115 protein-coding genes (2 of these 115 only partly in view) are annotated in these 115,343 nt (G+C 40.2%); 62 read left to right on the top strand and 53 right to left on the bottom strand.

The genetic code is table 11. The annotated features are described in order from the left end of the window. The 3 genes in view from WKF66_RS20900 to WKF66_RS20890 are tightly spaced (at most 56 nt apart) and all read right to left on the bottom strand, a layout consistent with a single transcriptional unit that may run on beyond the window. On the bottom strand, positions 1–689 hold the 5' portion of the coding sequence (locus tag WKF66_RS20900; protein ID WP_489676453.1) for a hypothetical protein. Its footprint begins 304 nt before the window's first position; only the first 689 of its 993 coding nucleotides appear in the window; it begins with the start codon at positions 687–689; its stop codon lies beyond the left edge, outside the window. Between the two features lie 56 nt (positions 690–745). Continuing rightward, positions 746–1,216: a hypothetical protein gene (locus WKF66_RS20895; protein WP_489676452.1), complete on the bottom strand. Its 471-nt coding sequence runs from the start codon at positions 1,214–1,216 to the stop codon at positions 746–748. Positions 1,217–1,238: 22 nt separating this feature from the next. Continuing rightward, positions 1,239–2,027, bottom strand: a complete 789-nt coding sequence (locus tag WKF66_RS20890) for a M48 family metalloprotease (protein ID WP_489676451.1) — start codon at positions 2,025–2,027, stop codon at positions 1,239–1,241. Between the two features lie 82 nt (positions 2,028–2,109). On the opposite strand from WKF66_RS20890, the gene WKF66_RS20885 reads away from it, so the two are divergent. The 3 genes from WKF66_RS20885 to WKF66_RS20875 are packed head-to-tail and all read left to right on the top strand — an operon-like array spanning position 2,110 to position 5,029. Beyond that, positions 2,110–2,616, top strand: a complete 507-nt coding sequence (locus WKF66_RS20885; RefSeq protein ID WP_489676450.1) for a CDC27 family protein — start codon at positions 2,110–2,112, stop codon at positions 2,614–2,616. After that, the gene (locus WKF66_RS20880; protein ID WP_489676449.1) at positions 2,597–4,033 is read left to right on the top strand and encodes an ankyrin repeat domain-containing protein; all 1,437 of its coding nucleotides are present in this window, start codon (positions 2,597–2,599) and stop codon (positions 4,031–4,033) included. The genes WKF66_RS20885 and WKF66_RS20880 overlap by 20 nt, the downstream gene beginning before the upstream one ends. 18 nt (positions 4,034–4,051) lie before the next feature. Further along, positions 4,052–5,029 carry an ankyrin repeat domain-containing protein gene (locus WKF66_RS20875; protein ID WP_489676448.1) on the top strand — a complete coding sequence of 326 codons (978 nt, stop codon included), beginning with the start codon at positions 4,052–4,054 and terminating at the stop codon, positions 5,027–5,029. 36 nt (positions 5,030–5,065) lie between these two features. Here WKF66_RS20875 and WKF66_RS20870 read toward each other — a convergent pair whose 3' ends face one another. Continuing rightward, positions 5,066–5,362, bottom strand: coding sequence for a hypothetical protein (locus WKF66_RS20870; protein WP_489676447.1), 297 nt, complete (start codon positions 5,360–5,362; stop codon positions 5,066–5,068). A gap of 296 nt (positions 5,363–5,658) precedes the next feature. Here WKF66_RS20870 and WKF66_RS20865 point away from each other — a divergent pair, with 296 nt between their 5' ends. Together WKF66_RS20865 and WKF66_RS20860 are read left to right on the top strand one after the other, a co-directional pair. Continuing rightward, a complete protein-coding gene (locus WKF66_RS20865) occupies positions 5,659–6,069 on the top strand; it encodes a lysozyme inhibitor LprI family protein (RefSeq protein WP_489676446.1) in 411 nt (136 codons plus the stop codon). A 42-nt stretch (positions 6,070–6,111) separates the two neighbouring features. After that, positions 6,112–6,372, top strand: coding sequence for a hypothetical protein (locus WKF66_RS20860; RefSeq protein WP_489676445.1), 261 nt, complete (start codon positions 6,112–6,114; stop codon positions 6,370–6,372). 468 nt (positions 6,373–6,840) lie between these two features. Here the strand turns inward: WKF66_RS20860 and WKF66_RS20855 are convergent, their stop codons facing one another. Beyond that, complete coding sequence (locus WKF66_RS20855; RefSeq protein WP_489676444.1) at positions 6,841–7,251, bottom strand: DUF6157 family protein; 411 nt, start codon at positions 7,249–7,251, stop codon at positions 6,841–6,843. Positions 7,252–7,614: 363 nt separating this feature from the next. On the opposite strand from WKF66_RS20855, the gene WKF66_RS20850 reads away from it, so the two are divergent. After that, entirely contained in the window at positions 7,615–7,977 is a 363-nt protein-coding gene (locus tag WKF66_RS20850; RefSeq protein ID WP_489676443.1) for a hypothetical protein, read from the top strand. Between the two features lie 250 nt (positions 7,978–8,227). Here the strand turns inward: WKF66_RS20850 and WKF66_RS20845 are convergent, their stop codons facing one another. Beyond that, entirely contained in the window at positions 8,228–8,926 is a 699-nt protein-coding gene (locus tag WKF66_RS20845) for a LytR/AlgR family response regulator transcription factor (RefSeq protein WP_489676442.1), read from the bottom strand. Positions 8,927–8,930: 4 nt separating this feature from the next. Next, positions 8,931–9,878 (bottom strand): sensor histidine kinase, encoded by a 948-nt coding sequence (locus WKF66_RS20840; protein ID WP_489676441.1) that lies wholly within the window; start codon positions 9,876–9,878, stop codon positions 8,931–8,933. Between the two features lie 372 nt (positions 9,879–10,250). Between WKF66_RS20840 and WKF66_RS20835 the strand changes: the two genes are divergently transcribed. Beyond that, complete coding sequence (locus tag WKF66_RS20835; protein ID WP_489676440.1) at positions 10,251–10,712, top strand: hypothetical protein; 462 nt, start codon at positions 10,251–10,253, stop codon at positions 10,710–10,712. A gap of 385 nt (positions 10,713–11,097) precedes the next feature. On the opposite strand, the gene WKF66_RS20830 is transcribed toward WKF66_RS20835, so the two are convergent. From WKF66_RS20830 to WKF66_RS20805, 6 genes are all read right to left on the bottom strand, one after another. Then, positions 11,098–11,670: a YdeI/OmpD-associated family protein gene (locus tag WKF66_RS20830; protein ID WP_489676439.1), complete on the bottom strand. Its 573-nt coding sequence runs from the start codon at positions 11,668–11,670 to the stop codon at positions 11,098–11,100. Between the two features lie 5 nt (positions 11,671–11,675). Continuing rightward, a complete protein-coding gene (locus WKF66_RS20825; protein WP_489676438.1) occupies positions 11,676–12,068 on the bottom strand; it encodes a DoxX family protein in 393 nt (130 codons plus the stop codon). A gap of 1 nt (position 12,069) precedes the next feature. Continuing rightward, positions 12,070–12,534, bottom strand: coding sequence for an SRPBCC family protein (locus tag WKF66_RS20820; protein WP_489676437.1), 465 nt, complete (start codon positions 12,532–12,534; stop codon positions 12,070–12,072). Further along, positions 12,512–12,856, bottom strand: a complete 345-nt coding sequence (locus WKF66_RS20815; RefSeq protein ID WP_489676436.1) for an ArsR/SmtB family transcription factor — start codon at positions 12,854–12,856, stop codon at positions 12,512–12,514. Before WKF66_RS20815 ends, WKF66_RS20820 begins: the two co-directional genes overlap by 23 nt. Before the next feature lie 524 nt (positions 12,857–13,380). Then, entirely contained in the window at positions 13,381–14,610 is a 1,230-nt protein-coding gene (locus tag WKF66_RS20810) for an exo-beta-N-acetylmuramidase NamZ family protein (RefSeq protein ID WP_489676435.1), read from the bottom strand. Between the two features lie 413 nt (positions 14,611–15,023). After that, the gene (locus WKF66_RS20805; RefSeq protein ID WP_489676434.1) at positions 15,024–17,444 is read right to left on the bottom strand and encodes an ATP-binding protein; all 2,421 of its coding nucleotides are present in this window, start codon (positions 17,442–17,444) and stop codon (positions 15,024–15,026) included. 361 nt (positions 17,445–17,805) lie between these two features. On the opposite strand from WKF66_RS20805, the gene WKF66_RS20800 reads away from it, so the two are divergent. The 5 genes from WKF66_RS20800 to WKF66_RS20780 all read left to right on the top strand — a co-directional run bounded on the left by WKF66_RS20800 (position 17,806) and on the right by WKF66_RS20780 (position 20,278). Continuing rightward, complete coding sequence (locus tag WKF66_RS20800; RefSeq protein WP_489676433.1) at positions 17,806–18,537, top strand: hypothetical protein; 732 nt, start codon at positions 17,806–17,808, stop codon at positions 18,535–18,537. A 238-nt stretch (positions 18,538–18,775) separates the two neighbouring features. Then, the gene (locus WKF66_RS20795; RefSeq protein ID WP_489676432.1) at positions 18,776–19,159 is read left to right on the top strand and encodes a VOC family protein; all 384 of its coding nucleotides are present in this window, start codon (positions 18,776–18,778) and stop codon (positions 19,157–19,159) included. A 138-nt stretch (positions 19,160–19,297) separates the two neighbouring features. Further along, on the top strand, positions 19,298–19,594 hold the full coding sequence (locus WKF66_RS20790; RefSeq protein ID WP_489676431.1) for a hypothetical protein: 297 nt from the start codon (positions 19,298–19,300) through the stop codon (positions 19,592–19,594). After that, entirely contained in the window at positions 19,581–19,886 is a 306-nt protein-coding gene (locus WKF66_RS20785; RefSeq protein ID WP_489676430.1) for an Ig-like domain-containing protein, read from the top strand. The genes WKF66_RS20790 and WKF66_RS20785 overlap by 14 nt, the downstream gene beginning before the upstream one ends. 212 nt (positions 19,887–20,098) lie before the next feature. Next, on the top strand, positions 20,099–20,278 hold the full coding sequence (locus tag WKF66_RS20780) for a histone H1 (protein WP_489676429.1): 180 nt from the start codon (positions 20,099–20,101) through the stop codon (positions 20,276–20,278). A gap of 113 nt (positions 20,279–20,391) precedes the next feature. Here WKF66_RS20780 and WKF66_RS20775 read toward each other — a convergent pair whose 3' ends face one another. Then, on the bottom strand, positions 20,392–21,306 hold the full coding sequence (locus WKF66_RS20775) for a hypothetical protein (protein ID WP_489676428.1): 915 nt from the start codon (positions 21,304–21,306) through the stop codon (positions 20,392–20,394). A 245-nt stretch (positions 21,307–21,551) separates the two neighbouring features. Continuing rightward, positions 21,552–22,811 carry an amidohydrolase family protein gene (locus WKF66_RS20770; protein WP_489676427.1) on the bottom strand — a complete coding sequence of 420 codons (1,260 nt, stop codon included), beginning with the start codon at positions 22,809–22,811 and terminating at the stop codon, positions 21,552–21,554. Positions 22,812–23,288: 477 nt separating this feature from the next. Here WKF66_RS20770 and WKF66_RS20765 point away from each other — a divergent pair, with 477 nt between their 5' ends. The 3 genes from WKF66_RS20765 (at position 23,289) to WKF66_RS20755 (ending at position 25,431) form a co-directional block, all read left to right on the top strand. Next, positions 23,289–24,125 (top strand): SDR family NAD(P)-dependent oxidoreductase, encoded by an 837-nt coding sequence (locus WKF66_RS20765; RefSeq protein ID WP_489676426.1) that lies wholly within the window; start codon positions 23,289–23,291, stop codon positions 24,123–24,125. A 194-nt stretch (positions 24,126–24,319) separates the two neighbouring features. Then, on the top strand, positions 24,320–25,075 hold the full coding sequence (locus WKF66_RS20760; RefSeq protein ID WP_489676425.1) for a helix-turn-helix domain-containing protein: 756 nt from the start codon (positions 24,320–24,322) through the stop codon (positions 25,073–25,075). A gap of 14 nt (positions 25,076–25,089) precedes the next feature. Continuing rightward, positions 25,090–25,431, top strand: coding sequence for a nuclear transport factor 2 family protein (locus WKF66_RS20755; protein WP_489676424.1), 342 nt, complete (start codon positions 25,090–25,092; stop codon positions 25,429–25,431). A gap of 371 nt (positions 25,432–25,802) precedes the next feature. Here WKF66_RS20755 and WKF66_RS20750 read toward each other — a convergent pair whose 3' ends face one another. Continuing rightward, positions 25,803–26,270 carry a GNAT family N-acetyltransferase gene (locus WKF66_RS20750; RefSeq protein ID WP_489676423.1) on the bottom strand — a complete coding sequence of 156 codons (468 nt, stop codon included), beginning with the start codon at positions 26,268–26,270 and terminating at the stop codon, positions 25,803–25,805. A gap of 187 nt (positions 26,271–26,457) precedes the next feature. Here WKF66_RS20750 and WKF66_RS20745 point away from each other — a divergent pair, with 187 nt between their 5' ends. From WKF66_RS20745 to WKF66_RS20730, 4 genes are all read left to right on the top strand, one after another. Then, positions 26,458–26,667, top strand: coding sequence for a TetR/AcrR family transcriptional regulator (locus WKF66_RS20745; protein WP_489676422.1), 210 nt, complete (start codon positions 26,458–26,460; stop codon positions 26,665–26,667). Positions 26,668–26,708: 41 nt separating this feature from the next. Next, positions 26,709–27,038, top strand: a complete 330-nt coding sequence (locus WKF66_RS20740) for a hypothetical protein (RefSeq protein WP_489676421.1) — start codon at positions 26,709–26,711, stop codon at positions 27,036–27,038. Positions 27,039–27,175: 137 nt separating this feature from the next. Continuing rightward, the gene (locus tag WKF66_RS20735) at positions 27,176–28,381 is read left to right on the top strand and encodes an MFS transporter (protein ID WP_489676420.1); all 1,206 of its coding nucleotides are present in this window, start codon (positions 27,176–27,178) and stop codon (positions 28,379–28,381) included. 131 nt (positions 28,382–28,512) lie between these two features. Continuing rightward, positions 28,513–28,671: a hypothetical protein gene (locus WKF66_RS20730; RefSeq protein ID WP_489676419.1), complete on the top strand. Its 159-nt coding sequence runs from the start codon at positions 28,513–28,515 to the stop codon at positions 28,669–28,671. Positions 28,672–28,680: 9 nt separating this feature from the next. On the opposite strand, the gene WKF66_RS20725 is transcribed toward WKF66_RS20730, so the two are convergent. Further along, the gene (locus tag WKF66_RS20725; RefSeq protein ID WP_489676418.1) at positions 28,681–29,478 is read right to left on the bottom strand and encodes an AraC family transcriptional regulator; all 798 of its coding nucleotides are present in this window, start codon (positions 29,476–29,478) and stop codon (positions 28,681–28,683) included. A gap of 123 nt (positions 29,479–29,601) precedes the next feature. Between WKF66_RS20725 and WKF66_RS20720 the strand changes: the two genes are divergently transcribed. Continuing rightward, complete coding sequence (locus WKF66_RS20720) at positions 29,602–30,660, top strand: SDR family oxidoreductase (RefSeq protein ID WP_489676417.1); 1,059 nt, start codon at positions 29,602–29,604, stop codon at positions 30,658–30,660. Positions 30,661–30,679: 19 nt separating this feature from the next. Then, positions 30,680–31,054: an NAD(P)-dependent oxidoreductase gene (locus WKF66_RS20715; RefSeq protein WP_489676542.1), complete on the top strand. Its 375-nt coding sequence runs from the start codon at positions 30,680–30,682 to the stop codon at positions 31,052–31,054. Positions 31,055–31,081: 27 nt separating this feature from the next. On the opposite strand, the gene WKF66_RS20710 is transcribed toward WKF66_RS20715, so the two are convergent. The 3 genes from WKF66_RS20710 to WKF66_RS20700 all read right to left on the bottom strand — a co-directional run bounded on the left by WKF66_RS20710 (position 31,082) and on the right by WKF66_RS20700 (position 32,892). Next, complete coding sequence (locus WKF66_RS20710; protein WP_489676416.1) at positions 31,082–31,378, bottom strand: hypothetical protein; 297 nt, start codon at positions 31,376–31,378, stop codon at positions 31,082–31,084. 155 nt (positions 31,379–31,533) lie between these two features. Then, positions 31,534–31,662: a hypothetical protein gene (locus WKF66_RS20705; protein WP_489676415.1), complete on the bottom strand. Its 129-nt coding sequence runs from the start codon at positions 31,660–31,662 to the stop codon at positions 31,534–31,536. A 120-nt stretch (positions 31,663–31,782) separates the two neighbouring features. Then, positions 31,783–32,892, bottom strand: coding sequence for a calcium:cation antiporter (locus WKF66_RS20700; protein ID WP_489676414.1), 1,110 nt, complete (start codon positions 32,890–32,892; stop codon positions 31,783–31,785). A 276-nt stretch (positions 32,893–33,168) separates the two neighbouring features. Between WKF66_RS20700 and WKF66_RS20695 the strand changes: the two genes are divergently transcribed. Together WKF66_RS20695 and WKF66_RS20690 are read left to right on the top strand one after the other, a co-directional pair. Next, entirely contained in the window at positions 33,169–33,816 is a 648-nt protein-coding gene (locus WKF66_RS20695; RefSeq protein WP_489676413.1) for a DUF6266 family protein, read from the top strand. 35 nt (positions 33,817–33,851) lie between these two features. Further along, positions 33,852–34,460 (top strand): DUF6266 family protein, encoded by a 609-nt coding sequence (locus WKF66_RS20690; RefSeq protein WP_489676412.1) that lies wholly within the window; start codon positions 33,852–33,854, stop codon positions 34,458–34,460. Positions 34,461–34,490: 30 nt separating this feature from the next. Here the strand turns inward: WKF66_RS20690 and WKF66_RS20685 are convergent, their stop codons facing one another. From WKF66_RS20685 to WKF66_RS20675, 3 genes are read right to left on the bottom strand one after another with little or no spacing between them, the layout of a single operon-like run. After that, positions 34,491–36,701, bottom strand: a complete 2,211-nt coding sequence (locus WKF66_RS20685; RefSeq protein ID WP_489676411.1) for an outer membrane beta-barrel protein — start codon at positions 36,699–36,701, stop codon at positions 34,491–34,493. 23 nt (positions 36,702–36,724) lie between these two features. Further along, a complete protein-coding gene (locus tag WKF66_RS20680; protein ID WP_489676410.1) occupies positions 36,725–38,470 on the bottom strand; it encodes a M56 family metallopeptidase in 1,746 nt (581 codons plus the stop codon). Between the two features lie 18 nt (positions 38,471–38,488). After that, a complete protein-coding gene (locus WKF66_RS20675; protein WP_489676409.1) occupies positions 38,489–38,881 on the bottom strand; it encodes a BlaI/MecI/CopY family transcriptional regulator in 393 nt (130 codons plus the stop codon). 79 nt (positions 38,882–38,960) lie between these two features. Here WKF66_RS20675 and WKF66_RS20670 point away from each other — a divergent pair, with 79 nt between their 5' ends. Then, the gene (locus WKF66_RS20670) at positions 38,961–39,212 is read left to right on the top strand and encodes a hypothetical protein (RefSeq protein WP_489676408.1); all 252 of its coding nucleotides are present in this window, start codon (positions 38,961–38,963) and stop codon (positions 39,210–39,212) included. Between the two features lie 346 nt (positions 39,213–39,558). Here the strand turns inward: WKF66_RS20670 and WKF66_RS20665 are convergent, their stop codons facing one another. The 7 genes from WKF66_RS20665 to WKF66_RS20635 all read right to left on the bottom strand — a co-directional run bounded on the left by WKF66_RS20665 (position 39,559) and on the right by WKF66_RS20635 (position 48,038). Continuing rightward, positions 39,559–40,086, bottom strand: coding sequence for a phytanoyl-CoA dioxygenase family protein (locus WKF66_RS20665; RefSeq protein ID WP_489676407.1), 528 nt, complete (start codon positions 40,084–40,086; stop codon positions 39,559–39,561). 281 nt (positions 40,087–40,367) lie between these two features. Next, positions 40,368–41,144, bottom strand: a complete 777-nt coding sequence (locus WKF66_RS20660; RefSeq protein WP_489676406.1) for an SDR family NAD(P)-dependent oxidoreductase — start codon at positions 41,142–41,144, stop codon at positions 40,368–40,370. A gap of 10 nt (positions 41,145–41,154) precedes the next feature. Next, positions 41,155–42,843 (bottom strand): gamma-glutamyltransferase, encoded by a 1,689-nt coding sequence (gene ggt / locus WKF66_RS20655; RefSeq protein ID WP_489676405.1) that lies wholly within the window; start codon positions 42,841–42,843, stop codon positions 41,155–41,157. 69 nt (positions 42,844–42,912) lie between these two features. Further along, positions 42,913–45,690 carry a TonB-dependent receptor gene (locus WKF66_RS20650; RefSeq protein ID WP_489676404.1) on the bottom strand — a complete coding sequence of 926 codons (2,778 nt, stop codon included), beginning with the start codon at positions 45,688–45,690 and terminating at the stop codon, positions 42,913–42,915. A gap of 127 nt (positions 45,691–45,817) precedes the next feature. Next, a complete protein-coding gene (gene metQ / locus WKF66_RS20645; RefSeq protein ID WP_489676403.1) occupies positions 45,818–46,633 on the bottom strand; it encodes a methionine ABC transporter substrate-binding lipoprotein MetQ in 816 nt (271 codons plus the stop codon). Between the two features lie 6 nt (positions 46,634–46,639). Further along, complete coding sequence (gene metI, locus WKF66_RS20640) at positions 46,640–47,296, bottom strand: methionine ABC transporter permease MetI (RefSeq protein WP_489676402.1); 657 nt, start codon at positions 47,294–47,296, stop codon at positions 46,640–46,642. After that, the gene (locus WKF66_RS20635) at positions 47,289–48,038 is read right to left on the bottom strand and encodes a methionine ABC transporter ATP-binding protein (protein ID WP_489676401.1); all 750 of its coding nucleotides are present in this window, start codon (positions 48,036–48,038) and stop codon (positions 47,289–47,291) included. Before WKF66_RS20635 ends, metI begins: the two co-directional genes overlap by 8 nt. 157 nt (positions 48,039–48,195) lie before the next feature. Here WKF66_RS20635 and WKF66_RS20630 point away from each other — a divergent pair, with 157 nt between their 5' ends. The 3 genes from WKF66_RS20630 to WKF66_RS20620 all read left to right on the top strand — a co-directional run bounded on the left by WKF66_RS20630 (position 48,196) and on the right by WKF66_RS20620 (position 51,264). Further along, positions 48,196–49,650 carry a phytoene desaturase family protein gene (locus tag WKF66_RS20630; RefSeq protein WP_489676400.1) on the top strand — a complete coding sequence of 485 codons (1,455 nt, stop codon included), beginning with the start codon at positions 48,196–48,198 and terminating at the stop codon, positions 49,648–49,650. Between the two features lie 2 nt (positions 49,651–49,652). Further along, the gene (locus tag WKF66_RS20625; protein WP_489676399.1) at positions 49,653–50,909 is read left to right on the top strand and encodes a YeiH family protein; all 1,257 of its coding nucleotides are present in this window, start codon (positions 49,653–49,655) and stop codon (positions 50,907–50,909) included. 178 nt (positions 50,910–51,087) lie between these two features. Continuing rightward, entirely contained in the window at positions 51,088–51,264 is a 177-nt protein-coding gene (locus WKF66_RS20620; protein WP_489676398.1) for a histone H1, read from the top strand. Between the two features lie 57 nt (positions 51,265–51,321). Here WKF66_RS20620 and WKF66_RS20615 read toward each other — a convergent pair whose 3' ends face one another. Then, positions 51,322–52,656 (bottom strand): MutS-related protein, encoded by a 1,335-nt coding sequence (locus WKF66_RS20615; RefSeq protein WP_489676397.1) that lies wholly within the window; start codon positions 52,654–52,656, stop codon positions 51,322–51,324. Between the two features lie 112 nt (positions 52,657–52,768). On the opposite strand from WKF66_RS20615, the gene WKF66_RS20610 reads away from it, so the two are divergent. The 5 genes from WKF66_RS20610 to WKF66_RS20590 all read left to right on the top strand — a co-directional run bounded on the left by WKF66_RS20610 (position 52,769) and on the right by WKF66_RS20590 (position 56,511). Then, positions 52,769–54,085: a DUF3887 domain-containing protein gene (locus WKF66_RS20610; RefSeq protein ID WP_489676396.1), complete on the top strand. Its 1,317-nt coding sequence runs from the start codon at positions 52,769–52,771 to the stop codon at positions 54,083–54,085. 54 nt (positions 54,086–54,139) lie between these two features. Then, positions 54,140–54,502, top strand: a complete 363-nt coding sequence (locus tag WKF66_RS20605; protein WP_489676395.1) for a response regulator transcription factor — start codon at positions 54,140–54,142, stop codon at positions 54,500–54,502. Positions 54,503–54,574: 72 nt separating this feature from the next. Next, entirely contained in the window at positions 54,575–55,171 is a 597-nt protein-coding gene (locus WKF66_RS20600; RefSeq protein WP_489676394.1) for a hypothetical protein, read from the top strand. A 75-nt stretch (positions 55,172–55,246) separates the two neighbouring features. After that, positions 55,247–55,744 carry a cupin domain-containing protein gene (locus WKF66_RS20595; RefSeq protein ID WP_489676393.1) on the top strand — a complete coding sequence of 166 codons (498 nt, stop codon included), beginning with the start codon at positions 55,247–55,249 and terminating at the stop codon, positions 55,742–55,744. 38 nt (positions 55,745–55,782) lie between these two features. Beyond that, positions 55,783–56,511 (top strand): acyl-CoA desaturase, encoded by a 729-nt coding sequence (locus WKF66_RS20590; protein WP_489676392.1) that lies wholly within the window; start codon positions 55,783–55,785, stop codon positions 56,509–56,511. 455 nt (positions 56,512–56,966) lie between these two features. Here the strand turns inward: WKF66_RS20590 and WKF66_RS20585 are convergent, their stop codons facing one another. The 3 genes from WKF66_RS20585 to WKF66_RS20575 form a co-directional block, all read right to left on the bottom strand. Then, a complete protein-coding gene (locus WKF66_RS20585; RefSeq protein WP_489676391.1) occupies positions 56,967–58,313 on the bottom strand; it encodes a DEAD/DEAH box helicase in 1,347 nt (448 codons plus the stop codon). Positions 58,314–58,388: 75 nt separating this feature from the next. Then, entirely contained in the window at positions 58,389–59,765 is a 1,377-nt protein-coding gene (locus tag WKF66_RS20580; RefSeq protein WP_489676390.1) for an MFS transporter, read from the bottom strand. Next, positions 59,766–61,124 (bottom strand): APC family permease, encoded by a 1,359-nt coding sequence (locus tag WKF66_RS20575; RefSeq protein ID WP_489676389.1) that lies wholly within the window; start codon positions 61,122–61,124, stop codon positions 59,766–59,768. A 105-nt stretch (positions 61,125–61,229) separates the two neighbouring features. Between WKF66_RS20575 and WKF66_RS20570 the strand changes: the two genes are divergently transcribed. Further along, a complete protein-coding gene (locus tag WKF66_RS20570; RefSeq protein ID WP_489676388.1) occupies positions 61,230–63,149 on the top strand; it encodes a DNA topoisomerase IV subunit B in 1,920 nt (639 codons plus the stop codon). Here the strand turns inward: WKF66_RS20570 and WKF66_RS20565 are convergent. Genes WKF66_RS20565 through WKF66_RS20555 form a run of 3 tightly spaced genes read right to left on the bottom strand, consistent with a single transcriptional unit; the run spans position 63,146 to position 71,656 of the window. Further along, positions 63,146–64,204: a YihY/virulence factor BrkB family protein gene (locus tag WKF66_RS20565; RefSeq protein ID WP_489676387.1), complete on the bottom strand. Its 1,059-nt coding sequence runs from the start codon at positions 64,202–64,204 to the stop codon at positions 63,146–63,148. The two genes, WKF66_RS20570 and WKF66_RS20565, sit on opposite strands and share 4 nt — an antisense overlap. Before the next feature lie 8 nt (positions 64,205–64,212). Then, positions 64,213–66,507 carry a translocation and assembly module lipoprotein TamL gene (tamL, locus tag WKF66_RS20560; protein WP_489676386.1) on the bottom strand — a complete coding sequence of 765 codons (2,295 nt, stop codon included), beginning with the start codon at positions 66,505–66,507 and terminating at the stop codon, positions 64,213–64,215. Next, positions 66,491–71,656 carry a translocation/assembly module TamB domain-containing protein gene (locus WKF66_RS20555; RefSeq protein ID WP_489676385.1) on the bottom strand — a complete coding sequence of 1,722 codons (5,166 nt, stop codon included), beginning with the start codon at positions 71,654–71,656 and terminating at the stop codon, positions 66,491–66,493. Before WKF66_RS20555 ends, tamL begins: the two co-directional genes overlap by 17 nt. Positions 71,657–71,744: 88 nt before the next feature. Between WKF66_RS20555 and WKF66_RS20550 the strand changes: the two genes are divergently transcribed. From WKF66_RS20550 to WKF66_RS20535, 4 genes are read left to right on the top strand one after another with little or no spacing between them, the layout of a single operon-like run. Continuing rightward, positions 71,745–72,233: a cytidine deaminase gene (locus WKF66_RS20550; RefSeq protein WP_489676384.1), complete on the top strand. Its 489-nt coding sequence runs from the start codon at positions 71,745–71,747 to the stop codon at positions 72,231–72,233. Positions 72,234–72,274: 41 nt separating this feature from the next. Beyond that, on the top strand, positions 72,275–75,085 hold the full coding sequence (locus WKF66_RS20545; protein ID WP_489676383.1) for a DNA gyrase/topoisomerase IV subunit A: 2,811 nt from the start codon (positions 72,275–72,277) through the stop codon (positions 75,083–75,085). Positions 75,086–75,093: 8 nt separating this feature from the next. After that, the gene (locus WKF66_RS20540; RefSeq protein ID WP_489676382.1) at positions 75,094–75,396 is read left to right on the top strand and encodes a hypothetical protein; all 303 of its coding nucleotides are present in this window, start codon (positions 75,094–75,096) and stop codon (positions 75,394–75,396) included. Between the two features lie 45 nt (positions 75,397–75,441). After that, entirely contained in the window at positions 75,442–75,873 is a 432-nt protein-coding gene (locus tag WKF66_RS20535) for a tail fiber domain-containing protein (protein WP_489676381.1), read from the top strand. A gap of 54 nt (positions 75,874–75,927) precedes the next feature. On the opposite strand, the gene WKF66_RS20530 is transcribed toward WKF66_RS20535, so the two are convergent. Further along, positions 75,928–78,255 carry a M1 family metallopeptidase gene (locus tag WKF66_RS20530; protein WP_489676380.1) on the bottom strand — a complete coding sequence of 776 codons (2,328 nt, stop codon included), beginning with the start codon at positions 78,253–78,255 and terminating at the stop codon, positions 75,928–75,930. After that, the gene (locus WKF66_RS20525) at positions 78,252–78,845 is read right to left on the bottom strand and encodes a HupE/UreJ family protein (protein ID WP_489676379.1); all 594 of its coding nucleotides are present in this window, start codon (positions 78,843–78,845) and stop codon (positions 78,252–78,254) included. Before WKF66_RS20525 ends, WKF66_RS20530 begins: the two co-directional genes overlap by 4 nt. A gap of 69 nt (positions 78,846–78,914) precedes the next feature. Between WKF66_RS20525 and WKF66_RS20520 the strand changes: the two genes are divergently transcribed. Continuing rightward, the gene (locus WKF66_RS20520; RefSeq protein WP_489676378.1) at positions 78,915–79,391 is read left to right on the top strand and encodes a DUF6702 family protein; all 477 of its coding nucleotides are present in this window, start codon (positions 78,915–78,917) and stop codon (positions 79,389–79,391) included. Positions 79,392–79,653: 262 nt separating this feature from the next. On the opposite strand, the gene WKF66_RS20515 is transcribed toward WKF66_RS20520, so the two are convergent. The 4 genes from WKF66_RS20515 to WKF66_RS20500 all read right to left on the bottom strand — a co-directional run bounded on the left by WKF66_RS20515 (position 79,654) and on the right by WKF66_RS20500 (position 83,282). Continuing rightward, on the bottom strand, positions 79,654–80,697 hold the full coding sequence (locus WKF66_RS20515) for a hypothetical protein (protein ID WP_489676377.1): 1,044 nt from the start codon (positions 80,695–80,697) through the stop codon (positions 79,654–79,656). A gap of 206 nt (positions 80,698–80,903) precedes the next feature. Then, positions 80,904–81,785, bottom strand: a complete 882-nt coding sequence (locus WKF66_RS20510) for a class I SAM-dependent methyltransferase (protein ID WP_489676376.1) — start codon at positions 81,783–81,785, stop codon at positions 80,904–80,906. 13 nt (positions 81,786–81,798) lie between these two features. Continuing rightward, on the bottom strand, positions 81,799–82,551 hold the full coding sequence (locus WKF66_RS20505; protein WP_489676375.1) for an ABC transporter ATP-binding protein: 753 nt from the start codon (positions 82,549–82,551) through the stop codon (positions 81,799–81,801). Further along, positions 82,548–83,282 (bottom strand): MlaE family ABC transporter permease, encoded by a 735-nt coding sequence (locus WKF66_RS20500; RefSeq protein WP_489676374.1) that lies wholly within the window; start codon positions 83,280–83,282, stop codon positions 82,548–82,550. The genes WKF66_RS20505 and WKF66_RS20500 overlap by 4 nt, the downstream gene beginning before the upstream one ends. Positions 83,283–83,438: 156 nt before the next feature. On the opposite strand from WKF66_RS20500, the gene WKF66_RS20495 reads away from it, so the two are divergent. From WKF66_RS20495 to WKF66_RS20470, 6 genes are all read left to right on the top strand, one after another. Further along, positions 83,439–84,128, top strand: a complete 690-nt coding sequence (locus tag WKF66_RS20495; RefSeq protein ID WP_489676373.1) for an SDR family oxidoreductase — start codon at positions 83,439–83,441, stop codon at positions 84,126–84,128. A gap of 14 nt (positions 84,129–84,142) precedes the next feature. Continuing rightward, entirely contained in the window at positions 84,143–84,799 is a 657-nt protein-coding gene (locus WKF66_RS20490; RefSeq protein WP_489676372.1) for a PspC domain-containing protein, read from the top strand. 2 nt (positions 84,800–84,801) lie between these two features. Beyond that, positions 84,802–85,734 carry a toast rack family protein gene (locus WKF66_RS20485; protein WP_489676371.1) on the top strand — a complete coding sequence of 311 codons (933 nt, stop codon included), beginning with the start codon at positions 84,802–84,804 and terminating at the stop codon, positions 85,732–85,734. Between the two features lie 11 nt (positions 85,735–85,745). Further along, positions 85,746–86,363, top strand: coding sequence for an RDD family protein (locus tag WKF66_RS20480; RefSeq protein WP_489676370.1), 618 nt, complete (start codon positions 85,746–85,748; stop codon positions 86,361–86,363). A gap of 29 nt (positions 86,364–86,392) precedes the next feature. Continuing rightward, positions 86,393–88,342, top strand: coding sequence for a (E)-4-hydroxy-3-methylbut-2-enyl-diphosphate synthase (gene ispG, locus WKF66_RS20475; RefSeq protein ID WP_489676369.1), 1,950 nt, complete (start codon positions 86,393–86,395; stop codon positions 88,340–88,342). Between the two features lie 85 nt (positions 88,343–88,427). Further along, positions 88,428–88,622: a hypothetical protein gene (locus WKF66_RS20470; RefSeq protein WP_489676368.1), complete on the top strand. Its 195-nt coding sequence runs from the start codon at positions 88,428–88,430 to the stop codon at positions 88,620–88,622. Positions 88,623–88,778: 156 nt separating this feature from the next. Here the strand turns inward: WKF66_RS20470 and WKF66_RS20465 are convergent, their stop codons facing one another. Further along, entirely contained in the window at positions 88,779–90,269 is a 1,491-nt protein-coding gene (locus WKF66_RS20465) for a TlpA family protein disulfide reductase (protein WP_489676367.1), read from the bottom strand. Positions 90,270–90,698: 429 nt separating this feature from the next. Here WKF66_RS20465 and WKF66_RS20460 point away from each other — a divergent pair, with 429 nt between their 5' ends. Genes WKF66_RS20460 through WKF66_RS20445 form a run of 4 tightly spaced genes read left to right on the top strand, consistent with a single transcriptional unit; the run spans position 90,699 to position 93,587 of the window. After that, positions 90,699–91,526 (top strand): ABC transporter ATP-binding protein, encoded by an 828-nt coding sequence (locus WKF66_RS20460; RefSeq protein ID WP_489676366.1) that lies wholly within the window; start codon positions 90,699–90,701, stop codon positions 91,524–91,526. 5 nt (positions 91,527–91,531) lie between these two features. Continuing rightward, on the top strand, positions 91,532–92,347 hold the full coding sequence (locus WKF66_RS20455) for a hypothetical protein (RefSeq protein WP_489676365.1): 816 nt from the start codon (positions 91,532–91,534) through the stop codon (positions 92,345–92,347). Positions 92,348–92,366: 19 nt separating this feature from the next. Further along, a complete protein-coding gene (locus WKF66_RS20450) occupies positions 92,367–92,741 on the top strand; it encodes a GntR family transcriptional regulator (protein WP_489676364.1) in 375 nt (124 codons plus the stop codon). A gap of 3 nt (positions 92,742–92,744) precedes the next feature. Beyond that, complete coding sequence (locus tag WKF66_RS20445) at positions 92,745–93,587, top strand: GIN domain-containing protein (protein ID WP_489676363.1); 843 nt, start codon at positions 92,745–92,747, stop codon at positions 93,585–93,587. Between the two features lie 56 nt (positions 93,588–93,643). Here the strand turns inward: WKF66_RS20445 and WKF66_RS20440 are convergent, their stop codons facing one another. Continuing rightward, the gene (locus tag WKF66_RS20440) at positions 93,644–94,243 is read right to left on the bottom strand and encodes an FMN-dependent NADH-azoreductase (protein WP_489676362.1); all 600 of its coding nucleotides are present in this window, start codon (positions 94,241–94,243) and stop codon (positions 93,644–93,646) included. Between the two features lie 107 nt (positions 94,244–94,350). On the opposite strand from WKF66_RS20440, the gene WKF66_RS20435 reads away from it, so the two are divergent. Then, on the top strand, positions 94,351–94,710 hold the full coding sequence (locus WKF66_RS20435; RefSeq protein ID WP_489676361.1) for a winged helix-turn-helix transcriptional regulator: 360 nt from the start codon (positions 94,351–94,353) through the stop codon (positions 94,708–94,710). Here the strand turns inward: WKF66_RS20435 and WKF66_RS20430 are convergent, their stop codons facing one another. Further along, on the bottom strand, positions 94,711–95,538 hold the full coding sequence (locus tag WKF66_RS20430; protein ID WP_489676360.1) for an alpha/beta hydrolase family protein: 828 nt from the start codon (positions 95,536–95,538) through the stop codon (positions 94,711–94,713). A 188-nt stretch (positions 95,539–95,726) separates the two neighbouring features. On the opposite strand from WKF66_RS20430, the gene hemA reads away from it, so the two are divergent. From hemA to WKF66_RS20365, 13 genes are all read left to right on the top strand, one after another. Continuing rightward, positions 95,727–96,953, top strand: a complete 1,227-nt coding sequence (gene hemA, locus WKF66_RS20425; protein ID WP_489676359.1) for a glutamyl-tRNA reductase — start codon at positions 95,727–95,729, stop codon at positions 96,951–96,953. A 24-nt stretch (positions 96,954–96,977) separates the two neighbouring features. Then, the gene (hemC, locus tag WKF66_RS20420; RefSeq protein WP_489676358.1) at positions 96,978–98,558 is read left to right on the top strand and encodes a hydroxymethylbilane synthase; all 1,581 of its coding nucleotides are present in this window, start codon (positions 96,978–96,980) and stop codon (positions 98,556–98,558) included. An 8-nt stretch (positions 98,559–98,566) separates the two neighbouring features. Beyond that, entirely contained in the window at positions 98,567–99,535 is a 969-nt protein-coding gene (hemB, locus tag WKF66_RS20415) for a porphobilinogen synthase (RefSeq protein ID WP_489676357.1), read from the top strand. 2 nt (positions 99,536–99,537) lie between these two features. Then, positions 99,538–100,911, top strand: coding sequence for a glutamate-1-semialdehyde 2,1-aminomutase (hemL, locus tag WKF66_RS20410; RefSeq protein WP_489676356.1), 1,374 nt, complete (start codon positions 99,538–99,540; stop codon positions 100,909–100,911). 35 nt (positions 100,912–100,946) lie between these two features. Next, positions 100,947–101,813: a sensor histidine kinase gene (locus WKF66_RS20405; RefSeq protein WP_489676355.1), complete on the top strand. Its 867-nt coding sequence runs from the start codon at positions 100,947–100,949 to the stop codon at positions 101,811–101,813. A gap of 2 nt (positions 101,814–101,815) precedes the next feature. Beyond that, the gene (locus WKF66_RS20400; RefSeq protein WP_108203296.1) at positions 101,816–102,520 is read left to right on the top strand and encodes a response regulator transcription factor; all 705 of its coding nucleotides are present in this window, start codon (positions 101,816–101,818) and stop codon (positions 102,518–102,520) included. Then, a complete protein-coding gene (locus WKF66_RS20395; protein WP_489676354.1) occupies positions 102,520–103,035 on the top strand; it encodes a hypothetical protein in 516 nt (171 codons plus the stop codon). The genes WKF66_RS20400 and WKF66_RS20395 overlap by 1 nt, the downstream gene beginning before the upstream one ends. 13 nt (positions 103,036–103,048) lie before the next feature. Then, positions 103,049–104,071 carry a uroporphyrinogen decarboxylase gene (gene hemE, locus WKF66_RS20390; RefSeq protein WP_489676353.1) on the top strand — a complete coding sequence of 341 codons (1,023 nt, stop codon included), beginning with the start codon at positions 103,049–103,051 and terminating at the stop codon, positions 104,069–104,071. A 1-nt stretch (position 104,072) separates the two neighbouring features. Next, entirely contained in the window at positions 104,073–104,621 is a 549-nt protein-coding gene (gene hemJ, locus WKF66_RS20385; protein WP_489676352.1) for a protoporphyrinogen oxidase HemJ, read from the top strand. Between the two features lie 63 nt (positions 104,622–104,684). After that, positions 104,685–105,251: an RNA polymerase sigma factor gene (locus WKF66_RS20380; RefSeq protein ID WP_489676351.1), complete on the top strand. Its 567-nt coding sequence runs from the start codon at positions 104,685–104,687 to the stop codon at positions 105,249–105,251. Then, positions 105,241–105,933 carry a hypothetical protein gene (locus WKF66_RS20375; protein WP_489676350.1) on the top strand — a complete coding sequence of 231 codons (693 nt, stop codon included), beginning with the start codon at positions 105,241–105,243 and terminating at the stop codon, positions 105,931–105,933. The genes WKF66_RS20380 and WKF66_RS20375 overlap by 11 nt, the downstream gene beginning before the upstream one ends. An 18-nt stretch (positions 105,934–105,951) precedes the next feature. Beyond that, positions 105,952–106,791: an outer membrane beta-barrel protein gene (locus WKF66_RS20370; protein ID WP_489676349.1), complete on the top strand. Its 840-nt coding sequence runs from the start codon at positions 105,952–105,954 to the stop codon at positions 106,789–106,791. Positions 106,792–106,884: 93 nt separating this feature from the next. After that, a complete protein-coding gene (locus tag WKF66_RS20365) occupies positions 106,885–107,880 on the top strand; it encodes an ABC transporter ATP-binding protein (RefSeq protein ID WP_489676348.1) in 996 nt (331 codons plus the stop codon). A gap of 26 nt (positions 107,881–107,906) precedes the next feature. Here WKF66_RS20365 and WKF66_RS20360 read toward each other — a convergent pair whose 3' ends face one another. The 7 genes from WKF66_RS20360 to leuC all read right to left on the bottom strand — a co-directional run. Beyond that, positions 107,907–108,323 (bottom strand): hypothetical protein, encoded by a 417-nt coding sequence (locus WKF66_RS20360; protein WP_489676347.1) that lies wholly within the window; start codon positions 108,321–108,323, stop codon positions 107,907–107,909. A gap of 66 nt (positions 108,324–108,389) precedes the next feature. Next, positions 108,390–109,637, bottom strand: coding sequence for a threonine ammonia-lyase IlvA (gene ilvA / locus WKF66_RS20355; RefSeq protein WP_489676346.1), 1,248 nt, complete (start codon positions 109,635–109,637; stop codon positions 108,390–108,392). A gap of 9 nt (positions 109,638–109,646) precedes the next feature. Continuing rightward, positions 109,647–110,816 carry a 2-isopropylmalate synthase gene (locus WKF66_RS20350; RefSeq protein ID WP_489676345.1) on the bottom strand — a complete coding sequence of 390 codons (1,170 nt, stop codon included), beginning with the start codon at positions 110,814–110,816 and terminating at the stop codon, positions 109,647–109,649. A gap of 11 nt (positions 110,817–110,827) precedes the next feature. Continuing rightward, positions 110,828–111,919 (bottom strand): 3-isopropylmalate dehydrogenase, encoded by a 1,092-nt coding sequence (leuB, locus tag WKF66_RS20345; RefSeq protein WP_489676344.1) that lies wholly within the window; start codon positions 111,917–111,919, stop codon positions 110,828–110,830. A 4-nt stretch (positions 111,920–111,923) separates the two neighbouring features. Further along, positions 111,924–113,387 carry an ATP-binding cassette domain-containing protein gene (locus WKF66_RS20340; RefSeq protein WP_489676343.1) on the bottom strand — a complete coding sequence of 488 codons (1,464 nt, stop codon included), beginning with the start codon at positions 113,385–113,387 and terminating at the stop codon, positions 111,924–111,926. Continuing rightward, positions 113,387–113,971, bottom strand: coding sequence for a 3-isopropylmalate dehydratase small subunit (leuD, locus tag WKF66_RS20335; protein ID WP_489676342.1), 585 nt, complete (start codon positions 113,969–113,971; stop codon positions 113,387–113,389). Before leuD ends, WKF66_RS20340 begins: the two co-directional genes overlap by 1 nt. A 7-nt stretch (positions 113,972–113,978) precedes the next feature. Continuing rightward, positions 113,979–115,343 carry the 3' portion of a 3-isopropylmalate dehydratase large subunit gene (leuC, locus tag WKF66_RS20330; RefSeq protein ID WP_489676341.1) on the bottom strand. The gene runs 42 nt beyond the window's last position, so the window shows 1,365 of its 1,407 coding nt (coding positions 43–1,407); the start codon falls outside the window, past its right edge; the stop codon is at positions 113,979–113,981.

Raw genomic sequence — 115,343 nt, 5'->3', positions numbered from 1 at the left:
AATAGAAGAAAGCATATTCGGCCGATTTCATATCCATGACCTAACCACGCATCCGGCGTAAGCTCATGTATACCAACAGAGAGCAAGACCACACCTAGTAGTATGCTACCGAACCTGTTTTTTTTAATTACATAACCACTACCCTGAACGTCAAAAAATTGATATTCTCCGATTTCTACCGGCTTGAAGTCTTCCGGGCTGTCATGGGCTTCCAGATGCCGGTGAATCGGTGTGATTACTTCCTCTACGAATGCTATGGCATTCCGATCATCGGTCTTGCCGTACGCACAAGAGACTAAGGTACCCTTACCGTACCGGTCATCTTTTTTGAAAATCCTATATTTATAAGCACCCATTGTGTTGTTGACCGGGCTAATACCATAAATCCGAGAGAAAGGAATTGATTTTACGGGAAGAAATCCAAAGAGTTTCTTCCGCATGATGCCACTACTGATGTCAAACTCGATAGAGGTCCCAGCCCAACCTACAAATAACAATATTATAACGAGCAAGATGCCTAAAAGCGGCGTAGAAGATGTTATTGAATTTTGTAAATAATATACATAGACCAGGTATCCGGCTGCAAAGATGATAGACAGTACAACGGCGAGGATGTAGGAAAGACCGTAGGGATAAACAATTACCCGGTCTGGCTCGATTTTCCAGCGGGTCTTTGAGAGTGATTGCATTGACAAGGGCTTATATTTTATTACTAAACATCAACATATAAAATGGTTTGATGGCATCAGCTGGCGGACTTACGAAGAATGTTCAACCATATCCAGCTAGCTACTATCCCACCGATTATTTGGGCTGGTAAAAACAGGCCCCTTATAATACCGCTTAATTCATTTGACTTTTTATAGATATAGGGAACGAAGTGGACTTTCGGTTCAGAAAACCAGTATAAATAATAGATCATGACTATGCGAAAAATTGTTATCAGGAGCATTACCAGCACGACCGTTATGGGTTTCTTCTCCTGTTGATTATAGAGGGTAATAAAGCCTAAAGTTAAGGCTACATAAACGATGAGCTCTACAATAAAAAAAGCGACATGTATAAGTTCATACGTAGCATGAAATCCTGGTTCTGGGGTATGAAGTAAGCTTAAAAAGTCCAGGCATTCCAGAACAAGGTATGCACCATATAAACCGTATGCATAGATACAGAAGTATATTGCTTTCTGGCCTGCTTTGTCTGATGAGTTTGTCAACTATTTGATCTTTTAAAGTATCCTATTTAGTTAAGCCGTCTTTCTTTGCTTTCTCCAATACTTTTGCAGCACGATCCTCACTTTCCGGGTGTGAGCTCAGCATCTTCTCAGATTTACTTCTCTTAGTATTGGAAGATTTATCCAGGTCAGCAAACTTGTTAAAGGCACTGGCTAATGCAGTAACTTTATAGTTATGCTGTTTCATAAAACTATAGGCAAAGTTATCGGCTTCGGTTTCCTGTTTGCGACTATATTTGTTTTCTAATAACGCACTTGCAAAAGAGCCTATCTGAGTTTCTGATAAGGTATTTACAACACCTGATTGAGAAGATGCGGCATCTGTTAAGGCTTCTCTTTTATAAGCACTTCTTACTGCATCCCTGGTGTCTTTGTTGGCAACATGTCCAATTTCATGGCCAATGATTCCCAAAAGCTCATCATCGGTCATCATATCCATCAGCGATGAAAAAACACGAACACTTCCGTCAGCACAGGCGAATGCGTTGATGTCACTTACTTTGTAGACTTTAAAATTAAGATTTAAGCCGCCTTCGCTCTGGTGTTTACCAAATAACTTTTTAAGCCTTATTGTATAAGGGTCACTCGCTCCGGCAACGGTATTGTGAGTATCCATATAAGCAACTGCCTCAGATGCCAGCTTTGCTGCGTCTGCATCGGAAAACGTTACGGCTTTTAAGCCTTTGCCTAAAGCGCCAATTCCTTTTGAATTCATTTTAATTTGAGCTGAAGCGCATGGAGCTGCAAACAGAAAGAAGCCAGCAAGTGCTAGATTGGTAAGAGATGTTTTCATTGATACGATTGTTAATTAGATGTTTAACAAAAAAACACCAGTGTCACAGTAATGTTTGTATTTTGCATACTTTTAATTCCATATGCTATTAGGAACAGTACCTAACAATAATACACCACAAAATACAGAACTTTTAGTCTTGCAACTTATAATGCAAGGTAGTTACGCAGAGGCCTATGAATTGCTTATCAATCAACAGCCCAGCGGCACTGCTGTACTTTACAACATTGCATTGTGTTTGCATTGGAGCGAAAATTACCAGGAAGCAATAGACTGTCTGGAGCAGATTCATCTTGACCGCTATCCGATAATCGAAAATAAACTGGGTGCAGATATTGGCTATAAGAAAATCAGGACTCGGCAGAATCAAACAGCAGACTATCTCAACGCAATCAGTGAACGCTACTTAAAGCATTTTCCAGTATTAGTACATGATGCAATTATCCGATTGAAAACAGATTGTTGGTTACGCTTAGGCAACTTTCAGAAAGTAATTGCAATAGCAAGCCCAATAGCCCACAAAGGATTTAAAGATATTAATGACGCCTTAAACTTAGCCAAAGCAAGTAATGACCACACCATTCGATGAAATTTTGGATGCCTATCAACGCAATATGTTTGCATCCCCAGAAACCAAAATTGATATCATAAACCTATTTAAGCAATTGCCCGATATAGGAATTTCTAATGACTACCAAGAAAACCTTCATCATTTAGCTGCCCGGTTTACCGATCCTGATGCCATTTATTTTTTGAAAAAAGCGGGACTGGAACCTTCTACGGATGAATATGGTAACACACCTTTGCACGCACTCACGAGTACTAGGTTTGACTTCGATGACCCTAAACTGGACGATAGAGCTGACGAAGTTTATCATACTACAAAGGCATTATTGGAGGTAGGTGTCAATCCTAAAAAGAAAAGTGATTCTGGAAAGTTGGCTTATTTTGAAGCTGGCTTGCTTTATATGTATCCATTTCTGCAAGCTATGGGCGAGGCAGGCGTTAAAATGGATATTGCTCCATCAGGAGGGCAGAATCTTTTGCATATCATCTGTGACAAATTGGCCAACCGGAAAGATATTCGTGGGGCTGTGAATGCGGTGATGAAAACCGTCCGCATACTCCTTGAAAAAGGTGGCATTGATATCGAAGATAAAGATGTTTTTGATACCACTGCGCTTACTTACGCTCAGCGAAGTGGAGTGAAAGAGGTAGCTGCCTTAATCTCAGGTGATGAAAGCGATGTAGCAACTGGTGGTATGACCATTCATGAAGCTGTATTGAACCGGGATGTCGTTGCTATAGATGCCTTGATCAAAGCGGGCGCTGATCTAAATGAAATCGATGACAAATACAGGCGCACAGCACTTATGCTTGCCTGCGAGTATCCATCTGCTTCCTCAGTCATTTTACTAGCCAAAGGAGGCGCTGATGTAAATTTCAAATTAGGTACAGGCGAAACCGCGGCCTATTTCCTGGTTGCCAAGTCAATGACCAATTTTGGAAGAGGACTCAGTCAGGAATTGAAGGATATTGTAAAGATGCTACGGACGTTGATTGCAAATGGTTTAAAAGTAGATGAAACCATCGATAATAATGGAAATACAGCAATAAATTTATTATGTCAGGCCGGGTATCTGGCTGACCTGAATACCTTATTGGTTGAAGAGTTAATCAATGCTGGTGCCCAGGTAAACCTACCTAACCTTTTTGGTAAGACACCATTGATGTCATTTGCCCAGGTCGGTAACGAGATGAAATATAGCATCGCAGAATTGTTGGTAGATAATGGTGCTGATACCAATTATATCGACCAAACAGGAAATAGCGCTTTGATCTACGCGGCGCAAAATTCAGATCATATGTCGGGCAAAAGAATAGTTTCGCTAATTTTAGACACTGATACCTCGACGATAGAGCAAGTGAATAACGCTGGACAAACGGCAATGGATATTGCTATTCAGCATAATAATGAAGCGCTAGTTAAGCAATTGATGAAATAAATATTCATTTAGATTATTATGGACAACATGTTTTTGAATGCATGTAAAAATGCGCAGAAAGGAATAGTACAAGCTTTTTTAAAAAAGGGAGGCATTAATGTGGATAAGCGGGACAGCCTGGGAAATACGCCACTTTACTATGCTTCCAGCCGGGGTGCAAGAGATATTGTCAGGCTATTGCTTGATGCCGGTGCTGATGTTAATTTGGCAAACAACAGCAGTGAAATGCCCTTGCACGTTGCTTCCCGAAGCAGTAATAAAGATATAATCAAGTTACTCATAGATGCAGGAAGTGCTATTGATGTTACTAATAACAGCGGACAGACGCCTATATTTTATGCGGTCTTGTCTAGCAATACGGAAACCGCCCTTTACCTAATAACTTTGGGCGCGGATACATCAATCAAAGACAATGCTGGTTATAACGTACTGGATCATGCCACCGCCAATGGTTTACGTGACTTGATCCCAAGTCTTTCACAAGGAAGCGTAGCTCAGAAAGATGATCAAGGTAATACCCCATTGCATCAGGCAGTTTTTAATAATAAAAGTGAAACCGTGCGGGCGCTTCTTCAGTCATATCCATCAAATGTAAATGAGTTAAACAATGACGGAATGACCGCCCTGGTACTGGCTGTAAACAATTCTAATATATTTATTACAGAAACCCTGATAAAAACCGGAGCTGATGTGAATTTACATCTGCTAAATGGAAATTCAGCGCTGCATTTTGCTGCTGGGATTGGAAATCATCATATTGGGAAGATTCTAATTGGGGCAGGAGCTGATATCAATTCCCGAAATAGTTTCAGCGACACGCCTTTAATTCTAGCAGCACAATGCGGATTTAATGATTTTACAGCCCTTTTAATTGAAAATAATGCTGATGTAAACACAGTTAATAATGAAGGCCGTAGTGCCATGAACTTTGCCACTGAGCGCGGTTATACTGAGATTTTAGAACAGCTACTGATGGCGGGTGCAGACGGCAAATAGTCCATTCCCGTATTCCAAAAAAATAAATTAGCGCGTTTACTTATTCTTGAATTCTGCCAGTTTAGCAAGGAGTGGTCCTTTATGTTCCAGCGTAAAAGAAACAAATTTTTCTTCTTTAATAGCTAAACGAACCATCATAGGAAGCCAGGGATACATCTTACGAGCAAGCGCTTCAATAGTTGCGTCATTCTGAGCTGCAGCTAAGGCCTGATCGGCATATGGTTCAATCTTTGGCCAGTGCTCAGCAATTACAGGGTTCAAAGCACTCATGATTTTTCCTGTGAAGTCGCTATTATCAGCGCCATTGTCTTTTCCTGTAAGAGATGATAGCATTAGGTTTTTTTTATGATTTAAAATTAGCTGTTAAAGACACCGTTTCTTAATTAACACTACAATTGAACATAGTTTTCGGTTTTCAATATTTGCAAGCATCTATCTTTAATTCTCTTTTCCCTTTACCTGAAATAATTTGGCTTCCAGATACTTCTCGTTCAAGAGATAATTTATTTTACCTTTAAATGCTATAATAAATGCGGTAGGCTACAAAAATTATATGCACTAAAAGGTCATTAGCCATTTGGTGAAACCAGAAGAGGCGAAAGGGTAATAGAAAGTTAGTTGTATTAGATATGCGTTTTAAAAAAAAGAAGTTAGCAGGAACGATTATAATGTTTATAATCGTTGTTTTCAGTTCCAGCCCTTCTGCACAGGCACAAAGTAGTAGGAATACCGAGGTTGCTTCGGGATATGAGCGGTCAGATAAAGAACTAAATCAGGTTTACAAACAGATATTGAAAGATTACGCAGGTCAGCCGCTTTTTATAGCAAAGCTTAAGGTTGCCCAACGTCTCTGGATACAGTTAAGAGACGCCGAACTGGGTGTTAAATTCCCTAAAACCGGCAATTACGGGTCAGTGCAACCAATGTGTGAAGAAGAATACCTTTCACAATTAACCCGTGGACGGATTAAGTTTTTAAGGGTTTGGCTAACAGGAATACAAGAAGGTGATGTTTGCAGTGGATCTGTTAAAGTCAAGTAAAAACTCACAATTTTTATATCATCAAAATCTAAATCCAATCCTATGAGATCAACAACAATCATCGCTGCTGTGAGAATTGGCATTTGCGCAATTATCGCTTTTGCTTTAATCGGCAACGCCTACAAGTACCGTTCTAAAACTATGGAAACAATAGTGGTTACCGGGCTGGCAGAGAAAGAATTTAACAGCGACCTGATTGTATGGAACGGTTCATACTCCAGAAAATCCTTTGATTTAAAAGAAGCATCCGGCACATTAAAAGCAGATGAAAACGCAATTAGAAGTTATCTGGGGTCGCTATAAAACATATAGCACAAAATAAAAATATTCTCATTTCTTTACTTTTTTGATTGATGATTGCCATACCTAGTGATCCATCTAATTTAATAATTTTTCGTGGCTTGGACTATTCTCCGAACTTTATTCTATTAAAGCACTACAAAGATAATATTGAATCATAGTGTCTGAAATTCTATCCATGGATTAAGCTCTCTTAAAAAGACGGTGCCTGCTATCTGTTCGTTCACAGCTGTGCGGCAAAAAGAAAAATCTTCGTTTTATGAGATAGTATTTTCACTTTGCCGTACTTACGCATTAGTACAAAAGCTAAAAGAGAAGGAGGATAGGGGTCGAAATACTATAATAGTACTGTTGATTCATTACTCGTAATGTTTAAGCTTCGTTTTATTAGACAATGCGTATTCTTTTCGTATTTAAAGCCAGCTAAAAAGGAGAGAACATATTTTTGTCTTTAAGGCCCCCGTATACTTTTTATTTGCCCGATCTCATTGCCTTTAACTTTTTAATGGACTTGTTCTCAACTAATTTTTGGTATTCTTCCGTCTCTACCCCATAAATAGATACTTTTCCTTCTGCATTACAATGGATCCCGAAGCCATAAGTTTTGGTTAATGGGGAAGCCCGAAAACATGGTTGGCCTTTTGAGAAAAAGAGTTCTCTAGCTGGTGTTATCTCTTGCTCGAGCAAATCGTTTTTTTCTACAAAGACTTTAAAAAATACTTCATCTGATGTAAATGCATAGGGTTGACTAGTAATTAAGTCGTATTGACGTTCCGCAATTGTTCGATTTGCCTTTGAGGGTGGCTTCGTCCCACAAGTTGCTTTTGAGTCTTGTGACACTTCAATAAAAGTATCATAATAATTTGTGGAGTGAACTTTCATATTTAAAAATAGCAAAATTGTCGAAAAGAACGGAGAATGATGTACCGCGACATTCCTTCTTTTTTTACGACGCTATTTTCTCTACGCCGTACGTGAAAACCACACTCATTTGTACAGCTATTCTTGGGAAAGATTCACTTTTTCTCTAAATCAGTTCTATTTTATTTAACGAAAAGTACCTAAATGGGATAATGTTTGCATTATCATACCCGTAAGGGCATTAAAAATAGGCTAAGTGCACCCAGCCCTACATTAAATCAATAAGTGTAAAATAAAGTGAGGAATGAGTGTAAAAGAATGACCACAACCTGAGCATTATTTTCACAATATAGAAACAAGAAATCTAACATTTACCCAGAAAAAATGCTACAACATCGAGGACAAATAGTTGAAAAAGTAATAAGAAGAAAAGGTACATCATTAACGGATTTGGCGAAAGTAATGAAGGTAAATAGACGTACACTGTATAACTGGTTTAAGCAGCGCAACCTTAAACAAGAAACCATAGTAAGGATGGGATTTGCAATGAATCACGACTTCTCTGTTGAATTTCCTGATTTATTAATATCAGAGGATTTTAAGGTGAAATCCCCCGTCCAATTGAAAGTAGATAGCAAAGGTGATGACTGGAAAGAAAAATACATTGATTTACTAGAGCGTTACACTTCTTTATTAACACTTAACCAAGGCATTAGTACACCACATTATAATTATTCCACCGTATAATGATAATTATATTCTACGAATTTGGTGATGTTTAATGTCGATATCTGTTGATATAGTATTAATAGAAAAATTAATTTTTTTGTTGTGGTCAAGGATGATCTTGGTAATTACAGCCAAAAACCTATTCACTCAGGTCGGTATACTATATTGGTGGTTGATTGCAGGTGCCCTAATTTTAATAGGAGAGATTGAAAAAGTTCGTTTTCTGAGACACTTATGTTCGAGCAATTAATAGTACCCTCGATTATAACTATTGACTTAATATTTTAATCACTTCTCTTTGATAAAGTCTTCCCACCGGTATTTCAATATTTAAAACTTCAATATAGGTAGTTGAAAATGAATTTATTTTGTCAAGGGCAACCAGATAGGATCGATGGGTTCTGAGAAATTGTTTTGCGGGTAGCATAGCCTCTATGGCTGTCATAGAATACTTTGTAATCACCTGTTCCTTATCGGTGACAATTTTAACGTAATCTTTCAGGCTCTCAATGTATAATATATCATGTAATATCACTTTAACCATTTTTCTTTCCGATCGAAAATAAAGAAAGTTCTCAGCCCAGCCAGCTGATTTTTCATTAGGAACACGATCAGGTTGTTCAGCTTCCTTTGAAGGTATCGCTTTATTAATAGCCTTGATAAACCTTTCGAATTTAATAGGTTTAAGCAGATAATCGACAGCGTCAAGTTCATAACTTTCAAATGCATGATGCTCAAATGCAGTTGTAAATATCACCTTCGGTGGATTTGCCAAAGATCTAAGTAGCTCTAATCCATTTAATTGCGGCATTTGGATATCTAAAAAGATCAAATCAACATTTTGGTTATGCAAAAATGTAATTACTTCAAATCCGTTAATGAATTCACCCGCCAAATGAAGCATAGGTGTCTTTTCCACATAGCGCTTCAAAATCTCCCTGGCAGGTGGTTCATCATCAACTATCAAACAATTATAGGTTTGCATCTGAGTAAGTACAAAAGTCTAAGTTCACAATAAATACTTCATCTTCCTCAACAATATCTAGGGAGTACTTCCCTGGATATAAGAGCTCTAGTCTGCGTTTGGCGTTATCAATGCCAATACCACCTTCCATATGCGTTTTAACAGGCGATTTGCCATTAATAACTTTTGTCTTCAACGAATTTCCAATCAGATCAATGTCAATATTAACCCAGGGCTGGCTAAGCATGGAACTCGTCCCATGTTTAAAACAGTTTTCTATGAAAGGCAAAATAAGAAGTGGTGCAACGTAATGCCCTTCGGTATGATCTGGTAATTTTAATGATATTTCTAGGTCATTTCCATACCGCTTCTTTTCGAGCTCCAGATAATCTTTAATCATCGAAATTTCCTGGTCTAGTAACACCAAAGATTTGTTGGACGAATATAAAATGTACCGTAATAAGGCGGAGAGTTGTAGGAGCATCTCAGCAGCCACAGGAGCAGTTTCCTGCGTATGAGAATAAATGTTATTTATGGTGTTAAGTAGAAAATGCGGATGTAGCTGTGCTTTTAATGATTGAAGTTCTGCAATAGCATTCTGTTTTTCGAGCAGCAAGGTCTGCTGCTGTTTAACATAGAAGTATTTGGTAAGTTTAATTGCAGCGGCTAATCCGCTTATCGTAATACTTCCTCTCAAGCCAGAAATCAGTGACTGAAAAATCTGGATCTTAAATGGAGTTACCGGGACTTTACCATTAAATATTTCAGGATGTTTTGTAAGATAGGTATTCCTCAAAATTTCAATTATTGTTAGTGAAATTAGGGCTGAAAGGATGGCGGTGAGGACAATTAACCCAATAACAGATAGCATCGCTTTTAAGTATTTCGCTGGAATAATTAACCTTGGTATCACCAGGTACATTGCTGTATAAGAAAGAAATAAATTTGGCATCATAAACCAAAAGCTTTCACTCAAATTAATACGAATCCGTTCCAAAAAGTCTACACGGAGTAAAATAGGAGAGGGAGTGAATGAATAGAGGTATACCTGAAAAATATACCAGCATAACCAGAAACTGGAATGCCGTAAAAACTTCCAACCCAAATCGTCGGAAAAAATAAACTGTAAGCGTTTAGATGGTTGCATTGTACCTAATATACAATCTCAACTTAAGAAAATGAGCTTTTGTAGACATAAGCTTTTTGTCGACGATAAAATCCCTTGAGAATAATCTAAGGTTGTATGTCTACCAAAAATCGATGATAGTCTATTATATAAAATTAGGTGTGATAACGCTATTATATTAGTAAAAAAACTAGAAAGACTATGAAGAAATCACTTTTCACCTGCTTGTTAGTGGCCGTAACACTAAGTAGTTATGCCCAAATTGACACATTGAATTTTCCGAAGGAAAGAAGAGAAATCCAGACATTAATGCATGACCCCGAATTTAAGGCCCAGACACAAAAAGATTGTAATGATCTTGTCACGGTGGGACCTAAAGGCGATATCAATTATTCTCTTACTCAGTGGAAGGACAGCCAGGTAAAAGAAAAATTGATACTTAAATCCGTTAAGATTGTACCTGGAAGTGAAATTATCAGAATTTATGGTGCAACAACCGCGGTAGTAAATTGGCTAGCAGATGTACATTTAAATATCCAGGGTCAGGATATCGCTATCAAAGTTAGACGCCTAGAAGTATTTATAAAAAAAGACGGAAGTTGGTGTATGGTTGCAGGTCAGGGGACTCAGGTAGATGAAAAGCTTTTTCCAATACACAGATAGTTTAGATTTATCAGATGATAAATTTTTCGTTTTTAGATCAGGAGGATCCAAATGTTATTCTCGTGGAGTGAGGGTAGTTGGATTCTCTTTGCCGTACTTAATGCTTTATATCTACAGCTAAAAGAGAGAAGTAAGCGGTCGAAATACTATAATAGTGGCTTATACAATAATTCTGAAGTTTAAGCTTCATTTTTTAAGACTAACCGAACATTCATATATCAGCATATCAATCATTAAACAAAGTCTTTCGGATGCAAGCAGGTTTAACCTAAATGTAGTGACTGCGTAACGACAATTTGCTTAAAGGTATATCGTCATTTTGTGAGACAATCACTTATGAGACTAAAATTTAATTATTAAACCACTCTTTAAAATAAATTAAGCTTCAATCATCTAAGCCTTTACCTTCGAGGATCTGTTGCAAATATTTTTCCACTCTTGCTTCTCTGGTTTTGGCTTGTTTAGCAGCAGAGAAGTAAAGCAAATATCCCCTTTGCCTGCCTGGTGTTAAGGAATAAAAAGCATCCTTAACCTCAGGCATAGTATCTAATGCGTTTTGGAATTCATCTGGGATGTCGTATCCTGCTGTCCCTTTTAACTCGAATTTTAGTCCCGCCTTATCAATTTCAATAGCTTCTTTAATGTATGAAGTGATAATTGATTTGCTTGTTAATATTTCTTCCACATTCTTAAATCGAAGTTGTCTTGCGGATTGTACATTCGCAGTCTGTTGAATTAATAGTCTCTGATCGTCTTTCATTAAAGCACCCTGCATAAATAATAGTGCGCAGTAGTCTTTGAATCCATGAATCAGAACGACATTGCTTTTTTCAACAACATAACAAGGGCATCCCCACTTCAGTTTCTCAATGAGTCCACAGTCTAAAACCAATAGTCTCAATTCTGAATATTCTTCTTGCCATTTCGTTTTTTTGGTAAAGAACCAATCTGCTTCCATAACTTCTAACTAGGTATTACACTTAACTTTCTATCGTTCGGTCTCCAATACCATGATCCGAAGATCAGCATTAGTAAGAATACAGAAGGCAATATATCCAATATCGGATCCCTGTTTGCAAGGTGTGAAAACAAAGCTCCCGACATCACAAAGAAAAAGCCGGCATAAGCCCATTCTTTCAGAAGTGCAAAGCGTGGGATTATAATAGCTATAACTCCTAATATTTTCCAAACACCTATAATAGTTAACAGGTATAATGGATAACCCAATTTTACAACAATCATATCAACATAGCCTTGCACTTGTAGCACTTGAGTAAAACCTTGTGCTAACATCCCAAATGAAAGGAAACCTGTAAGAATCCAATAGATTACAGTTTTTGAACGCTGATTCATCATATTAATAATTATTGAATTTAAGTGTTTCCAATGTGTTGTGTGCCATGTTCAAACCATATGCAAAAGGCAATTTCATCTGCTCAGCGCGGTGCTTTTCCGACTGATAGATGATCCAGATGCTAAGTTTACTCATATCATTGCTTACCGCTTCAAAAGTCAGCAACTCAAGCTGAACTCCAATAGGCATGTTTTCCATTTCAAAAGTCCTTACCATGCTTTGGTTAGCTATAACCTCGTGGATCGTACCATTTGCTTTAAATACCACATTACCATTATAAGAAGTTTCAAATTCATAACTCCCATGGGTCTTGTTTTCTAGCTTTAGCACCTTTGTTCCCATCCATTGCTCAATAAATTGAGCTTCAGTATAGGCTTTATAAAGCAGTTCTACAGGTAAGTTGAACTTACGGGTAATGATCACATCCTGTTTGCCCTCTTGGGCTTCAATCTTTGTTTTTTGTTCCATTTTTGGCGTTATTATATTCTTTCATTACGGATTCTAGTTTATTAAACTTCTCTTCCCAAACTTTCCTAAAGGGTTCGACAAAGTCAGCCACTTCTTTCATCTTTTCCGGGTTAAAGTGATAATAATTCTCTCTCCCCAGCTGCTCTTGCTTTATCAGCTCACACTCAGTTAGGATCTGCAGATGTTTGGAAACTGTTGGTCTGGCGGTATTAAAATTAGCTGCAATTGCCCCTGCTGTCATTGATTGCGATGCCAGTAATAGAAGTATCGCTCTTCGTGTTGGGTCTGCAATAGCTTGAAATACATCACGTCTTAGATTCATTATGTAGTTATTTGACTACAAATATAAGTGTAGTTATATAACTACGCAAGTTTTTAAGAGTATTAGCTGGATTTGTATTAATATCAAACTTTTAATCAAAGAATTACTTGCGTTTAATCCACTTTTAAGCCGTATTATCGTATGATTTTTTGGTATGAATATATAATGATATCATGTACGTAACTAGTGTATTTTATGATTTATAGAAATGGCTAACAACAAAAGCGATTGGATACCTTCGTTTTTAGGACACATTATAGTTTTAGGAATAGCATAAGCGCCTATATCATGATATTTAGATATCTTGATACAAATGTATCAGTCGTAATTAAACTGGATATAGCTTCATTTATGAAACCTTATTTTCCCTTTGCCGTACATGATGATCTATGTCAAAGCTAAAAGAAAAAGATTGACAAGGTAGGTATCTTTGTTTTTTGAGACAGACGCAAATTGTCTATCCGCTGATGCTATCTTTTTTAACTACCGTTAAATAATAATTTGACATCTTAGCAATAATTAAACTAATCAGGATATAAAAGATATTTTACCCGTATAGTCTTAAACTGATGTAGTCCAGGCTCCCAGCTTTTCCGGATGTCTGCTTCGGATAAACCAGCTATGATCTGTTTTCTCAATTGGTCAGTACCTATGCGCAGGTCGAAAGCAGATACATCCTCGGTCACTCTTCCTGGTACAAAAAAATTAGCTTTGTCTGGATAGGCTTTGTATAGTTCAATTAGCCACGATAAATTGACCTGTCTGCTCTCCCGCAATTTATTGATATCATAGTTACCAAGATCCAGACCATAACATACAGAGTCTTTGTGACGGGGTTGCTCGCTCATGCCAGGAATACTTACCGGTTTGTAAGAAAATGAATACTCACCTTTCAATAATGGTGCTCCCAATATGGTAAATGGCGTGTAAGTTCCCCTACCTTCATTTATAGCTGTGCCTTCAAACATACATAAACTAGGGAAAAGCATCACAGATTGTTGTGTATTTAAGTTAGGAGAGGGGCTAATCGGTAATACATACGGCATCTTGTGGTGATAATTAGCAACTTTGATAATCTTTAATTTACACTGTTTTTTTAAGTAGCCTTCGCCATTAAGGTACTGTGCAAACTCACCAATGGTCATTCCATGAGTCATAGGAGTATAATGGATCCCTATGCCGGATTTGAATTTATCGTCCGTCATTACAGGCCCGTCCACTACATATCCGTTAGGATTGGGTCTATCAAGAATCAGCAGTTTCTTATTGTTTTCCGCACATGCTTCCATCACATATTGAAGTGTATTAATATTGGTATAGTAACGGCAGCCTACATCTTGAATATCAAAGACCATTAGGTCGATATCCGCCAGCTGTTCTTTAGTTGGTTTTCTGTTTTTGCCATATAATGACAGAATGAAAATGCCAGTTTTAGAGTCTATTTCATTACCCACAGCAGCTCCATTACTGGCATTACCTCTAAAACCATGTTCTGGTCCGAAAACTTTTACAATCTTAATCCCTAAGATCAATAGGCTATCTACACTGCTGGTTATGCCGATAATAGAACTCTGATTTGCCACTAGGCCAATCCGTTTCCCTTTTAAATAGGTCAAATATTTTTCAGTCTGATCAGCACCTGTGACAATTTCAGAAATGGTTGATTTACTTTGGCTCGACGAGGCTAGCTGGGCGGAACTGCTAATGTTGACGATCATTAGTAGCTTTAGAAAGAGAACAGAAATGGATCTCATTATTTTAGTATTTAAATTATCTTATTAATTATAAGACAATTGGATTAACAAGGTAATTATTAATTAAATAATATTTAAAAATGAATTGCAAGCTCTTCCCAGTTCAATTGCTATAATTCTTTATAATCTTTGCAATTCGTCTTGTAAGCCGGATTTTTCAGTTTCTTGGACCTTGATAACTCCTAAGTTTTAAGCTTCGTTTATTGAGATCGTTGTTATTTTGTTGCCGTACTTGGTGCTTTCGGTCTACAGCTAAAAGAGAAGAAGAAAAGCGGTCCAAATACTAGAGTAGTGCAGCTCATACCTCAATTACTAAAGTTTAAGCTTCGTTTTTTGAGACTCATTTTTCCTTTGCCGAACTAAGAAAATAATGAGTTGTCATTATATCATCCCCTATTTACAAGCTGTAACTTTTAAAATTTGTTTAGCCATTGCGTAGCTTCATCTCGTGTTGTAAATAACTGTGTATTGACCTCACCTTCTTTCAAATTGATACTCTTTTTTGCTGACATCATGCTAAAAGTGCTCGGAGAGTTGATCCAGGCGAAATATCGTAAGCCGACATTTTCCATGATAGGAAACCACTCTTGGCCCACCCATTCTGCCGCTACTGACCAGGTGCCCATTACATTCGTATTATCATTCAACACTTTACGGCATTTTTTCTTTTTTAATATTTCCAGCATTTTTAAACAACCGGCCTTTACTGATGCAAGGTCTTGAAAGCCAGTCCAGTCTACATTCAGACATCCCGAGGATGCATCGTAGCCAATTTCAAGGGTATTGTCTTTATAATAGGAGTCAGTCTCAATAGTCGTTTTATCCTCGTTATCCTGGTTGATTGGCAATCGAAAATAAAATGTAGAACCTTTGCCGAGCTCACTTTCTATCCAGAAATCGCCCATATGCCGCTTTAGTATTTCGGATGATATAAATAACCCCAGACCCAAACCTTCAAAGTGCATAGCTGTATTATCTACGCGATAAAAACGTTCAAACAAGCGGCTTAGATGATCTTGGGGAATGCCAATTCCAAAATCCTGAATAGCAACAGTAACATTGCCTCTTTCTAATTTTGCATTCACTAATACTCTTTTTCCCCCGGGCGAATATTTTACTGCATTGGTTAAAAAGTTGTTTATCACTTGTTCAACTCTGAGTCGGTCTCCGGTTACTAACACATCCAAGTTGGCGTTTAAGATAACTTCATGGGTGGTAGTAACATGCTGTACGCTTTCAACGCTTTCTTTAAGAGTCTGAGCGAAGTCAAACGGCTGCATATTGTACTGTATTTTACCGGCATTTATCTTAGTAACATCCAGCAAGTCATCAACCAACTTCTCCAGCCTTTGAATTTGCATGCTCGATTTTTCAATAAAGCCACTCAGTTTTGAGGGATCCTTAGAACGGCCCATTATCTGATTGAACGCCTTAATGCTGGTTAGCGGTGTTTTAAGCTCGTGGCTGGCTATGGAAAGAAACTCGTCCTTTTTGGTGCTTAGTTCCTTTACTTCTTCGTATAACTTGGCGTTGTCCATAGCAATTGCAGCCTGCGACGCTATGTTCATAACCAGGCTTTCATGTTCCGCCGTAAAAACACCGGCGTCCTTGTGTCCCAATAACAATCCGCCTATTACTTTGCCTGATTTCGAGGTAACAGGCACCGCGAGATAACTAACCACAGGCAAGTGTCCGATAGGCATGCCGTTATGGGGAGCATTTTTGCCGTAACGTGGGTCTTTGGTAATATCGGACACCCTAACGATTCCCTGACCGTTGAAGGTAGCATGAAAAATTGCAGTATTCCGAGGCATGCCGAACCGCTCGAAGGCCTCACTTGGGGCGCCAGAAAGAGTATAAAGCATATAGGCTTCACCTGCAGCATCAACGGTGTTATGGAAAAAAGCCCCAAAATTGGCACCTGTGAGCTTCGTTACGGCATCTGTTACTTTTTGCAATATTTCCTGCAGATTTAGATTTTCGGTAATTGATGAGCCGACTGAATTGAGAATCTGAAGGCGTTCAGCCTGGTGCTTTAATAACGTCTCAGCCTTTTTATGTTCTGTAATGTCCCGTACTTCAATAACGGTTGCTACTGGTACTCCGTTTTCAAAGATTGGACTTGCGGCACATAGTACAGGGATGGTAGTGCCGTCTTTTCTGAAAAAAAGGTCTTCGTGGGCCCTCATTTCAAAGTTCTGAGGCAAAGCTCTGTCCAGCGGGCATTCTTCCATAGGGTAATCCCTTCCATCTGGATAGTGATGGTGAATAAGATAATGTAAAGGTTTGCTGCCAATCTCCTCGCGGGTGTAACCGAACATTGATTCGCCAGCAGGATTAATGAAAGTGCAATAACCTTCATCATTCATTAAAAGCAGGGCGGAAGTGGCATTGTCTGTAATCGTTTTTGTAAGTTTGTTCTGCGCTTGCAGGGCGTAATGGGCTTCTTTTGCGGATGTGATATCAACTACAATCCCTTCATACAACACATCATCACCGATATTTTTGGCTTGAGCGCGAACTAACACCCATCTAGGCTTGGTGTTAGCCACTTTTATCCGGTATTCTATTGCGTAAGGTTCATTTTTATTTATTTGCGATTCACGATATGCATTCGCTTTTTTGAGGTCGTCTTGTGAAATGTTTTTAAGGAAATTCTCTAACGGCATGCCATTAGCATTGAATTCCAGGCCATACATGGCGCTTAGCGTCCGGTCCGCATAAACAGTCTTATTACTATAGTCCAAATAGTAGGTACCCACCAGACCAAAGCCATGCTCATCTTCCATCTGCTGAATTCTGAGCAGTTGCCAGCTCACTGGTTTATTTTCCAACGTTTTAATGTGTTTAGTTTTAATTGAAGCTTTTAAAGGTAAACGAATTCTTATATAATTTATGAAGCTAAGGATAAGTAAATGACTTTAACTAAAACAAAATAAGTAAAGCGGTCGAGATACTATAATAGCTTACATCTTAACTCTTAAGGTTAAGCTTCTTTTTTAAGACAAATAAACATTGCATGATTTTAGATTTCCGAAAAAGATGCTTTTTGATAAACTGAAGGTCTAATAGGGAGATGCATCTATTAAGCACCTTATCTTGAAATTTTTACTGGTATATGGCAATGGAACATAAGTCGATAAACGTTTCTAAATTAAATATTTATGCCATAAAATATGTAAGTTTTGCTTTATCTTGGCATTATACCTTAAAAGTATTGAGCCATACATTCTATATGCAAGACGAAATTCTAAACACTCCAGGAAAATAGTAAGAACAGCAAGGAATTCTAAACATACAGTCGGAGAAAAATTGAAAGAAATAATTATTGAAGTACTTATTATAGTTTTTGCAGTTACCCTTTCCATTTGGTTACATAGTCGGAGTGAGCATAACCATCAACAAGAAGACGTTAAGAAGTTTTTAAGCGGAATAAAAAATGATTTAAAAAACGACGTTATTTTTTTGAACAAAAATAAATTGGCTTTAACTAACATAAACAAAAATTCAGGCTTTCTACAAATTCTAACCAGGACCCTTTCTGATTCGATAATTGGTCCGAAGACTACTTTCTCTTTGATCGGTAACACTTTCAATAATGCAAGGTATGAAGGATTTAAATCCAGTGGAAAAATTGAAACTATTGAAAATGACAGCGTAAAAAATGCTATCCTGCAATACTATCAACAGACTGTACCCAACCTAATAACTTCAATTAGCTTCTTAAATTCCTTGCAACTCGATCAGCTAAAAGATGGACAAAATTCTCTTGAAAGTATATCTCTATATGATTACTATAATAGTAAAAAAGTTAGATCAATGCTGCATAATATTGAATACAATTCAAAACAAGACATTTTGCTTTTTGAAAAGGCAGTTGATGATGCGAATAAACTTATACAAGAAATAGATATAGCCCTTAAATAATAGACAGTAATTGCGGGATGATTTATAAGTGATTTCAAAAATAAAGCTTCATATTATGATACTCTTTTTTCTTTGCCATACTTGATAGTTGAGATCTACAGCTACAAGAAAAATTAGGACTGATACCTTCGTTGTTTGCGACAAGAACCTATTCAAATTATTGTATTAGATTCCCATTTCAAATAAAAAAATGAATCATATTTCTTACGCGCAATTTTAAATTAATATAGAACAATTCATGGAGATAAAGGTCAAGTTAGACACAATAATAATTTATGTTCAAAATGTTGACAGGTTAAAGTCTTTTTATGCTAATGTTTTCAATCTGAGAATAGTTGAAGAATATGAGTCCAAATGGGCACTTTTAGACATAGGTACTAGCAAGATAGGTCTTCATAAGATTGGTCACAAATATTTGAATGCAAGTGATGATTCATTCAAGTTTGATAACAATACTAAAATAGTTTTTGAAATAAATGAAGGCATTAATGAAGTTAGAAGGCATTTCATAAGTCAAAATGTAGTAATGAGGGAAATTAAAACTTTTGACAACTATGATTACTGGCTATGCGATGGAGAAGATCCTGAAGGAAATGTGTTTCAGTTGAAGCAAAAAAAGTAGTAAAAATTATTGAGTGATCCATTATTATGAATTCACGGCTAGGACAAAGGTGATTACTAAGCAGGTGTTCTTAATTTTATGATACTTGTTTTTTAACATATGGTTTTGATCTTTATTTTATAATTAAGAATGTACCAGATGAAGAATACAAGATGCTTATTCATATTTATTAGTTCAATCATATTCTTTTCGGGATGTTCTAAAACAACCGAAGTTAAAGCTCCAGTAGAGCGCTTTTTTAACTTCCATGGTTATACAATGCGTCTTCTTACAGGCGAGAAACAGACTTTTGAACTTAGGGAAAGCATGACGAATTATCCTTTTTCCGCAATCAGGTTTGAATCCTTGGATGAAGGAAAAGTTAAGATCTTAGATGAAGAACTGTTCAATCACTTGCTCCAGTACAACAGCTGTAAAGGCCATGTTGGGAAATAAAGAATTGGATAGATTTAATGTTGTCATCGTCGATGGCGTTGTAACTGCCATCTCCATAGTACCAGCGATGGCAACATTAAAGGAAGGACAATCTCTTCAGTTAGATCCTGTTATAACGCCATTCGTTGCTAAAGATAAGTCGGTAGTTTGGTCTTCATCAGATTCAACCGTTGCTAAGGTTAGTCAAAAAGCAAAAATTACCGCTGTTAAAGCAGGTGATGCAATCATATCCGGGGTCACTGCGACAAAGACAAACTTAACAGTCGAGTGTATTATTAAGGTTATTCAGTAGATGCGCATTACTGCTAAAACAACCAGGGTGATAATCAAAATATTTGTTCATTTTTTGAGACTATGGTTTATTCGCTGAAATTGAGTGGGCTAGAGTATCGAGACTAAATGGTGTTTAGTTTTTTGCAAAGACTTACATAAGTCTAAAACATTTTAATTTTTTGATACGTTTTTAGGACGTTAATTAACCCTGTATCACAATATAAAATTATTATGAAAAAGTTTGAAAAGTTAAAAAGCATTATTTCTTCAATTGAGGCAGATGCAAAAAAGTTCTATGATGGAGGTAACGGCGCTGCCGGCACTCGTGTAAGAAAAGCTATGCAAGAGCTTAAATCATTAGCCCAGGAAATTAGAACAGATGTAACCGAGTTAAAGAATAAAGACAAGTAAAGAATAATTGATAATGCTTAAACGCTTTATTTAAAGAGAAGGGACTATGGTAAAAGATCATTGTCCCTTTTTCTTACTAAGATTATATGTTGATATGAAGATATAAATGTGCATCAATATATTTCGCTAGTTGTAGATATTGGCACTTTCTGTTTCCATATTCCTGATACCTCAAAGGTATTGCCAGAAGAGAGATTTTTAATTGTAAAGGTATAGTGACTTTCTCTAGACAAGTAGGTTACTTTGCCTCTAATCCTAACGGTGGTATTTGCTTGAACAAGGCCCTGTATTTTAGAACCCATTTTTACATAGGGTTCAAAAGACTGCCCCTTTTTATAGGGTACGTTCTGTGACCAGTAAATCGTACCGTCTTTCTTAATTTCTTGCATAAAGATTGAAGTATCTTTTGTATTTACCCAGCTAAATGCATCATCATCTTCACTACTCAACTCAGACATATGTTTTACATCTTTAAAGATCTCCGAAATATCTAAATACTTAGCAATAAAATCGTTGTTTGTTACCGTGATTGGATACAAACCTTCGTCAGTCGTGTACTCATTCCTGCTTCCTGTAACCTCTGTGATTTCTTTTTTCACTATTGCATAACCTTGACCTCGGGTTTGGGCAATAGAAAGTTCATCTCGATTTCCATCAGCAAGGATCCCGATCAGGAATTTTCTTGGATTAGCACTTAAATTCTCTTTCAAGGAAAGGATAAGCTGATCATCCGCCTGCTTTCTTTCCAATTTCAACCACCCGTTTTGTAATTCTACACTGCCTGAAGTCTTCAAAGCTACAGTCTGCCCGGCCTGGTCCAGAAACGCCTTTCCTGAGGCAGCATCTTTCACATATTCGACAGACCAATCGGCTCCATTAATGGAAATGCTGTTGTTTTTAAACCCGCTACTCAATTGTAGATTCTTATAATCGTTACTAAAAAGTGTGATTTTAGGTTTTGAGGCGTCTTTTTTGCAGCTTAGAAGTAAAGCCAGCACTATTGATAATCTAAAGAATTGCTTAATCATAAGGGATATATTTGGCAGTTGTAAGATACGAATATCATTTTTTTTTGGATAAAATAAAATAATACGGCAATTGAAAATTCAAAATCTTCAAATTTCCTTTTTATAAAATACTTATATCTTTCTTGTTCACGAGCTATTAGAACCTTCGTTTTATGAGACAAATCGAAGCTGATTTTAAGAGTAAACTTTAACCAATGTTGTGAAATACGCCCAATATTGCTGTTCCAACTAGTAACTATAAATTTTTACTTTATGGTGTCCAGCTCTTTTTGATATACAACCATTCCATCTTTGATAACCATATAAACATTGAAAAGAGCATTTCGGAAATCCTTCTGAAGGTTGCCATTAAATATGACTAAGTTCGCTTTTACGCCCTGTTTAATAATTCCCAATCTTCCCTCTTGCCCAATTGCTTTCGCGGCATTTAGCGTAGCGGTTTGAAGTGATTCCTCTACCGTAAGGCCCTCCTCCTGATAAGCTATTAACATTTCCTTTGCTGCATCTCCACGTGACACTGGAAGGTCTATATAAGCATCTGAACCAGCTACTAGGAGAATTTTCTCTTTTTTAGCACGCAATAAGCGATCGCGCAAAGGCTTAAGTTCAGCAAGAATAGCAACTGTATCATGAGCGGTTTGCCCCTGGGATTTCTGCATTTGGATAATGCTGTTAAGGGACGGATCAGTTGGTACCATATATATGTTTTTAGCTACCATCTTCTTCCATAGAGTGTCATTAACATAGTAAGCATGCTCAATGCCATCCACTCCAGCCTCAATCGCACTGGCCATGCTTGCTCCGCCCGTGCTGTGCGCAGTTACTTTCAAACCATGTGCATGTGCCGTTTTTACAATTGCTTTCATCTCCGATAGTTCCAGCCCTAAACGTTCCCCAAAAGCAACGATCTTGATTACGTCTACGCCGTTATTGACATGTTCTTTTACGGCCAGAACTGCATCTTCAACACCGCTGACAACCCGATACTCTTTCTGTGTTATTTTATTGCGCTCCTCGAAAGGCAACTGGTAAAATTGACCGTCCATTGCGCTTATTATAGGTCCTGAACCGAACATATGAGGTCCAATTATATAACCCCTTCTTATCGCTGTAGCTAGTTCCATATCCAGGTACTGACCTGAATTGCCTAAATCTCGAACTGCAGTAAACCCTGCATTCAAATACTCTCTAGCATAGCTGGCACCTCTAAGAACACGTCTTGCTGGAGAGTTGATCCATGAATCCACCGCAAGATTTTCTGGTAATTTCTGGCTTGTTAAAAGATGGGTATGAGCATCAATTAGACCAGGGGTTATAGTACCGGCCGGCAATTTAATTACTTGTGCGGATGGCGGAATCTTGATAGACTGTCCAACTGCCTTTATTTGGTTACCCTCGATCCAAATGATTTGATTATCCATAAAGCGATTAGACTCTGAATTATAAAGCAGTCCAACCTCTATGATGAGTGATTTAGGCTGTGCAATCCCCAGAAGGGGAAACATGAGTGCGAATAAATAAGGTAGACATCTCGCTATCATTATAAAGAAAAACCAGGTTAAGTAATGATCTAAAATAAGATAAATATGATTGCTGCCAAAAAGAAAGATGCTCGATGGAATAACTTTTATTTACACTAAAGCCTTACTTGTCCATAGTTAACGACATATATAAGGATTTGATTCAAGTTTGGTCCGGATACATGAATGCATTGATATATCAAAGGCAATCTGCTCATTGGTAGCCGTGCTGTTAAAACTTCGTTTCCTGAGACAAGATCATACCTTTTGATGATCATTGCTTTATCAAAGCTACTTTTTCTTATTGTCGTAGTATATCCTTTGAAATCTAAGCTAAAGGGCCATAGTCCCTAATTGATACTATTTTGCGAGCATAAGTGATTTGAACACAAGGTAAAGGAATCTGGATACCTTTTGCTTTAGGTATTTGATGAACATTGTATCAACTAAATGTTTTAAAATATGGATACTTTAAAGAACGAAAAAGTCTGGTTAATTACCGGAACTTCAAAAGGATTGGGCTTAAAGCTTACAACATTCCTACTTTCATTAGGGCATAAAGTTGTAGCAACAAGCCGGGATGTAGCACCTCTGGAAGAACAGATAGGGATAAACAAAGAAAATTTTTATCCCGTTCCTCTTGATATTACTTCTGACCAGGACGTAAAAGAAAAGATTGAATTGGCAATTTCACGTTTTGAAAGGATTGATGTTGTAGTAAATAACGCTGGTTATTCTCTAGTAGGAAGTATGGAGGAAATGACCGATCAAGAGTTCCGTAGCAGTATGGATGTGAATCTTTTCGGTTCAGTAAATGTAATTAGGCATGCCATGCCGTATCTGCGCAAGCAAGGTTACGGCCATAATATTAATATTTCCTCTAATGCCGGATATTTGGGTTTTGCGAATGCAGCAAGTTATAATGCAGCCAAATTTGGGATTATTGGTATAAGTGAGGCATTAGCGCAAGAAGTCCAGTCTTTTGGTATTAAGGTAACTGTTGTAGCACCAGGTCAATTCAGAACAGAATTTATGAATTCAATTCAATATGTTAAAAATAGGATTGATGGATATGGGATAGATGAAGCAGAGAAAACCTGGTCTGATTATAGCGGCAAACAGCAGGGTGACCCTGAAAAGTTAGTGAAAATTTTAGTTCAGATATCAGAAATGAATGATCCACCATTACACCTGTTACTAGGTTCTGATACGTACGAGCTTGTGCTTGAGAAAAGAAAGCAGGAACAAGCTGAATTCGAACAATGGAAGGAAATTACACTGTCAACTAATTTTGATTGACATTATTAAGATATAATCTTCTTAGCTTAACAGTTATGAGGCCATACATTATAAAGTCTATTCAAGACTTACATCAATTGCTGGCACTGCCAAAGCCAAAGCATCAATTGATCAGTGTAATAGACTTTTCAAAAATTAAATGTTTTGATGATATGAAGCTTGAGTCGGTCACGTATGACTTCTATTGCATTTCTTTGAAAAAGAACTTTAAGGGTAAAATGCAATATGGTCATCAACATTACGATTTTGATGATGGCATCATGACTTTTTTTGCCCCCGGACAGGTCGTTACAACAGAAATAAGGGATGATTGGGAACTTGAAGGATATTGGCTGGTAATGCATCCTGAATTCATACAAAATTCAACATTGGCTAAAGAAATTAGACACTTCCAATATTTTTCCTATGCTGTAAACGAGGCTCTACATTTGGCTGAAGACGAGGAGCAAGCAATTACTCTTCAGCTCTTTAATATTGCAACTGAAAATGAAAAACCAACAGATGCCTTTTCCCAACCTATCTTAATTAAGCATATTGAATTGCTGCTTAGTTACTGCGACCGGTTTTATCATCGCCAGTTTCTAACCCGCAAGCAAGCAACTAATGATCATTTATCAAATTTTGAACTCTTACTAGATGAATATTTTAATAATTATGAATACAAAGGGAGCAGTATTCCCGGAGTGTCGTACTTTGCTGAAAAGTTAAGCCTTTCGAGTAATTACTTAAGTGATATGTTACGAAGTATCACCGGACAAAGTGCACAACAACATATTCATGATAAATTGATTTTAAAGGCAAAAGAGCTTTTAGGCTCAACTGAGCTATCAGTAAGCGAAATTGCTTACCAGTTGGGCTTTGAATATCCGCAATCATTTAGTAAACTTTTCAAAAATAAGACCAGTAAAACTCCAAGAGAGTTCCGGGCAATTTTAACTAAATCCTCTTAAAATGAATCTATATCATGAAGACAAATAAAGAAATATTAGAAGAAATTAATGAAGCTATCAGAAGCGGCAATTATGATGTTATTATAGAGTATTGTCAAGAAGATACAAAATGGCTGTTTGTTGGTGAACACGAAATAAATGGAAGAGAGGCGGTAAAGGAGTATATTAAAGATGCTTATTTAGCGCCACCAGAATTTACCCAGCATTTATTTGCTGACGGCAATTATGTGATTGCAACCGGAGAAATCAGTTTGGTAGATGCTTATAGAAAATGGACAAAATTTTCATATTGCGACATATGGAAATTTGAGGATGGAAAGATAGCAGAGCTAAAGGCTTTTGTTATTCCAGACTAAGTACATTCTTATTGTAATCAAAGTTTTATGGAAGCAGAGCAAAATAGTAATTCCCCTTTATATTTAGGCCTAAATCGTAATTCAAAATGACTTACGACGAAATCAAATTCGTTGTCTGTTAGTACTACTTTTTCAATATGATCTCTTAATATTCTCTTTGCATTATACATCATACCTATAAAAACTAGTGATATTTATTTTCATAAAGATACAGAATCAATACTGTGCTTATACAACAATGGCTGACGCAATACTCTCGTAGCTGGCTTATGGTGATTTAAATGTTCTTCTAGGAGCTTTTGCAAGTCAAATTCAGTTTTGCACCTGTCCGATTAAAATATCTCTATTAAACGACAGAAAAATATTTTGAATTAACTCATATCAAATCGCATTGTGGTGATAAACTTCTTGAAGCCAACTTTTTCGTAAGCACTTACAGCTGCATCATTTTCGTGGTATACTTCAAGGCGGACTTCAGTTATACCTTTCGATAGAATCCATTGCTTAAGCTCGTTTATTAATACCCTATAAATTCCTTTTCCTCTGAATTCTGGGATTACAAGCATAAAGCCTATATATCCAAAAAAATTATGTCGTTCGTATGATTTTGCAGAGCGAATCTGTGCATAACCAGATCCAATGATACCACCATTGGCCTCTACAATCATAACTGCTGTGCTGTCTTCGGCTATCAGGGTCTTAAGGTCGTAATAAAAAATATCCCCATCCTTCAAGGTTGGGTCAAAAGGGCGTTCGGCCTCAACCAACATCTGCAGAAATGTGTCAAGCTTGGGCAAATCGTCTTTCGTAGCGTGCCTGGTTGTTATGTTTTCCTTCATTTTCAATGATTTGTATTAGATAGTGACTCAACTATATATTTATATGCAATATGCTTTTTTGCCGTCAATTTATAAACCATTTACAGTCTGCAAAGAAAGTTTACAATCAAGAAAGACTAATTGCTAACAGATTGTCATAACTTTCTTGTAAATTTCGAACTGATCGGTTTATAATTACTTTTACGCCATGGCAAGAAATAAGGAATTTGATTATGAGCAAAAATTGGATGTTGCAATGAATCTCTTCTGGGCTCAGGGTTACCATATGACTTCTTTAAGTGATTTGGAAAATCATATGGGGATTAATAGAAGTAGTATTTATCCAACGTATGGCGACAAAAGAGACCTTCTAATTAAGTGCTTAGACAGATATTTAAATTTTAAAGTTAAAGAGTAACCGCTATACTGAATGACAGCCAATCAAATGCCATTAGAGATTTGAAAAAAATATTAAAATTGTCAGTAGATCAAAGTATAAAAGAAGGCAGAACGTGTTTAGCTGTAAAAATTGCCTTTGAAGTTTCTCCTGATGATGAAGAGATTATACGTCTATTATCCAAGAATGAAAAAATGATTGAAGGCGTTTATCTCCAAATCTTAAAGAGTGGACAAAAGAAAGGGACGATCAGAAATAGCATAAACACAGATATAACAGCTGCTTTTTTTGCCTGTTCATCCAGCGCGTTCTTGAAAAATTACGCATTGAACAAAAACCGAAAAAAAGTATATGAGATGATAGAAACGCTAATCCAAATGGTTAAGCCCTAATTATAGACTAAACTGTTGCTTCTATGAAAACCAATTTCTGGACATAAGTCTCTCTCTGAAAACGAGCTATCAAAAAATACTTAACAAATAATTTTTTTCTCTTTTACTAAACTGATCAGTTTAATATGAATTTAATAATGAATAAAAAAATAGCGTATATGGGTTGCCTCGGCGTTATTGGAATTATTAGTACCGAGTTTGGTATCATTGGCATCTTACCCCAAATTGCTGAATTTTATGATATAAATATTGGAACAGCAGGTTATCTGTTAAGCGGATTCGCATTAGCTATCGCCCTCACTGGCCCTTTTATGGTGTTGTTAGCCGCAAAATTTGATAAAAAGAACGTCATGATGTGTGCTTTAGGATTGTTTTTAATTTCTAATGTTCTTTCAAGTTTCAGTCCACCTTTCTGGTTGTTAATGATACTTAGAATATTGCCAACAGTTTTGCATCCAGCATTTTTCTCTATGGCAATCGCTGCTGCCACAAAAGATGCCTCTCCGAAAACCCAAATGCAATTAACAAGTATTATAATTGGAGGTATAGCGCTTGCACAAGTGACCATTATACCCTTGACAACTTTTATCGCAAGTATTTACACTTGGCAACTGAGCTATATTATTCAAGGATTTGTAATTCTTGTAACACTACTAGTCATCTATAAATATTTTCCAGCGATGCCGAACAAAGAAATTAAGTCATATAAAAATCAATTAGGCATACTGTTAAGACCAACGTTCATTGCTGGTACAGCATTAAACTTATTTTTAATAACAGCTTGGTTTTGTTCTTATAGCTATTTTGCCGACTACCTTTCAAAAGCAAAAGGCTTAAATACACAGCAAATAAGCTATATGCTACTTTTATTTGGCGTAATGGGGGTGATTTCAAACCTTATAGCAGGTCGGTTATTGGGAAGGCATATGTTATGGACTGCATCGTTTTTCATTGTAGGGACATTTCTATTGCCGTTTGCATTTGAATATATAGGCGATTCGATAAGCAGTATAGCTTTAATAGTGGGTTTTTGGGGAATCATGTACGGTCCTTGTTTTTTGATAGGTGTTGGTTACATGGTATCAGCAGCTCCTGATGCTAAAGAATTTGCAAATAGTTTGCAAACCTCTTTTGGAAATCTAGGCGTATCGCTGGGGACAGCTACTGGAGGTTGGTTCATCAATTATTATGGCATAAAAATCACTCCATGGGTAGGTATTGGCTTTGGTATGATGGCACTAATCGTGATTTTTTGGCGAGCGTATCTAGATAGAATTACCAATAACATAAACCAAAATCCGGTCGTTAAAGTTGTTGACAATCCAGATATCATCAAGGTGTAATCTAATGTAACAGCTAAAAAAAGATTGATAGGGTAGGTATATCTTCCTTTTTTGAGATAAAACCTATTTCCCGGATCGCGGTCAACTAAAGTATTTTGTAAAATCTTGAACAAACAGTTTATTATGCACAAATGAAATACGTTGACCCTATCTATTTTCATGGAACGTCTGTAGTTGCTGGTTATACAATAGCGGATGTGAAGAAAAAAGCAAAAGATCATGCTATAAGATTGATAACACGATTGAGTGAATTAAAAATCGACGATATAGAGGACGTTTTTGTACAATGACGTTAAATCCTAATTATGTCGTTCTTTTTTAAGTAGCTTACTTACATGGCTTTCATCTGTCAAACCAAATTCTGACGCAATTTGCTTTAAACCAAATCCACCACTATCAATTCTTTGCCTTATCAAACTGCCCCTGTAGTTACCTATGTAGTTCCGAATGGTCATACCAGTATTTGTTTTAAAATACTGGCCGATATAATCCTTCGTAAATTTGAAATGTTCAGCCATAACCTGCGCTTTCAACTTTTCAGGATAATATATGTGCTTGTGAATGTAACAGAATACTGCCTGCATATCTTTTGTTCTATGTTCGTTAGATCTTATTTCTGGCATATTACGCTGTAGAATATGAGCTAGCATAAGCACTTGCATCCATATAAGGGCTTCATTTCGCAGTATTTCCTTTTTCATTGATATAATTACATCGAAAACACGACTTATCGTAACTTGATCTTGAACATTAAAAGTAAAACCGGATAAATGTGTTTCTTTACTTTTAATTAAGTATTCCAAATGACGAAGACCTGAATTAATCATTTCTTCCTCTTGATAAATATACAAATCCGTGAATTTTAAGTATACAAAGTGTGTTGTTCTTTCTATTTCAAAATAATGATCCTCTTCCGGACCTAATAAAAAAACAGAACCATCATTGTATTTAATGGATTTGGAATTTATAACGTGGTTCCCCACTCCACTTTTTATATAGATCAGTTCATAATGATTATGGTTGTGTAAAGGATGAATCCATTCTGATACTTCAAAATCAGAAATCAGAACAGGTGCAAATTGCTTATATCTTTTCATAGAATAGTACAAAACTAACATAGTTTATTACAAAAGGAAGCACACTTCTTCTGCTGATCTTTGATATATCAAGATAGTCAAACATTAGATTTTCATTACGTGGATATCTCTAATTATAATAACATGAAAAATAACAAGACAGCGCTAGTAGTCGGTGCCAATGGTGTGATTGGTAGTATTCTAATCACTTACCTGGAGGAATTAAACGATTGGAATATTATTGGCCTATCACGCCGGAGCGGACAAAGTACCAGCAAAACAACATATATCTCCGTTGATTTGCTTAATGAGGATGATTGCAAAAAGAAATTACTGCCACTCACCGAGGTCACACATATTTTCTATGCTGCTTATCAGGATAGGCCCACTTGGGCTGAACTGGTGGGGCCCAACTTAACTATGCTTGTCAACGTTGTAAATATCGTTGAGCGTGTTGCCACCAGTTTGCAACATGTTAGCCTAATGCAGGGATACAAAGTATATGGTGCTCATTATGGCCCATTTAAAACTCCTGCCAAAGAAACTGATGGCGGACACATGCCTCCCGAGTTTAATATTGACCAACAGCAGTTTCTGCAAAAACAACAAGTTGGAAAAAATTGGACATGGTCTGCATTAAGGCCATCGGTAGTAGGAGGTACTGCTTTGGGAAATCCAATGAACCTAGTCATGGTAATAGCTATTTATGCAACGATATCTAAGGAACTTGGACTACCTCTTCGCTTTCCGGGAAAGCCAGGTGCTTATGATAAATTAATGGATCTTACGGATTCTGGCTTGCTGGCCAAGGCAACTGTTTGGGCTGCAACAAACGTCGGTTGTGCTAATCAAGCCTTCAACATTACAAATGGTGACTTAATTCGTTGGAGTGAATTGTGGCCTAAAATTGCGAATTACTTTGAAATGGAAGTGGCTCCGCCATTGCATATGTCTTTACAAACTATCATGAGCGATAAGGATTCTATTTGGGAAAGCATCCAGCAGAAATATGAGTTAGAGAAACATAGCTATGAAAATGTCTCGTCATGGGTATTTGGTGACTTTGTGTTTTCATGGGATTATGATTTTTTCTCTGATGGTAGCAAAGCCAGAAGATTTGGTTTTCATGAGAATATAGAAACGGAAACAATGTTCTTTGATCAGTTCGATGAACTCAAGAGGCAAAAGGTTATCCCTGGATAAGAGGCAATGATCCTCATTCATTGCCCCTGACATCAAAAGTGTTTTACAAATATGGTGTGGAAGGCTAATTTGCCAGACCACCCTTGGTATGGGTGAAAGTTATAAAAATCTTAATTTCATTTGGAAACGTATAATGTTTGGCATATTACTTAAGAAAGCGTTTAAAGACCACCAATTGCAAGAAGAATATATAATGCACAGCAGTTTGGATTATACAATAGTTAGACCTAGTGCACTAACACAGGGTGATATCAAGAATGAATACAAAATTGGATTTGATGGAGAATATAAGAATCTCTCTTTAAAAATTGCACGAACTGAGGTGGCAGATTCTATGATAAAACAATTGAACGACCAAAAATATTTGAAGCAAGCCGTAAGTATATCAAACTGAAGGAGAGCTATTGGGATATCCGCTGAATCAGGAGGACGCAGCAATAATCTTACGGCGGTATTCTGTATCGAAGCTGCCTAGTAATTGCTCAAGCTTTTCTATATCTATACTTGAAGCTTCCGGCTCAGATGCTGAAATTGATTCAGTGAGTAGCTTTTTATCTAAGGAGACAGGTTTGCCTTTCACTATGGCGGTTTGTCGCACCGTATACTGAAGTTCGCCGTCTGTGCTGGGACTGGGATTGCTATAAAACCTTCTACCTGATCCTTTAGGTACCTCTAGCACCCAGCTATTTAACCGCTCGTCAAGTTTTTCTTTAATCATGTTTGCAAAATGTGGTGGGGAATATCTTTGCAGTAAACATTTGCGAATTCAAATGGTTTAAAAATTTTAGTAGTCCGGCCTTGTGACCGCTACTGGCTTTTCTGAAGAATAGCTAGCGGATAAAAAGCTTATATCGATCCGTAGTAGCCAAATTACTAACTGTGTTTCTCTCCTGGAGTCACCACTAAAAGTGCCAATGTGCCAAAAAGAACTGTAGTAAGCATGACAATTGACACTGGAACAACGCAAACAACTATTTTAGTGTACTCTAGAGCTTTTTTCATCGTGGTGGATTTAAAAGCAATAATACGTTTTCTAACTAGTATAAGGAAATTTATTATAGCTTCTAGCTCTATATTTTTTCCAGGCCATTTGCAGATACAGACCATAGCATTATAGCAGTGCTACGGAATTATGGTGTAAAAAAGGTAGGATGCAAATATCGTCAGTAGTACGATCCCTTGCAGTACATTTGTTTTTCCTCCAGATAGCGTAAATAGTACCGTAATCATTGACAGTAGCAGTAACACTGTAGACTTTGTGTCTATCCCTAATATCAAGTCCATTCCTGTAACTATCGAAACGACGGCAACGGCCGGAATCGTCAATCCAATACTAGCCAGTGCTGAGCCAAGCGCAAGGTTTAGACTGGTCTGCAGTCTATTGTTTTTCACTGCCCTATACGCAGCTAATCCTTCTGGAAGCAATACCACAGAAGCAATAATCACACCCACTAATGATTTTGGAGCTCCTAGTCCTAATACAATACGCTCAATATCACCCGAAAGAGATTTGGCTAGAATTACAACAATACCTAAACTCACAAATAACAATATCACACTTGCCGTGGTAGTCAGGTTGCCAGGTGGATCTGCATGTTCTTCTCCTTTTGTTCCAGCATCTTTTGGTAAGAAGTAATCCCTATGCCTCACTGCCTGGATCATAATAAAACTGCCGTAAAGGATCAGCGACACAACGGACACAAATATAAGCTGTGACGTTGTGTATTCTCCTCCAGCCTTACTGGTTGTATAATTCGGTAGGATCAAGGTAAGCACGATGATAGCTGTAAGTGTAATTAGCGTAGCGCTTACACCTTTCAACTCAAATACCTGCTCTTTGAATTTTATCCCGCCAGTAAGCAAACAAAGTCCAACTATTCCTGTTATAATGATCATCACAGCTGCAAAGACGGTATCTCTGGCAAGTTCTTTTGTTTCGGGGCCCCCGGAAATCATCAAGGAAACAATTAGTGCCACTTCAATTACAGTGATCGCCAATGCAAGAATCAACGTACCAAAGGGTTCACCCACCCGGTGGGCGATTACTTCAGCATGGTGTACTGCAGCTAGAACGCTCGATATTAGTAATGCTGCCAAAACGATCTTAAAGGGATCAGCACTTATGAAGTTTGTGGAAAAGTAAGCGATCCAGCTTAGTACTGGAAAAACTATTGTCCACATTGGAAGTTTTAATCTTTTTAGCATAAATACATAACCCTGAACACCAGCCATGGTTTTAAAGGGACACTACTTACCGTAAATCCAGGCAAACAATAACCAAATTACCTATAAAAAACAGGGTTGGGTTATCCTTGGCTTGTGGTTGGCATATCATTGAACTATCTTAGGGATATCTCAACCATAATCCAAGGATAGCCCAAGGATAAGTCAAGGATAACCCAACCCGGCTATCTACCTGTTTTTCAGACGCATTCATATTTTTGTTTATATTCCTCCATAGCACGTATATCCCATGTTTTATGCTAACTTGCTAAAAAACAAAACATTATGGGTATTTCAAAAAATGGGCCTAATGGCCAGGTTACAGGTAGGGTAGGTAAGCTAGTCTACTACATGTTAAATGGACAACTGGTGTCAAGAACAATCGGAAAGACGATCAAAGAACCGACTTTGCCGCAATTGAAGGTAAGAAGCAAGAACTCACTATCTAGCAAACTGTTAAAAAAGTTTAAGCCGTTTTTCAATGTCGGTTTTAGCATTGAAATCAAGGATACCACCATGAACGCGTTCAATATGGCTGTGGCCCTCAATGGGCAGACGATACTAACAGGGAATTATCCGGACTTTGAGTTTGACTATTCAAAGCTTGTGCTCAGTAGAGGGCTGCTCAAAAAAGGCGAACAATTGCAGGCTTCTGCTACCGACGATTATATTTCATTCACCTGGGCAACAGTCGAAAAAATGCCTTGGCCAGAATCGACGGATCTAGTGATGATGATCGCTTATTTCCCTGGAAAAGAAAGAGCGTTAGTTAAAATTGGGGGTAATGCCAGAAATACAGGTGCGGATCAACTGGCTCTTCCGCCAAGTTTGAAAGGTTTGCAGGCAGAGACCTATATAGCTTTCGTGGCTGCTGATCGTAAACAGGTATCCGATAGTACTTATTTAGGAAGTTTAAATTCAGCAATTCAATAGCCATGGGTATTTTAACATCAGGAATATTAGGTCCTATGAAAAATAAGACCGGCGCCGTAATTGGAAGGATGCACAGAGGTCAGAATGTGATTACGCAATTGTACAAAAAACGTAAACGTAGAAGGAAAAGGTCTAAAGGACAACTATCTTCACAGGATCGTCTCGGCAAACTAAGTACCTTTTTAAGTAATATCCACCAGTTAGTTGATATAGGGTTTAAGAAAATGGTGAAGCACAATAGTGCTGTAAATGCCGCTCATTCCTTTAATTACGATCATGCATTTATTGAAGTAGGAGAGAAGCTGGAGCTTAATTACCCTAAATTAGTATACAGCCTCGGAGATGTTGAAGGTCCAGAATCACCGCATCTCGGATATGAGGAGGGGATCTTGCGCTTAAGTTGGTTCGACATGCCGCAGTCCCAGTATTGTCAGTATTCAGATTTGGCCACTGTATTGGTTTACGAGCCAACTGAGCAAGATAGTGTTGTCTTTGACAACATTTGTCTGCGTTCAGATTTAAATGTGCTGTTAGACATTAGTTGTTTCATCGGGAAAGAAGTACATTGTTACGTTTGCTTCAGTTCCGAGGATGGAAAGCATCAAGGCAATAGTGTTTATTTAGGGTTGGTAGCGGTCGGATAGCGCCTGGTATCGGTCAAGTAGCGAGCCTACCTAACCTTTAACTCTGTTCTTTTCCTCGCTTGCACCAGAATCATTTCGTTTCGAGGCAGATGAAAATGATTTTCCAAAACGGTAAGTGTAAGACAAGACCGCATTTCTTGAGTCGGATTTGTTGATCCAGTTTGCCTCGGTCTGCGCCAGGTTATTAATTATACCAGTCCTGATACTAGTGTAAAAAACATCATTGAGGCTCAGCTTAAGCGTAGCGCTTGAGCTGAGCTTTTTTTGCACTGCAGTATTGGCCGACCAGATTTCGCCCAATACAAATTGCGCGTTATACATTCTGTTCCTATAGTTTCCGCTTAGCTCCGCATCCCATCCATTGCCAAGAGTAATCCTCGCATTTGCGTTTGAAAAGGAAAAGGTTCCGGAGGTATTTAACGTGCCAGTGTAGAACTCACTTTTGACTGCAACATTTGTCAGTTCGCTATATAGGTTGATACTTAACCATGTCAATGGATCGAAGGTTCCGTTGAAGGAAAGACTTTTCACAATTTGCCTACCTAAATTCGCAGGCCGACTGTAATACATTCCATTGGTTATTTCGATCGTTTCGTTAACTTCATCCTTCGAGTTTGAATACGAGGATGTTAACGTATACTTGTTTTTAAAGGTGTAAGACAACTCCAGGCTTTGAACGTAAGCGGGCTTTAGAAAAGGATTTCCCACGTAGAAAGTGAATTTATCGAGTGGAGAAATAAAGGGGTTTAAATCCTGATAATAGGGGCGGTCAATTCGTCTTCCGTAATTGAAGCCCAGTTGATGAGTACTCGCCGAATCAATTTTATATTGCACATAGAAGGTTGGAAACAAGCTTGCATAGGAGCGTTTAAATGTCGAATCCGGCTTCAACAGGTTTCCAAGCTGATTTCCATTGGATCGAGTATCTTCTGCTCTTAGACCAAGCTGAACCGAAAAGTGTTTTATTTCTTTACTGAAATTCAGGTAGGCCGCACCTATTCGTTCTTTAAAAATAAAGTGATTGCTTTTGTCATAGTCGGGCTTTGTGAATCCTGCTACCGTATAGGCATAATCAGCTGTATTATCAGTTTTGGTAAAGCTCATTTTTAAGCCAGCGTCCAATTTCCAGGACTTTGCCATAGGAAGTGTATAATCCGTCTTAATGGAGTAAATGTCAATTTTCGAAGGAAGGTCGCCGCTTAATATGTCCTGCGACTTTAAGTCCCCATTGGCGAAATAACTGGAGTTGTAATAGCGTTGATCTGTTTGATTGTCGAATGTCAGGTAATCTGCATCCGCAGTGATTCCATGTCCTGTAGTATCAAACTGGTGACGATAATTCAAGTTGATACCTCCATTATAAAACTTTATTTTGTCGACGTTTCTTGCCGTAATCGTAGAGTCTAGTTGGCTTGAGGGATTCAGTAACTTGCTGGTGTTGTTGTTTTCCTGCTTCGATCTTCTTCCCATTCCTGTTAAAACTAAACCCCATGTTGTCTCTTTAGATTGGTAATAATCTGCACCTATTTTTAAGTTTCCCGAATGTCCATCCCTGTCGAAGAAGCTATTTTGATTAAAAAATGATTTGGTAGTTCCATCCTCATTTTTATAACGCCTGTTGATGTCCAAGTCCGAAAAGCTGTGGTTGTAATTATAGCTTAGATTGGTAAAATAGTTCATTTTACCGTCTTTTAAGTTCAGGTTGAAACTATTTGGTGACCTGGTCATCTTTCCTTGATTAATAGCCAGCGTAAAGCCGCCATTCAGTCCTCTCGTTGTTCCTTTCTTCGTGCGGATGTTGATCACCCCTCCGTTTCCGGCAGCATCATAACGTGCAGGCGGATTAGTCATAATTTCAATTTGCTCTAAGGAGGAAGAAGGGAGGGATTTCAGGTAGTTCTGTAAATCTTCTCCGGACAGTGACGTTGGTTTATCATCGATAAAAATGGCCACGTTACTTTTTCCCTTGAGACTAATCGTACCATTCTGATCCACCTGAATGCCGGGTGATTTCTCCAATACTTCCAGTGCAGATGTACCTGCATTGGAAATCAAGGCATCAACATTAACAACAACCCGGTCTAGCTTGCGTACGGTAAAAGCTTTTTTAGCACTGACGCTTACTTCTTTTAAAACTTTAGTACTATCTGTGTTAACTTTAGTGGTGTCCACCTGCCCCTTTACTAAGATTGGAACAATACAAAGCCATAGGGCTGTAATAGCCCGCGCTAGAATTTTCATAATAAGAGTGATTGAACGTTAAATTAATCTGTACTTACTGTGGTGGTGATGGTACCTTTTTTATTCTTCAGGTATTTTATGTACCTCCTATGAATGTTTTCTGGTTGCTTAACGCCATTGATAATAAGGCTTTCCTCATTTAAGGTGTACTTGAAGTTTTTCGTGTCTTTGAGCAAGCCCTGCCTTCTGAGTTCTTCTGTCATGTCGCCATCTTTTGCTCTAGCGGCGGTTTTACCACTGCCAGGTCTAATAGGAACAGAAATATTTAATGGCCTGTTCACAGTTACAGATATTGGATTGCCTGCAACAGCATTTATTGTTGTTACTTCCGGCTGAACTGGAACCATTGGCACAATAGGCGCTATTGGGGTAACCGGAATCACAGGTACTGTAGGTACGGTGGGGAGTTTATTGGTGTTGGGGCTTGCAGCATACTTAGCTACATCAGACTGGTATTTCTTGAGCTCTGTTTGATACCTCGATATGTCTGCCTGATAAGACTTGATTTGGTTTTGTTGACGCCTGACATCTGCCTGATATCTTTTAACATCCGCTTGGTAAGCTTTGACTTCCTCTTGATACGCCTTAACGTCCTCCAGATTTTGCCGAGATGATTTTACACTGGTTTTTTTTGGTTTTAAAGCTAGTGTTTTTTTAAATTCTTTTCTTGCAGCGGGTCTCTTTGATGTGTCCTGCGAAGTAGTATCAAATAAACCTGTCACCTCTTTAACTGCTAAGACATTGTTCTCTTTTACATAATTCCGGACTGTTGTAAAGGCAGTCGCGAATACAAGCAAAGAAACTAATCCAATGCTCAAAACGGTTTTTTCTATCCGGTTAAGGGATGAGTTGCTATCAAACACCATTCTGTTCACCCGGTTTTTTAAGGAATTCTTCCTACCAGTGATCGCCATTCCATAATTAGGATAAGTTGCACTAAATTCTTGGCAAACTATCAAAGCTTTAATGTACTGATGCTTATTTTCGGTGCAGGACAATGCAAGATCGTCACAGCAATTTTCACGCTCTTCTTTAATTAATTTAGAGATCCACAGTACCCCCGGATTAAAGAAAAATACAATCTCGACAAAACTTTGGATTAGGTTAACCAAATAATCGTTCCGTTTTAAGTGAGCCAGTTCATGACTGATAATCGCATCTACTTCATTCACCCCAAGACCATTCAGCAAGCCTAAGGGAATCAATATTACTGGCTTGAAATGGCCAACTATCATAGGAACTCTTGCCAAACCAGATTGAAGAATTAATACAGGTTTTGTAATACTCAACTTCTTTGAAATGTCTGCAACTTTTTGTTCCCACAATGATCCGGCACTAAATACCTTGTTCGTCTTTATATATCTGATGCCATGCAAGCCAATTAATAACTGCACGGATTTAGCACATATGATCAGAAACCAAATTAATACGATCTGATTGGAGTAGTCGCCCCAGAATGAGACTACCGATCGTGCCGTGGTTAGAAGGCTGTCATTGGCAATCGCCTGGACCTTAGGTGAAATCTGCGATTCGGTCACAGTCTGTTGTTCGGATACCAATGCTTGATCCACATTATTACTAAAGTTTTGATAAAACACAAAACCGATGCTAAATACAAAAAGCATTAGCGTCCCTGCAAGTAAATTATATCTGATCTCGGCACTTTGTTTCCTTGTGGAAACAATGATGAGGCTTGTCAGCAACGCCAAAATCAAACCCATCCACAACGAGTGTAGAAGGGTGGTGTAAATAGCAGTTTGTAATTCCATAGCGGTGGTTCTTTAGGATTATTTCTCTAGTTTTTTTAACAGCTCTTTTATCGATTCAAGATCTTCCTTTGATGTATCGGCATTACCAAGAACTTGCATCACTAAGCTCGAAGCAGATCCTTTATAAAGCGTATTTACAAACCGGCTCAAAAGTTGGTCTTTTGTTTTCTGCTCTGCATCAACGGGAATATAAATATGCTTCATCTGACTTTCATCACGCTTAAGGATGCCCTTTTCTGCCATGATTTGCATCTGCTTTAAGGTAGAGGTGTAGTTTACATCCCTTTGTTCATTAAGCTTATCATTTACAAACCGAACTGTAGACGGACCGAATTCCCAAAGCACCTGAAGGATTTCCAACTCGGCGCGGGTTGGTTCAGGGATAGGCAATGCAGATTTATTTTGTTTCATTTATCAAAGGTAGGATAACTTTCGTACGAAACAAGGAATATGATAATTTTATCTACTTTTATACTGGTAACTTAAAGCTATGAAACGTGTTATACTATTTGTTCTGTCCTTTCTATTGATCTCTGCCCTGCCATTCTTGTGGAACCAGTTTTCATTTGTTGAAGCAGGCTTTCCATTTGCTTTTGTGAAAAGATCAGTTATTGAAGTTCCAGGGTATTCTCAGTCTGTTTACTCGTATGTGATACAGTACCTGGTGTATGATTTGATTTTAATAGCGGTTTCTTTATGGCTATTCACTAAAATAAGAGCGGCTGCAAAGAATAGAAGTTAAGCGACTGTTCATTAGAAATATAAAACAGAAGAGCCGGGATTATCCAATCCAGGCTCTTCAAACCAAATATAGATCTAACCAAAATCTATTTTCTTTTTATGGAATTGAAATACTGTTTACCAGCTTCCAACTTTCCTGTGCGCACCAACCAGGTGATTAACATCGCGATTAACATCGTCTTACTTTACTAAACCTTCAAAGCGCTGGTAGAAGGCAGTTGGACTGTTTTCATTCTTAGGCTTATATTTTCCTGCGATGATTGGAAGATATATTACCCGTCGGCGACTTTCTTCTCCAATCACGGAGGATTGTGCTACCCGGTGCCAAAGGCGACCATCATGTATAGTCAGGTCACCAGTCCGCCATTTTCTTTTTTAAGCGTACTTAAGTGGATCCCCACATTCAACATCGGGTTTAACTTTTGGCCATGAAAGAGGTCTCTTAAGCCGTCCGTATGCCATCCCATCTGTGTAAACTTACTATCTGCCCCATTAACATAGTGGTTCAGTACCATTCCATCTTTCTCTTCAGTTCCCAATCTGGCTCCGTTGCCAATAATGCTCAGAAGCACCTCAAAGCGGGGATCCTGGGCCAGTTCGGCAAAAACATCATGGTGCTGGTTGATAAAAGCGAAGCGTTGTACAATGCTTGAACCGTCTAAATCTTTGCCATACTTTATTGGTATGCCATTAACCTTTACACGACCGTTTTCGATCCAGTCCTTTTGCACCTTTTCAGATGCTTCAATGATATCATTAACCGTTTCTTTTTTAATGAAGTTCTTAAAATGAATGAATCCGTTTTTATTGAAAAACGCGTATTGTTCTGCTGTTATGCTTTCACCTAAAGTGAATCTTAAATATGACTTTTCCATTGTTGCTTTGAATAATTTGTGAGAAAATGAAGTGAAACTTGCCCTCCTCCCAGTTGTGGACTGGAGGCGGAAGGAGATGGGATCAGTAAGTTTTACTACAGATCAACAACAACAACAGCAACAACCTGCCCAGGTGAAGAAGGGCATTCGCATTCGATTTACGATTTGGGTTGTTTGTATATTATTCATTAAAGGAATGTCTACATAATTAGTAGACATTACAAATGTATACAAATATTTATAAGATTAAATTTATTTCAGAAAAATATATCCCTTAAATTTTACAGGCGGTACAAATTGGCACTGATCCGTTCAATAAGGGTTTTAGGAAGCAGGTTCGCTCCAAAAGCTGAAATTTTATTTAAAAAGCCTGCAATGATTTCAGGCTTCTTGTTAAATAGTCCTTTTAAGCCAATTTGCGCAACGAGTGCAGCTGGCATATTAAATTTATCAGCGAGTTCTGCAAAAGCATCCAGCCCCGCGCGACTGCCAAATCCGGTTGCGGTAGGCCCGGGGCTCAGACAACTTACAGACACGGAGGTATCCTTGAGCTCGTAGGTTATAGCTCTGCTGTATGATAAGATGAAAGACTTGCTCGCAGCATACAATGCCATAGTCGGCATCGCCTGATAGGCTGCGGTACTTGCTACGTTTAAGATATAAGACTGCTGTGTTTTTAAGCCGGGGAGCAGGTGATGAGTTAATTCAAGTACGGCATTGATATTGAGCTGCAACATTTCCATTTGAGCGCTAAGCTCAAGTGAATCAAAGCTTCCCCAAATTCCAAAACCAGCATTGTTTACCAATACAGACAATTTATCTGTTTTGCCATTTGCCCAATTAGCGAGTTCTTTGGCCATTCCCGGTTTAGATAAGTCAGCACTAAGATAGAAAGCATTGACTTTGTACTTGTCTTCGATCTCGAGTGCTAATTGCGCGAGCTCCTCTTCTGATCTTGCGCTTAGTAATAAATTGTATCCCTTTTGCGCCAATTGCAAAGCGATTTCTTTACCTATTCCTTTGCTTGCACCAGTTACTAAAGCGTAATTACCCGTCATTTTTGTTTTTTTAGTAACCACCGCCGGTATCATTTCCTCTCGGATCTGCACCTGTTTCGAGTTTCCCATTTGATTTAATTAATATAGCATCCACTCTTCCAATTGCTCCCCTTGGAACAATCTTGTAGCCTTTTGATATTAACTCTTTTCTAACCGCTTCACTCACTGCTCCTTCTTCTACATACACCTCATCAGGCAACCATTGATGATGAAATCTAGGTGCTGAAACCGCGTCTTGCATACTCTTATCAAAAGCAAAAACGTTTAATATAGCTTGAAAGACTGAAGTAATTATTGTCGAGCCTCCTGGTGTACCAACAACCATTACCAGTTTGCCGTCTTTCTCAACAATCGTAGGGGTCATGGAGCTGAGCATCCTTTTGCCTGGCTGAATTGCATTGGCTGCACCTCCAATAAGTCCGTAAACATTCGGCGTTCCTGGCTTAACCGAGAAATCATCCATCTCATTGTTCAATATAAATCCTGCACCCGCAACAACTACCAGAGACCCATAGGAGCCGTTCAACGTCGTTGTAGCAGAAACGGCATTGCCATCCGAATCAACAATTGAAAAGTGGGTGGTTTGCTCGCTCTCATAGTTAGGTAAGGTACCCGGGTTCACGTCAGCACTAGGTGTTGCTTTACTAAAGTCAAGATGAGCAAGGCGCGAGTTAATGTAGTTTGTATCCAACAGCGCTTTTCCCGGTACTTTAAAAAAGTCTGGGTCACCAAGGTAACTTGCTCTGTCGGCATAAGCGCGACGTTCCGCTTCAACCATCAATTGTACTGTAGAATCAGATTGAAAGCCCCAGTGTTTTAAAGGATACTTACTCACTTGTTTTAACATTGTAAGCAGTGCAATGCCACCACTGGATGGGGGAGGCATAGAGATCACTTTAAAATTATGATAATACCCGGTAACTGGTTTTCTCCATGCGGAGTGGTAGTCTTTCAAATCTCCTTTCGAAATGATTCCTTTCGTGTGCTGCATTGCAGTTACAATAGCATTGGCAACCCTGCCTTCATAAAATCCCGCCCTTCCCTTGTCTCTTATTAGCTTTAAAGTTTGGGCAAGCTCTAGCTGTGTAAGCACGTCGCCGGCTTTCCATTCTGCCTCTTTTACAAAGGCCACTGGCTTGTCGTTATACTTCAAAAAGCTGGGCTTTAGCCGGTTTAATTCCCCAGCTTGCTGGGCAGTAATCGCAAATCCTTTTTCAGCCAGATCGATAGCTGGTTGCAAGTCCGCTTTCCAATTTAACTTCCCGTATTTTTTGTGGGCCTGAACCATACCATCAACGCTTCCCGGCACACCCGATGCCAGCGCACCGAATAAACTTTTATCGGTAATCGCGTCACCTTTCTCATCCAAATACATGTCTTTCGAAGCTTTGGAAGGTGCTTTCTCGCGGTAATCCAATGTATTGGAAGTGCCTTTGCGGTCGCGATACACAATAAAGCCTCCACCACCAATATTTCCTGCATTTGGATAAACAACAGCTAGTGCAAACTGTACGGCTACAGCTGCGTCAACTGCATTGCCGCCCTTTTTTAAAATGTCAACGCCAACTTTTGTCGCCTCCGGATGGGCACTTACCACAGCGGCATGATCGTACTCATTCGCAGATTGTGCAAAGCTATAGTTGCTAAAGGAAAATAGGGTGAGGCTGACAATAGCCAGCAAATCAGTTCTTTTAAACATGCCTAAAAAAAATTATTGCCGGAACTGTATATTCCGGCAATGAGTTAAAAATAGCTATTATTTATGAGCTTAGAAATTCAGCGACAATCTGGTAAATAAATATCTTCCTAAGAAGCCAAACTGTGGAGCCTGGTTTGGATATAAAATACCTGAAGTACCCTGACTCGCCAATAGAAGTTCAGAAGGATAAACATCAAATAAGTTGTTTGCACCTACAGTAAGCTTTAGGTTTTTAGTGAGGTTGTAACCTGCACCTATATCTGTAATAACTCGTCCTGTCAGCTCTTGTCTGTTCGCTACTACATTGGTTGGTTGAGAAACCTTTCCAAAATATACGTTTCTTAAAAATACATTCCAATCGCCAATTGTATAGTCGAAGGTCAGGTTGGACTTAATTCTTGGTGTAATTTTTTCAATTAAGATGCGACTTGCATCATCTAAATAAATGTTTTCTTTACCCACTAATAGTGGCGATGCATGTACGTCACCAACGATTTCGGTTTTAGTAAATGTTGCAGCAAGATCGGTCCTCAATGTACCGCCGCCCAGTGATGTGTTGTAACTTAATACAGCGTCAATTCCTTTAGTTCTGGTATCAATAGCATTTGCAAAAAATCTTGCGGTGGTCGCGTTTGCAGCACGTAGTAAGGTATATAGTTCTCTATCTTGAGGCGATGCATTAGCTGCATTGCTACCGCTAAACTGGCCAGTGTAAATAACACGGTTGTCAATGTTTACAAGATAACCGTCTACCGTTAACTTTAAGGGACCGAGATTAGATGTAAATCCTAAGCTATAGCTGTTGGAGGTTTCTTCTTTTAGCTTTGGGATGCCAAGAAGTTCTGCAGCACGACTCTCATTAGAAAATGTTCCAGACTCTACAAATGCACCGTCTATAAAGACTGTAGAGGTAGAATTAAAATAGCGTTGGTGTAAAGAAGGAGCCCTGAATCCAGTACTGATCGCACCACGTAGTAAAAATTTGTCAGAGAATTTGTAGCGACCTGCCAGCTTTCCGTTGAGGGTAGAACCAAAGTCGGAATAGTTTTCAAATCTGACTGCCCCATCCACCAAGAACTTATCGGTGAAATTTACTTCCAAATCCCCATATCCGGCGATAGAGGATCTGGATACGTTAGTTAAATTCGCCTGACTTATACCGGGGAACCCTTGTGCTCCGCCAGCATAAGCAGCTCCATTCGCTGCAAAGCGAGTAGAGATGTTACCCGTTGGACTTGGAACGTAAATCGGATTTGCTGCTGTTCCAACATTAATCGCATTGCCGTAGTTTACGTAAGATCCTTCCTGGCCTGGATTGATCTTGTAGTGCTCAATTCTGTTTTCAAATCCGAACGCGACGTTTATTCCGCTAAGAGGCGCTTCGAAGAAGCGACTAAAGTCCAGGTTGGTGGTATTCTGAGTGAAATCATAGCCGCCAGACTGAAAGGACGTTGGAGAAGCTGCTAACAGCGATGCATTTACCGTATTATTTGTCGTGAATTCTATAACATTACGACCATAAGTATTGCTAAAATCGGCTTTCCATAACCCTAAGTTTCCTCGGATACCAGCAGCTAGAGATTGATCCAGATTATTTGTTCCTATCTCCGGTAAAAAACCGTTGGGATAAATAGACGCAATGTTTTGTGTAAGCTGTCTTGGCGTACGATAGAACGCTGTAGAAATTCCGTTTCTGTAGTTTAAACCTCCAAAAGCATACACTTCTGCGTCGTTTTCCACGGGGATTACTGAATTGAAAAATAAGGAACCACCGCGATTTTGCGACTGACCGATGTTCGGAACAAAATCACCTCTTGTCAATCCTCGTCTCTCCAGCTCGGCATCTGTAATATCAGCCCCAGTAGGTGTTGGATACAAACCAGGGTTATTGTAATCTGAAAAAATCACACCTCTGTAAGGCGTAGTTCTTGATGCAAAATCCCTGTAGTCGAATGAGCCTGAAAAGTTTACAAAGCCACCTTTATCTGAAAGGGCTACACCGTAATTAACATTTGCCTGAACAGTTTCTCCATCTATACCATCAGAGTTTTTGCCAGTAAAACCACCACCAGTCAAGCTTGCTGTAAGCTTATTCACATCATCGTTTAAAATGATATTTATTACTCCTGCAATGGCATCAGAGCCGTACTGAGCGGATGCACCGTCACGGAGGATTTCAATTCTTTTGATTGATGACGTAGGAATTGCGTTCAAATCCGTACCTACTGAGCCTTTTCCTAAACTACCATTGATGTTTACTAATGCGGTAGTGTGGCGTCGTTTGCCGTTGATCAAAACTAATACCTGGTCAGGACCTAAGCCTCTTAATGATGCAGGGTCAATATGATCTGTTCCGTCTGTTAAACTCACCACGTTAGAAGTGAAAGATGGAGCTACGAAGTTTAATATTTGATTTACTGTCACCTGGGGTGCACTTTGAACCAATCTTTTAATATCCACCACATCTACGGGAACGGGAGTTTCTAGTCTGGAACGTGGGGCGCTTCTGGATCCTAAGACAACAACGCCTTCAAGGTTATTGTTGCTGGATGAACGCAATACAAAGTCGAGTTCTTTAACTTCATCCGTCGCAATAGTAACAGTCTCCTGAAGCGTTTCATAGCCGATGTAACTAATATACACCTGGTAAGTTCCGCCAGCCGGAAGTTTGATTTCAAACCTGCCATTGGCATCTGTTCCGGCACGTTGTTTAAGCCCAGCAATAGAGACCGTTGCGCCTATAATAGTCTGGGTACTGTCTTTAACAGTTCCCCTTATCGTTTGGGCCTGGGTACTAAAGCCCAGGACAATTAACAATAAAATAATTGGGTAAAATTTAGTGCTCAAAATCTTGGTTATTTGTTAAATCGGTAATTGATTAACTAAAAGCCAAATTTAGCACATATAATATAATTCCTAGAGATCGAGTCGTCTTTATTTACATTTCGCAGACCGTGGTTCTTAGCATGGAGTCCTACCAGCCTTTGATTGCGCTTCCTTTAAACTCAGCATCTGCCGCCTTGGCGACCTCGTCTGATTGATATGCTTTTACGAATTTCTTTACTTTCTCTTCGTTCTTGTTGTCTTCTCTGCTAACGATGATGTTGACATACGGGGATTCTTTTGGCTCTACGAAGAGGCCATCGCGACCAGCAATCAGACCGATAGGTGTTGCAAACGTATTGTTAATGATTGCTATGGTTACGTTTGCATCATCCAACGCGCGAGGCAGCTGAGGTGCTTCCAGCTCCAGGATTTTGAAGTTTCTTGGATTCCCGGTAATGTCGTTGAGCGTAGGTAAAAGTCCTACGCCTGCTTTCAGTTTAATTAAGCCGGTTCTTTCTAATAGTAGTAATGCCCTGCCGCCATTAGTTAGATCATTTGGAATGATGATGGTGCTTCCATCTTTCAATTCCGACAGCGTTTTTATTTTCTTAGAATATCCTGCAAGAGGGTAAACAAACGTATTACCTACTATGGCAAATTTGTATCCTCTTTGTTTAGTCTGTACATCCAGAAAAGGTCTGTTTTGAAACGCATTTGCATCAATGTCACCTTGAAGCAAAGCCTCATTCGGCATCACATAATCGTTGAATTGTACAAGCTCGACTTCTAAACCAAATTTTTCTTTTGCAACTTTCTGTGCCGCTTGAGCTACCCTGAACTCAGGGCCAGATTCGACACCTACTTTGATGTGGTTCGGATCGTTTGTTTTGTTTCCCCGGTTACAGCTTGTAAAAGCAACGGTGGCAGTAAGCAGTGTAAAGAATAATTTTGATGAAGTTTTCATGGGTTGTTATTTTCTGTGATCCACACGCTTTGCGAGATAATCACCTGTAAATTGAATGATAAAAACGAGTGCAACTAAGGAGAGAAGTACCGTATTCATGACGGTTACATCGTATCCTACATATCCGTATTGATAACCAATCTGGCCTAGACCTCCGGCACCAACTGCACCACCCATTGCAGAATAGCCAACAAGTGTAATTAATGTGATTGAAGCGGTATTGATCAGTGATGGTAATGCCTCTGGAAGTAGAACCTTCCAGATGATTTGAAACGGTGTAGCACCCATCGCCCGGGCAGCTTCAATTAAACCTGGCGGAACTTCTAGTAAGCTATTTTCTACCATCCTAGCTATAAAAGGGGCAGCACCAATACTTAATGGGACCAACGCAGCTTCAACACCGATCGAAGTACCTACAATTACCCTAGTGAAGGGAATCATCCAAACAATGAGGATGATGAAGGGAATGGATCTAAATATATTAACGACAACGGCCAAAATGTTATTTAACGTCTTGTGTTGTAATACCTGACCTTTTCGCGTCATAAATAGCAAGACGCCTGCAGGCAGTCCGATCACAAAGCCGAATAAGCCCGATAGAAAAGTCATAAATATTGTTTCGCCTGCTCCTTTAATGAGCATGAATACCATAGAATCAGACATAGTAATTGATCGATGACGTAAGAAAATCTTTAGCTACGGCTGTTTGAGGGTTAGCAAAAACATCTGCTACGGGACCTTGCTCAATCAACTTCCCTTCACTTATAATAGCTACCTCGTCACAAATCCTTTTAACCACATTCATTTCATGAGTAATTAACAAAATGGTAATGTGAAGTCGGGTATTAATATCTTTTAGCAAGGTCAGAATTGACAGCGTTGTTGCCGGATCCAAGGCACTTGTTGCTTCATCACAAAGCAAGACTTTAGGATTGGTCGCTAATGTTCTGGCAATGGCCACACGTTGTTTTTGTCCTCCTGATAAACTTGAGGGGTAATCATGTTGTTTCTCACTTAATCCTACCAAATTTAACAACTCTAAAACCCTTGCCTTAATTACCTCTTTAGGGGTACTGTCCAACTGCAATGGAAATGCGATGTTTTCAAAAACGGTTTTGGAAGAAAGAAGATTAAAGTGCTGGAAGATCATACCAATCTGCCTTCTTTCTTTGGCGAGCTCCCTGGCAGAAAGTGCTAGAAGATTAACGCCATCAATGATGACCTCACCTGTAGTTGGCCGCTCCAATAAATTAACAGTTCTGATCAATGTACTTTTTCCGGCACCGGACGAGCCGATCACCCCAAAGATCTTTCCTTTAGGCACGTGAAGGGAAACGCCGTTCAGCGCAACGGTTTCCTTCTTTTTCTGAATAAACCGCTTGGTAATATTTCTTAATTCAATCATTGGAAGCTGTAGCGTCAACTCAAATTTAATGCCGCAAAGGTAGTAAAGTCTAGTCGCTTAGTAGTTTTTTTTCAGGAAATTCATAGGATAGCCACGCATAGCGGTTTAATGCTAAAACAAATTGTCTATCTTCACGATGCTAAAGCAATCCTTTTAAATGAGCAATACGGAATTTGATGCAATAGTAGTTGGCTCCGGCCCAAATGGCCTCGCCGCTGCCATTACGTTGCGACAAGAGGGACTGTCTGTACTACTTATTGAAGGAAAAGATGTGATTGGTGGTGGACTGACCTCGGCTGAGTTGACGCTTCCTGGATTTGTACACGACGTGTGTTCCGCCATTCATCCTCTTGCACTGGGGTCACCTTTTTTTGATACCCTACCTTTGGCTGATCATGGATTGATTTATTTACAACCAGATTTAGCTGCTGCGCATCCCTTTGACGATGGTAGTGCTGCGGTACTAGCCGGTTCAGTTTTGGAAACGGCTAAATCACTCGGCGCTGACGAACAGGCTTATCTCGACATATTTACTCCGGTAGTGAGAGATTGGCCGCTAATTGATGCAGATGTTTTAGCGCCACTACACTTCCCAAAGCACCCGATTGCCATGGCGCAATTTGGTTTAAAAGCATTGACTTCTGCAACCTTTTTGGCGAAGCGGTTCAAAACTAAAGAAGCAAAGGGACTATGGGCAGGGATGGCCGCACATGCCATACAGCCGCTAAGTAATTTGAGTACCTCAGCAATTGCGCTTGTATTAATGACAACTGGGCATTTGAAAGGCTGGCCAATTCCACAGGGTGGATCCAAAGAGATTGCAAATGCATTAGCTTCCTATTTCATTAGTCTGGGAGGGAGGATCCAAACCGGGCAATTTATTAAAAATCTAAGTGAGCTTCCGTCTGCTAAAACGGTGCTTTTTGACGTGACACCAAAACAATTGCTACAGATCGCGGGGCATAAGTTTTCGCCACTCTATAAATGGCAATTGGGCCGGTATCGATATGGTATGGGCGTTTTCAAAATAGACTGGGCTCTCGATGGACCTATACCATTTACTGCCGCAAAAGCACGGAGAGCTGGTACAGTACACATTGGCAATACGATAGACGAAATCGCATTATCGGAAAAGTTAACCTGGGAAGGCAAGCATTCTGATAAACCCTATGTACTATTGGCTCAGCAGAGTTTGTTTGACGACACGCGTGCGCCGGAAGGTAAACATACTGCCTGGGCGTACTGTCACGTACCAAACGGTTCTACTAAAGATATGACTGCCTTGATCGAGCAGCAGGTAGAACGATTTGCTCCAGGTTTCAAAGATCTTATTTTAGCAAGACATACCATGAATACTTCTGAAGTGGAGGCTTATAACCCTAATTATATCGGAGGTGATATTAATGGCGGTGTGATTGATCTTGGACAATTATTTACAAGGCCTGTACTAAGAACTTCGCCTTACCGAACTTCCGCAAAAGGATTATATATATGTTCCTCTTCCACCCCTCCGGGTGGTGGCGTGCATGGAATGTGCGGCTATCACGCAGCCAGGCAAGCACTCAACGATATTTTCTCTATCAAACTAAATAACAAACCACACAAAAATTAATAATGTCAACTCAAAAAAAGTTAACTATTCACGAGGACTGGGTAGTCGTCATTCTTGGCGGGCTCATCATTCTTCTTGCCTTCATCGGTCTAATATTACCTGTGCCTGTCTTCAGTTGGAAAACTGGTGCTGAGTTGTCTACGACTGTGTTTTCAGGGCACAACCTGCAAATAATTGGCTTACAGTTTTTGCTGGTGCTGGTGATTTCCGCACTAGGTGCAGTCTTAACAGGTAAGTCCCTGGTTGCAAATTTTAAAACATTTCCTGTGGTTTATATGCTGACCATTGTCGCATTAATACTCGCTGGAAACCGACAGGTTAAAGCGTTAAACCTGGAAGCTGTAATTTTTAGTTTGACGATCGGACTAATCATAGGCAACTTCATGAAGCTTCCCGAATGGTTTAAGTTGGCCTTATCTACAGAACTGTTTGTAAAGATTGGGTTGGTATTGTTAGGTACTACGGTCATTTTTTCAGACATCTTAAAAGCAGGATCTTTAGGGTTGATTCAGGCATTAGTGGTTGTATTATCGGTCTGGTACTTTGCTTTCTGGCTGTGTAGAAAACTAAAAGTTGATGACGAGCTCACAATGATGATCTCCAGTGCGGTTTCTATATGTGGAGTTTCAGCAGCGATCGCCACTTCTGGTGCGATCAAAGGCGATCCTAAGAAACTTTCCTATGTGATTTCCATGGTATTAATTACTGCGATACCGATGATGATCTTTATGCCTTATATCGCAGCCTACTTTCATTTTCCTCAGGCAGTTACCGGAGCATGGCTTGGCGGTAGTATAGATACCACGGGAGCCGTAGTTGCCTCTGGTACACTGGTAGGTGAAGAGGCTTTGAAAATCAGTACAATTGTAAAATTCTCTCAAAATGTTTTGCTTGGCATAGCTGCGTTTGCCATCTCCGTGTACTGGACCTATACAAACCATCCGGCAGGAGAGGAGAAGGCCACTAAACCAACCTTGAAGGTTATTTGGGAGCGCTTTCCAAAGTTTGTCATTGGCTTTATTGCCGCTTCTTTGTTGTTTTCTTTCTTTGTACCTGCAGAGGTAAATGCTGCGGTAAAAGGAAGTCTGAAAAACCTGCAAGGACTATGGTTTGCGCTGGCTTTTACAAGTATAGGTTTGGAGACTAATTTTAAGGATTTGTTTGGAAAAAACAGTAAGAAACCGTTTTACGCGTTTTTAATCGCACAGGGCTTCAATGTTATTGTGACGCTGATTATTGCGTTTCTACTATTTGGCTAAAATGATGACCTATCGTAATCAGTTTAAATTTGACTTGTAATTCGTGCATTTTGGATTTTAAGCGCTATCAGGTCAAGGGTGAGATGGAAGGTAAGTCTATATAAAGATCAATTTTCCTTAAAAAAGTGCTTGTTTTAATGATAAAAACCTATATTCGACTTACTTATAAAAAAATAACATGGAAAAATTCACTAAACTTAAAGAGCTGGTAGCATCGGTTGAAGCAGATGCAGCTAAATTTTACAATTCTGGAAACGGCGCAGCGGGAACCAGAGTAAGAAAAGGAATGCAAGATCTAAAAAACCTTGCTCAAGAAATTCGTACTGAAGTAACAGACAAGAAAAACACCAAATAAACACAAGTATTGTTTTAAAGCGGGAAGGTTCGTAAGCGCTTTCCCGCTTTTTTGTACCTAGTGGTTTTTGACGGCTTCTTGAATGATCTCCACAATCCCCTCATTTTTAACAATATACATACCTAGTCTTTCCGTGGAAATTCCATTCATCAATTTATAGGTAAAAATGGGCCTTTGGTCTTTAAAGAAGGTGTCCATATATTTAAATGATACATTGTCGTGCTTTTTAAGTTCCTCGGCAAGTTCAACGATATGAGTTGAAATTAAAAATACCGAGCTTCTAACCCTGGTAAGTTCGTTGATAACGAGTAGGGAGGCGTCAAACGCATCTTTAACATTGGTGCCGCGAAACAGTTCATCAAAGATCACAAATACCTTTCCGACGTCTCTTAACTGCAGTGCCGTTTCTTTAACACGTTTCACTTCGGTGTAATAGTGACTTAAGCCATCACTCAGGTTGTCTGGAAGATTGATCGTAGTGATCATTCCGCTAAAAATCGTCGTTTGCATTGATTTTGCAAATAGGGGGAAGCCAATATGAGCAAGATAGACACATAATCCTGTTGCTTTCAAAAATGAAGACTTACCCGCCATATTCGAGCCGGTCAGGAAGGTCATGTTGTTCTGCTCCTGTATATTCACGTCATTGGTTACTGCGCCGACAATACCCGGGTGGTACAGCGCTTCAATTGAGATGCTTACCGGACCGCTTTCTATGTAAGTTGGTAGGCATAGCCCTTTATCTTCGATCACGTAGGCCAGCGTTTCATAAACATCCAGCTCGTATACCAATCTAAGAAGTTCATTCAGCTCCTTTTTATAGTGCTTTCTAAATACGCCATCCAAAATATTAATATGATAAAATCTCAATTTTTTTGGTTGAAGCGCAATCATTCTTTTAATTGCCGGTATTTCCAGGATCTCTGTGATCCGTTTGGCATGTGAGCTCAAGCCTTCAGGAGCATCAGTATCTTCAATAACTTTGAGATATGCTTGTAGAAATTTGCTGAGCTTCAGAAAATTCTTTAAGCCGCTTTCGATAATGTAATAATCTGCACCTGCGGACAACTTGTTTCTTATAAAGTCTACCGTAGCATCCAGTATGTTTCCTTTGAGATGACGCTTATTGTGTTTCAGGTGATGATCAATCAGATCAAGCTGGTGACTACTAATCTCCAATACAATGTGGTGCTTCAGGAACCATGAAATTGAAGCCGTTCTGTTCGCAAGAAATTGAAGATCTGACGAGGGGTTTCTCATCATTTCGAAAACCATCTCTCTGCCACCTATCGTTTTTGTATGTTTAAACAGATTGACAATAGCTTCAGCATTAGAGGAAGAACTAAAAATGTTCAAATCCATGTAGGACTGCTGGTCGATGTTAAATTTCATAGGATGGGAGCCATTATTCGCTATTGCAGGGATTTGATGCCGGAATATACTTATTAAATTTTGCTAACTTTGTTAAGCAAATTTATCATAGCTAAACCATTCACAATTATTCATGAAGAAGCCCATTATTTTATTCTTTATTCTGCTGTCAACCACATCTGCTTTTTCTCAGGGAATGCTTAATCTTTTTGGTAAGACGGAAGACTTCTTTTCCTTAATGTCTAATGAAAAGTACACAGAAGCCTACGGCTACTTTGATCCCAGCTTTCAAGCCAAAGTTCCGGCAGCAAAACTTCAGGAAATGTGGACCTCAATATCCGAAAAGCTCGGAAAACTGCAGGTCGTTAACATCTTAAGTAGTAAAACCCAGGGAGATTTGTTTGTGCTTTCCGTAGAAGGTAAATTTGCTAATGACGGACAGAACTTTACACTTGCCTATAATAAAACGGAGAAGATTGTCGGCTTGTTTTTACAACCCAAAACTGCTCCAATGGATTATATTAAGCCATCTTACGCAGACACCACGCTATACAGTGAAAAAGAGGTCTTTGTTACCGCCGAGAAACACAAGTTGGTGGGTTTGTTGACCGTCCCGAAAAAGGGTGTTAACTTCCCTTTAGTAGTACTGGTTCACGGATCAGGTCCTAGCGATATGGACGGTACCGTTGGTCCGAACAAGCCGCTTAAGGATTTGGCGACAGGTTTAGCAGCAAAGGGAATTGCATCCATCCGCTACGTAAAAAGAACAATCATTTATCCGAACGAATTCGCAGGTGCTTTTACCGTTAAGGAGGAAGTAGTCGATGATGCAGTGGCGGCCATCGCCTTAGCAAGAACGGTTCCCGGCGTGAACAAGAAACAATTATATTTGATGGGTCATAGCCTGGGCGGTATGTTGGCTCCCCGAATCGCTGGTCTTGCTCCCGACTTAAACGGGCTTATTATCTTAGCAGCTCCTGCCAGGAAGCTTACTGATCTGATCATCGAGCAAAACAACTACATTTATGCCTTAACAAAAGACACTACTGCGGCTGGAAAGCAGGTAATGGCGGAGGCGCAGGTAGAATTCGCCAAATCGAAATTAACTACTTTAGGTACTACCATCAAAGCAGATTCGGTAGTGTTAGGCCTTCCAGCATCCTACTGGGTTGATCTTAATAATTATAGCCAGGTAGATGCTGCGAAAAAACTAAAGCAAAGGGTGTTCATCGCGCAGGGTGGCAATGACTTCCAGGTTTCAATGGCCGACTTCGATCTATGGAAGGCAGCATTAGGACAGCGCAAGAATGTTACCTTAAAACCTTACGTAGATTTAAATCATTTATTGAGTACCCAAACTGAAAAGGGTTCAGCAGAACAATACAGAAAGCCAGGTAATGTTTCATCCCTGTTGATCGACGATATAACTGCCTGGATCAAGACGAATTAGTGGCAAAGTTGTTGCTAGTAATCACACATAATCCATATAAAACAAAATCAAATTATGATTAAAAGAATACATGTACTTGAAGATGATGAAGATATCAGATACATTATTGGAGTTTTGCTTAAAGATGAAGGTTATGAATTGCAACTGTCGTCAACATTTGCTGAATTAAAGTCTAAATTAAAGGACTCAGTGCCTGATCTATTTATTCTAGATGTGATGCTGCCTGATGGTGATGGTGCCAGCATATGTAAAGACTTAAAAAGTGATTTATTCACAAAACATATTCCGATCATTGTAATGTCGGCCAATGATCAAAATAAACAGATTAGCCTTGACGCCGGTGCTAACGATTACATCAGCAAGCCGTTTGATATTGACTACATAGTAAGACGTATCAATGCTCAATTGGCTAAATAAATAAAATATTGTCTCGTTTAAAGGGTTTTGATAATTATCAAGACCCTTTTTAGTTAAAAATAATTCAATTAAGTGGAAGAAGCCATCATAGGTTCTATACCTCACACATTAGGTTTTGTGATTAATGAGCTTTCTAAAAATGCTTTTATACTGGCGTTTGAAGGAAATCTGTCGGACCTAAAGGGGCTTGTTGATCCGGAATCAATAGCGCCCGATGACTTTGAACTTTTAGAAGACGTAGATGATCCGGTAGTCCAGCTGCTTCTAGTGTCTGTGGATCGTGTAATTACTTGTATGACCACTTACTACCTGATTAATAGCCTGGATGAGCTTGATGTCATGGAGAATGAAGCGTTTAATGAAGTGGCATCTGATTATTTTTATGCGTACATCATCGACTGGGAGAGTAAGAATTACGCAGAAATGCTGATTAACTTAAATGCGGTATATCTTTCTATATCGCAACTTCTCTACCATGCTATATGCCAGCTTGAACTAAACGTTATCGAAGTTCCCGATTATATCTATGATGATTTTTTTGAAAAATACGGGAGCTTCTGCACGGAAGAAGTACAGTCGGACAATAAGAATATAACTTTACTTAATAGCCTGATATATCACCTCAATGGTGACTTGCTCAAGATTGACAAGCTTTCCAACGATGCATAAACATTAAATTTTTACAGCATTTATAAAAGCTATAGCACTTTTAACTAAGTTTGGGAATAATTAATACGTACAATAATGGCAGATCAAAAAAAAGAAATATTTGATGGCGTGGCCCAACGCTTAAAGATTGAAGGGTTTAATGTTGTTAACCGCGATGAAACTCGTCCATGGGGAGGTTTCTTCGTTATTGATGAAGATCAGGCGCAACAATTTGCTAACATCTATTTTGAAGGCTTAAATGTAGAAGACCTTCGGATCTCTGGGAAACTGAGTCCTAAAATTCTTATCGTTGCTCCAAATACCCGCTTATCATGGCAATTTCACCACCGCCGTGCTGAGATCTGGAGAGTAGTTAATGGTACTGTTGGTGTAGTCACCAGCCAAACAGATGAAGAAGGAGCTTTGCAGAAACTTGCACCTGGAGCATCTATTAAATTAAAGCAAGGCGAAAGACACCGATTGGTGGGACTGGATGATTGGGGCATTGTTTCTGAGATCTGGCAACATACCGATCTGGATAATCCGTCAGATGAAAGCGATATTGTTAGGGTACAAGATGATTTTGGAAGATAAGCACATCTAAAAACCCATATTCTCCGTTATATCTATATATGATCATTTTACTTTTCTTTTTAACACACTGGTTTCTTTCGCTTTTCTCTCAAACCTTCTTTCTGCATCGTTACGCATCCCATAAGATGTTTAAGATGAATGGTTTTTGGGAAAAGTTCTTTTATACCATCACTTTTCTATCTCAAGGATCTTCGTTTCTAAACCCAAGAGCTTATGCGATCTTACATCGCATGCACCATGCTTTCAGTGATACAGAAAAAGATCCGCACTCTCCTCACTTTGTAAAAGATGTTTGGGGAATGATGATTCAAACCAAGAATATTTATTTAAACTATGCGAAGTTCAATCATGAACCAGAGGAGCAGTTTAGAGATAAGTATCCGTCATGGCCAATTATTGACAAGATAGGGGACTCCTGGGTCACCAGAACAATCTTTATTGGTTTGTATATTTGGTTCTATGTTACTTTCGCAACGGCTTGGTGGATGTTCCTTTTACTACCGGTTCATTTTCTAATGGGTCCATTACATGGAGCGATTGTTAACTGGTGCGGCCATAAATACGGTTATTCGAATCATGACAATGATGACCATAGTAAGAATTCATTGCCTTTAGACTTCCTGATGATGGGGGAGTTGTTTCAGAACAATCACCATAAGAAACCTAATAATCCGAACTTTGCTTCGAAATGGTTTGAGTTTGATCCGACTTATCCAATAATGAAACTTATGCATTGGCTTCATATTATTCGAATCCGCAAGACTTAAAAATTAAGCATTCTCTCCGAAGTCTGCATAATTGCGCTGAAGAAGCGCAAAGACGCTAGGCCTTCTCTGAGAAAAAGTAATTTTTCAATAGAGCGATAGCAGGGGTCACCTGAAAAGAAGAAGGGGTCTCCTCTAAAGAAAAAGGCATCAGAGAGATCTGATGCCTTTTTTGTATATGGAAAGGGGATAAGGTTATCTAAAATACTTTATGTATATAGTATAAACCTCTTCTTTCTTGCTCACTATTCGGTTGCTTCACCTTTCTTTTTCTTCACCGTTCCTTCCTCTTGCTTTCCCTTTCCCTTCCTTCACCTTTCCCTTTCTTCCCAAATTCTCCCCCTTACTATCCTGCTAGAGGAAAATATGTCTTCTGTGGAAAGGCCTCGAAGACTTTGCTCCCTTCTTCAGGGAGCCTAAGGGTTCAGCCTTGTAACAGAACGGCTTATTTTACCAAACTAGCTGGATGTCTTCTTTCCACTCCACCTCCTGCTACCACTGCTCGGCGTTCTCTTTGCTCCGCTTAGGTTAGGTTGGCGTTCAGTCCGCTCTGGTCTTGCGCCAGCAGACTTTGGAGCTCCACCGCTACGCTCAGGTCTGGCACCTCGCTGAGGTTTAGCCTTTCCATTCGCTTTTGCTGCTGCAGCACCGCTTAAAAGGCTTTGCCAGCTCATCGCAAAAGGATGATCTTCCGTTACTGGTAGCTTCAAGCCAATCAGCTTTTCAATATCATCAAGAAACTCTTTCTCTTCGCCATCGCAAAATGATAGGGCAGTACCGCTAAGTCCCGCACGACCAGTTCTTCCGATTCTATGGACATAGGTCTCCGGAACATTTGGAAGTTCATAATTGATCACGTGAGTCAATTCATCAACATCAATACCACGGGCAGCAATGTCCGTAGCGACTAGGATACGTGTGATTTTGGCTTTAAAGTTAGTCAGAGCACGTTGTCTCGCATTCTGAGACTTGTTACCGTGGATAGCTTCTGCTTTAACACCAACTTTGATCAGGTCTTTGACAATACGATCTGCACCATGCTTGGTTCTTGTGAACACCAATGCAGTTTGGATCGATTTATCAGCCAGGATATGGATTAATAAGTTCTTCTTATCGTTCTTATCAACATAGAAGATCTCTTGTTGAATTTTCTCTGCAGTAGAAGAAACCGGAGTTACTTCAACTTTAACAGGGTTGGTCAGGATCGTGTTTGCTAAAGTCTGAATCTCTTTAGGCATAGTTGCCGAGAAGAATAACGTTTGTCTTTTAGCTGGTAATTTTGCAATCACCTTTTTCACATCATGAATAAAGCCCATGTCCAGCATCCTATCCGCTTCATCGAGAACAAAAAGTTCAATCTCGTTTAAGTTGATGAATCCTTGGTTCATCAGGTCCAAAAGTCTTCCAGGAGTAGCAACTAAAATGTCAACACCTCTATGTAAAGCATCTGTTTGCGCTTTCTGACCAACGCCGCCGAAGATCACCAAATGGCGGATTGGAAGGTTTTTTCCATAGGCTTTGAAGCTTTCTTCAATCTGGATAGCCAGCTCACGGGTCGGAGTAAGCACTAATGCTTTAATTGATTTATGGACTTTAGTATTTGAATGTGGCTTGCTTAAAAGCTGCAACATTGGGATCGCAAAAGCAGCGGTCTTTCCTGTACCGGTTTGGGCACAGCCTAAAAGGTCTCTGTTCTGTAATATACTAGGAATGGATTGTTCTTGTATTGGGGTTGGTTGTGTATAACCTTCTGATTCCAGCGCTTTTAAAATAGGCTCAATCAGGTTTAAATCTTCGAATAACAATGTATTTATGTTTAATGAATAAAATGAGCTTTAGATCGCTCGCTGACAAAGGTACGGATTAGTTTCGGCTTTTGCTTATGGGCATTGTTTATCCTTATCTAACTGCTTTACAGGTAATTTAGTTTCTTCAAATCTGGCAAAGAAGAGCAATGCGAATACGCATAGGATAAAGCCTACGACACCATTTAACCGTAAGCCATAATCATCACCGGGATCTTTCCCATAGACCGTTAGCATTGCGAAGATCGCTATCCCTAACGTTTGACCCAGCTTCACAAAAAGGTATTTTACGGCAAAGAACATCCCTTCGTGGTTTTCGCCGGTCTCAGCAGTGTCTTGTTGTGCAATATCCGCCAGTATTGCATTTGGTAGGATCCCCAACGCTGCCAGGGGAAAAGAGGCTAAAACAACTAGAATAAGCATCTGAATGGCTGGTGGAAAAGGGAGTTTTCCTAGAAAATAGATCGTTATAAATATAAGGCTGAGTACCACAAAGGCAGACAATACTAAGCGCTTCTTGCCAAATCGCTTTGAGCCGTAATTGATAAATGGATAGAAAAGCAGCGATAGCAAAACCATAATTCCCATGAACTTGCCACCATCAGAGTCCGGTAGTCCAAGCAGCACAGTGACGAAGAAAAGTAAGCCGCTCGAGATGATACTTAAGGCGATATAATAGGCGAAGTCGGAGATCAGGTAGTATTTGAAGTTCTTGTTTCGAAAAGTATTCTTGATCGCAGGCAGAAGGGCGGTATGTGTAGGCTTTGCTGCGGTGTATTCTTTCTCCTTAATGGATACCACGGGAAAGATCATTACCAAACCAGCAAAGAAACTTAAAGACCAGATGGTGTACTGCAAAGCTTGGGCACGATCATTAATCTCAAAGTGAGTTTGAATCAGATCTGCATAATTGTTGACCAACGCTGCAACAATCATCCCTAGCACGAAGCCCACTTGCTGAAAGGTAGAAAGCTTTACTTTCTGTTCCGGAGTATGCGTCAGCTCGGCAAGTAAAGCGTTATAGGGAATGATATAGGTGGTAACAGAAATGAAAAAGCCAGCCAATACCAGAGTGAGCCACCAGCCATTAGCCACGCTTTCGCCCTTCACAATCGGATAAAAGACAAGCGAGCAGAATACAACCGCTGGCAGTATGGAGTACTTCATAATAGGGATTCTCCTGCCTTTAGGATTTTTACTGCCATCGCTGACAGCGGCAATGAAAGGATCGTAGATGGCATCAAAGAGTCTGCCTGAAGCTGCAATGAGAGATAGGATATTGAAGGCCCCAAATACAAGCAACTGCGGTACCAGTGGCGTTAAGCCAGAATTATTGGGTGGCAGATAGAAATAGGGGAGCATCACGATGATCAGGTTACTCATCATACTCCAGCCCATCATTCCAGCTGCATAAGCCAGTTGTTTATTTAGGGGCAGCTCTTTCGTATGCATTTAACTTTTAGGTGTGGTGTTCTTAGGGCTAATAACAAGTTTGTTTATATAATAGATCAGAATAAATGCAACGAATATCAGCAGTCCATTGGTAGCAGCTTCCGGGTCATCGTTGTAGATGCTGATCGCCACAAAAAGGTAAGCGCCAATAAATATCAATGGCAACAAGGGATAGAGCTTCATCGTAAAAATGGTGCTCTTATCCAGGTTTGCGGTGCGTTTCCTCAGAAAGAATATAGTGCCTACTGATGTTGCCATGCCAATACAATCCAGGAATATCGTATAGTTAAGGATCTTATCAAACGTCTGGGCATAAAAGACAGTTAGAATTGCAATCAAGGCAAATACGGTCAGACTAACGTACATCACGTCTGTCTTTTTACTCTTTTTAGTAAAGATTGTTGGTAATGCTTTTTCCTCGCCCATTGCATACATCGCCCTGGGATTGCTTAGCAGATTAACGTTTACATAACCCAGTACAGAGAGATAGATCAAGCCTGAAAGTAGTGTGAAGCCCATCGGACCAAAGATCTTTCCTGCAAGTATGGCTGCAATGCTCTCGGACGACTTCAGTTGCTCGAAGCCGATGACCTGGACGTACGCATAATTGATGGCCATATACAGGGTGATGATAATGGCAAGGCCGATAATGATCCCTTTTGGTAAGATTTTTTTTGCGTTCTTAATCTCGCCCCCAAAGTTGATCGTTTGTTGATATCCTCCGAAGGTGAACGAAATAGCAATTAAGCAGACACCCAGTGCCTTTCCATAGTCTACCCAGGTAGGCGCAAGGCCAGAAGCGGTTTTAAATACTGGAACAGCAGTTTCCGTATTCGTTCCAACAAATACCGCTGCTATTAGCGTAATGACCATCCCCATCTTAATGATGGAAAGGACGTTTTGTGCTTTTGAACTTACGCGTAAACCAAGCAAATTCAGAAAATAAAACAGTACAATTGTTATGGCTGCAATGATGATTCTAAAGGTCTCCGTCTGCATTTCCACAGGTAAAATCACCTTGCTAAAATACTCTGCGCCAATGATGGAGACGCCTGCGACAGAACCGGCATTGGATACTACGATGATGCAATTGATGGCAAAGGCTATGGAAGGATGATAGAACTCGGAAAAGATCTTGTAATAACCGCCGGTAACCGGAAACCTTGAGCCGATCTCAGCGTAAGTCAGCGCACCACATAGTGCAATGAAGCCCCCTACAATCCAGGCCAGGAAGAATAGTTCAGGTATTTGTGCTGCCTTGGCGACATTTACTGGCGTTCTAAAGATCCCCATACCAATCACAAGGCTCACTACGATCATAGAAAGGTCGAATAAAGAGAGTTGCTTTTTGGATTCCATGAAGGCGGTTTAGATTGTTGAATATACAGCAAAATGTGTATTTGTTGAAACTTTGTGGTTGATTGCAACCGATATTCGGCTATTTTTGTAAAACACTCAAACATTATGGCAGAACCTATTTATAACGACGATAGTATTCGATCTCTCGACTGGAAGGAGCACATCAGGCTCCGTCCCGGTATGTATATCGGCAAACTCGGAGATGGTTCTGCACAAGACGATGGAATTTATGTGTTGTTGAAAGAGATCGTCGACAATTCTATAGATGAATTTGTGATGGGCTCTGGAAGAACGATTGATATCACGGTTACTGATGCGAAGGTGAACGTCCGCGATTACGGTCGCGGTATCCCTTTAGGGAAGGTGATCGATTGCGTTTCCAAGATCAATACCGGTGGTAAATATGACAGCAATGCCTTTCAAAAATCTGTAGGGCTAAACGGAGTAGGTACCAAAGCTGTAAATGCATTATCGACTAATTTTGTGGTACAGTCTTACCGTGATGGTAAGACCAAGAAAGTTGAGTTTTCTAAAGGGGAGATTGTTCTGGAGCAGGACATTATTGATACGACCCAAAGAAACGGTACTGCCATAACCTTTTATCCGGACGAAAGTATTTTTAGAAATTACCATTACATCGCTGATTTCGTCGAAAGCATGATCTGGAACTATGTGTTCCTGAACACCGGACTAACTGTCAATTTTAACAATCATAAATACTTTTCAGAAAGAGGTCTTTACGACTTGCTTTCAAAGTTTAACAAACCTGAGGAGCTTCGTTACCCCATCATTCATTTGATCGGTAATGATATTGAAATCGCAATGACCCATGGTCAGCAATACGGTGAAGACTACCATTCTTTTGTAAATGGTCAGCATACCACTCAAGGAGGAACGCACCAGCTGGCCTTTAGAGAGGCAGTGGTGAAGACGATCCGTGAGTTTTATAAAAAAGAGTTTGATGCGGCTGATGTCAGGGCTTCCATCATCGCTGCAGTATCTGTAAGAGTCCAGGAGCCTGTCTTCGAATCTCAAACGAAGACCAAGCTGGGTTCACAGAACATGGGGCCGGAAGGACCATCTGTCCGCTCGTTCATCAATGATTTTGTAAAAAAGGATTTAGATGATTACCTACACAGACATGCCGATGTAGCAGATGCGCTGCTGAAAAGGATTATGCAATCTGAGCGCGAACGCAAAGATATTGCGGGGATTAAGAAGCTCGCGAACGACAGAGCTAAAAAAGCATCGTTACACAACAAAAAGCTTAGGGATTGCAAGGTTCATTTTAACACCACTCATGATAAACGCTACGAAACCACGCTTTTCATAACCGAGGGAGACTCTGCTTCGGGATCAATCACTAAATCCAGAGATGTAGATTGTCAGGCTGTATTTAGTTTAAAAGGTAAACCGCTTAACTGCTATGAACTCACTAAAAAAGTGGTTTATGAGAACGAAGAATTTAATCTTTTACAACACGCTCTAAATATTGAAGATGGCTTAGAAGGTCTGCATTACAATAAAATTGTTATCGCGACAGATGCAGACGTAGATGGAATGCACATCAGACTTTTGATGATGACTTTTTTTCTGCAATTCTTCCCTGAACTGGTACGTGCGGGGCATGTTTATATCCTTCAAACGCCGTTGTTTAGAGTGCGTAACAAGAAAGAAACGATCTATTGTTATAGCGATGACGAGCGTAAGAAGGCAATTGAGAAACTTGGCAACCGACCTGAAATTACTCGCTTTAAAGGACTGGGGGAGATTTCTCCTGACGAGTTTGGCTTATTTATCGGTAAAGACATCAGGTTGGATCCTGTTATATTAAAGGACCAAACCATCAAAAACCTGCTTGAGTATTATATGGGTAAAAATACGCCAGACAGGCAGCAGCACATTATCCGCAATCTAAGAGTAGAGAAAGACACTGTCGAAGAACTGATCTCTGCTACAGAAGATGCAGGGACGGCAGCGGTAATGCACGACATTGTCGAAGAAGATCTGGCGGAATCCGCTTAAGCCCCCTTTGGCTTATCATCTTTTGCTTTATCATCCTTTGACTTATTGAATTCGTCTGGATTATCTGCACCTGCGTTGGTCTCTTCCGGATGTTGAGGAGGAAGTTCCTTAACTACTTTCTCTTCTACGATTATCCTGGTATGCACTGCATACTTTGTTGGCCTAATCCCTTTACGGTCATATTTCTCAGCGTAAACTTGCGTAAATTCAGCGCCGAAGTACAGGATAATGGACGTGTAATAGATCCAGACCAGTATCACGATGATCGAACTTGCCGCTCCAAACGCAGATCCTGGATTTCCTTTTTCAATATAAATTCCAATCACATATTTACCTAGACTGAACATCACAGCGGTAAAGAGTGCGCCAATAATAGCTGGTTTCCATCTTAAGTGAACATCTGGTAGCACCTTGAATATGATGGTAAATATAGCGGTAACAACCGCCAGTGTTAATGCATTTGTCACAACTAACATCAGCAACTCTGATACTTTCTCCACTCCAATTTTCGAAGACAAGCCAGCCAATTTATCGCCTATGCCCACAACAATACTGTTCAGTACCAGGGAAACCAATAACAAGAAGCCTAAGGAGGCAATTAAAGAGAACGAAAGTAAACGATTTGTTAACATCTTTAACCAACCCTTTTTAGGTACTGCTTTCACTTTCCATATTAAGTTTATGCTGTCCTGTATCTCAATGAATATGGCCGTAGCACCAATAATAAGTGTTCCTATACCTAAGATCAATCCGAAGGTACCTTTACCGGATAAATTGGACTGATCTACAAAACCTTTCAGCTGAGCCGCAGCATCAGGACCTACCATCCCGCTTATTTCTGAAAAGAGCTGAGAGCCTGGGTTCATTTTGTCCCCAAGAAACAAGGTAGCGCCTGAAATGACAATAACAATCAGCGGAGTCAGAGAGAAGATCGTATAATAAGCCAGGGCAGCGCTCAATTTCATCACCCGGTCTTCAGAAAAGCCCTTGCCAGCTGCTACAAATAAATTATACAATGCTATAAAAAATGTCTTCGTCTTGTGTACAAATGCCATAATGCTATTTAGAAAGGATAACCAATACCAATGTTATAAATCAAGTTTTCTCTGCGCCAGCCACTACTTCCAAAAGACACCTGGTCAAAGACCCAGCGTTGTCCTTCCGGCAAGTAAGGTTTCCTAAGAGGGAAAGCCACATCCAGTCTAATGACAAAGATTGAAGCATCCACCCTTAAACCAGCTCCCGTTCCAACAGCCAATTCATTTAAAATGTTTTTAGCATTAAATTCTGAACCTGGTCTCTTAGGATCTTCTTTCCTTAACCAGACGTTTCCAGCATCGGCGAATAGGGCGCCATATAGAACGCTAACTATCTTAAAGCGAAGCTCTGTGTTCAGCATTAACTTATAGTCTCCTCCCTGATCGGCGAATCCAACGGTATCAGAAACTTTATAGGTTCCTGGTCCAAGTGCTCGCGCCTTAAATGCCCTGATATCATTACTACCGCCCGCAAAAAACTGTCTAACGAAAGGTAAGGATGTGCTGCTTCCGTAAGCATATCCATAACCTAAATTCAGTCTGTTTGCCCAGGTGACACCTCTATTAACTTTGTAATAATCTCTAAAATCAGCCTCTAGTCTAACAAATTGATTCAAAGGAACATCAAACAAGGATCTTCGTCCCTCGTTGTCTTTCGGTGTAAACAATCCCCAAACGTTGCCACCAGTTTCAATGGACCCATTAAAGTACATGTTGTTCCTTCTGGTTTGATCCATTTGATTAGTATAGGTAAAATTGTAATTACTTCCAATGATCAATTGTGGCTGCAACGTATACTGCAAACCTGGAATAGAATCAAACAATTTAACCGTGTCACGTTGTTTTATACTTGGTTGTACATAGTTGACAGATATGGGATTAAACACATGCTCTTTGTATTGATTCTCCTTAAAACTGTAACCAAATTCACCTTTAAAACTATTCAAGGTATATAAAGAACCCCTGTTTAACAGTTGATAAGATATAGAGGCTATTGTCTTAGGGATAAAGGCATTCGTCGAATTTGGCTTATAGAACGGAACGATGAACCTTGGGAACGTCAACTTCGCTTCCCCTGTTAAAGAATAGGAATTTAAGTTCTGTGCAGATTTACCACTTACCTGTGTTTCAAACCCACCACTAGCACTGATGTCCAGAATCTCTGCACCTCTAAACACGTTTCTAGTCGTCTGAGTTAACTTTACTTCAGACCCTACGAAATTGTTCGACTTACTTGTGCCTGTTACTCCAAAGGATAGGGAGTTTTTTCTAAGCGGTGTCAGATAGATGTTCAGGTCAAGCTGGTTGTTTTTAAAACTATCCAGCGGAAGAAATTCAGCCTTCACATTTTGAAAAGCGCCAATGTTTACCATTCTGTTTAATGATAAATTGTGATCTCTTCTGTTGTATAGTTCATCTTTTTTAAAGAAGACCAATCGATCAAATACACTGGGTTTAAATGTGTTTCGGGTATCAAAAATATTGAAATCATGATAAACCAGAGGATCCAGTTCTCTTAATGCGCTGTCTCTTCGTAAGCTATAATTTGGGTAGATGTTGATGTTTTTAATCGTGTAAGGTTTAACACCCGCATCAGGGGCAACGTCTTTTACCCTAACGCGGATGTCTACGAGGTTCTTTCCTATGGTACTGTCTACCTGCATGATCAGATAATCCGGACTAAAGTAAAAGTACCCTGATTCTTTCAGATCATTGTCAATGCGGGTGCGCTCATTTTTATAGGTGTCCAGATCATAGAAGTTACCAACTTTCAGTAGCGACTTGTCTTTGTTACTGTTGATGATGTTTGCGAGATTACCTGTGTCTTTAGGGAAACTGATGCTATTTATTTTATACCGTAAACCTGTCAGTGCAGTATATACTGCTTTTCCTTTTTTACCTTTTACAAGGGTATCACCGGTAACGACCGACTGCAAGTAACCCTGACTGATCAGGTAACTGGTTAAAACGTCATTGTTATATTTAATCTTCACCTCTGAAAGCAAAACAGGCGGTTCGCCGAGCTTCGTTCTCAACCAATGTTTAAAACCTTTTGCTTTTTTAGGTTGACCAGCTAAATTATAAAAGAACAGTTTGTATTTGAAGCCCAATATAGACTTATTCGGCTTAGGTCTTGTTTTCCCTTCTAGCGTTGTTTTTACAAACTTTTCATCATCTATTTTGGCAGAGGTATCGGGATTAATCTTTACGTCCGCTCCTGTATATAGTATCTGTCCTGGTTGAAGACCTCTTGTACTGCTACAACTGGCAATAACCAAGCATGAAAAGAGCAATGCTAAAAGTCTAATTTGGTTCTTCATCTTTTAATTTCTGTTCTTGTGCTTCTTTATTTCTATTTTCTTGTTCCCGCTGTTCATTCTTCTCTCTCCTCGCCTTGCGCTCTGCTTTAGTCTCTTTTTTCTGGAAGATCTCTTTAAACTTATTGTAGTCGACAACCAATGCGAAACCTAAACCAGTCTCAATGATCTGACCTTCCACAACGCCCTCGTTCTGATTTCTCCTGTAAGCCCTCAAGCGATAGCGTCCATCTTGTGAAAGTGCATATTCCACGTTGACATTCCCGGCGATGTTCGTAGAGTTTTGATTCTGGGTAGGAGGCCCCTCCAGACCGAATGAACTACCAACTGTTACAGTCAGCCTATCGTTCAACAGCTTTTTAGATAATCCCACCTCAAGGTCTGTCTTTTGTTCCAAAGAACCGGTTGAGTAATCCTCTGATGAATTTACACCGAAGTTTAATTCTACGCCAGAAATAAGATCTGATGCCAGGTTATTCAATTGCTCTGTCAATAGCTTACTTACACTTGACCTTGCCAGTGTAGACACACCACCACCGCCACCTGCCAAACTTTGGAAAGGATTGTCGGCTATAAATCTGCCTAGGGCGAGCAAAGCAAAGACTTGCTTGTTTAAATCATTCTGATCTTGATTGATCTGCTGCAATCTTGTATAAACACGCCCTTGGTTCGCGCCTCTTTCATTCTCCGGTAAGTCAATACGGAAGGAAATCGTGGGCTTAAGTAGCTCGTCTTTCATCACCAGGTATACCTGGAAAGGAAGCTTAGTCTTAAGGGTGTTGTCCTGAGCCTCATTCAATAGATCTATCGGTGCTGCGTTTACCTCATATAGCGCCTGTAAGTTGACATTGGCAGACATAGGATCTCCCGTCCATACAATGGTACTTCCTTTAACAAATTTGAAGGCTCTTTTTAATGGGCCAACAGACAGATTATAAGATCCATCATTAATTTCATACCTACCCGTCAAGCTGGTTTTACCACTTGGGTCCATGATAGCGATCAAGTTAGCAGTACCTCTAATCTTCAAAGCATCACCACTCGCAGGATCTACTACAACGTTCAGTTCCGCTTCGGGATCAATTTGCAGATTGGCACTTAGATTAATACCCTTCAACGGGGCGTTACTAATACTATCGGCATTTAACGATTTTTGACCATTGTAAGGGGCAGCATCGGCATCAATAAATTGGACAATGCCTTCCTGGTCTATAACAGAAGGGTCACTCAGAGGAACTGCGAAAAAGAACTTCGTGCCCTTATCTACCTTTACGTTCAAATCAACCTTAGGCTGATTCAAATCTCCCCTAACTTTAATATTACTGGTTAAGAAGACGGTACCATAGATCATGTCATTATCCGCTGAGGTCGAATTCAACGCCCTGAAATTATCAGTAACAATGTCCATATTGAACTTGAAGTTTGAATAGTCGGTCGTCAGCACACCACCCCTTATCGTCGCTTTTTTACCTAAAGAATCCAGTATAGTAAAATTATTAAAATCTATACCTTGATTTGTGAAACTGATTGTTTCATTCGGCATTCTAAAGTAAGATCCCACGTACGTTGCCGTGAAGGCCGCTTGATTAAACTTAACATCTCCAAGTACCTTCGGTGCTGCAGTCGATCCTTGTATATTTAGCTGACCAGTTACCGTACCTGAACCGTTCCGAATCTGCCCCATTGAAAGGCTTTCTAAAGACTTTAAATCAATCTTATCAATATTCAAAGTCAGATCTAAGGCATTCTCCCTTTTGGTATAATAAAAGCCGTTAACCCTCAGTTCGTGAACACCCGTCAGTGCAATGTTTGTCTCAAATGCATCTGCCGTATTGTTATTCACAGCAATCCTAAGGGTTCCAAGTTGATCTTTTTGATATCTTAATTGATCCACCGTAATGTTTGCCTCAAACTTGGGACTACTGGCTAAGTCCTGCACATCGACAGTTCCATTAATGTTACCACCTGCAAGCGCAGAGTCCTGTTTGGCAAACTTGGTTAGGGTTTCAATTCTGAAGTCTTTAAACTCCACTTTCAAAGGAGAGTTCGGTGCATTGTCTGTGCTATTAATTCTAAGCATCTGGCCGCCTTGACTCAAATTAAATTCATGCGCAAGAATGCCTGATTGTCCGAACTGCAGATAGTTATCAGGAGAAACAACCCATTTTTGATAGTCCAAAAGCAACTTGTTAGGGTCAAAACTAAATTGATAGTCCTTATTTATACTTTTGAAAGTACCACCAAGCACATATTTATCTTTCAATTTATTGTCTCTCAAAAATATGTTTAATCCAAGAAGGTTATTAGCTGCATCTCCACTTACCTCTGTATTGTACAATGCAATAGAGGGGCTTTGCAGGCCTTTGATTGTTAGCTTGTAATTTAACTTCTGATTGTTATTATTGATATTGAGCAATGTGGTGTCTACCTTGTAATCGCCATACACCACTTGAGGGAAAGATGCCTGCATCAACAAGCTATCTTTCTGAGTATCGAGCAAACCTGAAATACTTGCCGGTTTAAAGGTTGTTAGTGCCGGCACAAAGTTGCTTAAGAACTTAGGGTTATACAAGTTCATACTGAACCTAAACCGTTGATCCGGAATTTTAGTAACGACACCAAACTGGTAATATTTATTGATCTGATTGATCACTGCAGTCCCAAGATTAGTCAGTTGATATTTACCATCTACCCGAGCACTCACAACTTCAGACCTAAGGGTTAACAAGTTCCTCTCTGCAGAAGCCTCTGAGTGAATATCTATAGTGTCCAGGTTGAATTTCTGACCTTCCTTAACCAGTTGTAAACCCCTTACGCTTACATCTCCGTTTAAATAATCCGGATCAGCAGTCTTGATGTCGGCATTTACTATCCCTGCCAACCTGAATTCAGTTGGACTAAAGTTTAGTTTCTGCAGATCGACTTGCTTTAAGTCCAAGTCTGCTTTCACCGCTGGATACTTACCAGCCATATTGATTGCAGCAGTCAAATCAAAGTTTGCATTGGTATCTGCCATGCTGCTTTTCAAGTTTAGCTTTTCTGCAGCGTAGGTAGCGCTTAACATCAAGTCTCTAAACGTATATTTATTATAATAGGCACTAACCACTTGTGCATTTACTTTGGCGGAGGCTTTCTTAGCGTCCAGACCACGGCCGCTAACAGTTGCTTTTGCAGTAATTCTACCTAATTTCTGTTGCATCTTTAGCAATCTGCCTACATTGAAGTTATTCAGATTGATGTTCGCTGCATACTGTTCCCGTCCTTTGGCGCCTTTCATGTTTGCTACCAGTCGGGCAGTCCCCATATCGGTGCTTATGTTGAATCCGGTCTGGAAGTTACTGATGGAACCTTTGAATCTTCCATTTGCAGCAATTACATTTGGCAGCTCAATAGATGGAGGTAATGATTTCGCAGGGATCACGATCAGCAGATCTCGTTTAGTCAGAGAGAATCTTTTGATGTTCAAATCCAGGAAGGTCTTATTTACATCAGGCAAACCTCTAACGGTTCCACTAACGTCAACGAAGGTGCTTTTCAAACCGGTAATTTGTAGTCTTGGAATAGCCAGATTGCTCATGTAACCATTCACATTTGCGTTTACCTTGATCTTCTCATTTCTGTAGTTTGCTGGAACCGCATCGCTGAAATAAGCAGCGTCTTTTAATCCGATCGTTGTGTTGTTAATTGCCATCGCGATCTTAACACGCTCCGGATGCTTTGTTAAGTCTTCTAATGAAGTATAAGTAAGTTGGGTATTGTTTTGAATAACGGTGTTCGGTGTTCTTGCTTCAAACCCCTGAACCTTTATTAATTTAGCTGAATACAGCACATTTCCCTGAAGCTTGTTCAGCTGGAAGCCGCTTTTTTCTCTGAAGCCACCGGATTTCACATTAACCTTTATGCCTGTATCGCTATAACCTAATGCCTCAACCACCAAACCAAGATTAGCAATTTTTAGGTGGTTAAAGTCCATGCCTTTCATCGGTTTCGCTGATGTATTGTCGAACTGGATATTGTTTTCAGCAAGGCTTAGTTTGTTAACTGTTAAAGACAATGGTGCTGATTTAGCTATGCTATCTGTAGGCCTTGCTTTGGCTGCGGGTTTAGCAGGTGTCATGGCGAAGACAATGTTCGATTTGTTTAGCGCAGTTTCGTTCAGGCTATACTTTCCATTTTTAACATCAGCGATCAGATCCGTCAATGAAAACTCGTTCAGGTTTACTTTTGCCTGATTACCTGATGACTTAAAATTAACAAGGGTATTGTTGATCTTTCCTTCTCCAACCTTGTAATTGCCATTGGTTAAATCTATAAACAGTTTGCTAAGTGCAAGACTGCTCAGGTTCACATCTGCTGCGGTTCCTGAAGTCTGATCATCAAAATTTATTTTGATGTCATTGAAGGCGAAGTCGTTGATCTCCACAAGCGGGAGTTTGCCGGACGCTGTGGTTGTCGTGTCTATACTTTTTTCGAGATGCGCAGCCAGTACGGTTAATGGTTTCTGCTGAAGGTATTTGACTGCTGTATTTTTCAGCGATAGGCTAGTGATCACATAATGCTGATTAGCCAGGTCAAACTCTTTAAGTTTAGCCTTAAACTCACCCAAGTTAAGGCGAAGGTCGTTACCCGCAACATCATCGCGGTAAACGATCCCAATGTCTTCGAAACTTACCTTGTCAATAGCAAACTTCATGGTGGAAGTTGTATCTTTTTCTACTTTCTCATCGGGCTTTGTCTGATCAGACATGAAAGCGTCTACTAAAAAAGAAAAGTTAAACGTAGTGTCAGGGTCTATTCTGGTAACATTTGCCCTGATCTTTTCGAGAGAAATGTTATTAATTTCGACTTTGTTGCTAAGAAGTTTTAATAGACTGATATCGACAGCTAGTCGTTGTGCATATAGCAGCGTATCCCCTTGTAAATCCTCAATGTAAAATCCATTGAGAACGACATCTTTAGGAAGGGCTATTTTAATGCTTTCGAGACGTACTTCCGTCTTGGTTTTCTTCTTTAGATAAGTTATGGCTTTGTCCTTGACAAAGTTTTGAACAGCCGGAATATTAAGCGAAACTGCTATTAGTACGACCAGAAGGATCACGCTAGCGATTACCCAAAGTACAACCTTTAAACTTTTGCGTATATATTTATTCAACCTGAAAGATTTTGATAGTAAACTTTTTGCATGATACCAAAACCATGCCATCAGCACTACAACAATCATTTTTTATGTATGTTTAAATATGGAGCAGAAATCCTTTACAATAAGTTACCAAACTTACCCTGGTATTGCCGACCTTAATCCCGATGATCAAGCGCTTTGCGAACAAGCAACAGCCGCACTAAATACCTCTTATTCTCCCTATTCACAATTCAGCGTAGGCGCAGCTGTAAAGCTGGAAGATGGTTCAATTGTACTAGTTAGCAATCAGGAAAATGTTGCTTACCCATCAGGTTTATGTGCAGAACGGGTGGTGCTGTTTGGAATTGGTGCATCCAAGCCAACTGCGGTTATTGAGAAAATGGTTATAACCGCCCGAACCAACAACTTCCGGATCGTCAACCCGGTGACCTCCTGTGGCGCATGTTTACAGGTAATGCTGGAATGTGAACAGCGGCAAAAAAAGGAAATAGAAGTTCTGTTTTACTGTATCGACGGTGAGGTTGTGAAAGTTAAAGGGATTAAGAGTCTGTTGCCATTTGCATTCGTTGAAGAGCGGCTTGGCAAATAAGGTTCCAAAGCCTTATATTTACGGAATCCAATCCTTTTTTGATGAGTGACGAAACAGAAAACAACGTAAACGAAGAAAGTACGCATACCGTAATTCCTATAAACGGACTTTACGAGAACTGGTTCCTCGATTACGCTTCTTATGTAATTCTCGATCGCGCAGTACCCCACATCAACGACGGCTTGAAGCCAGTTCAGCGCCGCATTATGCACTCGCTGAAGGAAATGGACGACGGCCGGTTCAACAAAGCCGCAAATGTGATTGGTAACACCATGAAATATCACCCCCATGGTGATGCATCCATCGGAGATGCCATGGTTCAGATCGGACAAAAAGAATTGCTCATTGATAAGCAAGGTAACTGGGGTGACCCAATTACAGGCGACAATGCGGCAGCACCCAGATATATTGAAGCAAGACTTTCCAAGTTCGCTAACGATGTGGTCTTTAATCCGGATACTACCGTTTGGCAACTCAGCTATGATGGGAGAAATAATGAGCCAATTACCCTGCCTGTTAAGTTCCCCTTACTACTTGCTCAGGGCGCAGAAGGTATTGCAGTAGGTCTCGCTACCAAAGTAATGCCCCACAACTTTATAGAGCTTTTGGACGCTTCCATTGAATCATTGAAGGGTGTGCGGCCAAATATTTTACCGGATTTCTTTACCGGGGGTATGGCAGATTTCTCTGCGTATAACGAAGGTATGCGAGGCGGAAGAATCAGGGTTAGGGCTAAGATCACAGAAAAAGATAAGAAGACCTTAGTGATTACCGAAGTGCCTTATAGCACCACTACTGGTTCTGTTATCGACAGCGTACTGTCTGCAAATGAGAAGGGAAAGATTAAGATCAAGAAGATTGAGGACAATACTGCCGCAAATGTGGAGATTGTCATTCATCTGGCACCAGGTATATCTCCTGATGTTACCATTGATGCACTCTATGCCTTTACGTCTTGCGAGGTGTCGATCTCTCCGAATACTTGTGTAATCAGGGATGATAAGCCACAATTTTTAAGTGTAAATGACATCCTGATTCAGAATACGATCCATACCAAAGGCTTGTTGAAACTGGAGTTAGAAATCAAGCTTCACGAGTTGCAGGAGAAGATATTCTTTAGCTCCCTGCTAAAGATATTTATTCAGGAGGGTATGTACAAGCATCCCGACTACGAGAACTCCAATAACTTTGAGATGGTAGTGCAGGTGTTAAACCGTTTGTTCGCACCTTTTCGGGAAAGCCTGTACCGGGACATCCAACCGGAAGACCTGAAAAAGCTGATCGATAAACCGATGAGTAGCATTACCCGTTTCGACGTAAAGAAGGCGGATGATCAGATGAAAGCCCTTGCTGACGAGATTAAAGTAGTAAAAAATCATTTAAGGCACTTGACTGACTATGCGATCGCATGGTTTCAGAAGCTGAAAGATAAATACGGTAAGGGCCGCGAACGTAAAACAGAGATCCGCCTGTTCGACAGGGTAGAGGCATCTAAAGTTGCGCTGGCAAATGTGAAGTTGTTCATGAACCGCGAGGATGGTTTCATTGGAACCGGATTGAGGAAAGATGAGTTTATAGCCGACTGCTCAGACATTGACGAAATCATTGTCTTTAGAGAAGATGGAAAGTGCATTATCACTAAAGTGGCCGATAAAACATTCGTTGGTAAAGGGATCCTGCATGCGCAGGTGTTTAAAAAAGGCGACGAGCGTACCATTTACAACATGGTTTACAAAGATGGCGGCACAGGCGTTTCTTATGTTAAACGTTTTGCCGTTGTAGGTGTAACCAGAGACAAAGAGTATGATCTGACAAAGGGAACAAAAGGTTCCAAAGTGTTATATTTTACTGCAAACCCAAATGGCGAGGCGGAGGTAATCACTATACAACTGAAACCACATACTAAGCTTAAGAAGCTACAGTTCGACCTGGATTATGCGGAGATCGCAATCAAAGGAAGGGCTTCACAGGGAAATGTACTTTCAAAATATCCCGTCAAAAAGATTCTTTTCAAGAGCAAGGGGGTATCAACCTTATCAGGGCTAAAGATTTGGTACGATGACTTGTTGAGAAGGCTTAATGTGGATGGTCGTGGTAAATACCTTGGTGAATTTGATGGCGATGACAAGATTTTGCAAGTCCACAAAGACGGCTGGTATGAGTTGAGCACATTTGAGTTGAGCAATCACTTTGATGCCGATTTGATCCTCATACAAAAGTATGATCCTGAGAAACCATTTGCTCTGGTGCAATACGAAGGCAAGGCAAAGAACTATTTCGTTAAAAGGTTTATTTTTGAACCTATTGCTGTTGGTAGGAAGGGCGGTTTGATTAGTGAAGAGGCTGGGTCTAAATTCATTTATTTGACCAGCAACCCTGAGGCGGTGCTTACAGTTGATCTGCTGAAAGGGAAATCACAAATTCCAGAGACCATTGAAGTGGTACTGGCTGATTTTATAGATGTCAAAGGGATCAAAGCCAATGGTAACCGCTTAAGTCAGCACGAGGTGAAAAGCATCAGCCTTTTAAACAGCGGAGAGATTGAACCTGTAATAGAACAGAAAGCGATTCCAGCAGTTGTGTCTACGGAAGAAGAGGTTTCTTCTGAAGAAGAAGTTACTCCTGCAGAAGATGTTTCTGCTGAAGAAGAGCCTGATGATTCACCAGAAATCGTTGATGAGCCAGCAACCGAACCTATAAAAGAAACGCCTGTAGAACCAAAAGCCTCAGAAATTGTTAAAGAGAAGAAGGCTTGGACGCCAGTAACCCCACCTGCCAAAGATGTAAAGCTGGAGATTACTAACCCGGACGATCTCGATATTGACGAGAAGGGCCAGACTAAACTATTTTAAATATGCATATGATAAAAAGATCTATTGGTATTCTATTATTGCTGGCATTTTTGTCAGTAAAGTATACCGTGATTTTTAGTCAGTCGAAGGGAGTTGTAAAGGCGCACTGGACTGGGTCTACAGAAGATCCGGCTAATGAGAGTAAAGAGAAGGAAGATGAAAGAAAGGAAGCGAAATCACTTTTTGACGAGTTTTATCAGGAATCGCTTTTAATTGCGTTAGAGATGCCTTCTCAGAGGTTGAATACGAATTATCTTTTAAGTTCGACAACAGCTTATCTACCCTCCTTGTATTTGCCGCCAGAAGTTTAATTGTAAGTCCCAATTACAATTAATATTTATTAAACGAGCAAAATTATGAAACACCTTTTTAAAGCAAAGGGTCTTGTTACAGGACTCTTATTAACTATATGCGCAGTTTCGGCTAGCGCCCAAAAGATTGACGAGCAGCAGCTGAAAACAGGCATTACAGAGATCAGTAATCCACTGGAGTACCTAGAAACGCTAAAGCCAATCACATTCAAATACGACCGTTCTAAGTTCAAAGAAGGGAAGTGGCCCATGGCTACACAGCATGGGTTTCTTGCCCAGGATTTTAAAATACAACACCCAGAATTGGTATTTGAAGCGTTTAAGACTTTTCCAGCCGGGAAAGGAAGCACAAAAACAATCAGGTACGATGAGGTTTCCAGCGAAAGCCTGATCCCTGTTTTAGTAGCAGCGATAAAAGAGCAACAAGCTCAGATTGAAGCATTGAAACAGCAGCTTAGCCAAATGAAAGCGAAGTAATAATTCCCTCGTCTCAGGATAACGGTTCGTGGTTCCGTGCACACGGTCCGTGTTCTACTTCTGCCTCGACTGCTGCATTTGATTGCCGCCTGTCGAGGCGCCCCTTGGGGCCGTTTGCTGTTTAAACAAGTCAAATCTTGAAGGAGTTGCTTTTCTTGGCCATAAGTTATTGTTCTCATCAATGTCTGCCGTCTCGCGATACGGATCCATTTGAACAGATACCACCTGCTTATCTTTTGCAAACACTTTAGTCACTTTGTTCTCATTCTTCCTCCAGATGTAAGCTGGAATCCTTTCCACTTCTTTAGTGCCATCTGAATACGTCCATTCCAAGATGATTGGCATCACTAATCCCCCGACGTTTGAAAAGCTTAGCTCATAAAAATTCTTCTTGCTTTCATATAGCTTTTTCTCACTATCAGATAAGCCATTGTAATAAGTCTGGAAATCCTGATCAGCTGTCTTTGCTACTTCAAAACGCTCAGTTTTATTATAGAAATCAAGCAAGGAAGTATCCTGCTCTACAGCAAATTTAATTCCTGCAGCTCTGTTGCGCTCCTTGCCAATGTATTTATTGTCACGTTCATAAAGCGTCTTTCTGTCTACATTTTCGACTGCAGCTTTCATGCTGTTCATCCTGTAAGACTTCACGCTATCCATAGAAATGTCAACCGGGTCTGTACTGAAAAACCATCCCCTCCAGAACCAGTCCAGGTCCACCGCCGAAGCATCTTCCATAGTTCTAAAGAAATCTGCCGGAGTAGGGTGCTTGAACGCCCAGCGCTCCGCATATTCTTTGAAAGCATAATCAAATAACTCCCTGCCCATCACTGTTTCTCTTAAGATATTAAGTGCAGTGGCTGGTTTCGCATAAGCATTGGGGCCGAAGTTTATGATTTGCTCAGAGTTGGTCATGATCGGTTCCAACTGATCCTTTGGCATCTTCATGTAATCTACAATCTTATGAGCCGGACCTCTTGCAGATGGGTAGTTGTTGTCCCATTCCTGCTCAGCCAAAAACTGGCAGAAGGTATTTAAGCCCTCATCCATCCATGACCACTGGCGCTCATCAGAATTCACAATCATTGGAAAAAAGTTATGGCCAACCTCATGAATGATGACGCCAATCATTCCCAGCTTGATCGCTTCGGTATAGGTGCCATCTTTCTCTGCGCGACCATAGTTGAAGCAGATCATTGGATATTCCATGCCGTTTGATGCCTCAACAGAGATCGCGACTGGATATGGATATGGGATGGTATGTTTCGAATACACCTTCAATGTATGCGCAACAACCTTCGTTGAATATTTGTTATATAGAGGGTAAGCTTCAGGACCATAGTAAGACATTGCCATAATCTTTTTACCGCCTACATAGGTAGCCAAAGCGTCCCAAACGATCCTTCTTGAAGAAACCCAGGCAAAATCCCTCACGTTTTCTGCGACGTATGTCCAGGTCTTTTTAGCAGTCGAGTGTTTCGTCATCGCGTTTTTAACCTCTGCCAGATTTACAATTTCGACAGGTGCTTTTGCAGATTGCGCCTCGTTCCATCTTTTCAAACTCGCAGCGCTTAACACCTGAGCGTAGTTCTGGCATTCGCCGGTTCCTCCAACTACGTGATCTGCTGGAACAGTCATGTTCACCTTGTAGTTTCCAAAAGCCAGGGCAAACTCTCCACGGCCTTCAAATTGCTTATTTTGCCATCCTTGAAAGTCTGAATAAACTGCCATACGGGGAAACCATTGTGTCATCGTAAACAAGTAGTTGTCATCCTCCGCAAAGTATTCGTAACCCCCTCTGCCACCTACGGCGATGCGATCCGATATTTTATAGTTCCAGGAGATCTTAAGTACATATTTCTGACCAGGTCTCAATACGGTTGGCAAATCAATGCGCATCATGGTATTGTTGATCACATATGGAATTGATTTTCCTGCATCATCGGTCAGTTTTACAATCTTAACACCGAGATCGTTCTCTGTGTTTAAGATTCCTGATAAGGCCTTATAGGTCATCTTATCAGTCATTTTGCTCGTTTCTGTCAGCTTATTATCACTGGTTGCCTTGTGCTGATTCTCATCAAGCTGCACCCACAGATAGCTTAATGGATCTGGTGAATTGTTCGAGTAGGTAATGGTCTCTGAACCTGTAAGCAGCAATTTCTTCTCGTCAAGCTCGGCGTTGATTACATAGTCGGCCCTTTGTTGCCAGTAGGCAGAACCCGGAGCGCCTGATGCGGTTCTGTAAGAGTTAGGAGTTGACAAAATAGTGCCCAGTTGTTCGAACTTGTTGCCATGATTCGACCCTGGATTGGTTAATAACTGCGCAGACGCAGCTGTCCCAAACAACAATGCTGTAAAAAAAAGTAAATGTTTTTTCATAAATATTTCAAAAGTGCTGGAAGCCGCTCAGCCGCCATAATCAACGAGATACCAAATATAGCTGAAGACAAGAAGAATGTCCAGTCCCATAGCTTAATTTTTACAATAGAAACTAAAATGAATCCTAAAAGGAGTGTGAATATCACAATAATCACTTGTCCAACCTCCAGACCAATGTTAAATGCAAACAATTCGGCAACAATACTGCTGCTTTTTCCTAAAAGGCTTTTTAAGTAATTTGAAAAGCCCATTCCGTGGATGAAACCAAAAGTAAGTGCTAGAAGATACTTCAGATTGATGTTTTTTGGTTTGCTTTTTTTGCTTAAAATATTGGTCAAAGCTGTTACGAGAATGGTAACAGGGATAAGGAATTCAATTATTGTGGTTTTGAAATGAAGAATATTCAAAACACTTAAGGCCAATGTGATACTGTGACCGATCGTGAAAGCAGTAACCAATATCAACACTTTCTTCCAATCCTTTAACGTATAGATCCCACATAGTGCCATAACAAAAAGGATGTGATCGTATCCCTGCCAATCTAAAATATGATGAAAGCCGAGGTCGAAATATAGTGGAAAATCTTGCATTGGGTTATTATTAGTAATTTTGATCAAAGATTGGAATCAATATCTATATTTTCCAAAAGATACATAAGCATGTTACAGCATTTACTCCTTTTCTTATTTGCAATATACCATCCATTTTACGTGAGCGTTACCGAGATCGAGCAGGTTCCAAAGACCAGAGTGGTTCGTGTGACCAGCAGGATCTTTTTTGACGATCTTGAAAAGGCCATAGACAAAAGATATAAAACCAGTATCAATATTCTGAAGCCGAAGGATAAAGCCAAGGTGAATGACTTCATTGCATTGTATGTTAAAGAACATCTGAAGATCAAAGCTAATGGTGTTCCGCTCACCTTAAGATTTGTAGGGTATGAGATTGAGGAAGAAGCTGCCTGGTGTTATTTTGAATCTGATGCCATCGCTCCAGTAAAACAGTTTGCAATTCAAAATGACCTTTTGTTTGAGCAGCACGACTCACAGATCAATATGATCCACGCCATAGTAGGCGCTAAACGTCAGAGCACCAAACTTGATAATCCGTCAAGTACTGCACAGTTTAATTACTAATAACTAATTCGGGACTGCCTCGTACCACGCTTTGCCTGCTTGCGGGTTGAACGAACTATGAGTGCGTTGCGTCCGCCTTTTTCTAGGCAAAGGCGGACGCAACGCGGGAGCATGGCGGAAGCAAGGCGGGAGCAGTCAAAGCCAGACCAGAGCCAGACCCGAGTAATACCTGAACGCTTATGGGATTATTACTTTGTTATTTGACAAAAAAAAGCGGCTTTAATCTGAAGATCAAAGCCGCCTAAATATACGTTAGTTTTTCTTACTGATACTGGATGTAGATCGGTGCAGGTTTAAGTTTAAGTAACTCTTCAGGAGTCATCAAACGCTTAGGTGCTTTTTTCAGATCATTCTTGTAGAACAATTTAAATCCTGTAAACTGAACTGGCTCAGAGAAGATAAAGTGACGGTAGGTACCGATTTTTAGATCAGGCTCACCCCATCCATCCATATGAATTACAATTTGAACTTCCGGGCGCAATTTGATGTTTTTGTAATTCGTCATCATCTTTTTCGTAAAACGGTGAACAACAAAAACCTTTGGAGGCAGGTTGTATTTCTTAACCAGGTTTGTCAGGTAGTCTGCGCAGTAGTTGATATCAACGGCGTCATATGTTCCGATCTTTTTACCTGGCAAAGAGCCATCTTTCATCGAGAACTCCGGGTCAATACCTAAATGAACATTAGGCAATTGAAGATACTTTTCAATATGTGGCAGTTCGTTTTTGATGTTACTTAAAGCAACCTGTAGATCAAGAAATACAATCGCATTGTGCATTTTTGCGATCTTCATTACTGAATCTATTTGTTTGTTGCCCATGCGGTTAATGTATTTTCCATCTTTACCTGGAGTACCACTTGCTACTGCCGCGATATAGTGAACCCCTGCCTGGACAGGAGTAGATGGATCTGCTCTTTCCCAGTTTTTAATCTCTTTATTCAAGCGGCTCCACATTTCTTTTGGCGCATACTCACCCAAAGCACCCATTTTTTTGGAGTGAAGGTTACCATAGTAAACTACGATTCTTTTGAATGGCAGTATGGCTCCTGCCAATGGGTAAGGTTGATTTTTTACAGGCCATCTCCCTGTGGTATCACCGTTGGCTAACTTTTTAATCTTAGCATTGTACTTTGCCGTGTCTACTGGCTCGCGGGTAGTGCCAACTTCAGGTGTGATGGTCGTGTCTCCTTTTGCCGTAACGGAATCTTTGGCACCGGCTTTTGTTGTTTCTGATGTGCAACTGGTAGATAAGCCGATAGAGATAAGTCCGACCATTAACATTCCTGCTAGTTGAGGTAATTTCATTTTACGATTTGTTTTTTGTAGGTATGATTGTTCATTTAAACGGTCTCACGACAGTTTAGTAAATTCCTACAAGTATACTACTCCTTTGAGTAATATAAAAGTAGCACAATTCATATAATTGAATTTATTTGTGAATGGATCCAGATGCCACTATAGGAGCTACCTGGGGGGCGAATGCAGGCGTAGCTGCTGAAAGTTTTCTCTCTTTAGAATTTATTGAATTTGCCGAAGACTCCCAGCGGCAGTTTAATCCCCGAAGTTGCTTGCAGGTAAAGCTCACCAGTCTCCAGGTTCTGAACTTGTGGGAAAGACGTTTTAATCAGGTTTTCAACGATCACGGAGGAGAAGCCCAGGGAATAAGTGTTGAGAATCAGGAAGTGTTCTTCGTCATCTAAGAGCTGCACCACGTCATGCATCATCTCCTGGATGTGATCTTCCAGTTTCCATTTCTCGCCATTAGGCCCGTGGCCGAAAGCAGGCGGATCAAGTATAATCCCGTTGTATTTCTTGCCTCTTTTAAGCTCTCTCTTGACAAACTTTAGCGCATCTTCTACTACCCATCTAACGTCTTTTAAATTGGATAGTTCCTGATTTTCGTTGGCCCAGTTTACCACTTGCTTAATTGAGTCTACGTGCGTAGTATCTGCACCAGCAGCCTTAGCGATAAGCGAGGCGGCTCCCGTATAAGCGAAAAGGTTAAGTACTTTAGGACTTGAAGTTTTGAATTTCTTTATGGAGGAGGATATATAATCCCAGTTTACGGCTTGCTCCGGAAACACGCCTACATGTTTGAAAGAAGTCAGACCTAACCTTAAGTTAATGGCCACATCGTCATTGCTGTAAGCTATATTCCAACGGTCCGGTAGATGGGCAGAGTTTTTGATCCATTCGCCTGAAGTGGCAGAGCGACCTTTGAATTTGATGTGAGTTTGTTTTTTCCAGTCAATCTCTGAAAGGGTCTTTTTCCATACTGCCTGAGGCTCTGGTCTGGACAAAACAAGATTTCCAAAACGCTCGAGCTTTTCAAAATCCCCACAATCAATCAATTCGTAATCTTTCCAATGCGTGGGTGTTAACAGGCTTATCATAAAGTGTGGTGTATTAAAATTTTCCTTTTGCAGCCTTCATAAAGCGGCTGGCAAAAACGAAGTCGTTTAGTTCTTCAACGTCGGTATGCGCGATTTCCTTATTGGATCCTTCCCAAAATTTCTTGCCTTCATGCAAGAACAGGATATAGTCTCCGATGCCCATCACGGAATTCATATCGTGCGTAACTACAATAGTGGTGGTATTGTATTCTTCGGTAAGTTCTTTAATCAATTCATCAATCACGATAGATGTTTTGGGATCAAGACCAGAGTTGGGCTCATCTACAAACAAATACTTTGGATTCATGGCAATAGCGCGGGCAATACCTACGCGCTTTTTCATACCGCCTGAAAGTTCGGCAGGGTAGAGTTTATTTTTACCTTCCAGGTTTACACGTTCCAGGCAAAAGTTAGCGCGATCCAGTTTTTCGCTTACACTTTGCTGGGTAAACATGTTTAAAGGAAACATGATATTGTCTTCAACCGTCATGGAATCAAACAGAGCAGAACCCTGGAAAAGCATGCCGATCTCTTTTCTGATCTCGATCTTTTCTTCGAAGTCCATGCTGGTAAATTCACGGCCATCGTAGTCTACCATGCCCTTTTCAGGGTGATGGAGTCCTACCATACATTTTAACAGAGTAGATTTACCAGATCCAGATCCACCGATGATCAGGTTAGTTACTCCGGCTTCGAATTTACCGGATATGCCTTTCAGTACTTCATTATCACCAAAGGATTTGCTGATGTCTTGAATCTCGATCATAGTAATAACTGGGTTACGAGGTAATCACAAACAAGGATAGAGATACAGCTTACTACAACCGCCCTGGTACTTGCCTGTGCCACTTCTAATGCGCCTCCCTTTACATAGAAACCTTCGTATGCGGGTACTGAAGTGATGATAAAACCAAAAACAAAAGCTTTGGTTAGTGCTACAACAATAGTATATGGATTAAAATCAGTGGTAATACCTTCAATATATTCTGATGGAGAAACTGCACCTGAAAGTGTACCACCCAAATAACCACCGGTAATGCTTAAGAACATCGACATGATTACCAGTAGTGGTACCATTGTAATGCCAGCAATGATTTTAGGAAGGATCAGGTAACCAGGAGAATTGATACCCATGATTTCCAATGCATCAATCTGTTCACTAACGCGCATGGTGCCTATCTCCGAAGAAATGGCTGAGCCTATTTTACCTGCTAATACAATCGCTGTGATGGTTGGGCTTAGTTCTAATATACTTGAATCTCTGTTTACTGAACCTATGATGGTCTTAGGGATAAAGTCACTAACCAACTGGAAGGCAATCTGAAGGGTCATTACTGCCCCGATAAAAGTGGAAATGATTGCGATCAAACCTAGTGAGCCGACACCGATAAAATCCATTTGGTTAAATATAGCGCGGAGGTAAATTTTAAACTTTTCAGGTCTTCTAAATACTGCTTTTAACAGAAGTAGGTATTTGCCAAAGTTGGTGAAATTCATTCTTGAAAATTTAGCTTTAGGTACTTGAGCAAGATTATTACAAAGAAACAATAAAAACTTGAAATGACCTTATAGACTTTGCTAACAAAACATTGGCTCCAAAGTTTTGGCCTGAGCCCGTTTTTTGTATTATTGTCAACTATATATTTGAAGCATATGAACGCAGTAATTACAGGAGCAACTAAAGGGATTGGTAGGGCTATTGCATTGAAATTAGCAGCCGAAGGTTACAATGTAAGCATCTGTGCCAGGGATGAAAAGTTGCTTATGGACATGAAAGAAGAACTCGAAAATACGGGTGTACAGGCCTATGTATTTAAAGTGGATATCGCGCTAAAAGCGGAGGTCTACCAGTTCTGCGAGGACGTAAGAGCTGTGATGCCAAGGGTTGATGTTTTCGTTAACAACACGGGGGTTTTTCTCACTGGAAGCCTGTTGGATGAGTCCGACGATCAGTTTGAGCAAATGCTGAACGTCAATCTTAATGCTGCCTACTATTGTGGGAAATTTTTTGGTAGAATCATGCGTGAACAACAGTCTGGACACGTTTTTAATATCTGTTCTGTTGCGAGTAAATTAAACGCTGAAAATGCAGGAAGTTATAGTGTAACTAAAGCGGCGTTGTATAGTCTTAATAACGTACTGAGGGATGAGTTATCTAAACACAGCGTAAAGGTCACTGCAGTTTTGCCGGGTTCAACGTTAACATCCTCCTGGGAAGGTACTACTATACCAGAGGGACGTTTTGTAAAACCGGAAGACATTGCAGAGAGTATATGGAGCGTGCTGAACCTAAGCAGTGGTGCAAATGTGGATGAGATTACGATTAAACCGGTACAATTTTAATCAAGGAGGGAATTATGATGGACAAGAGATTATTTAGAAATGAGTACGAAAAGGTGGTTGGAGGAGTATCTTCCGGAATCGCTGAGTACATGGAGGTTGATGTAACAATAGTCAGGTTATTATTTGTGTTGTCAACGATTTTTCTAGTGGGTACAGGGGTGTTGGTTTACATCGTGATGTGGATTGTGGTTCCGGTAAATAATGATCCGGCTAAACACTTTGCAAAATTTAACGAGTACAGCAAAGGCTTTGCGAATCCATTTGAGAGCAAGTCAAATGCTCAGGGCTGGACATCTCCTTCCATGGGCGCCGATCCTTTTAAAATGGGAAGAGATGATGCAGAATTCAGACCAATGAAACGAAGTAGTGAGACTGGCAAGACGGTCGCTGGTTTGGTGTTGCTGGTTATGGGGATTTACTTTTTAATGAATGAATTCAACATTATTCCTTTCTGGTTTAATGTGAGCAAGATGTGGCCGTTGGTGTTTGTTGCGGTTGGGGTGAGCTTTTTACTAAAGGCTAAAAATAAAAACGCCTGGGAAGAGTGGAAAAAGCAGCAGGAGGCGGGTGGCACATTTACAGAGAAGCCTGCAGAGGAACCTGTAGTTCCGGAAACTCCGGTACCTGAAGCACCTAAAGTTGATGACAGATTTACCAAAAAAGATATATAGAGATGAAACTGGATAGAATAATGTGGGGTGTAGTACTGCTTTTTATAGGTAGCGTACTTTTACTGGAAAACTTTGATATTATTGAGTTTTACTGGGGTAGCGTTTGGCGCTTCTGGCCGATCTTTCTGATCATTGCCGGCGTCAATATTCTGTTCTCAAGAAGTAAATCACCAGTTGGTGGATACATTTCCATCGGTGTATTGGTGGTAATGCTTTGCGTTTTATTTTACAGGGGAACCCAGGTACCGCAATCAACGAAAGAGAAAAACTTCAGCATGGATCTTAGCGACGATGACGAAAAGGGAAGCATTAAAGTGCAGTCTTTCGATCTACCTTTTGACGATGCTCCTGGCAAGAAAACGGTTTTAAATATTAGTGGCGGAGGAACATCTTACTCACTAGGTGGGGAGACCGACAGTTTGTTTACGGCGAAAGTTGAAAACAGAGGTGGGTCCTTCTCACTGATGAACAATCTTCAGGATAGCTTAAGAACTGTAACCTTCAAGATGAGCAATAAGAAGAATTGGAACATGGGAGATGGTGGCAATGATGTTAATATCCATTTAAATACTAAGCCACTTTGGGAGATGCACCTGAACATGGGTGCCGGCGAAATAAACTTTGACCTTAGTCCTTACCAGATTCGTGAGTTTAACTTTGATGGTGGTGCTGCCGCATTGGATATTAAGTTTGGTGACCTATTGCCAATTGCTGACGTACGCATTAAAACTGGCGTTGCGGATGTGAAGCTGAACGTACCTACGAACTCGGGCTGCAGAATCACTACTAAAAGCGGTTTGTCATCTAAGGACTTTGAAGGCTTTACCAAACTAAAGAATGGTACCTACGAAACGCCTAATTATAGTACTTCCACTAAAAAGATATTCATCAGTTTAAACGGTGGATTAAGTAACTTTGAAGTGAAGAGATACTAGTAAAAGAAGGAATGCAAGATAATGATGTTGACTATACTGTTGTAATAAACGGAAAGCCGGAAGGGCCATTTAAACTAGCAGCGTTAAAAGAATTGAAGATCCGTACCTCTACTTTCATCAGAAAGCCTGGGATGGATGACTATAAAGAAGCTCATGAGTTCGCTGAACTGCGTGAGCTTCTTGGTTTTACTTACCAGCAGACGGCGCCACAATATTTCGCTTCTTTTGATCAACGGTTGCTTGCTTCTGTCATAGACTATTTTTTTCTAACTACCGGATATGTCCTTCTTGTGCTCGTTTCCTTCGTCTTTGTGGAGGAAAAAGCTCAGCGTATTGGACTCGCTCTAGCGGGAATCCCTTTGATACCATTAGCGAAGTTCATTTATAGCAGCGTTGCGGAAGCTTCAGAAAAGCAGGCTACCTGGGGAAAGCAGCTAATGAACATCAAAGTGACTGATCTGATGGGAAATCGGATTCAACAAGACGTTTCCTTTGGACGCAATGCTGCGAAGGCTTTGTCTGTGGCTCCTGTATTCTTCGGTTATCTGTATAGTTTTCTCAATAAAAAGCAACAATGCTTTCACGATCTAATTGCAAACACCCTGGTGATAAAGGATAGATTGATATAATCTATATCTTTGCGCCACATCAGCACGTAATGGAAGGATACAGCAACAGTCTAACTAGTTATTCAAGGTTCTTAACAAGAGAAGTTCAAATTGGTGATATCCCAATGGGAGGTTTAAATCCTATTAGGATACAGTCGATGACTACGACAGATACTATGGATACTATTAGAACGGTAGAGCAGACCATTAGAATGGTTGAATCTGGCTGTGAGTACGTCCGCATCACTGCACCTAGTGTAAAAGAAGCAGAGAACTTAGCGAATATCAAAAAAGAACTTCGGTATCGTGGATATAATGTTCCATTGGTTGCCGATATTCACTTCACACCAAATGCGGCGGAGTCTGCTGCAAGGATCGTTGAAAAGGTGCGTGTCAATCCAGGAAACTACGCTGATAAAAAACGTTTTGAGAACATTGAATATACGCAGGCTGCTTATCAGGCAGAACTGGACCGCATCTATAAAAAATTTACACCGCTGGTAAAGATCTGTAAAGAGTATGGTACCGCTATGCGGATTGGTACGAACCACGGTTCATTGTCGGACCGGATCATGAGTCATTACGGTGATACCCCAAGGGGAATGGTAGAGTCAGCCATGGAGTTCATCCGCATGTGCGAGGATTTGAACTACTATAACCTGGTTATTTCTATGAAAGCGAGCAATACGCAGGTGATGGTTCAGGCTTACCGCTTGCTGGTGGAGACGATGGTGAAAGAAGGGATGAACTATCCTTTACATTTAGGTGTGACTGAAGCGGGGGATGGTGAAGACGGGCGGATAAAATCTGCAGTGGGTATTGGTACCTTGTTGGAAGACGGTCTGGGCGACACGATTCGTGTTTCGTTAACTGAAGATCCTGAGTTTGAAGCTCCGGTAGCGAAAGCCATGGCGTTGAGGTATGAACAACGTGCGATGGCTTTAGCCGTTTCGGCAGCCACTAACGTGGAATCCATAAAAGTGCTCGATTTGCCTTATGATCCATATACCTATGCAAGAAGGCAGACGGTTCCTGTAAGTCATATAGGAGGACATCACCCTCCTATAGTCATGCTCGATGTTTCTACCGAAAACTTAAAAGACCCTTACTTTCTGGGTTCTGTTGGATATAAGTATAGTGCCGGGCTTGATAAATATCACCTAGCGGATCAGGCGTGTGATCTGGTTTATCTCGGAGACTATTTACCTTCATTCTCTTTTCCAGGTAACTTAAAACAGATCTATAATGCAGGTGCCTGGGCAGGGCTGACAGATAAGAACAACTGTCACCCTATGTTTTCTTTTGCTCAATACCTGGTTGCAGGCCTTAAAGACGAGCATTTAAATCTGGTGAGGATCAATACCTCTGAGCTGGCAGATATTGACTTTTCTATGTTGGATGCGTCTGTTGTCATCGTTTTGGAAACTGATGCGATCCATGGTATGGCTGCACAACGAGCCTTCTTTGTTGCGTTGCTTAAAAGCGGGGTTACTATTCCTGTAATCATCAAAAAAACTTACGAGGGCGCTGGTGCAGATGACTTAATGCTGTACTCAGCAACCGATATCGGTGCATTATTTACTGATGGTTTTGGTGATGGGATATGGATTAAAGCAGATCCCGCTGTAGGATTAGCGTTGGTCAATTCTACAAGCTTCGGAATCTTACAAGCTACACGCACCAGGATCTCAAAAACGGAATATATCTCTTGTCCGAGTTGCGGTCGTACCCTTTTCGATCTTCAGGAAACCACCCAATTGATACGTGCAAGAACGGATCATTTGAAAGGACTTAAGATCGGGATCATGGGCTGTATTGTAAACGGACCCGGGGAGATGGCTGATGCCGACTATGGATATGTAGGAACAGGCCCTGATAAAATTACGTTATACCGCGGTAAGGAGGTCGTTAAAAAGAACGTGAATTCTGCACGTGCCCTTGATGATTTAATTGATCTGATCAAAGAAGACGGCAACTGGATTGAAGTGAGTATAGCTTAGTACTATATAGTATGGCTTAGTGCCACATAGAGTTTTCCTCAAACTACTCAGCCTATCATTTGTTAATCTTTTAAACGATAAGCATATGGAAACTAACAAGAAAGATCCCTTTCAACCTCAAGGTCCCCGGGACGGATTAGATAATACAGGAACTCAAGGTAAAGATTCGTTAAAAGATGACGGTTATGTTGGCTCGACTAAGAAAGAGACTGAAGATACGCATGAAGATGGTACCGGTAGTTCTTCGGAAGACTTCGATAATAGGCCAATAGATAAGTAAGAAAATAAAGGTTGTTAAATTTTGGTGACTTAATAATGCCGGGGTGCTCTAATTGCACATGCTGGCCTCATTTGGAGCATAACAAGTGAGATAGAGAAGAACATATTCTCAATAAATTGTGGATTAGTGGTAAAATGGGCGGTGAGACCACGAGGTTTATAGATATTGATCAATTAAAGTCGTCAACTTTACGTTACTGGGTCTCGGTGCATCATCGTTCAGCATTTTTCCACTCTTGTCCAACAACATATATCTCGGGATGGATTGAACCCGATATTGTTTCATAAATGTAGAACTGCTAGAATTCAATAACAAGAAATCATTAGCGCCATTGAGCTTTTCTGCATTGGCGGCTTTTTTCCAATCGGATATTTCGCTATCTGTTGATATGGTCACGAAAACGATGTTTTCGCTTTTATACTTTTCTTTCAGTTGCTCAGTAAATGGGATTTCCTGTATGCATGGCGCACACCAGCTTGCCCATAAATCTATCAATACTAAATTACCCTGATATTTTTGAAGCACGATTCCTATATCCTGAACAGTTCTTCCATTAACAGAAAGCAAATTATCTTCACCTTGTTTGAATTTGGCCTTCAACATTTTGTCGGCCAGAACTGCATCAACCAGCTTTACATAATTTTTATTGGTACAGTACTTATGGAATTTTTCTAGGTAAGCATTCGATATGTTGATGTTGTTTTTACTGGCTATGTTTATGGTTTGCGATAGGAAGAAGTTCCTGTGGTTGCCAGTTAGTGTAGTTGTAACATAATCAAATCTACCTGGGAATATTTTAGCATTCATCTGCATACCATCGTGAGGGTTGGTACCCGTTATCATAGCTAGCGCATGTTTTGATGCCTGAATAAACATGGGATAGGGTTGGAACCCAATTTTCTCAAGGCTTGTGATTTTTGCTTTTGCAAAGGGTACATATAAATTCAACCCTTTGAGCAAATCCTTGTTGTTGTGGTAAAGCAATAGAGAGTCATCAATAGCTGTACTCTTAATACAATTCACAGCTATTTTGACGAAGTCATCGTTTAACGGATAGTTCTTTTGATAGCTGTCTAAAAACCTGATTCTATTTTGTTTAATACTATCAATGGTATACTCAAGACTGTGAATCTGGTTTAAACCCTGCACTCTTCTTTGATAGGCCATTGGAGCAAAAAAATAGTACAGGTTTCCGGTTCGCTGCACCAGTTGCCTAAAAAAGTTTAACTCATTATTGCGAATCGCATTACCGGGAATGTACATCTGCATGGTATCAGTTTTGGCATACCGGATTCTTATTGAATCACCTGGATACACCAAGAATGGTGTTTGTGTATCATTAGGTTGAATTAAGATCACCGGCTCATTAACAGATTTCTTAAAGCTCTGTGATGTAATATCATAATTTTTTCCCCAAGCCAGTGAATCGAGTGAGTACAACCTAATAGTCTGAAAATTGCCGTTGAGTATATTCGGATCATCAATAGTAAATCTAACAAAACCGTTTGTATGGTTTTGTTTAGGTTTTTGAGATGCCTTGAATTTATTTGCATTATTTGATTCGATTATGGATTTTTTATTCGATAAGAAGAATATGGCGGCCGCTATTAAGAGCGCCGTGAGAGTGAAAACTAAGATTTTTTTCATGTTATACTAGATAGTTGAAGCTTTGGGCAAGTTCTTCAAACATGAACAACTTTCCATCGACATTATATTTGGTTATTATCAATTAAATATATTAAAATATTTTTAATTGATAATAACTCTTACTTGGTCTATTAGCTATAATGTATTAATAACTACTGATTCTCTACTTCTCCACTAGGCCACCTAAAAACCCATAAAACCAACACATATTTTAAGCTTCTGCTTAACACTAATTAAGTAGGATCTTATAATGAGTATTATCTTAACGAATTATCCTTTTCTACTCATGGAACTGTTATGCCCAATTGTGTGGAAAGTATAGATAAATCATCGTCCGGAGCAAATATATTTTAGAATGGTGTTAAAATAATTTGGTGGTTTCAACAATCAATTATACATTAGTGTATTATTTAACTAATACAGTAAACTATGATTGAAATTAACGACTTGAACTTTGGCTACAGTAAGCAGAAACTCCTGTTCAAAAACTTGAGCATGCAGTTGCAAGCTGGCCACATTTATGGATTACTCGGAAAGAATGGTGCGGGTAAGTCCAGTTTATTAAAAAATTTAGCGGGCCTCGTCTATGCAGACAGTGGAAAGATTAGCGTCATGGGGCATGATCCTGCTAAGCGCCAACCTTCGTTATTGAGACAGATCTGTTTCATCCCTGAAGAATTTTATCTTCCGGCTGTGAAAATTGATGCCTATGTAAAGGCTAATTCTCCTTTCTATCCAGACTTTGACCACAACTACTTTAATGAACTTCTTACAGAATTCGATATCCCAGTAGGGCAGAAGCTTATCAACATGTCTTATGGCCAGAAAAAGAAGCTGATCATTGCTTTTGGTTTAGCTACTCAGGCGAAGCTTATTATTATGGACGAGCCAACAAATGGTTTAGATATCCCTTCAAAGGCTCAGTTTCGCAAGATTATGGCTGCGGCATTAACAGACGACCGTTGTATTATAATTTCTACCCACCAGGTAAGGGATCTTGACAACTTGATCGATACAGTCATTATGCTTGATGAAAGCAGTGTTGCGCTTAAAGCTTCGGTTGAAGAGATCACGCACAAGCTTTGTTTCAAGCGGATCAATGAGATGAACGACACCGTAATCTATGCCGAGCCATCATTGTCGGGCTTTAATGCGGTGATACCTAATTACCATGATGAGGACAGCAAGCTTGATATAGAACTTCTATTCAATGCAATGCTTGCTGAGAAAACTAAACTAAAAACTGTATTTAATTAAGGAATATGAATAATACGTTTGATATAAATCGATTCGGACTGCTGTTAAGAAGGCAGTGGTTGGAATTTGGAAAGATCTATTTAATAACACTTGGTGTGGCATTTGGAGTGATCGTATGTTTTTACCTGTTTTGCTTGTGGCCAATATTCGCCTACGGTCACGATACAGGGTCAAGACTTTCTTTTAGAGAACCCTTGTTTGTAATTTTTGGTTTACTGTTTATTACTGTTGTTGCTAGTAACTACTTTGCGCATTTAGGTCAGAAATCTAGAACGATAATTGACTTGCTAGTCCCCTCATCGACGTTTGAAAAGATGGTTGCAGCGATCTTGTTTTCAGTTATAATTGTCACCCTAAGTTTTATTGTGATATTCTTTTTAACAGACCTTGCATTCGTAACAAAGTTGAGATCCCTTGGTGAATTGAAGTCGGCGGTAACAATAGACAATGTTCCTAGAGTTGATTATAAGGTTGTTGAGTTCGCGTATCTTTTTCGCTCATGGGAAGGCTTTAAATATGCGCCTTTTTATTTTGCTCCTATACTGACTAGCAGTATTTTCTTGTTGGGCTCCGTGTACTTTAACAAATTTAACTATATCAAGACTGCCATCTCCCTGATGCTTTTTTCAGGAGTAGCAGGATATATATTTGGGAAAAGCAGTGAGTTTCTAACGCGTGACCGAATTCCAACTGACCCGAATGGATTTATCATAGGCAGAGAGGCAGGGCTCATCGAATATTTACTTTTATCTGTTTTTATGCTGCTTACGATAATATTCTGGGTCATTACTTACGTGCGTCTCAAAGAGAAAGAGGTTTAAACTATTAATTGGTATCGAAATGGAATTTAGAGACAATAAGGCAATATACCTTCAGATAGCGGAATACGTCTGTGAACACATCCTACTGGGTAAATGGAAGAAAGAAGAAAAAGTCCCGTCTGTTCGGGAACTTGCAGTAGCATTGGAAGTTAACCCGAACACAGTGATGCGTACCTACGAACTTTTACAAAATAAGAATATCATAAATAATAAACGGGGCATTGGCTTTTTTGTGGCGGAAGATGCTGAAAGCCAGGTCAAAGCATATAGACGACTGCAGTTCATGGAGGATGATCTGCCGGGGCTCTTTAGGAACATCTATCTGTTAAATATAAGCTTCGACGAGCTGGAGAACCGGTATAAATCGTTTGTTAGTGACACTTTTAAATCTTAAGAAATGAAAACAAGTAATAAATTATTAATCGCATTTGCAGCAGCATTGATACTTATCCCTATCCTCTGCATTGCCTATGTTTCCAGGGTATATTATGAGAAAGGAGATTATGCATCCAAAATGGGTGATATGGATACTTACGGTCCGAAACCTAAGTTAGCCATTGCATTTTCTGGAACTGGTTCCGCTAAGACCATTAACATTCAGGGTGAAAGTAAAATCCACCTGGCTGTTACTGTTATCAAAGGCACTAAGGTAGGGCTGGAGGTTTCGGAGAATCTTAAGGGTTTGGTAACTGTTCAATTTGCCGCCAATGGCGACTTGCAGATTAACGTTAAAGGTGATCCCGGACATCAGGAGAATTTCGGAAGAATTGCGATATCGGCTCCTGAGGTTAAGAACATAAATGTAGCAGGTAGTAGAGGAATAAGTTTAGTAGCTGAAATGGATTCTCTGAACCTAAACCTCGTTGACGCAGAGCTGGCTCAATTTAATGCAGATACGAAAGTTAAACATCTGAATGTTGATACCAGGAACGTTCGCGAAATCACTTGCAATGAAACACAGTCGATTTCTGCACTTTTCAACTTGAATAATACGAGCTTCAAAAGCGATCGTGGATCGTTCGACGACTTGACAATTAATTCGGCGGGAAATTCTAGTATGGAGCTAAACGGGGGAGATCAGGCGAAGACAATTAATAATCTACGTATTAATACGCTTGGTAAATCTGATGTGAAGTTACTGAACATGATCATAAACCAATGCTCTGGTAAATTCTCGGACTCTACAACTGTGCAGATGCCTGCTGTAAATATCAACCAGATGTATAAAGTTAAGAAATAGCTGCTGCAACTTTTGAAAGCGGCATTGCTCCTGGAGATGAGCAATGCCGCTTTTGTTTATATCGTTGTGCTGTTGATTGCATTTTCCAAAGCATTCTCTTGAATTCCGGGGATAGATAATCCTTCCACTCTAAAGACTGTAATGTCTGTCATCCCTAAAAAGCCAAGGATTGTCCGCATATAGGGCTCCACAAAGTCCATTGCTTTCATCGGCCCTTCGGAGTAAACGCCACCGGAGGATATTGCCAGGTAAACTTTTTTGTTTTTGATCAGGCCCTGCGGACCATTTTCATCATACTTAAAGGTTATCCCGGCACGGGTGATGTGATCTACCCAGGCTTTTAAGACGGAGTGAATGGAAAAGTTATACAGTGGTGCCCCAATCACGATCACATCGGCATCAAGGATTTCCTGGATTGACTCATCAGAATGCTTAATTGCTTCCACGTTCTCGGGCGTTCTACTTTCTTCTGGTGTGAAAAATGAAGCGATGTGCGCTTCTTCCAGGTGTGGGAAGTTCTTTTTCAATAGGTCGGTGACTGCTACGGTACTGTCTGGATATGCCGCCTGAAGCTTTTCGACAATTGCATTTCCTAATTTAATGCTCATGGATGCTGCTCCCCTCGGGCTTGAGATAATGTGAAGAATCTTTTTCATTGTTATGATTTTTGCTTCAAACTTATCTACATTTGGTTATGAAAGGTTAGTAGTATACAAAAGGTTAGTGCTAACCTTTGCGTTAGTAACTTGATTATTAGTAAGTTATGGAAAAGGATAATCTTCAGACATCGAGTGAATGCAATGCGGTGCTGACACCAGTTGGCGATGCATTGTACGTGATAGGTGGAAAATGGAAGCTTCGTGTCATCGCTGCGTTAAAAGAGGGTAGCTTGCGATTTAATGAAATACAGCGTGTTGTTAATGGTATCTCCGCAAGGGTCTTATCTGCCGAGCTAAAGGAATTGGAGCTTAATGGTTTTCTAAAACGCACTGTGCACAGTACCAAAATGCCAGTTGTAGTGGAGTATGAACTTACGCCATACTCCGACTCTTTGACTGACGTTTTACATGCACTTGCAGCATGGGGAACACTTCACCGGAATAAACTAAAACAGGAACGGTAACTATTTGCTTGCTTTTAGAAAAGCCAGTGTCTTGTCCGCCACCTGCTGCAAATGATCGGGCAGTGTTTGTGCGGTATAGGGGTGTGAAGCTCCATAGACATGGTTCGCGCCTTCAATCTTCTGAATTTGTGCTTTCAATTGATTTTGAGCAAGCGTTTGCGCAACGCTGAAGTCTACGTTGACATCATTATCGCCATGAAGAATCAGCCAGGGCACGTCAATCTTTTTAGCCGCATTTAAGATGTTGTATTGCTCTCTATGCTCAGAAAAATCTTCTAATAAGGATTTATTTAGTGGCATTTTCTCTTTGGTTCTCGCATTTACTACGAAGATTGTTCCCTCGGTTAGCCAAGCTTCCTCTTGCTCTTTCTTCCATAGACTGGCGAAATCCGAAATAGAAGACCAGGTGATCAGGTTGCTGATGCGTTCATCTTTTGCGGTTTGTAAAATAGCCAACCCACCGCCTCTGCTGTGGCCAATTAACGTTAAAGGAGAGCCAGGGAATTTTTCAATAGTGAAATCTACTACTTGCTGGATGTCGTACAATTCTTTGCTAACTGTGTTATTTGCAAAGCTATCGAGATCAGAAACATCGTTTGGGTTTTCTTTAGTTACCCCGCTATGGGAAAGGTTGAATTTGAGATATCGGAAGCTATTGCCCGCAAAAAAACCTGCCATTACGTTGTGTGCTCCCCAGTCTTTAAATCCTTTAAAGCCGTGGATAAATATAATTGTGGGTAGTTCAGATCCGCTGTCATTATAGGTGTAGTCGCCATATATTAACTTTCCGTCTGCACCAGTTAATTCAAATTCTTCTTTACGTATCATGTATCATTCAGTTGGATCAGCAATATAACAAATTCCGCTGAGCCTTGTTTAGTGGCGTATTAAGCCAAATAACGCTATAGTGTCTCTATTTAAAGTCTTTCTAAATAGCTCTTAATTACAGCCTAATGACAGTGAAACAACGTTGTGTTGTTACTTTTGTTACGCTAAAAATAAATAGGCGGTAACAATTGGAATATTTAAAGATCATTGCTTTCACCCACAAACAGATTGACCTAAAGGCTTTAGGTAAATTGGTAATATGTGATGAAACACTTGACGACAGATTAAGAAATATTCAGTCCGAACTGGGTGTAAAGGAAATATTCTATGTAGGAACCTGCAATCGTGTCGAGTTTGTTTTTACCTGCACTAGTGAAATCAACAAAGAATTTATTCGTCGTTTCCTGACGGTGCTCAATATGGGTTTACCTGAGGAGTATATGGACCAGTTTATTTCCAATGTTTCTGTTTATGAGCAGGTTGAAGCCTTTAATCACTTACTCCGTACATCTTGCTCATTAGAAAGTTTAGTTGTCGGAGAGAAAGAGATTTTAGCCCAACTACGTAAAGCTTATGAAGCTTGTCGGGTTGCCGGTTTCACTGGGGATTACATGAGAATGATCATGAACAGGGTGGTTAAAACCGCTAAGGAGGTTTATACACATACCAATATTTCAAAAAACCCGGTGTCTATTGTTTCATTGGCTTATCGGAAGCTTCGCGATCTGAAGATGTGTGCAAATTCCAGATTGCTGATCATAGGTGCAGGAGAGACTAACCGGAACATCGCGCAATACCTTAAAAAGCATAAATACTCGAACTTTTCTATATTCAACCGGTCTCCGGAAAATGCAGAACATTTGGCAAGAGAGCTTAACGGTATCGCATATCCCTTAACAGAGCTAGCGAATTTTACCGGAGGGTTTGATGTGATCATCACTTGTACCGGCTCTACTGAACCGATTATTACAGAAGAGATTTATAAAAAATTACTGAACGGAGATACAGAGAAAAAGGTGATTGTTGATTTGGCAATTCCAAATGATACTGCTCCTGAGATCCTCAAGAACTTCCCAGTTCACTACATAGAGGTAGAATCTCTAAAAGAAATTGCCCGTAAAAACATCCAGGAACGTTACGACGAGCTGGTGAATGCGGAGCACATCATTGAGGAGAATATCAAAGACTTTGAGTTGGTTTTACGCCAGCGTAAGATCGAGATTGCCATGAGTGGCGTTCCTCAAAAGATTAAGGAAATTAAGCATACTGCTATCAATGCCATCTTTGCCGATGAAATTAATGGAATGGACGAGAGTTCGAGACTGATCCTTGAACGTGTAATGAATTACATGGAAAAGAAATGCATCAGCGTTCCAATGGTAATGGCCAAAGAGATATTGGTAAAGAATAGCTAAATTTGCGGAAAAACTAGCATCAGCGTGAAAAGACTTACTATTGGTACAAGAGGCAGCGACCTGGCTTTATGGCAAGCCAACTTTATTAAGGATAAACTTGCAGGCATTGGCGTCGAAGCCGATCTAAAAATCATTAAGACTCAGGGCGACAAGATCTTAAATCTCCGGTTAGACAAGTTGGAGGGTAAGGGATTCTTTACTAAAGAGCTGGAAGAGGAGTTGTTAGGTGCAACGATTGATATCGCTGTTCATTCTCATAAAGACCTGCCTACCGTACATCCTGCCGGCTTAACCATTGCTGCGGTTACCGAAAGAGAAGATGCTTCTGAACTTTTACTAATCCTTAAGGACTGTGTAGATGTGACAAAAAAACTGTCGCTAAAACATGGTGCAATGGTAGGAACATCATCTAACCGTCGTGCTGCACAACTTTTGGCATTAAGGCCTGACCTTAGTATTGAGGATCTTCGCGGTAATGTACCTACCCGGATTGGTAAGCTTCGGGATGAGAATTATGATGCCATTATGATAGCTAAGGCTGGCGTAAACAGGCTAAATATTGATCTTTCTGAATTTCATGTTGAGGTGATTGATACTACGGTATTGGTGCCTGCACCCGCTCAGGGTGCCCTCGCAATACAGATAAGAGACAGCGACCATGAGTTGTTTGAGCTTTTACAGCAGATAAATCATACTGAGACAGTAGAACAAATTGCAGTAGAACGCAAAGTATTGAACCTTTTTGAAGGTGGCTGTCATATGCCTTTAGGATGCTATTGTAAGAAGGAAAACGGTCAATATGAAGTCTGGACTTCCAAAGCAGATACTGCTGAGGATTTTCCTGACCGCTTGTTCTTCAGGGTTCCTACGCTGGATGGACTTGCTGAACGTATCGTTGCCAAATTTGCAAAGGATAAGAAGCGTCCATCAAAAGTGTTCATATCCAGAGAAATCGGGGAGCATAGCTATTTTAGAAAAGCATTAGAAAAGAATAATATTGAGATAGAAGGAAGATCATTGATCAGAACATTTCCGATTGTGAATGTTCTTGATCCGTTCTACCTGAAAAATATAGACTGGATCTTCTTCAGCAGCAGAAATGCGGTGGAGTACTTCTTTAAGCTGAAACCTACTTTGTCCAAAAAGATGAAGTTTGGCGTAGTTGGAAGAGGTAGCGAAGATGCTTTGAGAAAGTATGGTGAACTGGCGGATTACGTTGGGGAAAGTGGAGATATTAAAGAAGTTGCTGATGATTTTGCTGCTTTAGTAGGAGGTCGGACGGTTCTTTTTCCAAGGGCTTTGGATTCATTGCTAAGCATTCAGAAATCTTTGAAAGCAGACACTAAAATCGTGGATTTACCGATCTATGAGACTGTTGTAGAGGAGGATATAGACCGGACTTCGGCTGATGTTCTTATTTTCACCAGCCCGAGTAATGTTGATGCCTATTTTGCAAATAACCTTTTGGACCCCGGTCAGCAGGTAATTGCTATCGGCAATTCAACAGGTAAGAAGTTTGATGAGATGGGTGTGACCTACACTTTGCCTTACTCACCGGATGAGATAGGCCTTTCCGAAGCCGTATTCGGTATTGATATTAAATAGAGAGAGATATGTTGCAGAGACCGCGAAGATTAAGAAAGAACCCTTTAGTAAGAGAAATGGTTGCAGAAACCAGGCTTTCTAAGGACATGTTCATTTACCCCTATTTTGTAGTTCCAGGAAACAATGTAGTGCATGCTATCGATGCAATGCCTGGAATCAATCATTATTCTGAAGATACCTTATTAAAAGATGTAGAAAAGGGATTGCAGTTGGGTGTAAATAAGATCATGCTTTTCGGCGTAGGAGATGAAAAGAGTGAGAATGCAGCTTCGGCTTATCACGATCATTCCCTTGTACCTTCTGCAGTACGTTTATTGAAAAAGAACTTCGGCGATGATCTTTATGTAGTGACAGATGTCTGTGTGTGTTCATACACGACCCATGGTCACTGTGGTATACTGGAAAATGATTACGTGCAAAACGATGCAACGGTAGAAGTAATTGCCAGGATGGGACTTACCCATGCACAGGCAGGTGCCGATATGCTTGCTCCCTCAGATATGATGGATGGCAGGGTTGGGTCAATGAGAAGTGTATTAGATGGTGCTGGGTTTGTAAATACAGCAATCATGTCTCATGCTACGAAATTTGCTTCAGCTTATTATGGTCCTTTTAGAGAGGCGGCAGATTGTGCACCGAGCAAGGGTGATCGTAAGGCTTATCAGATGGATTTCAGGAATCCAAATGAAGCACTTAGGGAGGCATTACTTGATGAAGCCGAGGGTGCAGATGTGCTGATGGTTAAGCCGGCATTGGCTTATCTGGATGTGATACATAAATTAAAACAGGAAACTGATCTGCCTATCGCATGTTATAATGTATCAGGAGAGTACTCCATGATAAAAGCGGCGGCAGAGAAAGGCTGGATTGACGAACAAAAAGTGGTAATGGAGACTATGCATGCGTTTGCAAGGGCTGGAGCTAGTATCATCACGACTTACCATATCAGGGATATCGTAGAAAACAATTGGATGTAATTATGTTAGAGTCTTTAAAGAAAATGTTTTCGGGCAATGAGGGAGATGTTCCTGTAAATACTGGAAGCAAGCCTGATATTTCACGAGAGAAGTCTGCCGAGTTATATGTAAAAGCAAAGAAATACTTTCCAGGTGGGGTTAACTCACCAGTGAGGGCTTTTAAGTCGGTCTATGGTACCCCATTGTTTATCCAAAAAGGTGATGGTTGTTATGTATGGGATGCAGATGGGAATCAGTTTATCGATTTTTGCGGCAGCTGGGGACCTTTGATACTTGGTCACAATAACGCGAAGGTTCGCGAAAAGGTAATTGAAGTTATGCAAAATGGGATGAGCTTCGGCGCACCTACAGCCTTGGAGAATGAACTAGCTGAGTTGATCATCAGCAACAATAAATTTGTAGAGAAGATTCGTTTTACGAGCTCTGGAACCGAGGCAGTGATGTCTGCCATTAGACTGGCACGTGGCTTCACAGGCAGAGATAAGATCATTAAATTTGAAGGATGCTACCATGGTCATAGTGATTCTTTGCTGGTTAAAGCAGGATCTGGGTTGGTCACTTTTGGAGAAACCTCTTCTGCAGGTGTTCCAAAATCTTTCGCAGATGAAACGATTGTTATCCCCTTAAATGATACCTCGGCAATTGAGCAAGCATTTGCGCAATTTAAAGAGCAGGTTGCCGCCGTGATTATTGAAGGCATTCCTGCTAACAATGGTTTGCTTATGCAAGATGTGGACTTTATTAAGTTTTTGGAGAAAATCTGTAAAGACAACCAGGCGCTATTGATTTTTGATGAGGTGATCACAGGATTCAGGTTAGGTTTTGAAGGGGCAGCAGGACATTATGGCATTAAGCCTGACATAGTAACTTACGGCAAAATAATAGGTGGTGGATTGCCGGTTGGGATGTATGGTGCATCTGCAGAAATCATGGGCCATATCTCTCCTGATGGTAGCGTTTATCAGGCAGGTACTTTGTCGGGAAACCCAGTTGCGATGGCTGCTGGAATTGCGCAACTTACAGAGCTTTTAAAGTCTGGGTTTTACAAAGACCTGAATGCTAAAGCGACGGAATTTGCAGAGAGCATTCAGCGTTTTGCAACAGCGAGAAGCTATAAATTAAAGGTATTTCATGTTGGATCTATTTTCTGGATAGCATTTACCAATAAAGAAAAAATTCAGTGTGCGGAAGATATTGATCCGGCGAGCATGGAGAAGTTTAAGATCATGCACAGAGAACTGCTAAATAGAGGGATCTATTTAGGTCCGTCTGGCTACGAAGTTGGCTTTGTTTCTGCGGCACACACCAAGATAGAATTGGAAAAGGCTAAAAGAGCAATTTTCGAGAGTCTGGATGTGGTTTTCAGGACTAAGTAAATAATAGGTATATTTAAATTGTAAAAGCTTATCCCTTGAAGAAATCAATCATTATTTTTTACTTTCTGCTATTGTATTCTGTGGTACAACTAATCTCCTGGGGAACGCTGGTTGTGAAGTTACAGCCCTCAAGAATGGCGATGGTAATGGGAGAGGGCTCTGTTTTCTTGTTTCTATTAGGTATAGGCGCTTATTTTTTGCACAGATCTATTAAAAAAGAAGATAAGCTGCGGGAGCAGCAACAGAACTTTTTATTGTCTGTGACTCATGAGCTAAAATCGCCTCTGGCGGCGATCAAACTGTCTTTGCAAACGATCGTTAAACGCGATTTAGATAAAGCCAGACAAACGTCTTTATTAAGCAACTCCTTAAAAGATATTGACCGACTGGATGATTTGGTTGAGAATATGTTGTTGGCTACAAAGATTGAGAACAGGTCTTACTCTTTTCCGAAGGAGGAATTTGACTTCTCGGAAATGGTAGTTAAAATTACGGACAGACTTCAGATTCATTCTTGTGGGTGTGAGCAAGTCATAAATCCAACTATACAACCTGGAATAAAGATTACCGGTGATCCATTTACACTGGCATCAGTAGTTACTAATCTGGTTGAAAATGCAGTAAAATATTCTGGCCCCTGTGCAGAAGTTAGTGTGGAATTGAAGAACAAAGATGGCCATCCTTTTTTAACAGTATCCGACAAAGGTCCAGGGATTCCTGACGAAGAAAAGATGCTTATCTTCGATAAGTTTTACCGGGTGGGTGACGAAAATGTCAGGAAATCTAAGGGAACTGGTTTAGGCCTGTTTATTGTTAAAGAAGTATTACAAAAACATGATGCTGATATCAGTGTTAGAGACAATGTACCTCAGGGTGCTATTTTTGAAATTACATTTAGCTAATTATGCCACAGAAATTAAGAATACTACTGGTTGAAGACGAGGATCACTTATTGGATGCCATAAAGTTAAACCTTGAACTAGAGGGTTACAAAGTTCATGCTGTTAAAGACGGTAAAACAGCCTTGAAAGTTTTCAAGGAAGAGCGTTTCAATTTGATTATTTTAGATGTCATGCTTCCAGAAATGGATGGTTTCCAGGTTTGTGAAACTATTCGTTTGGAGAACACAGAAGTTCCTATCTTATTTCTAACGGCTAAAAACACAAGTGAAGATCGTGTAATGGGTTTAAAGAAAGGTGCTGATGATTATTTGGTTAAGCCTTTCAACCTGGAAGAATTGATTTTGAGAGTTGGAATACTTGTAAAACGCAGCATGAAAGCTGACGATTTAAAAGAACTAAACTCTTATAAAATTGGTGACAAGACGATTTATTTCAACTCATTTGAATTGAAACAAGATGACGGGGTGATCGTTCCATTGACTAAGAAAGAAACGATGCTGTTAAAGCTGTTAATTGAACGTAAGAACGAAGCAGTTTCAAGAGAGCAGATCCTAGAGACGGTTTGGAATTACGACGTTTATCCGTCTACCAGAACCATAGATAACTTTATTCTAACCTTCCGTAAGTACTTTGAGCCAGATCAAAAGAATCCGGTATACTTTCACTCGATCAGAGGCGTGGGTTATAAATTCACAGATATTCATTAATGTATAATGCCAAAGGCAGGTATGCTTTAATGGCGATATTTATTATTGCAGCCATTGTATGCCTTTATTTTGAACAGACACAGCTTGCAGCCATCGGAGGTTTAATGGCTGCGTTTGTGCTTTGGAGCCATTTTAAACACAGTTCGATTGTTCTTGCATCTAAGTACTACCAGCAAGGAGATTACGAACGTACTGAACGGATGCTGGCAGAAGTGCCTAATCCGGACCGGCTAGCGAAAAAGCGACGAGGTTATTACGAGTTTTTGAAGGGCAATATCGCATTGAAGGCTGGTCAGTTCGATCAGGCGGAGCATCACTTTCAGATTGCCAGCCGGTTTCCACTGGGTGGTACAAACGACAAAGCATTTGTTCTTATTCACCTTGCGAATCTCGCTCTAAGGAAAAAGGATAAAGAACGGAGTACGGCGTATATAAAGCGAGCTAAAGAGCTGGCGATGACGCCGAAGGCAAAAGAGATAATTACTAAAATAGAAATAGAAGCCAACGGCTTATAAGAATTAAAGACAGATGAACACGTTATTTTTAGATGCAGCCTTTTCAAAACCAACAGAGCGTCCACCGGTATGGATGATGAGACAAGCCGGGCGTTTTATGCCACAGTACTGGGAAATTAAGAACAAGTATTCCTTCCTGGAGATGTGTAAGACACCTGAGATTGCTGCGGATGTAACAATGCTTCCTGTTGATCTTTTAGGCATTGATGCTGCGATCTTATTTTGCGATATCCTGGTGACAGGGGAAGCAATGGGTGGCGATTTAAGCTTTACTCAGGGTGTTGGTCCCAAATTCGCTAATCCGGTACGTACGCTTGCTGATGTGGATACATTGGAAGTTGATGTGTTGGACCGTTTGCAATACGTTGCAGATGCGATTAAGGTTATTCAACAACGTTTAAATGGAAGTATTCCATTGATCGGCTTTGCGGGTGCGCCTTTTACAGTAATGAGCTATCTGGTTGAAGGTGGGTCATCCAAAGATTTCAAACTAACAAAATTATTGATTCATAACCATCCGGAGATTGCGCATAAGCTATTGGCTAAAATAGCAAAGGTGACTGCTGATTATTTAAACCTTCAGATTGCTGCTGGTGTGAATGCAGTACAGTTATTTGACAGCTGGGCATTAGCATTGTCATGGAACGACTACCAGGAGTTTTCACATAGATACAATCAGGAGATTATTGCAAACTTAAATAGAACAGGTGTTCCTGTGATCTCTTTCTGTAAAGGAAGTTCAGTTTTTGCACCTATGATGGCTGAAGCTAAACCTGATGTTATTTCAGTAGACTGGAACGCAGATCTTTTGAACATTAAGAATGCGTTGCCGGCTGGAATAGCGGTACAGGGTAACCTGGATCCACATATTTTATATGCAGATCAGCATGTGATCAAGAAAGAGATTCATCGCTTATTTGAGCGCATGCGTGGAACAGAAGGCTTTATCTTTAACCTTGGTCATGGTATTATGCCCGATATCCCTTTTGAGAATGTTAAATATGCGATTGAGGTCGTAAAAGAGTTTAGATACTAATATGGGCCAATACTATTATTACGTCCTTTCTGTCCATATCATCTTTGTGGTAAGCTGGATGGCAGGATTGTTTTATAGTGTTCGGTTATTTATCTACCATACGGAGGCTCAAGACCGCCCCGAAGTAGAGCGTGTCATCCTTCAAAAGGAGTACGAGAAAATAGAAGCAAAGCTTTGGAACATCATCACTACACCGGCAATGGCATTGACTGTACTTGCCGGTGTGACGATGGTATTTATTCGTCCAGACCTGTTGGATACCAACTGGTTTAGAGTCAAAATAGGCTTTGTAATTCTGCTGCTGATCTACCACTTTATTTGTCAGCGAATAATGGGTCAGCTTAAAGAGGGTAAATGCGGCATCAGTTCCTTCCACTTGAGGTTATGGAATGAAGTGGCTACTGTCCTTTTAGTCGCTATTGTATTTACCGTAGTACTCAAGAATGCCGTAAACTGGATCTATGGTCTTATAGGTCTGATCATCTTCTCTGCTACCATCATGACAGCAGTAAAAATCTACAAGCATTACCGTAAAAAGCACGAGCAATAAAATATTCTCTTTTCTGTGCAACCTTTCCTGTAGTTACTTCATCTACACTATACCAAACACACAATGAAGTTGATTAAACATAACATAGACGATTTACTGGAGGGATGCAAAGCAGGCAACCGAAAGATGCAGGAGGCATTATATATGCAAACTTCATCCAAGATGCTTGCGGTTTGCATGCGCTACGCGAAAGACCATATGGAGGCTGAGGATGTACTTCAGTTAGGTTACATAAAGGTCTTTCAGAAAGTTAAGGAGTACCGTGGGGACGGTGCCTTTGAAGGATGGATTAGAAGGATAATGGTCAATACAGCAATTGAAAGCTATCGTAAAAATCTGAGGTCGATGAATGTAGTGCCTATTGAAGATGCCTATGAGCAGCCTTCAACGGGCTTCGATTTCAGTCGACTGGGTATGCAGGATCTTTTAAAGTTGATCCAAAACCTTGCAGATGGATACCGGGTTGTGTTTAACATGTATGCGATCGAGGGTTATTCTCACAAGGAGATCGCAGAAACATTGGGAATTTCTGAGGGCGCTAGTAAATCACAATTGTCGAGGGCAAGGGGAATTTTGAAAGAACAAGTTATAAAGATGGAGAGCATTAAATATGGTACATATGGAGGATAAGGATTTTGATCAGTTATTTAAGGATCGATTTGAGGAGGCGGAAGTTTCGCCATCTGCAGATTTGTGGGGTAATATAGAGAAAGAGCTATCACCAAGAAAAAGGTTGGTGTTGCCAGTTTACTGGATGGCGGCAGCAGTTGTGATCGTTGCGATTATGGTAGGCGTGTTGATGCCTAAAAGCGAGCCAATTCAGCTACGGGGATCTGCAGATGAGGTAGCAACAAATATTAATAGCGAAACTATCGCTTCTCCAAAAGCGATACAAGAAGCGGTTGTGGAAGAAGAAGTGAAAAGTACTCCCTTAGTGATTGCTCCTCGTTTGAACGAGAACGAAGTTAAAAAAGATTTCGCGGCGATGCAACCAATTGCTTCAAGTAAGCATCCTGTTAATAAGGAAGTTCAAAATACTCCAGCTGTCGCTGCCCAGGTAGAAGCAGAAATGCCGGTTGCGGAGGTGATGATGGCGAGAGTAGAGACTCCGCAAGAAATAACGACTTATAATGAAGTAGACCAGCCTGAGCATAAGGGAATAAGAAATGTTGGCGATCTGATAAATATTGTAGTCAACAAGGTTGATAAAAGGGAAAAGAAACTGATACAATTCAATACCGACGAAGATGATAACTCTTCTGTAGTAGCGATTAACATTGGCTTTCTGAAATTTAATAAGAGAGATAAATAAAGAATAAACCAAACCACAATGAAACATCTAATACTTTCAGCAATTATGGCAAGCGGACTTGCTATTGCTTCAGCTCCAAAGGCGTTCTCACAACAAGATACTGTAACTACAGTAAAAACAACCACGACTACGACCACTACTACGAAAAGGGGTTCTAAATTCAGTTTGACCCTTGGCGTTAGCGATGAAGAAAGATCTCAAAAAGACAGCACTAAGCTCGCCAATGCTAATAAAGGAAGATTTGTAGGTGGGATCACTTTTACAAGGTTTGACCTTGGTTTTTCTAAGTTGATTGACAATGGAAGTTTCACACTTTCACCAACTAATGATTTCCTGGATTATAAAGCAAGTAAAACCAGCACCGTTTCCTTTGATGTACTACAGATTGGGTACAGATTTAATACAAACTTCAAGATCTATGTGGCGGGTGGTTTTGACTGGACTTTGATACGCTTGAAGAAAGACATTACGATTCAAAAGAACAGTCCGATTCTTGCTTATGTCACTGAAGATATTCAATTTACTAAAAATAGGTTATCCAGCAGCTACGTGCATATCCCATTAAACTTTGAGTTACGTACTAAAGAGAACGACAATGGTAAACGCTTCTATTTTGTAATCGGACCTGAAGTTAGCTTCCTTCTGAACGGCAAAGTAAAACAGGTAAGCGATGAAAGAGGCAAGGAGAAGTTCAAAGACGACTATAACTTTGAGCCATTCCGTTACGGGGGAACTGTTAGAATTGGTTACGGAGGTCTGGGTATCTTTACTAAATACTATGCAAATGACATGTTTGCAAGCTCACCTCAAAAAGGTATCAAAAACTTAGCCTTTGGTATTACCCTTGGATTGAATTAGAATATAGAAAACACAACACACACACAAATAAAACCGAAGTCCTGCAGCTTATACCTGCGGGACTTTTTAGTTGAAATGCTTTATCTTTACGTTGTGGAAGATCAAATCATCAGCGTTAGAAACCTGACCAAGCAACACCAATCAGCTCAGGCATCCGGCGTTCAGAACATTAGTTTCGATATCAAAAGAGGAAGTATTGTTGCCATCATAGGAGAGAGTGGAAGTGGTAAATCGACACTATTGAAATGTATCTATGGTCTTTTGACGCCTGATTCAGGTGAGGTGCTTTTAAACGGCAAAAGAATTCTTGGACCTGACGAACAATTGATTCCCGGTCATAAGGAGATGAAGATGGTTACGCAGGACTTCTCTTTAAATATTTATGCCAAGGTCTATGATAATATTGCTTCGATGCTCTCGAACACCAACGTACAGTTGAAGCAAGAGAAGACCATTGAGATGATGGAGCGCCTCCATATCGATCATTTACGGGAGAAAAAGATAACTGAGCTTAGTGGAGGCGAGCAGCAAAGGGTAGCGATCGCAAAGGCGCTGGTAAGCGATACCTCAGTGTTGCTTCTCGATGAACCTTTCAGTCAGGTAGACGCATTATTAAAGAACCAACTTAGGGCGGATATCAAGAGAATAGCTGCTGAGACTGGGGTGACTGTGATTCTGGTTTCTCATGATCCTGCAGACGGGCTGTTTCTTTCAGATGAGTTGTTGATATTAAAGGAGGGTAAGCTTTTGCAAAAAGGTGCTCCTTCTGCAATTTATAACGATCCCGCGCATGTTTACACGGCTCAGATATTAGGGAATGCAGTGGTCGTTAATGGCGTTGATGCTTTGAAACTTGGCATTTCCGCTGTAAAGGAAACGGTATTGTTTTATCCTGAGTGGGTAGAGCTGAAGAACGGCTGGAATAGCAGACGATTTGAAGTTTTAGATATTTACTATAAAGGGTTTTACGAGGAGTTGTTACTGGAAAGAAATGGAGTTAAGATAAGAGCGATCCAGTTGAAAAATGGAGCGCATAAAAAAAACGACCATGTTCAAGCGAGCATTGGTCGTTTTTTGGAATATGATTAATGCGCCTAATTAAACGCCAGTAATGATTAGCTTACATCTCTTGATGGAATTAGCACGACTTTAACACGAATTGGAACAGTTGGCCTTTGAGGATTCACAGTAGAAAACTCAGACCTTTGAATGTCAATTGCAATACCGCCTTCAAATTGCTCATAGCTATAGGCTGATCCGCTGTATACATATGGCAATTGAATATAACTGTTTACATTAACGGGATGATCCAAATAAACCAAAATACCTTCAATTCTTACATTTACTTTATCAATCTCTGGGATGTCTAAATCAACGGTAATAGTTTGTCCGTTGTTAGTAGTTACCCACTGATTAGGTTGGATGTTGAGAATGATCGTTCTGTTAGGAGTTTCCTCGATGATGTTTGATTTTTCGCACGACACCAGGCCCAGCGTGGTCGTGAAGAGGAGTAATGTAAGGAGCTTTTTCATTTTGTGTGTGATTTGATTTGTGTGTGTTAAATGTAATGCAAAACTACTGCCATAAATGACTTACCACTACACCAAATATTCAAACAAGGTCTGATCATTATTGAGTTCAATAATTTCAAACCTAAATTCCTTCATTCTCTGCACTAAAGCCTCATAATCACGCCGGTTAGCCAACTCAATTCCCACTAATGCCGGACCACTTTCCCGGTTGGTTTTTTTAATGAATTCGAAGCGGGTTATGTCATCCTGCGGACCTAATACGTTATTTACAAATAGCTTTAATGCCCCTGGTCTTTGTGGAAAACGAACGATGAAATAATGCTTCAATCCTTCAAAAAGCAATGATTTCTCTTTGATTTCCTGCATCCGTTCAATGTCGTTATTACCACCGCTAACAATACAAACTACATTTTTACCTTCAATATCTTTCAACTGGTCTAACGAAGCAACTGCCAACGCACCTGCAGGCTCTACAACAATTGCATCCTCGTTATAAAGTTTTAGGATCGTAGTACAGATTTTTCCTTCAGGAATCAATAACATCTGATCAAGTAAAGCGGTGCAGTACTCATAGGTCAAATTGCCGACTCTTTTTACTGCCGCACCGTCTACAAAACGGTCTATTTCCTCTAAGAATACAGGCGCACCATTGGCCATAGCCAGCTTCATAGAAGGTGCACCTTCAGGCTCAACACCGATCAACTGCACATCTGGTTTAATGTTTTTAAGGTAGCTTCCTACCCCAGAAGCTAGTCCGCCACCACCAATAGGCATCACCACAACATCCAGGTCAGGCAAATCTTCGAAGATCTCTACGCCTACAGTCCCTTGTCCTTCAATGATTTTTGCATTGTCGAAAGGAGGAATGAAGGTCATTCCGTGTGTAGCAGTATATGCCAAAGCCTCTTTTAAACAATCATCAAAGGTATCACCTACCAATACGATTTTGATGTGTGTTCCGCCAAACATCTCTGTTTGCTTCACCTTTTGCTTAGGTGTAATCTCTGGCATAAAAATCACGCCTTGAATATCCAGCTTTTTGCAGGAATGTGCCACGCCCTGAGCATGATTCCCTGCACTTGCACAAACAACCCCCTTAGCAACCAGCTCTGGTGTAAGGGTGCTGATCATGTTATAAGCCCCTCTTAACTTGTAAGAGCGCACCAGTTGCAGGTCCTCTCTTTTCAGGTAAATGTTTGCATTGTATCTTTCTGAGAGCCCTTGGTTATATTCCAGCGGAGTACGTTTAACCGTACCTTTCAGCCTTTCAGCCGCCCCCAGGAAATCCAGTGCTACTTGTTGTTTCGTGTTCATGATGTGTGGTTAGACCTGGTCTTTTTCTACGCTGCTCATTAAGAAGTTGACGTCGTCATCATCTAAACGGCCCTTTTCATCGGCGAGCGACAGAAAGCGATGATAAACTTCATCAAGGTTTGCTTTGTCCATGTGATATCCCAATCTCTCGAGGTGATGTTTTAGCGCATGTCTGCCGCTACGTGCAGTAAGCACAATGTCTGCCGAACCCACACCAACGTCTTCTGGTTTAATGATTTCGTAGTTCTCTCTATGTTTTAAGAAACCATCCTGATGAATACCTGAACTATGTGCAAATGCGTTCAGGCCGACAATCGCTTTATTTGGTTGCACCGGCATTCTCATCATGCTGCTTACCATATCACTGATCTGTCTGAAATGTTTGCTGTTAATATTCGTGTGCAAGTTAAGGTCGTGATGAGTTTTTAAGATCATGGTTACCTCTTCCAAAGCGGTATTTCCAGCACGTTCGCCAATTCCATTGATCGTACACTCCACCTGTCGCGCACCGTTGATAAGACCGGCAAGGCTGTTTGCTGTCGCCAAGCCTAAGTCGTTGTGACAGTGCACAGATATAATTGCTTGATCAATATTCTTTACATTCTCCTTTAGATATAAGATTTTTGCTCCATATTGATGAGGAAGGCAATAGCCGTTGGTATCCGGAATGTTGACTACCGTAGCGCCTGCAGCGATAACAGCCTCAACCATCTGCGCTAGAAAAACATTGTCGGCACGACCAGCATCTTCTGCATAAAACTCGATGTCCTCTACAAACTGCTTTGCATATTTTACAGCTTCAACAGCCCTTGAAAGAATCTCTTCTCTGGTACTGTTGAATTTATATTTGATGTGCATATCTGAAGAACCGATTCCAGTATGGATCCGGGGGCGTTTTGCATACTTTAATGCGGCAACTGCCGAATCAATATCCCCTTTGTTGGCACGGGTTAAAGCGCATATGATCGGTTCTGAAACTGCTTTTGAAAGTTCAACTACACTTTGAAAATCACCAGGACTCGAGATTGGGAACCCTGCTTCGATTACATCTACCCCGAGTGCCTCCAGTGCTTTGGCAATCTCAACTTTTTCGGGTGTTGCCAATTGACAACCTGGTACCTGCTCGCCATCACGTAAGGTGGTGTCAAACACATAGACTCTATTCGGATCATGTAACATATTCTGAGTGATTAATTTTTGTAATTGTTTTGTGTGATAAATTTCAAGACTAGTTTACCCATGTCTTTAGTGCCCAATACCTGGAATGGACTTGATGTGCCGTCTGAAATGTCATTGGTTCTATAGCCTTCTTTCAACACCCTATCGATGGAATCAATAATAATTTTGGCTTCTTCTTTTAAGCCAAAGCCGATTTCCAGCATTAGGGCAACGGATAAAATAGAGGCTAAAGGGTTTGCAAGGTCTTTGCCGGCGATATCATGTGCAGATCCATGAATAGGCTCGAAAAAGCCTGTGCCGTCTCCAATAGAAGCGGAGGCTAGCATTCCCATGGAACCAGCAATTTGCGAAGCTTCATCCGTTAAAATATCACCAAACAAGTTGGCAGTAAGTACAACATCAAAGCGTTTCGGGTCTTTTATGAGCTGCATTGCTGCATTGTCGATAAACATGTGCTCAGTTTCCACTTCAGGATATTGTTTTGCAATGGCTTGAACCGTTTCTCTCCACAGTCTTGAACTTTCCAAGACGTTAGCTTTATCTACAGAACACAACCTCTTGCTGCGTTGCATTGCTGCTTCAAAAGCTTTATGCGCAATCCGTTCAACTTCATAACGATGATAGATCATCAGGTCCGAAGCAGTGTTTCTGTCCTCAGAGCGTGTTTTCTCCCCAAAGTAAACGTCACCTGTCAATTCTCTGAAAAATAAAATATCAGTTCCTTTTAAAATCGCAGGCTTGATACTTGAGGCGTTCAATAGCTCATCAAATAATAATATTGGACGCAGGTTAGCGTACAAACCTAATTCTTTACGGATTTTTAGTAAGCCTTGTTCGGGTCTAACTTTCAAAGAGGGATCATTGTCATACAACGCATGTCCAACTGCTCCAAAAAGAATGGCATCGCTATTTCTTGCTTTTTCTAAAGTCTCATCGGGTAGTGGATTTCCAGTTGCTTCAATAGCAGCATGACCCATCAACGCTTCGTCAAAAGTAAACTCATGTCCGAAGTCATTGGCAATCTGTTCTAATATCGCTTTACCCCAGGTGGTTACTTCTGGTCCGATTCCGTCGCCGGGTATGACTAAAATATTCTTTTTCATTGTATTAAACGCGTTCTAATATGTTTTCCACGGCTTTAACTTCACCGCTTTCTAATAAAATTCTTTTCTCAATGCACTCAGGAAGCTGAGCTTCAAAATGGCCGACATAAATTAATGTGGTTCCTTGCTTGCAAAGGTCATCCACCAGCGTGTTAAAGTGCATAGTTTGTTGCTGATCTAAGCCTTGACAAGGTTCGTCCAGTATCAGTAGTTCAGGGTTCTTAATAATTGTCCGTGCGAGTAATGCCAATCTCTGCTTGCCAAGCGGTAGTTCGTTCATCAGAACGTTCTTAAATGGCATTAGGCTGAAGTAATCGAGCAGCTCGTTTACTTGCGCATGTTTTGTGGATCCAGGCTCGCAAAAAAGACCGGAACTATCATAAAAGCCCGAGGCAACGCTTTGCCAGACAGTAGCTGACGCATCGAAGTACCAATGAAGCTCCGGAGAGATCAACCCTATCTTTTTTTTAATGTCCCAGATACTTTCTCCAGAACCTCTTTTGTGTCCGAATAAGTAAAAGTTATTGGCATAGGCCTGTGGATGATCTCCGCTGAGCAGGCTTAATAACGTTGATTTACCAGAGCCGTTTGGACCTTGTAGCAACCATTTCTCGCCAGCTTGCACTTCCCAATTGATATTTTTTAAAACCTGCTTGTCTCCATAACTGATATTTACATCAATCATTTTGATGACATCTTCAGAGGACGAGGAAATTGGTTCCTCTGCTAAAAAAGCAGGTACGTTTTTTAGGTCATCCCTAAAGTTAGTACTTAAAGAACGAGCCTCTAGTTCCATCAATCTTCCATTGCTGATTTCTGCAAATCTATTTATGCAAGAAGGGAGCTCCTGATCATTACTAATTATTATCAGTTGTGACCCGTAATCTGAAAGCTCTTCAAATAGAAGATTTAGATTCAGTCGTGAGGCTTTATCCAGTCCATTGTAAGGTTGATCAAGAATTAAAAGTTGTGGTTTTAGCCACAAAGCTTTCAGCAATTGCAACTTCTTATGTTCGCCACTAGAAAGCTGGATAAGACTGGATGGTAATAATTCAGCGAATTTCAAAGCCTCTAATGGACGCTCAAGATCTTCCAACAAAAGCCCATGTTCTTTCCCGAACTCTTCTAACTCAGCGAGAACGGTCGACGTAACTTCAAAAGCCTGGTGGTTGTACCGTTGCTGATAGTAGAAGTTCGATTGTCCCTCTAAATCTTTAAACTGGTACCAGTTGGCTACGTAATAAGCCAATGCAGGTGCCTTTAATGCATCATCAAAATGATGTTCTATTGATCCGGTATAGCTGATTAATCCAGCAATTGCCTTTGCTAAGGATGTTTTGCCACTTCCACTAGCTCCTGTCAGTACCCAATTCTCTCCCCGATTTATTGTCCAGCTCAAATACTCCAGCACCGCTTTTTGGCGGTAACGTAAGTTTAGATTCTTGATATGGACGACGGGCTCTGACATTATCTTGCTTGCTCGAATTCTTCGATTAATTGTTTTTGGTTTAAGATGAAGTCAATGTCATCATAACCATTTATCAAACACGATTTCTTATAGGCATTGATCTCGAAATCTGTTTGCTCTCCAGTGGCTATAATGGTCACTGTTTGATCTTCCAGATTCACATTCAATTCCGACAAGTGGCTTTTGGCGACGGATGTAAAAATAGCAGCTAGAAAGTCTTCACTCACCTGGATCGGCAAAAGACCGTTATTTAATGCATTTCCTTTGAATATGTCAGCAAAAAAGCTGCTGATCACTACATCAAAGCCTGCATCTTGAATGGCCCAGGCCGCATGCTCGCGACTACTACCACATCCGAAGTTTTTACCAGCAACCAGGATCTGCCCGCTGTAAGTAGGATCGTTCAACACGAAATCCGGTTTAGGCGTATGGTCGCCATTATAGCGCCAATCACGAAACAGGTTTTCTCCAAATCCTTCACGTGTAGTAGACTTTAAAAACCTCGCCGGAATAATTTGATCCGTGTCAATGTTCTCTATATTCAATGGCACAATTGCCGATGTTAACTCTACGAATTTTCTCATGTTCTAATTAGGCTTCAGTCAATAATTCTCTTACATCTGTAATCTTACCTGTTACTGCAGCAGCTGCGGCCGTAAGCGGACTTACCAGTAATGTTCGTGCATCAGGACCTTGTCTGCCTTCAAAGTTCCTGTTTGATGTTGATACACAATACTTACCTGCAGGAATCTTATCTTCATTCATACCTAAACATGCGCTGCATCCTGGTTCACGAAGCTGAAAGCCTGCGCTTTCAAAAATCTTATCGAGGCCTTCGTTAATGGCCTGTTGTTGAACTTGTTTAGAGCCGGGAACGATCCATACCGTTACATTCTCAGCTTTTTGCCTATCCTTAACAAAATCGGCTACTTCACGCAAATCCTCTATTCTTGAGTTGGTACAGCTTCCAATAAATACATAATCGACTGATTTACCGATCAAAGATGAGTCGTCGTCAAAGCCCATATAGTCCAAAGCCTTTTGGTAAGACAATTGCTCTTTATCTGGCTGTGAGCCCGTTGAGGGGATGTTTTCACGGATTCCCATGCCCATACCAGGGTTGGTTCCGTAAGTGATCATAGGCGCAATATCTTCTGCTTCAAAAGTCAATACGCTATCGAAATGTGCATCTGCGTCACTGTAAAGTGTTTGCCAATACGCTAATGCTTTATCCCATTCTGCACCTGCCGGAGCAAATTCTCTCCCTTTGATGTAATCGTAAGTTGTTTGATCTGGTGCGATCAGCCCTCCGCGAGCACCCATTTCGATGCTCATGTTGCAGATGGTCATTCTGGCTTCCATACTCAAAGCCTCGATTGCTGAACCTGCATATTCTATGAAATAGCCAGTTCCGCCAGCTGCAGAGATCTTTGAGATAATGTATAATATGATATCTTTTGCTTTAACACCCTTTCCTAAAGTTCCGTTTACTTCGATCTTCATGGTCTTAGGTTTTTGCTGCAATAAACACTGCGTTGCAAACACCTGCTCCACCTGCGAAGTACCGATCCCGAAAGCAATAGCGCCAAAAGCGCCGTGGGTTGAAGTATGACTATCCCCGCATACCATCGTTTTACCGGGCAATGTGATGCCTAATTCAGGACCAATTACATGAACTATTCCCTGAAAGGGGTGACCTAAACCATAAAGTTCAATACCGTACTCAGCACAGTTTTTAGTAAGCATGTCAACCTGGAACCTTGAAAGCTCCTCTTTGATCGGCGAAAGCTGATCAATAGTCGGAACGTTATGGTCGGCCGTGGCGACCGTTTGTTTAGGTCGCAATACAAGTAAGCCTCGTTTACGCAAGCCATCAAAGGCTTGGGGAGATGTTACCTCATGGATCAAATGTGTATCAATATATAAAATGTCGGGGAACCCTGCTTCGCTTTTTAC

This window comes from Pedobacter sp., from assembly GCF_037719805.1.
Taxonomy (GTDB): Bacteria; Bacteroidota; Bacteroidia; order Sphingobacteriales; family Sphingobacteriaceae; genus Pedobacter.
This window is presented reverse-complemented; position numbering and strand designations above follow the sequence as displayed.

What these genes read in the sequence shown, in the direction of transcription:
- WKF66_RS20440 (WP_489676362.1), bottom strand. Translation starts at nt 94,243, where the DNA reads ATGAAAAAGATTCTTCACATTATCTCAAGCCCGAGGGGAGCAGCATCC.
- WKF66_RS20545 (WP_489676383.1), top strand. Translation starts at nt 72,275, where the DNA reads ATGAGTGACGAAACAGAAAACAACGTAAACGAAGAAAGTACGCATACC.
- WKF66_RS20855 (WP_489676444.1), bottom strand. Translation starts at nt 7,251, where the DNA reads ATGAAAGTTCACTCCACAAATTATTATGATACTTTTATTGAAGTGTCA.
- WKF66_RS20795 (WP_489676432.1), top strand. Translation starts at nt 18,776, where the DNA reads ATGGAGATAAAGGTCAAGTTAGACACAATAATAATTTATGTTCAAAAT.
- WKF66_RS20750 (WP_489676423.1), bottom strand. Translation starts at nt 26,270, where the DNA reads ATGAAGGAAAACATAACAACCAGGCACGCTACGAAAGACGATTTGCCC.
- WKF66_RS20670 (WP_489676408.1), top strand. Translation starts at nt 38,961, where the DNA reads ATGAAACGTGTTATACTATTTGTTCTGTCCTTTCTATTGATCTCTGCC.
- WKF66_RS20685 (WP_489676411.1), bottom strand. Translation starts at nt 36,701, where the DNA reads ATGAAAATTCTAGCGCGGGCTATTACAGCCCTATGGCTTTGTATTGTT.
- WKF66_RS20455 (WP_489676365.1), top strand. Translation starts at nt 91,532, where the DNA reads ATGAATAATACGTTTGATATAAATCGATTCGGACTGCTGTTAAGAAGG.
- leuD (WP_489676342.1), bottom strand. Translation starts at nt 113,971, where the DNA reads ATGAGAAAATTCGTAGAGTTAACATCGGCAATTGTGCCATTGAATATA.
- leuB (WP_489676344.1), bottom strand. Translation starts at nt 111,919, where the DNA reads ATGAAAAAGAATATTTTAGTCATACCCGGCGACGGAATCGGACCAGAA.
- WKF66_RS20830 (WP_489676439.1), bottom strand. Translation starts at nt 11,670, where the DNA reads ATGGAAGCAGATTGGTTCTTTACCAAAAAAACGAAATGGCAAGAAGAA.
- WKF66_RS20470 (WP_489676368.1), top strand. Translation starts at nt 88,428, where the DNA reads ATGGAAACTAACAAGAAAGATCCCTTTCAACCTCAAGGTCCCCGGGAC.
- WKF66_RS20850 (WP_489676443.1), top strand. Translation starts at nt 7,615, where the DNA reads ATGCTACAACATCGAGGACAAATAGTTGAAAAAGTAATAAGAAGAAAA.
- WKF66_RS20530 (WP_489676380.1), bottom strand. Translation starts at nt 78,255, where the DNA reads ATGAAAAAACATTTACTTTTTTTTACAGCATTGTTGTTTGGGACAGCT.
- WKF66_RS20875 (WP_489676448.1), top strand. Translation starts at nt 4,052, where the DNA reads ATGGACAACATGTTTTTGAATGCATGTAAAAATGCGCAGAAAGGAATA.
- WKF66_RS20775 (WP_489676428.1), bottom strand. Translation starts at nt 21,306, where the DNA reads ATGATTAAGCAATTCTTTAGATTATCAATAGTGCTGGCTTTACTTCTA.
- WKF66_RS20730 (WP_489676419.1), top strand. Translation starts at nt 28,513, where the DNA reads ATGAAATACGTTGACCCTATCTATTTTCATGGAACGTCTGTAGTTGCT.
- hemJ (WP_489676352.1), top strand. Translation starts at nt 104,073, where the DNA reads ATGGGCCAATACTATTATTACGTCCTTTCTGTCCATATCATCTTTGTG.
- WKF66_RS20755 (WP_489676424.1), top strand. Translation starts at nt 25,090, where the DNA reads ATGAAGACAAATAAAGAAATATTAGAAGAAATTAATGAAGCTATCAGA.
- WKF66_RS20765 (WP_489676426.1), top strand. Translation starts at nt 23,289, where the DNA reads ATGGATACTTTAAAGAACGAAAAAGTCTGGTTAATTACCGGAACTTCA.
- WKF66_RS20505 (WP_489676375.1), bottom strand. Translation starts at nt 82,551, where the DNA reads ATGATCGAGATTCAAGACATCAGCAAATCCTTTGGTGATAATGAAGTA.
- WKF66_RS20780 (WP_489676429.1), top strand. Translation starts at nt 20,099, where the DNA reads ATGAAAAAGTTTGAAAAGTTAAAAAGCATTATTTCTTCAATTGAGGCA.
- WKF66_RS20770 (WP_489676427.1), bottom strand. Translation starts at nt 22,811, where the DNA reads ATGTTTCCCCTTCTGGGGATTGCACAGCCTAAATCACTCATCATAGAG.
- WKF66_RS20665 (WP_489676407.1), bottom strand. Translation starts at nt 40,086, where the DNA reads ATGGAAAAGTCATATTTAAGATTCACTTTAGGTGAAAGCATAACAGCA.
- WKF66_RS20540 (WP_489676382.1), top strand. Translation starts at nt 75,094, where the DNA reads ATGATAAAAAGATCTATTGGTATTCTATTATTGCTGGCATTTTTGTCA.
- WKF66_RS20835 (WP_489676440.1), top strand. Translation starts at nt 10,251, where the DNA reads ATGAAGAAATCACTTTTCACCTGCTTGTTAGTGGCCGTAACACTAAGT.
- WKF66_RS20590 (WP_489676392.1), top strand. Translation starts at nt 55,783, where the DNA reads ATGATCATTTTACTTTTCTTTTTAACACACTGGTTTCTTTCGCTTTTC.
- WKF66_RS20745 (WP_489676422.1), top strand. Translation starts at nt 26,458, where the DNA reads ATGGCAAGAAATAAGGAATTTGATTATGAGCAAAAATTGGATGTTGCA.
- WKF66_RS20480 (WP_489676370.1), top strand. Translation starts at nt 85,746, where the DNA reads ATGCAAGATAATGATGTTGACTATACTGTTGTAATAAACGGAAAGCCG.
- WKF66_RS20720 (WP_489676417.1), top strand. Translation starts at nt 29,602, where the DNA reads ATGAAAAATAACAAGACAGCGCTAGTAGTCGGTGCCAATGGTGTGATT.
- WKF66_RS20625 (WP_489676399.1), top strand. Translation starts at nt 49,653, where the DNA reads ATGTCAACTCAAAAAAAGTTAACTATTCACGAGGACTGGGTAGTCGTC.
- WKF66_RS20660 (WP_489676406.1), bottom strand. Translation starts at nt 41,144, where the DNA reads ATGACGGGTAATTACGCTTTAGTAACTGGTGCAAGCAAAGGAATAGGT.
- WKF66_RS20690 (WP_489676412.1), top strand. Translation starts at nt 33,852, where the DNA reads ATGAAAAATAAGACCGGCGCCGTAATTGGAAGGATGCACAGAGGTCAG.
- WKF66_RS20885 (WP_489676450.1), top strand. Translation starts at nt 2,110, where the DNA reads ATGCTATTAGGAACAGTACCTAACAATAATACACCACAAAATACAGAA.
- ggt (WP_489676405.1), bottom strand. Translation starts at nt 42,843, where the DNA reads ATGTTTAAAAGAACTGATTTGCTGGCTATTGTCAGCCTCACCCTATTT.
- WKF66_RS20615 (WP_489676397.1), bottom strand. Translation starts at nt 52,656, where the DNA reads ATGAAATTTAACATCGACCAGCAGTCCTACATGGATTTGAACATTTTT.
- WKF66_RS20635 (WP_489676401.1), bottom strand. Translation starts at nt 48,038, where the DNA reads ATGATTGAATTAAGAAATATTACCAAGCGGTTTATTCAGAAAAAGAAG.
- WKF66_RS20735 (WP_489676420.1), top strand. Translation starts at nt 27,176, where the DNA reads ATGAATAAAAAAATAGCGTATATGGGTTGCCTCGGCGTTATTGGAATT.
- ispG (WP_489676369.1), top strand. Translation starts at nt 86,393, where the DNA reads ATGGAAGGATACAGCAACAGTCTAACTAGTTATTCAAGGTTCTTAACA.
- WKF66_RS20815 (WP_489676436.1), bottom strand. Translation starts at nt 12,856, where the DNA reads ATGAATCTAAGACGTGATGTATTTCAAGCTATTGCAGACCCAACACGA.
- WKF66_RS20450 (WP_489676364.1), top strand. Translation starts at nt 92,367, where the DNA reads ATGGAATTTAGAGACAATAAGGCAATATACCTTCAGATAGCGGAATAC.
- WKF66_RS20400 (WP_108203296.1), top strand. Translation starts at nt 101,816, where the DNA reads ATGCCACAGAAATTAAGAATACTACTGGTTGAAGACGAGGATCACTTA.
- WKF66_RS20435 (WP_489676361.1), top strand. Translation starts at nt 94,351, where the DNA reads ATGGAAAAGGATAATCTTCAGACATCGAGTGAATGCAATGCGGTGCTG.
- tamL (WP_489676386.1), bottom strand. Translation starts at nt 66,507, where the DNA reads ATGAAGAACCAAATTAGACTTTTAGCATTGCTCTTTTCATGCTTGGTT.
- WKF66_RS20840 (WP_489676441.1), bottom strand. Translation starts at nt 9,878, where the DNA reads ATGATGCCAAATTTATTTCTTTCTTATACAGCAATGTACCTGGTGATA.
- WKF66_RS20810 (WP_489676435.1), bottom strand. Translation starts at nt 14,610, where the DNA reads ATGAGATCCATTTCTGTTCTCTTTCTAAAGCTACTAATGATCGTCAAC.
- WKF66_RS20370 (WP_489676349.1), top strand. Translation starts at nt 105,952, where the DNA reads ATGAAACATCTAATACTTTCAGCAATTATGGCAAGCGGACTTGCTATT.
- WKF66_RS20695 (WP_489676413.1), top strand. Translation starts at nt 33,169, where the DNA reads ATGGGTATTTCAAAAAATGGGCCTAATGGCCAGGTTACAGGTAGGGTA.
- WKF66_RS20510 (WP_489676376.1), bottom strand. Translation starts at nt 81,785, where the DNA reads ATGATAAGCCTGTTAACACCCACGCATTGGAAAGATTACGAATTGATT.
- WKF66_RS20430 (WP_489676360.1), bottom strand. Translation starts at nt 95,538, where the DNA reads ATGATACGTAAAGAAGAATTTGAATTAACTGGTGCAGACGGAAAGTTA.
- WKF66_RS20790 (WP_489676431.1), top strand. Translation starts at nt 19,298, where the DNA reads ATGAAGAATACAAGATGCTTATTCATATTTATTAGTTCAATCATATTC.
- WKF66_RS20865 (WP_489676446.1), top strand. Translation starts at nt 5,659, where the DNA reads ATGCGTTTTAAAAAAAAGAAGTTAGCAGGAACGATTATAATGTTTATA.
- WKF66_RS20550 (WP_489676384.1), top strand. Translation starts at nt 71,745, where the DNA reads ATGGAGCAGAAATCCTTTACAATAAGTTACCAAACTTACCCTGGTATT.
- WKF66_RS20570 (WP_489676388.1), top strand. Translation starts at nt 61,230, where the DNA reads ATGGCAGAACCTATTTATAACGACGATAGTATTCGATCTCTCGACTGG.
- WKF66_RS20380 (WP_489676351.1), top strand. Translation starts at nt 104,685, where the DNA reads ATGAAGTTGATTAAACATAACATAGACGATTTACTGGAGGGATGCAAA.
- WKF66_RS20460 (WP_489676366.1), top strand. Translation starts at nt 90,699, where the DNA reads ATGATTGAAATTAACGACTTGAACTTTGGCTACAGTAAGCAGAAACTC.
- WKF66_RS20890 (WP_489676451.1), bottom strand. Translation starts at nt 2,027, where the DNA reads ATGAAAACATCTCTTACCAATCTAGCACTTGCTGGCTTCTTTCTGTTT.
- WKF66_RS20515 (WP_489676377.1), bottom strand. Translation starts at nt 80,697, where the DNA reads ATGAAATTACCTCAACTAGCAGGAATGTTAATGGTCGGACTTATCTCT.
- WKF66_RS20580 (WP_489676390.1), bottom strand. Translation starts at nt 59,765, where the DNA reads ATGCATACGAAAGAGCTGCCCCTAAATAAACAACTGGCTTATGCAGCT.
- WKF66_RS20595 (WP_489676393.1), top strand. Translation starts at nt 55,247, where the DNA reads ATGGCAGATCAAAAAAAAGAAATATTTGATGGCGTGGCCCAACGCTTA.
- WKF66_RS20360 (WP_489676347.1), bottom strand. Translation starts at nt 108,323, where the DNA reads ATGAAAAAGCTCCTTACATTACTCCTCTTCACGACCACGCTGGGCCTG.
- WKF66_RS20785 (WP_489676430.1), top strand. Translation starts at nt 19,581, where the DNA reads ATGTTGGGAAATAAAGAATTGGATAGATTTAATGTTGTCATCGTCGAT.
- WKF66_RS20520 (WP_489676378.1), top strand. Translation starts at nt 78,915, where the DNA reads ATGTTACAGCATTTACTCCTTTTCTTATTTGCAATATACCATCCATTT.
- WKF66_RS20340 (WP_489676343.1), bottom strand. Translation starts at nt 113,387, where the DNA reads ATGTCAGAGCCCGTCGTCCATATCAAGAATCTAAACTTACGTTACCGC.
- WKF66_RS20375 (WP_489676350.1), top strand. Translation starts at nt 105,241, where the DNA reads ATGGAGGATAAGGATTTTGATCAGTTATTTAAGGATCGATTTGAGGAG.
- WKF66_RS20565 (WP_489676387.1), bottom strand. Translation starts at nt 64,204, where the DNA reads ATGGCATTTGTACACAAGACGAAGACATTTTTTATAGCATTGTATAAT.
- WKF66_RS20395 (WP_489676354.1), top strand. Translation starts at nt 102,520, where the DNA reads ATGTATAATGCCAAAGGCAGGTATGCTTTAATGGCGATATTTATTATT.
- ilvA (WP_489676346.1), bottom strand. Translation starts at nt 109,637, where the DNA reads ATGAACACGAAACAACAAGTAGCACTGGATTTCCTGGGGGCGGCTGAA.
- WKF66_RS20605 (WP_489676395.1), top strand. Translation starts at nt 54,140, where the DNA reads ATGATTAAAAGAATACATGTACTTGAAGATGATGAAGATATCAGATAC.
- metQ (WP_489676403.1), bottom strand. Translation starts at nt 46,633, where the DNA reads ATGAAAACTTCATCAAAATTATTCTTTACACTGCTTACTGCCACCGTT.
- WKF66_RS20525 (WP_489676379.1), bottom strand. Translation starts at nt 78,845, where the DNA reads ATGCAAGATTTTCCACTATATTTCGACCTCGGCTTTCATCATATTTTA.
- WKF66_RS20860 (WP_489676445.1), top strand. Translation starts at nt 6,112, where the DNA reads ATGAGATCAACAACAATCATCGCTGCTGTGAGAATTGGCATTTGCGCA.
- WKF66_RS20485 (WP_489676371.1), top strand. Translation starts at nt 84,802, where the DNA reads ATGAAACTGGATAGAATAATGTGGGGTGTAGTACTGCTTTTTATAGGT.
- WKF66_RS20680 (WP_489676410.1), bottom strand. Translation starts at nt 38,470, where the DNA reads ATGGAATTACAAACTGCTATTTACACCACCCTTCTACACTCGTTGTGG.
- WKF66_RS20630 (WP_489676400.1), top strand. Translation starts at nt 48,196, where the DNA reads ATGAGCAATACGGAATTTGATGCAATAGTAGTTGGCTCCGGCCCAAAT.
- WKF66_RS20675 (WP_489676409.1), bottom strand. Translation starts at nt 38,881, where the DNA reads ATGAAACAAAATAAATCTGCATTGCCTATCCCTGAACCAACCCGCGCC.
- hemE (WP_489676353.1), top strand. Translation starts at nt 103,049, where the DNA reads ATGAACACGTTATTTTTAGATGCAGCCTTTTCAAAACCAACAGAGCGT.
- WKF66_RS20820 (WP_489676437.1), bottom strand. Translation starts at nt 12,534, where the DNA reads ATGGAACAAAAAACAAAGATTGAAGCCCAAGAGGGCAAACAGGATGTG.
- WKF66_RS20870 (WP_489676447.1), bottom strand. Translation starts at nt 5,362, where the DNA reads ATGCTATCATCTCTTACAGGAAAAGACAATGGCGCTGATAATAGCGAC.
- WKF66_RS20495 (WP_489676373.1), top strand. Translation starts at nt 83,439, where the DNA reads ATGAACGCAGTAATTACAGGAGCAACTAAAGGGATTGGTAGGGCTATT.
- WKF66_RS20500 (WP_489676374.1), bottom strand. Translation starts at nt 83,282, where the DNA reads ATGAATTTCACCAACTTTGGCAAATACCTACTTCTGTTAAAAGCAGTA.
- WKF66_RS20465 (WP_489676367.1), bottom strand. Translation starts at nt 90,269, where the DNA reads ATGAAAAAAATCTTAGTTTTCACTCTCACGGCGCTCTTAATAGCGGCC.
- WKF66_RS20535 (WP_489676381.1), top strand. Translation starts at nt 75,442, where the DNA reads ATGAAACACCTTTTTAAAGCAAAGGGTCTTGTTACAGGACTCTTATTA.
- WKF66_RS20880 (WP_489676449.1), top strand. Translation starts at nt 2,597, where the DNA reads ATGACCACACCATTCGATGAAATTTTGGATGCCTATCAACGCAATATG.
- WKF66_RS20610 (WP_489676396.1), top strand. Translation starts at nt 52,769, where the DNA reads ATGAAGAAGCCCATTATTTTATTCTTTATTCTGCTGTCAACCACATCT.
- WKF66_RS20825 (WP_489676438.1), bottom strand. Translation starts at nt 12,068, where the DNA reads ATGATGAATCAGCGTTCAAAAACTGTAATCTATTGGATTCTTACAGGT.
- hemL (WP_489676356.1), top strand. Translation starts at nt 99,538, where the DNA reads ATGTTAGAGTCTTTAAAGAAAATGTTTTCGGGCAATGAGGGAGATGTT.
- WKF66_RS20575 (WP_489676389.1), bottom strand. Translation starts at nt 61,124, where the DNA reads ATGGAATCCAAAAAGCAACTCTCTTTATTCGACCTTTCTATGATCGTA.
- WKF66_RS20700 (WP_489676414.1), bottom strand. Translation starts at nt 32,892, where the DNA reads ATGGCTGGTGTTCAGGGTTATGTATTTATGCTAAAAAGATTAAAACTT.
- WKF66_RS20710 (WP_489676416.1), bottom strand. Translation starts at nt 31,378, where the DNA reads ATGATTAAAGAAAAACTTGACGAGCGGTTAAATAGCTGGGTGCTAGAG.
- hemB (WP_489676357.1), top strand. Translation starts at nt 98,567, where the DNA reads ATGTTGCAGAGACCGCGAAGATTAAGAAAGAACCCTTTAGTAAGAGAA.
- WKF66_RS20350 (WP_489676345.1), bottom strand. Translation starts at nt 110,816, where the DNA reads ATGTTACATGATCCGAATAGAGTCTATGTGTTTGACACCACCTTACGT.
- WKF66_RS20725 (WP_489676418.1), bottom strand. Translation starts at nt 29,478, where the DNA reads ATGAAAAGATATAAGCAATTTGCACCTGTTCTGATTTCTGATTTTGAA.
- WKF66_RS20705 (WP_489676415.1), bottom strand. Translation starts at nt 31,662, where the DNA reads ATGAAAAAAGCTCTAGAGTACACTAAAATAGTTGTTTGCGTTGTTCCA.
- WKF66_RS20445 (WP_489676363.1), top strand. Translation starts at nt 92,745, where the DNA reads ATGAAAACAAGTAATAAATTATTAATCGCATTTGCAGCAGCATTGATA.
- WKF66_RS20490 (WP_489676372.1), top strand. Translation starts at nt 84,143, where the DNA reads ATGATGGACAAGAGATTATTTAGAAATGAGTACGAAAAGGTGGTTGGA.
- metI (WP_489676402.1), bottom strand. Translation starts at nt 47,296, where the DNA reads ATGTCTGATTCTATGGTATTCATGCTCATTAAAGGAGCAGGCGAAACA.
- WKF66_RS20620 (WP_489676398.1), top strand. Translation starts at nt 51,088, where the DNA reads ATGGAAAAATTCACTAAACTTAAAGAGCTGGTAGCATCGGTTGAAGCA.